This window comes from Novosphingobium album (ex Hu et al. 2023), from assembly GCF_022832385.1.
In the GTDB taxonomy this organism is placed as follows: domain Bacteria; phylum Pseudomonadota; class Alphaproteobacteria; order Sphingomonadales; family Sphingomonadaceae; genus Novosphingobium; species Novosphingobium album.
Window position 1 is genome coordinate 1 of the sequence record NZ_JALHLE010000023.1, and the last position, 100498, is coordinate 100498.

Sequence of the window (100498 nt, forward strand, 5' to 3'; positions counted from 1 at the left end):
AATGGCCTTCGATCGAGGCACGCTTGCCCGGATACTGCATCAGCCACTGCGCCTGCCGGGTCAGTGCGGCCTGATCCATCGAGTCGATGTCATATTTGTCGGTGTCGAAATAGATGGTGTCCGCTCCCATCATCTTCGCCACGAAATCGGCCTGGCTGCCCGGAACAGGGCCAATCGGCTGGCTGGGCGTGGTCGTCGTGGTTGCCGGGCCGGGTTCGGGCGGCAGTTCCTTGGGGGCCGTGGTCTTGCAGGCGGACACTGCAAGCGCCCCTGCCAGAAGGAGCATTGTCGCGCCACTCTTGGTGTATCGGGACATCGTGAGGGAAGAAGGCATGGGGCAATCTCCTATGGTGCACGACCTTGAACAATGGCCGGCAAGGGCTGAAGTTCCGTTCAATCGTCGACCGTGTCAATCGGAACGACGGGTACGTCTCGAGAATTCGGTCAGGGCCGGATCGGTCCCCATGCGGGGTCGGAAGCCCCCACTGGCGTGGGCAGCTTGCGCTCGTTGCGCCCCGTCAGATCAACTTGCCAGATCGAGGTCACGCCGGAGTTCCTCTCGGTACGGAAGAACTGCACGATACGCCCGTTCGGCGACCAGGTCGGCGCCTCGTCCTGCCAGGAATTGGTGAGATAGCGCATGCCGCGCCCGTCCGGCGTCATCACCGCGACGCGCAGATTGCCGGCGATATGCGTGAAGGCAATCTGATCGCCGCGCGGGCTCCATTCCGGCGTTGCCGAGCGGCCGCCAAAGAAGCTGATGCGGCGCTGTCCGGTACCGTCCACGTTCATCACATAGACCTGCTGGCTGCCCGAACGGTCGCTCTCGAACACGATGCGGCTGCCATCGGGAGAGAAACTGCCACCGATGTCGATGCCCGGGCTGTCGGTCAGCTTGACCGTCTGGCCGCCGCTGCTGGGGATCTTGTAGATGTCGGTGTTACCCGCGATCGCCATCGAATAGAGCACCCACTTGCCGTCGGGCGACCAGCGCGGCGCCATCGTGGGGTTGCTGGTCCGCACCAGCAACCGCTGGGTATCGGTCTTCAGGTCGTAGATGTAGATGCTGGGTTCGCCATTCAGGTACGACAGGTACATGATCTTGCTGTAGTCCGGCGAATAGCGCGGGGTCAGCGCCGTGGCCTGCCCGCTGGTCAGATAGCGCATGTTGGCGCCGTCTGAATCCATCACCGCCAGCCGCTTCATGCGATGGCTCTTCGGGCCGGTCTCGGCGATGTAGGCGATTCGGGAATCGAAGAAGGGGCTTTCACCCGAAAGGCGCGAATAGACCATGTCGGCGCACTTGTGCGCGGCGCGACGCCAGTCCGCCGGGCCGACCTTCCACCCCGCCTTGGCCAGCTGCTGCTTCAGTGCCACGTCATAGAGATAACAGCCCACAGTGAGGTTGCCGTCCGGATTGGCATGCACATAGCCCTGCACCAGCATGTCGGTGCTGCGCATCGACCAGATCGGGTAGTTGGGCGCCTGTATCTCGTTCATTGACGGCTGCGGCAGTCCCGCCGGGCCGGACGGCTTGAACAAGCCATTGTCCTTGAGATCCGCCGCGACCACGCTCGACAGCGCACGCCCCAGCGCGGTGGTCGAGCCCGCATTGGTACGGGTAGGAACATCGGCATCGGTAGCGAAGACCGTGATGGCAATGCCCAGATCCTGCCATTCGCTGTCGTCAGAAACAGTAACTTCAAGGCCCTCAGAGGCCGTTGGCACTGGCTCAGGAGCCGGCCCGGCATTCTGCGCCAGCGCGGCACTCGACACGGCCAGCAACAATCCGGCCGCAAGGTGATGGAATGTCTTCATTGCGAGAGCCTTCTGTCAAAGTTGGTCGTCACGACCTTCCAGTGATCATAGAAATCCCTGGGCAGATCGAAAGGTGCTGCCAGTTTGACCGCCCGAACGGCCTGTTCCTGATGCCGCTGCACCTGCGCACTGTTCGCAGCCGTCTGCCCAGTCGTACCGAGAACCTGCGGCTCGCCGGACAGGCTGCCGTCGGGATTGAGCCTGAAACGCACGCGCGTGACAAGCAGTTCGGCATCCGCGCCCTGCGGCGCCTGCCAATAGGGCTTCAACTGGCGATTGATGGCCGCTCCCAGTGCGGACACCTGCTTGGGACCAAATTCGGCGGCAGGCATCCCCTTTCCGGATTCGGACGCAGCGCCGGGCACGCCGTCGCTGAACGCCTGTGCGAACGAACTGGCGCCGGCCTTTTTCGGCGTCCTGGTGCCAACGCTCGCAGAGGGTGAACTGGCTTGGCTCGGGCGTGCGATGATATTGTCAATCGCGCTGGACTTGCGCGTCGGTGCCTTCTTCGGCGGTGCCTTCGGCTTGGCGGTCGGCCTGGGCTTCTCCGCCACCTTCGTTACCGGTTTCGGAGCGGGCCTGGGGACCGGTTTCGGCTGAGGAGCCTCGACGGCACGCGGCGCGGGGTCCGGCGATGCCACAGCAACCGGTTCAGGCGGGGCTGGAGGCGCCGGTTCGCCCAGTTCCGGCCCGCGGTCCGGCGCAGCCTTACTGAACGGATCGGGCGACATCGACGTCTTGCCGTAGATATTGCTGATCGTCACTTCGATGCGCGCAGGCGGCTTGACGATGTCGTGCATCGGCGGACGGATCATCAACGCTGCCAGCGCGGCCGCGTGAAGCGCGATCGCGACGGCGAGGCCGATGCCCTCTTCCTTGTGCAATCCTGTGGAGGCCATCTCCCGCAGCCTACCTCAGCTGCCTGAACCGCCGCTGACGTCCGTCACCAGCGAGATCGAGGTAAATCCGGCCCGGTTGAGCTCACCCATCACGTCCATCACCCGGCCGTAATCGAGCGCCTTGTCCGCGCGCAGCGTCACCAGGGGCAGCTTGCCATCGGCACCGCGAGGGACCGCAGCCAGGCGCTCGAGCAGCTCGCCGGGAGCTAGTTCAGAAGCCTCGAAGAAAATCGTCCCGTCACGGCGGATCGTGATGGTGACCTGATCGGCTTCTTCGCTCATGGCCTTCGCCCGCGTTTCCGGCAGTTCGATGGGCACAGCAGCCTTGAGCAGCGGCGCCGTGACCATGAAGATGATCAGCAGCACCAGCATCACGTCAACCAGCGGCGTCACGTTGATTTCCGCCATCGGCGCCCGGCTGCGTCCGCCGCGCTTGCCACGGCCTCGCGAATGAAGGCCCATGGCCATCAACGCGACTCCAGCTGGCGGGTCAACGAAGCGTGCAACTTGTCGGAAAAGCGCTGCAACCGCGACTCGAACATGTTTACCCGGTGCGAAAAGCGGTTGTAGGCAATCACCGCGGGAATGGCGGCGAACAGGCCGATAGCCGTGGCGAACAACGCTTCGGAAATACCCGGAGCCACCACCGCCAGCGAGGAATTCTGCTGCTGCCCGATCTGGAAAAAGCTGTTCATGATGCCCCAGACGGTGCCGAAGAGGCCAACGAAGGGCGCCACCGAACCGACTGTCGCCAGAAAGTTGAGACGGGTGGCCAGCCGGTCCGCTTCCTCACCCACCGACGAGTTCATGGCCATGGCGATACGCTGGCGCGCGCCTTCGTGATCGACACCGCGCATCGTCGCGTTGCGCCGCCACTCGGCGAGACCGGCACCGGCGATCTTGCCCATCGGCACATCACCCCGGCGTCTGTCCTTCTGGTAGGTTTCGAAGTTTTCGGCCTCCCAGAAGCCGTCCTCGTAGGCATCGCAACGACGCGAGACACTGCCTATGCGCAGCATGAAAGTGATGATGATTGTCCAGACCCAGATGCTTGCGAGGATCAGCCCGACCATGATCGCCTGCACCACGATGTCGGCATCAAGGAACAGCTTGACCGGGTTGAGCCTGCCAGGCACGCCGGCGAAACTCAGGGTGGAAGCGAGCATATCGAGAGTCATTCCTGTCCTTCCGGGCGGGGTTCGGAACATGTGTTCAAAAGCGAAGCGAAGGCGTCCTGCCAGGCGGCGGGCTGCCGTCGCGGTCGTCCGTCAGGGCCGATGAACCCGACCTTTACAATCGCCTCGGCCAGCCTGACATCACCGCGCAGCGCCGTCTGCCTGAGCGTACAACTGACCCGGCCCACCTGTTCGGCAACGGTCTCGACCTGCACCGTGTCCCCCAGCCGGGCAGGCGAAAGGTAGCGGATCGTCACTTCGGCAACGGTGTAGAGCCCCTCTCCTGCCTCCAGCGCGGCGCGCTGATCGATCCCGAGCAATTCGACGAGATCAGAGCGTGCGCGCTCGAACCAGCGCAGATAGTTGGCGTGGTAGACCACCCCGCCTGCATCGGTATCCTCATAGAACACCCGCAAGGCGAAGCGGTGCGTGCCGCCATCGATCACGCCGCAACTGGGTTGGGGAACAGCCGTCATTCGCGGGGTGTGTAGCGAGGCTACGCTGCGCTGCAAAGCCGCCGCGGCCCGCTCGAACGGCCTTGGCGCGTTTTCCCGGCGATTTTTCCGTTGAAAGGTGTTTCGCGGACGCTCAGTCGGCGATCATCTGGAAGAACTGGCGCCCGCCGAAGATGTGCACATGCAGGTGCGGCACTTCCTGATGCCCCGCCCCGCCCATGTTGACCATCAGGCGGTAACCGGGCCCATCGAGTTCCAGCTGGCGGGTCACATTGCCCACCGCGCGCATGAAAGCCGCGATCTCGCCGTCGGGCGCCTTGGCCGTAAAATCATCCCAGGAAACATAGGCGCCCTTGGGAATCACGAGGACATGAACGGGCGCCTGCGGACGAATGTCGTGAAAGGCCAGCGCATGATCGTCTTCATAGATCTTGTTGCAAGGCAGTTCACCGCGCAGGATCTTCGCAAAGATGTTGTTCTCATCGTAGGGCAGCTTGGGATCGATGGGCATCGGTCTCTCCGGGGTCAGTCCTTCGGGCGGGAGGCTTTCTCGGCAATGCCCGAGACACCTTCGCGGCGGTCAAGTTCCGCCAGGACGTCCGCCAATGGAACGTCCTTTGCATTGAGCAGAACCATGAGATGGAAGATCAGATCCGCCGCCTCGCCAACGAGAGCCTCGTGATCCTGCGTGAGAGCCGCAATCACGGTCTCGGTGGCCTCTTCCCCCACCTTCTGCGCGATCTTGCGGGGGCCTTTGGCATTGAGCTTCGCCACGTAGCTCGATTCGGGATCGGCGGCCCGGCGGGCAGCAATCGTGGCTTCTAGGCGGGCGAGAGTATCGGGACTGCTCATGATGCGCCTGCCATGCGGCGCAGGCCGCGCGCGGTCAAGCCGTCAGGTGTCAGTCGCTGTTCTTCCTCGACGAAAGCTGGCGGCCAACGATCACACCGGCCACGCCCAACCCGAGCAGAAACAAGCCGCTGGGCTCTGGAAGCGGCGTACCAGCCGATGCACCGGCCGGAGCGGCCGTCAGAAGCGCCGGGAGCGCGGCCGGGAAATACCTGAAGAATATCACTGGGATTCCGATGAGTCGTTGACGGCTTGCCCGCCCCCATCCGCCGGACAGTGCATTGCAGCAAGGTCGGTTACGGCACTGTCCCGCTACGGAGCAAAGGCGGCAAGGATCATTGCAGCCGGAGCCTTGCCGACGCTCACCCCCGGGCCGGCAGTCCGGCCGCGCGCAGGGCCGCATGCGCCTCTGCGATCGAATGCTTGCCGAAATGGAAAATAGACGCCGCAAGCACCGCGCTGGCATGCCCCATTGTCACACCTGCGACCAGATGATCGAGCGTCCCGACACCGCCCGAGGCGATCACCGGCACAGAAACGGCATCGGCGATCGCGCGCGTCAGTTCGAGATCGTAGCCATTCTGCGTGCCATCTCCGTCCATGGACGTGACCAGCAGTTCACCCGCACCCAATTCCGCCAGCGTCACGGCGTGCTCCAACGCGTCGATGCCGGTCGGTTTTCGGCCGCCATGGGTGAAGATTTCCCACCGCCCAGGCGCCGTGCGCCGCGCATCGACCGAAGCGACAATGCACTGCGAGCCGAACTTTTCGGCTATGTCCGCAACCACTTCGGGACGCGAGACGGCGGCGGAATTGACCGCGACCTTGTCCGCCCCGGCCAGCAACAATGCACGCGCATCCTCGGCCGTGCGCACCCCGCCGCCGACAGTCAGCGGCATGAAGCAGACCTCTGCGGTGCGCTGGACAATGCCGAGCAAGGTCCCGCGCGCCTCATGACTAGCGGTGATGTCGAGAAAGCACAGTTCATCCGCACCGGCTGCATCGTAAGCGCGGGCCTGCTCGACCGGATCGCCCGCATCCTTCAGATCGACGAAATTGACACCCTTGACCACCCGGCCATTGGCAACGTCGAGACAGGGAATGACGCGGACGCGGACAGTCATGATCTCAGTCCTTCTCGGCCATCGCTATCGCGGTGGAGAGGTCCAGCTTGCCTTCATACAGCGCACGGCCCGTGATCACACCTTCGATGCCATCCTTTGCGTGAAGCGCCAGCAGGCGGATATCATCAAGCCCCTTCACGCCACCCGAGGCGATCACCGGAATGTCCACACGGCGCGCAAGGTCCACCGTTGCATCAATGTTGACGCCCTTGAGCAGGCCGTCGCGGCCGATGTCGGTAAACAGCAGACTGGCAACGCCCGCGTCCTCGAACCGGCGCGCCAGATCGACCACTTCGACGTCCGAAACGTCAGCCCACCCCTCGGTCGCGACCATGCCGTCCTTCGCGTCCACGGCCACGACGATACCGCCCGGAAATTCCTTCGCCATGTCCTTGACGAACTCGGGATCCTTCAGCGCAGCCGAGCCCATGACGACGCGCGACACACCAATGTCGAACCAGCCCGCCACGGCTTCGCGCGTGCGGATACCGCCGCCGAGCTGCACATGGCCGGAGAAGACCTCCAGAATAGCCTCCACGGCCTCACGGTTCTCGGCCCGGCCCGCGAATGACCCGTCGAGATCGACGACGTGCAGGAACTGCGAACCCGCATCGGCGAACAGCATGGCCTGCGCTGCCGGATTATCGCCATAGACAGTGGCACGCGCCATATCGCCTTCGGCCAGGCGCACGACCTGCCCCTGCTTGAGGTCGATGGCGGGAAATACGATCATGTGTTCAAGGCTTCCATTCGAGGAAACGGGAAAGCAGCGACAGGCCATAGGCCTGGCTCTTTTCCGGGTGGAACTGAACGCCCACGACATTGTCCTTCGCCACGGCCGCGACCAGCCCGCCGCCGTGATCGGTCATCGCGGCGACAGTCCGGCCATCCGCGGGCGCGAAGTGGTAGGAGTGCAGGAAATAGGCCTCGCCGGGCTCGATCAGTCCAGTGGCCGGATCGTGGATGCCCAGCGCGACGTCGTTCCAGCCCATGTGCGGGATCTTGATCGCCAGATCAGTGCGCTCGATCAGCGCGACATCGCCCGCAATCCAGTCGAGCCCTTTGGTCACGCCATATTCCAGCCCGCGTGTCGCCAGAAGCTGCATACCCACGCAAATGCCCAGGAACGGCGCACCGCCGACATGGACGCGCTCCGTCATCGCCTCGACCATGCCGGGAATGCCCCAAAGCCCCTTTGCGCAGGCCTTGAAGGCACCAACACCAGGCAAAACGATCCGGTCCGCCGCGCGCACCACGTCGGGATCGGCGGTCACCGCCACGTTCGGCGCGCCAGCCGCCTTCAGCGCATTGGCCACCGAATGCAGGTTGCCCGCGCCATAGTCGATCAGGGCCAGGACTTCCGCCATCGCCTGTCAGCCTCCGAGTTGGCCCTTGGTCGACGGGATAGCTCCGCCCTTGCGCGAATCCAGTTCCACCGCCGCGCGCATCGCGCGGGCGAAGCCCTTGAAGATGCCTTCGCAGATGTGGTGATTATTGGTGCCGTAAAGCTGCTCGATGTGCAGGGTGATGCCCACCGCCTGCGAAATCGAGTGAAACCAGTGCTCGACCAGCTCGGTGTCGAACTCGCCCAGCTTTTCCTGCGTGAAGGCCGCCTTCCACACGAAATAGGGCCGCCCCGAGATATCGAGCACCACGCGCGATAGCGCCTCGTCCATCGGCGAGTGCGCTTCGCCATAGCGGCCGATCCCTGCCTTGTCGCCCAGGGCCTGGCTGATAGCCTGGCCAATCGCGATAGCGCTGTCCTCGGTCGTGTGGTGTTGATCGACGTGCAGGTCCCCCGCAATCTTGCAGGTAATGTCGATCAGTGAATGGCGCGAGAACTGCTCGATCATGTGATCGAGAAATCCGATGCCGGTCGAAACATCATAAATCCCGGTTCCGTCGAGATTCACTTCAACGGCGATATCGGTCTCATGAGTCTTGCGAGTGATCGAAGCGGTGCGCATGGCTTGCGCCTATAGACCTGTGCGTGCGGGAATCAATTGCGCTCGATCAGCCTTCGCCACGCGGTCTGGTTAACTGCGCCATAGAGATTTCCTTGGTAAAACCGGCAAAAGGGCCTAAATTCGCTATTGTAACGGCTTGACCGTAGGATGAACCATGCGCACGTAGGGCGCGATGAACGATACGCCGCCAGACAGTCTGATCCCCTATGACGAAATCGTGCAGGAAGCGCTGCGCGCCGTCGTTGGGCGTGTGCTCGGGCAAGTAGAAGCCTCGAACGGCACTCTTCCCGGCAACCACCACTTCTACATCACCTTCAAGACGAACGCCCCCGGAGTGGACATTCCGGCGGAGTTGAAGGCCCGTTTTCCTGACGATATGACGATCGTCCTTCAGAACAAGTTCTGGGATCTGATCGTCTCCGATCAGGGTTTCTCCGTTGGCCTGAGCTTCAACCAGATCCCGGCGAAGCTCAACGTGCCGTTCTCGGCGATCACTGCTTTCGTCGATCCTGCGGTCGATTTTGGCCTGCAGTTTCAAGCCATTGGTGACAACGAGGACGAATTGTCCAGCCATGCAGGCAACGACGAGACGGACCGCGATCTGGCTGCGCGCGTGACGCCTAGTGAAGACGGATCAAACGTCGTCTCTGTGGATTTCGGCAAGAAGAAGTGAACGGCCAGCAGCCTCCGGCAGAGGTCCCATCGGAGGACGCCGAGGCAAAAACGCCATCGCGCCGCAAGGCTAAGCCACAGGTCGCGCCGAGCGACCTGCATGGCCCCAGCCCCAACATCGCCACCAATCTCGCCATAGCCGACATTGCCCTGCGCGGCGGCACGGCTCTCGCGCGGCAGGCGATCGAACGGGCCCTGCTCGGCCGCAAATATGCCCCGAGCAAAGCTGCACGGATCCTCAAGGGGCGCACCATGGGCGAATCACTGTTGCATGGAGCGCTTGCCCAAGTTGCCCTGCGCTCGGTCCCTGGCGCTATCGTTGTGGGGGGAGCCCTTCTCGCCAAGACTCTTTATGATCGCACCAAAGCTCAGGAAGCCCGGCGCGAAGGGGAAGCCACTTTGGAGGACATGGCCCATTCCGGTGACCCGGAATAAGCCATCCGCCACGGATGGAGGCTTCTTTTACCCACATGCCGTAAAACACTGCGGGTTGATTTGATCGGCGCCCCCCGCCATCGGAAACGCCATGCCCAAGTCCGCCCCTTCATCCGCCCCGTCGCCAGCATCGACCGGCACGCTCACCCGGCGCGGCCTGATGTTCATCCTGTCTTCGCCATCGGGCGCCGGCAAGACGACGGTGTCGCGCATGCTGCTGGAACACGATCCGGACATCTGCATCTCGGTTTCGTGTACCACCCGCCCGCCCCGGCCGGGCGAAATCGACGGCAAGGACTATCATTTCGTCAGCCGCGCCGAGTTCGACCGGATGGTCGCGGACGAAGAGTTCCTCGAATGGGCCGAAGTGTTCGGCAACTGCTACGGCACACCCAAGGCTCAGGTGAAAGCCGGGCTCAAGGAAGGTCAGGACTACCTCTTCGACATCGACTGGCAGGGCACCCAGCAACTCTACCAGAAGCTGGAGCGTGACGTCGTACGCGTGTTCCTGCTGCCGCCCAGCATCGACGAACTGCGCCGCCGCCTGACCGGACGCGGTACCGACAGCGCAGATGTGATCGCCGGACGCATGGACCGCGCCCGCTCCGAAATCAGCCACTGGGACGGCTATGATTACGTCGTGGTCAACGACGACATTCAGGCCTGCTTCGAGAAGGTGAAGAAGATCCTCGAAGCCGAGCGCCTTCGCCGTGCCCGCCAGACCGGACTGATCGGATTCGTGCGCGAACTGATGCAGCCGGGCGGCTGAATCGTCCCTTTCCCTTGTCCCCGGCGCATTCCCGCGATAGGCGCCCCGCACGAAACTGACTCACACTAGGGGACTTTCAGCAATGTCCGGACTCGAATCCGCCATCGAAGCCGCGTTTGATGCACGCGACACCGTAACGCCCGCCAGCGAGGACGTGCGCAAGATCGTCGACGAGGCGCTCGGGTTGCTCGATTCGGGCAAGGCCCGCGTCGCCGAGAAGGTGGACGGCGAGTGGGTCGTCAACCAGTGGCTCAAGAAGGCCGTGCTGCTGAGCTTCCGCCTCAACGACAACGGCGTGATGGAATATGGCTCGGCCGGTGCCCCTGCATTCGACAAGGTTCCGCTCAAGTTCGCAGGCTGGGATGATGCAGCGTTCCGCGAAGCCGGCATTCGCGTGGTACCGGGCGCGGTCGCGCGCCGCAGCGCCTATATCGCCAAGGGCGTGGTCCTGATGCCCAGCTTCGTGAACCTCGGCGCCTATGTCGGCGAAGGCACGATGGTCGATACCTGGGCGACCGTCGGTTCCTGCGCGCAGATCGGCAAGAACGTGCACATCTCCGGCGGCGTCGGCATTGGCGGCGTTCTGGAGCCGCTCCAGGCCGGCCCGGTCATCATCGAGGACAACTGCTTCATCGGCGCCCGTTCCGAAGTCGCCGAAGGCGTCGTCGTGGGTGAAGGTGCCGTGCTGTCGATGGGCGTGTTCATCGGTGCCTCGACCAAGATCGTCGATCGTGCCACCGGCGAAGTCCACATCGGCCGCGTCCCGCCCTACGCGGTGGTCGTACCTGGCTCGCTGCCCGGCAAGCCGCTGCCCGACGGCACCCCCGGCCCCTCGCTCTACTGCGCCGTGATCGTGAAGACCGTAGACGCGCAGACCCGGTCGAAGACCGGGATCAACGAACTCCTGCGCGACTGACATGAATGGCCGTTCCGGCCTCGAACGTTTCGTCGTCGCCCAGCGCGATATCTATGCGCAGGCGCTCGACGAACTTCGGGGCGGGGCCAAGCACAGCCACTGGATGTGGTTCGTATTCCCGCAGATCGCGGGACTCGGTCACAGCCCCACCGCGCGATTCTACGCGATCACGGGGCTGGAGGAAGCGCGGGCCTATCTCGCGCATTCCCTGCTCAGTGCCCGGCTGACCGAATGCACCGATGCCATGCTCGACTGGTGCGGCAAGCGCAGCGCCGAAACCATTCTGGGCATGGTGGACGCGCTCAAGTTCCGCAGTTCGATGACACTGTTCGAGGCCGCGACAGACTCGGCCGGCAGCCAGTTCGGGCAAGCGCTCGACGGTTTCTGCAATGGTTCGCGCGACCAACGTACACTGGACCTTCTGGGGACAGCCTCACGTCATTCCGGCTGACGGCTGCCCCCGCGGAACCAATGCTCTCGATAAACGTTCCAGCCTAAGGCGGGGTGCAAATTGTGGCCCGAAGGCCGCTCCCCCGTACAACGGGAGAAGCACAATGCAGCGTATTGGTGATGAGGTTCATCTCGACGGCGACGAAGCACGCGGTGGCAGCACACCGCATATCGTGCGCTATGTCCTGGCAGTAAGCCTGGCTCTCGCCGTTCTGGCCATGTCGGCAATCTGGATCGAACGGGCGCTATCGGACCGACCGGCCAATGGCGGGCCTGTTACGGCCGTGGAACACGCTCTGGGCGGCTGATACGCGCGGCAATGCCGGAGAAAAAGAGCCGCCGACGAAGGCGGGGTGCCGAACGCGACCCTAATTCGCGACCCGCCCTGAGCCTGGCAACCGCCCCCCCGACGGTCTTGCCTGCTCCCTGAGCATCGGCGGCTCTCATCTGTGATGGCAGCAAAGCCGCCATCCCCTGCACCTTCGAGAAGTATGTGCAATGGATTGCGAAAATCTTAATAAAAGTGTCACAAACGGCTAAACTTGGACTTTTGTCTAGAACTCGTCAGGCCGCCCCATCCACTTCAGCTCGGCAATTTGGCGCAGTACCTTGTTCATGCCTTCGAGGCCCTTGGTGACCTTGTGCCCGACCGCGCGGCAGACCAGCGCAGCTAACGGCCCGCTCATGCTTTCACCGTTGACGACCGCGCAGCGGGTCGGAGAGATCTCTTCAACAGCGATGTAGCGGCGCACTTTCAGAAGGCCGCCTGCGTTGCTCATCGTATATTCGAGCAGTTCAGGGGCCTTGGCGGCCGTGACCGTGGCACTCCCCTTGCTGGGCTTGAGCCCTTCCAGTTTCACTGCAAAATGGATGCGCTCGCCCGGTTCGGCGCGGCCAGTGGTCTTGACGTAAAGCGGGTTCCACTCTGCCCACCCCTCGAAATCGGCGATGAAATCCCACACGACTTCGGGTGGCGCATCGATCTCTATCCGGCGTTCCGAGCAATGATCTCCCATCAGATCAGCACTTCCGCGAGGCGGCGCCACAGCGGGCGCAGGGTATCGAACCCGGCACCGCGCGGACCTCCGATCACCTGCAGGCAGACGTGATCCGCACCGGCATCGAGATGCGCCTGCACTCGCGCCGCAGCCTTTTCCACGCCGCCTACGGCAAACAGCGCCTCTATCAACCGGTCAGAACAGGCATTGATCTCGCCCTCGCTGAATCCCAGCCGCAGCCAGTTGTTCCGGTAATTGGGCAGCATCCGGTAATGTTCCAGCGCCCCGAGCGCCAGTTCACGCGCACCCGCCGGATTCTCTTCGAGAATCACGCCTTGCTCGGGCGCCAGCAATTTGTCCGGCCCGAGTATCGCACGGGCTTGGGCCGTGTGTTCAGGCGTGACCAGATAGGGATGAACACCTGCCGTACGCTCACCAGCCAGCGCGACCATCTTCGGGCCAAGCCCGGCCAGACACAGATTGTCACCAGGCATCCCGGCCGCCTCGAGACCATCAAGGAACCCTCGCATCACGGACAAGGGCTTGCCCCACTGCTCCCCGATGATCGGGCCATGGCTGACGCCGAGCCCGAGCAGCGTGCGGGCTTTTTCCGAATCGTCCAGCGCTGCAAACCATGCTGCCAGTTCAGCCGGCTCGTGCTTCCAGACGTTCAGATTACCGGTAGCGATCGTAGTACGGCGAGTGACTCCCAGCAGCCGCTGCACATCGGCAGGCGCGCCGTTATCGATACCGCCGGGGATCCATAGGGCACCATAGCCCAGGTCATCCAGTTCCGCGGCGGCCTCATTTGCCTGCCCCTTGTCACCGAAGCGCAATTCCAGAGACCAGATGCCGACTTTTCCGATGGCCGGTACCGTCATGACGCTCCTCTCCTCGCCGTCGTTCGGTGGCGATCTTGGGGCGCGCCTCAAGGGCCTTCAAGGCCTTTGCAGGGCGATCCTTGCAGCATCGCCCGTGCGTGCAATCGCGCTGGCAAATCGTCCACTTGATTGCCGGTTCCCGGCGGCCTAGCCCGATAGGCCATGGCAGACTTCGACTACATCATCGTTGGCGGCGGCAGTGCCGGCTGTGTATTGGCAAACCGGCTCAGCACCGATCCTAAAAACCGCGTGCTGCTGCTGGAGGCAGGCGGGAAGGACGATTACGTCTGGATCAAGGTGCCGGTGGGATACCTGTACTGCATCGGCAACCCGCGCACCGACTGGTGCATGTCAACCGAGGCCGAAGCTGGCCTCAATGGCCGCGCGCTCAAATACCCGCGCGGACGCGTGCTGGGCGGATGCTCCTCGATCAACGGCATGATCTACATGCGCGGGCAGGCAGCGGACTACGACGGGTGGCGGCAAAGCGGAAATCCGGGCTGGGGCTGGGACGACGTGCTGCCCTACTTCACCCGTGCCGAGGACCATTACGACGGCGCCAGCCCCGTCCACGGCAGCGGCGGCGAGATCCGGGTGGAGAAGCAGCGGCTGCGCTGGACTATCCTCGAAGCCTTCCGAGATGCCTGTGGGCAGGCCGGCATTCCCGCCATCGACGATTTCAACATCGGCGACAACGAGGGCGCCAGCTTCTTCCAGGTTACCCAGCGCAAAGGCTGGCGCTGGAGCGCCTCCGACGCCTTCCTGAAGCCCGTCCGCAGCCGCGCGAACCTGAAAGTCGTCACCGGCGCGCTGGTAGACAAGGTCATCGTCGAGCAAGGACGCGCCGTGGGCGTTGCCTACAGCCTCGGCGGCACGCCGCAGGTTGCGCTCTCCGGCGGTGAAGTGCTGCTGGCAGCAGGCGCGATCGGCTCACCCGCTATCCTCGAACGCTCCGGCATCGGTGATGCGGCACATTTATCGGCGCTTGGAATCACGCCTGTACTCGATGCGCCGCAGGTCGGCGCCAACCTGCAGGACCACCTGCAACTGCGCTGCGCCTGGCGCGTCTCTGGCGTGTCGACGCTCAACCAGCGCGCCGCGAACATTTTCGGCAAGGCGCTGATCGGGCTGGAATATGTGCTGAAGCGCAGCGGGCCGATGGCCATGGCCCCCAGCCAACTCGGCGTCTTCACCAAAAGCGACGCGCGCTACGCCACTGCCAATCTCGAATACCACGTTCAGCCGCTGAGCCTCGAGGCCTTCGGCGGCTCGCTCGATCCTTTCCCGGCCTTCACCGCCAGCGTCTGCAACCTGCGGCCGGAAAGCCGCGGCACCAGCCGCATCTCCACGGCAGACCCGTCAATAGCGCCCGGCATCCGGCCGAACTACCTGTCCACCGACGAGGACCGCCGGGTGGCGGCACAAGCTATCCGGCAGGCACGCGGAATTGTGGCACAACCGGCGCTCGCTCGCTTTCATCCCGAGGAAGTGCGGCCCGGTGCCTGTTTCAAGACCGAAGACGACCTGCGCCGCGCGGCCGGGGACATCGGCACGACCATCTTCCACCCCGTCGGCACCGCCGCGATGGGCACTGTCGTGGATGAACGCCTGCGAGTGAACGGCATCGGGACCCTGCGCGTCGTCGATGCCTCGGTCATGCCCACAATCACTTCGGGCAACACCAACGCACCTACCATGATGATCGCGGAAAAGGGCGCGGAAATGGTGCTGGCGGACGCGCGAGGCTAGGATCGGGACCTAAGCGAGCAGCTCACGCGTCTTCGTGACGATTTCGGAGACGTAGTCCCGCGCCGGGCGCCCTTCTTCGGCTTCCGCGAACAACGGCACTTCCAGTCCCAGCGTCTGTCCGCGCGGCAAGGCATCCACGAATTCGCGCAGCGGCAATTCGCCCTCGCCCGGAATCATCCGCGCGCGCATAGCCTCCTGCATGTAATCCCCGCGGCCCTTGCGCGGCGCATCGCAAAGCTGGACGTGGCCGATCAGCGCAGGGTCGAGTTCGGCGATCTGCCGCACGGTTCCTCCAGACCGGAAGAAGTGCATCGAATCGATCAACACTGTCGCATCGCCCTCGCCGATGTAGCGCACGGCCTCCAGAGCTTCGCCGAGATTGCGAAACGTGAAGACCGGGCAAAATTCGATCGAGAATTCCATGCCGCGTTCGCGGGCCATTTCGGACAGCCTAGCCAACTGGTCCAACGCGCGTTCGCGTTCCACTCCCATGTCGACCGAATTGACCCGCAGCGCGCCGAGTTCGGCGAACAGATCCATATCTGAAGCGCGTTCGGACGCGTCGATTTCGGCGGAGACGCCCAGACCCTCCGCGATCGAGATCACGATCCCGCGCTCACGCATCACCGCGGTCAATTCGCGCCGCAGCCCTGCGTCCTCGCGCAGCGACCACGCCGGGTAGCCATGCGGATTGAAGGGCAGCTGGCTAAGCCCCATCGACACTGCGCGGCAGCCCAGGTCGGCCGCTAGCGTCACATGCTCGACCGGTCCCATACCAAGCACTGTAAGCAGCTCTATGCCGAGCGGATGTGGCATGCGCGAATCTTCTCCCTTAGAAACTTCCGTATACAGCACACCGTCGCACCCGATACCGGCAATCACCCATCAAGGACATCACCGTGCAGACAGACAGCGCCAACGCCGCCGCGATCATCGAAAAGCTTGGTCTCGCGCCACATCCGGAAGGGGGATGGTACGTTGAAACCTGGCGCGCGGAGACGGCGCCCGGCGTGCGCCCCGGCGCGACGGCAATTCATTTTCTGCTCGAAGCACACCAGCGCTCGCACTGGCACAGGATTGATGCGGCTGAAATCTGGCTGTGGCACGCAGGCGCCCCTGTCACGCTGTCGATAGCGGCCGACGATACCGAACCGGTCCGCCACCACACATTGGGCGGAGACGTTCTGGCAGGGGAGGCACCGCAAGTGCTCGTGCCGGAAGGACATTGGCAGGCCGCAGCACCGCAAGGCGGCTGGACACTTGTCAGCTGCGTGGTTTCTCCCGGCTTCGAATTTGCAGGATTTGAACTGGCCGTACCCGATTGGCATCCCGGGAATTGATCCAGCCGCTGGACAACGGCAACGCCCGCGCGCAGGGTCATGCACGCGGAATTCAGGGGGAAATCGCAACCGATGCCGGGTGAACACGACAGGATTGAGGAAGCGGCGGGCCGCGTATTGGGCTCGCCGGTCCTGAACCTGGCAAGGGCCGCGGGATTCGTCATTGCTGTCTTTGTCCTCGCCACAACAGGTTTCGTCGCCGAAGGCTGGTCACTGGGCGATGCTGCCTACATGGTCACGCTGACGATCTTTTCGGTCGGTTACGGCGAAGTCCACCCCCTCGACACGACCTGGTTGCGCGCACTGACAATGGCGACAATCGTGCTGGGATGCACCGGCATGATCTTCTTCACGGGTGCGCTCGTCCAGGTTTTCGCGCATTTCCAGATCAAGAACATTCTCGGGATCGACCGTATGCAAAGCCAGATCGACCGCCTGACCAATCACGCCATCATCTGCGGCTACGGCCGGATCGGCAAGCAGCTCGCGATAGAGCTGCAGCGGGCGCGCACCCCGTATATCATTCTCGACCGCAACCCGGTGAAGCTCACGGAAGCCGAAAGCTGCGGGCACCTCACGCATAAAGGCGATGCCACCGACGAGGCGACGTTGCGCGCCGTCGGCATCGAGCGCGCACGGGTTCTCGCCACAGTGCTGCCGGATGATGCACTCAATGTTTTCATCACGCTGTCCGCCCGCAATCTTAATCCCCGGCTGGAGATCATCGCCCGCGGCGAGTACCCGACAACGGAAGGCAAGCTGATTCACGCCGGCGCGGACAAGGTTGTGCTGCCCACCCACATCGGCGCTGAACGCATTGCCGAAATGATCCTCTATCCCACGACCGCCAAGTTCCTCGGCGAAGCACCGCAAGTGCGCGATCTCAAGCGCGGCCTGCACGAGTTCGGGCTGGAGATCGAGGCTGTCACTGTGCCCGAGAAATCCGCACTGGCGGGCGCGACCGTGGGCGATGCCGAGCGGCGGGGTGCGGGCGCGTTCTTCCTCGTGCAGATAGACCGTCCCAACGGCCAGAGCTACGTACACCCCTCAGAAGAAGTGAAGATCGAGGCGGGCGATACTGTCGTCCTCGTTCTGCGGGGAACCCGGGTAACCGCAGGCTCGATTTTCTCGGAGGCGCGGCAGGCGATCAAGATGGGGCGCAGCTACCGCTAGCGAGCGCGGCATATACCTTGCGCACACTGGTCAGCGATAAAACGGCCAGTTCGCGATTTTTGCGCAAATCCCCTATGCAGAACTATGATCCAGATTCTGATCGACGCCGACGCCTGCCCCGTGAAGGACGAAACCTACAAAGTCGCCGCCCGCTACAAAGTCCCTGTGGTGGTCGTAAGCAACAGCCCGATCCGTGTACCTCGCGATCCTCTCGTATCCCGCAAACTTGTCAGCGCAGCCTTCGACGCGGCGGATGACTGGATCGTCGAACAGGCAGGCCAAGGCACGGTCGTGATAACGGCAGACATTCTGCTGGCCGACCGTTGCCTGAAACTCGGAGCAGCAGTCATCGCGCCGACCGGCAAACCCTTCACCAGTGCTTCGATAGGCAATGCCATCGCCACGCGCGCTATCATGGTCGACTTGCGCGCGGGCACCGACACTTTCGGTGGGCCGCCCCCATTCACAAACACCGATCGCTCCCGCTTCCTCTCCAACCTTGATGAGACATTGGTGAAATTGAAGAGGCAGATCGCCATCGATGCATCCCGCGAGCACCGTCCGTAAGATTACGGCCTAGATCCCGACATAGATGTCGTCGCCCATTTCCCTGACGGGGTAAATGCTCAGATCAGACTTGGCCTTCATACCGATGAACAGCAGCTTGGGATCGCGCTCGATGCGGCCGGTCCTGAGATCGAACTTGGCCTTGTGCAGCGGGCAAACGATCGCCTCGCCATCAAGTTTTCCCTTGCACAAGTTGAAGCCCAGATGCGGACACTTGCGCTGTGCTGCATAATAGGTGCCACCCACCTTGGTCAGCAGCAGCTTTTCACCGCCGGCCTCCACCGGAATCACCCTGCCTTCAGAAACCTGCGCCGCGCTCGCAACCTTCACATAATCCATGAATGGCCCCCTGTACCCTGGCGCGAGAACTATGCCTGTGCTGGAGCAGCACTGTCCAGAGGACGTTTTATCGACATCGAACGGTCCACGGGAAACAAACCATAAACGACAAGGCGCGGCAGTTTTCCTGCCGCGCCTTGCGCTTCTCCCCATCCCTCAGCCTTCAAGCGACCCGAGAGGCCCCATTCGAACTTCACACAGTTAGGCCAGCTTGCGCTGCAGCCTGCTCAATGCCTTGTCGATTTCAGCCCGCGCCGTCGCGCCGATCTCACCCTTCACCACCCGATAGACGATCCGCCCATCCTCCAGCGAATAGGCTACCGTCGCCATGCCGTCGTTGAAACTGGCAAGGTAAAGAGCCGGCTTGCGCTGGATAAGGGCGAGATCGTCCGCTCGGGGAACCAAAGTGTCACGCATGTAATAGGCACCAGTCATAACACCAGGCTCAACCCTGGCATCGCTGGCCCAACCCGTACCGGACAACGCCATCGCAAACAGGACGAGACCTGCCTGCAATGCTGTCAGGAATTGCTTCATGACACCATCCTCTTCCCTGGCGGTGCCGTACTTTGCAGCCCGCCTTTGTATGAAGGGTTTGTAACATTACTGATGCCAAAGCGGAAGCAAACAATACTCAATTAGCTTAGGAAACCGCCATTTTCGCAGTGCAATACGATTAGCGTACCGGCCAGTATTACTCCATTTCAACCTTCGCACAGAATAGCTGTCGGGCGATCTGGAGGCACCAAACGCGAACTATCGCCACGGCCTGCGTGCCAAAATGGCGAAAAATCGTGGCCAGAGCATGATCTGCCTGCCATGGCGCGTCTTCAGCAAAGGAACACGCCATGACAAGCAGCGACGAAGATTATGTGTACGACGAGGAAAGCGGTGAATGGATGCCCGCCTCCGACCTCGCGGCAAAGCGTGCCGCGGCTGACGCGGTGGTCGTGCACGACGCGGTCGGCAATGTACTGGCCGACGGTGATCAGGTGACGCTAATCAAGGACCTGGAAGTCAAGGGTGCCGGACAGACGCTCAAGCAGGGCACATTGATAAAGTCGATCCGCCTGACCGGCGATCCGCAGGAAATCGACTGCAAGTATCCCGGCATCAAGGGCCTCGTCCTGCGCGCCGAGTTCGTCAAGAAGCGCTGAACTGCGGGTACCCTGGCCGCTCGATCAATGGCCTGGCAACCGCTCGAGCGCACCCCGGTGCACGCATAGGCCAAGGGACCAGCTCTGATACCAGCGGGACCGTCCCGCGGCTCACTCTCCCCCGACCGGAGCCTGCCGGGCGGTCCAGCCGCACCCCTGACGCAATTCGTCCCCCAGCCGAAGCGTGACCACAAATGGATACTTGCGGTCAGACATGCCGTCCGAGCACTCGCCCGGTGTGATAGCCAAAGTCAGTGCCTTGCCTTCGGCCTCCCCCGAAAAAGACAATCCGCCACGCCCTGCAAACCTTGATACCGGTACATCAAAACCGCCCGGATTTTCAGGTGTCGTATAGGTGAAATGCCCCCCGGATATTTCGCCGCCCCAGAATGGCTCAGTGCCGGTTACCTTCACGGCCTCGTCCGTCGCAAGCGCATGAAACGGTGCGCGATCCTCGCTATCACCAGGAACGCCCCCACCGCCGCCACATGCGCTCAAAGACATCGTCAACATCAGAGTGAAGGGACAAAGCCGTCTGGTCATGCGCCCCAAGTACCTTCGCGCCGGACAAGCGGCAAGGTCACCTCGCCGCCCCTACGGAATTGTCCAAGAGGCATTAGCCCCTCTCCGGCCTCAGCAAAAAAATGAACCCAATTCGGAAATCGATCTGACAACCAAGCAGCAATGCACAAACGACAAATCCCTTATGTTGCAGAAAATGCAACCATTGATCGAAGTTTTGAAATTGCACTGCACCGCAACATGCCTAAATGCTGCATTGCAACAACAAGAAGAGATGCCCGAGGCAATCTTCCTGCATCCAAACAAAGGGATATTGCCATGTTCAAGACCATCATCGCGGCCACCACTGTTTCGCTCCTCGCTGTTCCTGCGGTCGCCCAGGCCAGCGAAGCCCGCGAGTTCTCGCACGAAGGCGTGGACTACACCTACACCACAGCCCAGAAGGGCAGTGTGACGGTGATCAATGGCCACACCACTGCCGGCGTTCCGTTTCGCCTCTTCGTCAAGGGCGAGCGCGTGACCGGTACGTACAACAATCGCCCCGTCAGCTTCACCACCGCTGAAGCTTCGAACGCGCTGGCGAACGACTGATACGCCGCGTCCTCGGCCGGGGCTCTCTCCTCTCTCCCATCGCCCGGCCTTAAGGCGCAGCATACAAGGGGCGTCATCCGTCACGGATGACGCCCCTTTCGTGTATGCAGGCAAGGCGTTCAGCCCGCCGTCAGACTCAAGACGCCAAGCCGGGGCGGCGGGAAGCGAAGGAGTATGTGACGGAGGACTGATGGGTTCCGGCAAACTGGTTCTGCTTTTTATTGCAGGCAGCGTGAGCGCGGGTATTCTGGTTGCCGGCGCCACCACGCATGGCATCCACTCCTATCCGAAAATCTCGCTGCCCGGTGCCTCATCCGAGAGGATCCATGAACCGCCACCGGCGCGATCGTGGCTTGATGACGGCCTGTCCACCCTCGACGTTCCCGCCTGGCCGTTCGGCCGCGACGAATGGGATGGGAGCGACGATACAGGTGGACAGGATTGGCCTGGCAGCCCGGCCGGCCCGCAAGGTCACGACGACGGGCTGCTGCAGGATGTGCCATCCGGCACGGCAGATCCCGGGTACGGACCAGCCCCCGGCGCGCCACCCGCCCCCGGTACCGGTCCGGTTGACGATGCGGCAGCCGAAGCAGCGCAACGCGCTGCCGCGGCGGCCGCGGATGTGAGCGCTGCCGAACGCGGCCTGAATTAACTATCAACGAGAAAGTGGCGGCGGGGCTCCGCCCGCATGCCGGCGCCGCGACAGGCCTGCAGCCAGCCCTCAGTGAACGAGCTTCAGGGCCCCCTGACTGTGCACCAGACGAACTTCCAATACGTCTTCGTCTTCCTCTATCCCGTGCTTCTCGCGAATCTCCGCCAGCCGCTCGGCGATCATCTCTTCGTCCGCGCCTTGCGGCAGCGTGTAACGGGCGATCACCATCTCATCGAGCGTGTCGATAACGCAGAAATGTGCGGTTCTTCCGGCACTAGCCAGCGCATCGATGTCGAAACCGTCAGCCAGATCCCACCGGCCGCCATCGCGCGACCGGATCGGGCGCTGGCAATAGCGGCAAGTGCAGTGGACCACTCCGCCCGCCTCGCGGCGGCGACGACCTTCCGGCACATGGCGGCGCAAATACCAGCACTGCGCCACGGGTACGGAAGAGTTCATCTTGCTGAGCATGGCGTCACCTGTCTTCGCGAGTTCCCTTGACCGGGACGAAAGCCAGGCATCCGTCCCCATGGAACTGAGGACGCCCGTTAACCGCGAAATTTAAGCGCCGGCCGCAAAAACACGTGGAGGCGCATAGACACCTCGTCCGCCCCGAGCCTAGCCGAGCGTCGCGTAGACTTCCGCCACGATGACCCATTCGCCCAGCACTTCGCGCCACTTCGCCACATAATCGCCGGCGGCCAGCGACTTGCCCGAACGGGCCTCCACGCCCTGCCAGTGTCCCTGCTCGAGCGCCACCGGCTCCACCCGCGACACCGTCACTCTGACCGGGGTGCGGGTGTAGATCGCGCGCGCAGGACTGGCGAATTCGCGCTTCCACACCTTGAGCTGGGCATTGCGGCCCGAGACGACCGCGCTGTCGCTGCCCGTCACCATCACCACGTCGCGCCCAAGCACTTGCGCGATCGCCGCGATATCGCCGTCGGCTATTGCCCGGTTGAACGCGGCCCGGCGCGTGCGGATGATCAGTTCGGCTCCGGACTGGTTCATGCTTTCCTCTGGCGGCCCTTTGCCCCGCTGCATACCGGTTTGTACGCAGAGCGCAATTTGCGCCGTCAGATTGGTCCACCGGTCAGGCGCAGCCCTCGACATAAGTCAGGTCCGGCATCGTGCCCGCGTGGATCAGGCTCACCTTGCCGTCCTGGCCGATCTCGAAACGCAAGCCGGGGTGGCGTTCGCCGGCAGCGGGATCAGTGAGATACTTCGCCGGATCGCTGTCGTAGGCGTGGGGCTCGGACTTGAAGCCCGGATAGGCTGCCTTCACCGCTGCCTCGCTGGCCCCGACGCCGATGCCGTCGGCCAGTGTCACGCCGGCCTCCTCGCCGGCGGTGATGCGCCGCACCTTGCCATTCTCGACAATGGCGTAGACGCCCGGAAAGTCGCCTGACTCGAATATATGGCAGACGTCCGGGTCCTTCGCGGCAAGGTCGCGCCAGCCGCTGCCCGCAGGCACCGCCTTGCCGATCCTGAGCTCCCCCAGCCCCTCAGGCTCCAGCACCGGCGGCGTGCCGACCGGCATGACCATCGGCTTCGTGCCGGCCGCCGCATCGCTGGCATTTTCATCACCGGTCACGGTGTCCGCAGCCCCGCCATCCGACGCCACAGGCGTGGCAGGAGGCTCTTCTGCCGCCGTGGGCTTCGAGGAGCAGGCGGCAAGGACGAGGATCAGCGCAGGGGCGGAGGCGGCAAGCAGGTGTCTCATGGCAAGGGAAAACGCGGCGAATCACGGGTAGTTCCACGCCCGCCGGTTCCCGCCCGGTAATCGCCCGCGCCGATCACTGATTGCAGCATCGTCAGTTTATTATTGCGATTCATTCGCATTAAACCCCGAGAGGAAAGGACGATCCGATGACCCACGATCTCGCCAAGACCATCAGCTTCCTCGCGCTGCACCTGCTGGTGGGGTTCACTGTCGCCTTTGCCGTGACCGGATCGGCGGCCATGGCAGGAGGAATCGCGCTGATCGAACCGCTGGTCAATGCCGTCGTGTTCTTCTTCCACGAGCGCGCATGGAACGGCGATCTGCGGTTCGCCGAGGTGCTGCTGCACCGGCACGCCGCCGCGTGACAGGGCCTTGTGGACTGCCCCCGGCGGCGGCGTCATAGCGGGACTGCAACCGAGAGGATCTTCGTGAAGGCACTTGCTACCACCCTGCTGGCCATGAGCGCTCTTGCCGCCATTCCGGCCTCCGCCCAGCCCCCAGCCACGTTCAACCTTACGGTCACCGGCCTGCATTCCACCAGGGGCCAGATCGTGGCCTGCCTGTGGCGCGACAAGGACCGGTTCCCCAGCTGCGAAAAGAGCGGCACCGCGCTGAAGCGCACCTTCCCCGTCACCGGCACCGAGATGCACGTCACCCTGCCCCTCCCTGCCGAGGGGCGCTACGCGGTGACGGTCGTCCACGACGAGGACGGCAACGGCAAGATGAAGCACAACTTCATCGGCATGCCCGCCGAAGGCGTCGGCATCTCGAACAATCCCGGCGGCATGCCCGGCTACGACAAGTCGCTGACCCAGATCGCGCCCGGCGGCTCCGTCACGATCAGGATGAAATACCTGTTCGGCTGACACGCCGGCTGTCACGTTCGGAGTGACACGGACACGCGAAAAAGTGTGTGTCACCTTGTCCTCCGCTGGCCTCACCACCACCCCGGCGCGCGAGGATCGGGCACGGCGCGGTCGAACTGCGCCAGCACCCGCAAGAGCGCGGAAGTGCTGGGCTTTAGCGAGCACCCGGCATAGCGCCCGCGCCGCATCCGCACCGTGACAAGCCCCCGGTGCGCCGCCTCGGACAGCGCCCAGCCTGTCAACTTCGGCATGGCCGGAATGTCACCCAGCCCTGCTGCAACCGCAAAGTCCCACGCGGCCGTAAAGTGCTCCGCGCCCCCGCGCCGCCGCAACTGATAGACGCTCTCGCGCGAAGCTCCCACCTGTGCCGCCGCTTCGGAGACCGAACCCGTCTGCGCCAGCCACCCGATGAACTCCCCCTGCCGCACCGCCGTCCACCCGTCGCGGCGACGGCGCAGCGGAACCGGCACGAACGGCGGAATGCGCAAGTAGGCAGGCCAGCGGAGCGGAGCATGAGGCATGGCCGCGAGAATACGGCAGCGGCGGGTCTGTAGGAAAATGGTTTCGGGAGGGAGAGGGAGCAGCGGTTCATCACAGTTGCGCAGCGCGTGCTGCAACGCAACAAAATTGCAATTGTTTGCGTAATGGATGGCGCCTTACCGTCGCTCGTTCGTCTTCATGGACAGAGACAAGGAAGGACCGGAACCGATGCGAATTGCGCAATGGACTATGAAGGCCGCCATGGCGGCAGCCGTCTTGGTGGCAGCGCCAGTAGCGCCAGCCATGGCGCAGGACGCGGCGCCGGGTGCCGACGGGCCTCTGAAGGTCGAGAACTACTACCGCGTCAAATGGGGCGGCATGGCCGAATTCCTGCGCGTCTATCACAAGCAGCACGAGGCGCTGCTGCGCGAGATGATGCGCCAGGGCTTCATCACCGAAGTGACCGTGGAAATGCCCTTCACCCACATGGGCGGCTCCACCCGCTGGGACGTGCGCGCGACCATCGTCTACAAGCACGGCGCCGACGGCGTGGGCGCAGGCGCGGCCTACAAGGCGGCGATGGCGGCGGCCAAGGCCCGCATGTTCCCCGACAAGGCGGCGTTCGAGGCCGAGGAACTCAAGCGCCAGCAGGTGATCGAGGATCACTGGGACGAGGTGATCGAACCGGCGCCCTGAACGCAGGGGGAGACGACCGCTTCCCCATATCCCTCAATCCTTCCGGATATCCTCCACCAGCACGCCAACGGTCAGGCCCAGCTTGCGCACTTTCATCACGTTGTGCGCGCGGTGGCCGTCGGGGGAGAGGGTCAGCCATTGCTGGGTGGGGAAGCCGCCCTTCATCTTGAAGGAGAGGTGCAGGCGGTTGCCGAGGGTCTCGCCGGTGACCTCTCCCTCCGCGTCGCTGAGAGTGCCGCTATAGTGGCCGGGGCTGGTCTCGCGCATCGTCCATGAGCGCTGGCGCGGCGGCTTGGCGCCTTCCTGCACGGTCTGGACGAGGTGGAGCGTGCCATCCTCCACGGAGCCGTCGCTGATCACGTGCACGTCGACGGGGGCGGAGAAGATCTTCTTCAGCTTCGCGCGGCCCTCGCTGTGGCCGGTGAAGAAGGCCAGTGCGTCGAAGCGCGGCTGCGGTGCGGCGGCGATCGGTTCGCTGACGCCGCGCGGCGTGGAGACGCAGCCTGCGAGTGCTGTCAGGGAAGCGGCGGCGAGGACCTTTGCGGCCCTGCGGGGGTAAGGGTTCATCTGCGCACCTCGCTTCCCCGGACGTCCGTCAGGGTCATGGTGCGAGCTTAGACACACCTGCCCAACCTTCAATCGTCATTGCGAGCGAAGCGAAACAATCCAGGGCGGAGCCACGCCGCTCTGGATTGCCGCGGCCCTGAGGGCCTCGCAATGACGAGGTATTTGCTTTTCACCGGCCGCGCGCGTCAACGCGCGGGCGGGCTACTTCCCGCCTCCCATGCGCTCCAGCCGCTTGCGGTTGGCGCTGACGCGCGGGCCGAAGAAATCGAGGCTGGTCTTCACCGGGTCGTGCGGAGCGAGCGCCAGCTTCGTTCCGAGTTCGATCGCGGCGTGCCATTTCTCGGTCACCATGCGCACGGCTTCACGCTCGCTGCCGGGGCGCTGGGTGAGAATGGCGCTGGTGCGCATCGCGATCACGGCGCAGGAATCCGCCCAGAGCTGGCAGCTGTCCAGCGTGAGGGAAAGCAATCCGGTGCCGGGCACCGGAGCGGCGGTGCCGGGAGCTTTCGCCCCCGGCTTTACGGTCTTGGTCATGGCTGGTGGTTTCAGTCGTGCTCGCGGTCGCCTGCGCCCATGTAGAGCTCTGAGCCGTGTTCCTTGAACACCTTGCTCATCTCCTGCATGCCCGCCTCGGCCTCTTCGGCGGCGACGAAAGTTTCGACCGGCTGGTTCTGCTTCGAGGCGAAATCGCGCACTTCCTGGCTGATCTTCATCGAGCAGAACTTGGGGCCGCACATCGAGCAGAAGTGGGCCGACTTGGCGCCTTCGGCGGGCAGTGTCTGGTCGTGGTACTGCTCGGCCGTGTCCGGATCGAGGCTGAGGTTGAACTGGTCACGCCAGCGGAACTCGAAGCGGGCCTTCGACAGCGCGTCATCGCGCACCTGAGCGGCGGGGTGGCCCTTGGCCAAGTCGGCCGCGTGGGCGGCGAGCTTGTAGGTGACCACGCCCACCTTCACGTCGTCGCGGTCGGGCAGGCCGAGGTGTTCCTTGGGCGTGACGTAGCAGAGCATCGCCGTGCCGTACCAGCCGATCTGGGCGGCGCCGATGCCGCTGGTGATGTGGTCGTAACCCGGCGCGATGTCGGTGACGAGCGGCCCGAGGGTGTAGAACGGCGCCTCGCCGCAAGCCTCGAGCTGCTTGGTCATGTTCTCCCTGATCTTGTGCATCGGCACGTGGCCGGGGCCCTCGATCATCACCTGCACGTCCTGCTCCCAGGCGCGCTTGGTCAATTCGCCCAGCGTGTAGAGCTCGGCGAACTGCGCCTCGTCGTTGGCGTCGTAGATCGAACCGGGGCGCAGGCCGTCGCCCAGCGAGTAGGCAACGTCATAGGCCTTCATGATCTCGGTGATCTCGTCGAAGCGTTCGTAGAGGAACGATTCCTTGTGGTGGGCGAGGCACCACTTGGCCATGATCGAGCCGCCGCGACTGACGATGCCGGTCATGCGCTTGGCGGCCAGCGGGATGTAGGGCAGGCGCACGCCCGCGTGGATGGTGAAGTAGTCGACGCCCTGCTCGGCCTGCTCGATCAGGGTGTCGCGGAAGATTTCCCAGGTCAGGTCCTCGGCAATGCCGCCGACCTTTTCGAGCGCCTGATAGATCGGCACGGTGCCGATCGGCACGGGGCTGTTGCGCAGGATCCATTCGCGGGTGTCATGGATGTTGCGGCCGGTGGAAAGGTCCATCACGGTGTCCGCGCCCCAGCGGATCGACCAGACCATCTTGTCGACTTCGGATGCGACGTCCGAGGCGACCGCCGAGTTGCCGATGTTGGCGTTGATCTTGACGAGGAAGTTGCGGCCGATCGCCATCGGCTCGGCTTCGGGGTGGTTGACGTTGCTGGGGATGATCGCCCGGCCGCGCGCCACTTCGTCGCGGACGAATTCGGGCGTCACGTAATCGGGGATGCTCGCGCCCCAGTCCTGCCCGTCGCGGGTGTACCCGGCCAGCTTCGCGCGGCCGAGGTTCTCGCGCTCGGCGACGTAGATCATCTCGGGCGTGATGATGCCCTGCTTCGCATAGTGCATCTGCGAGAGATTCTTGCCCGCCTTGGCGCGCAGCGGCCTGCGCAGCGTGGCCGGGAACGGGGGCACGCCGCCCGAACGGTCCGGCCCGAGCTGGCCGTTGTCTTCCGGCTTCACTTCGCGCGGTGCGTATTCCTCGACGTCGCCGCGCGCGAGCTGCCATTCGCGGCGCAGCGCGGGCAGACCCGCGGCAATGTCGATCGAGGCGTCGGGATCGGTGTAGGGGCCGGAAGTGTCATAGACGCGCACCGGCGGCTCGCCGCTGGTGGGTTCCAGATGAATCTCGCGCATGGCGACCCGGACCGACGGATCGGCCTGCGCCGGAACGTAGATCTTCTTCGAGCCGCGGATGGGCCCGGTGGTAACGCCGATTTCCAGCTTGGAATTGATGTCGGCCATATGCACTTCTCTCCAGCGGACGGATGGAGAGCGGTAGTCCGGCTGTGCGGCTTTCCACTCCCTCCGCCCGTGCTAACGGGTTCAGGTTCGACGGGTCGTGTGGAGCATACCCACACCTCTCAGGCTTTTTCGCTCCACATTCGAGAGATCGATGTGGAGTGCTGCCTCCCCGGGGTTGGCGGGGACAATAGACGCAAGCGGCCGGTCCGTCTAGGCACCTGCGCGCCATGCCCACGCTCTATCGCCTCGACGCCCCTGCACTCGCCGTGGGCCGCGCATTCAACGCCCGCGTGGGTGACGATCCCTGGGCGGGCGGGCATGTGGCGCCGGGCCAGTTCGCACCGGTGATCACCGCAGGGCGAGAGTTCATCGCAGGGCCGCGTCCTGCCGGGCGCAAGCTGGAAACGCGCATGATCCCGCGCCTGTGGGGCGTACCACCGCCGCCCTCGGTGTTCGACGCGCGGCCGGTGCTGACGGTGCGCAATCTCGAAAGCCCGTTCTGGATCGGCAACTTGCGCAACAGCGAGTTCCGATGCCTGATCCCCGCCACGGCCTTCATGGAATGGGGCAAGGTTTCGCCCACCGACGGCAAGCGGCGCCAGTGCTGGTTTTCCTGCGCCGACCAGCCGCTTTTCGCCATGGCGGCGGTGTGGAAGGACAGCGAAATCCCCGGCTTCGCGCTGCTCGCCTGTCCGGCCAATGCCGCGCTGCGGGCCGAAGGGCGTGACACCATGCCGGTGATCCTGCCGCCCGATCCCGGCGCGCGCGACCTGTGGCTACACGGCGGGTGGGACCGGGCAAAAGCGCTGGTCCAGCCCTATTCCAGTTCGCTGATGGAAATGCGCTGAAGGTTCAGAACTGCAGCAGGCTCACGCCGATCAGCACCAGACCGATGACGATCGAGCAGCAGCACCACAGCTTCGAAAGCGGGCCGAATCGACGCACCCAGAAGGCCATGTAGACATCGGAGAAGGCCAGCACGGCCAGCGCCTCGATGCACATCAGCCCACCGACAACGCTGAGCACGCTCGAAAGCCAGTCGGGCGAGGCCCACGGATTGACGATGTAGATCACCGCGCCGAGGAACAGTTCCAGCAGGCCAGTCGCGAGTTGAAGCGCGGGCGAGGCCACGATCTCCTCGATCAGCTTCTGCCAGTGCCCCGGCTTGCGAAATTCCCCGATTCCCGCGAACAGCGCGAAGAGCCCCAGGAACAGCGCGGTCCACGCCGGTGCCAGCGTCAGATCAGGCATGCATCAGTCTCCATTCCCCCGTTTTCGTTCCGTGCAGGATGGACTCGACAGAGGGCCGCGTAAAGCGCCGATTTGCCTCATTGTTTCAGCTTCCGGCGCGCCTTGCATACGCAACCGCATGCCGCCATCTCGCAATGATGGTTGCCAGCCTAGAAACGCTATTGAGAGACATCCGCGCCTGCCGCCTGTGCGAAGCCGCACTGCCGCACGGCCCGCGCCCGGTCGTGCAGGCAGGCCGGACGGCACGCATACTCGTGATCGGGCAGGCGCCCGGCAGCAAGGTCCACGCCAGCGGACGGGCCTGGGACGACGAGAGCGGCGACCGGCTGCGCGCATGGACGGGCCTGTCGCCCGAGGATTTCTACGATCCCGATCACGTGGCACATATGCCCAGCGGCTTCTGCTATCCGGGCAAGGGCAATGGAGGCGATTTGCCGCCCCGCCCCGAATGCGCGCCGCGCTGGCACTCGCCCCTGCGCGAGACCCTGCCCGATGTGCGCCTGACCCTGCTGATCGGCCAGTACGCGCAGAAACGCTACCTGCCGCGCGGCTTCGCGCCGAACCTCACCGAGGCGGTGCGCCGCTGGCGCGAGGCGCCCGGGGGCCTGCTGCCCCTGCCCCACCCCGCGTGGCGCAGCCGCTTGTGGATGGCAAAGAACCCGTGGTTCGAGGACGAAGTCCTGCCGGATCTGCAAGCCCGCGTGCGCGCGGCGCTTCAGAACGTGTAAGCCACGCCCCCACCCGCCGTCCATTGCGAGGCACTGCCCCGGATCGCAGTGTACGGGGTGTGCTTCCCCTCGTTCAGCATACGGGTGTAATCCGCGATGCCAAACAGCGCCCAGCCGCCGTCGCGCAGGTCGCCCGACAGATCCCAGCCCACCAGCATGCCGATCCCGGCGCTGTCCCAGCCGCTGCCGGCGGCATATTCGGGCAGCCCGCTCGCCGCGCTTTGTTCGGGCGTCACTGAATAATAGTAGCGAGCGTACTTCCCTCCCGCATGACGGGCCCGCGCGGACACCCCGACCAGCACGGCCTTGCTGACCGGGGTTAGGTAACTGACCGACGGGGACCAGGCCATGCCCTTGTGGCCGCCGCCGATATCCCACTTCACATCCATGGAAAGGCTGAGCGAATCGTAATCGTTGAGCAGCTTGTAGGCTGTCACACCGCCATTGACGCCGATTTCGGCCGCTGCGTCGAGCTTGCCCGCGGCCCTGACGACCGGATCCTTGATATTGGTCCTGCGGTTGAACGAGAGGCTTGCCACCGGACCCAGCGAGAACCCGATACGAGCATTGTCAGCATCGGGAATGAGGTCGAGCGCAACACCGCCAAGGCGCGGAGTGATCTTGATGCCATGGATCTTGCCCTGGATGACCGGAAAGGGGGAAAAGACATAGTCGTCCGAACCATCGTAGCTGGGCCCATAGTAACCGCCCAGGCCCACGGTGAGATGCTCTCCGTCGAACACATTCTCTTCCGCGGCATCCTGCGCCATTGCCGCCACAGGCACCGCCAGAGCCACCGTCACGGCAGTCAACGAAAGCAGGCGTGCGATCATACGGCAATTCCCTCCTGTGTACCCAACCGCCAACGCCGGACGAAGGCGCAGGTTGCCCAACAGGCCGGAATCCCTCCTAAGCCGGACCTGTGCCGCCATCCTCCGGCAAGGTCTCGTTACCCTCTCCGAGCTGGCGCTGCATCAGGAAAACGTCGATCCACTGACCGTGCTTCCACCCGGCGCCCGGCAACGTGCCGACGGGACGGTATCCGGCCCTAGCGTGGAGAACTACCGAAGCCGGTTCGGAGGCAGCGATCACGGCGAAGGCCTGGCGGTAGCCGCGCGCCTCGCAGGCTTCGACAAGGACCGTCAGCAACCGGCCGCCGACCCCCCGGCCCACACAGTCCGGCCGCACGTAGATCGTCGTCTCCACGCTGTAACGGTAGCCCACGCGCGGCCCGTAGCGGTGCCCGAAACCGAACGCGAGCACGCGTCCGGTACTGTCGCGCGTGACCAGAAACGGATAACCTGCATCGACGATGTCGCTGATCCGCTGGCGAATTTCGGCAGCATCAGGCGGTTCGGTCTCGAACGTTGCCGTGCTCTCCAGCACGTAGTGCGCGTAGATTTCCGCGATGGCTTCAGCGTCTTCTATCGCAGCACTAAAGATAGTGAGGTCTTCTGTCATCAATGTGACAATGCCGCAAAGCAACCACGAAGCCAAGTTGCAGGGAACAGGCGCCATCCCTAAACGGGACAGTGATGGAACCCGAAACCTGTGACCTCGCCATCGTCGGCTGCGGACTGGCCGGCGGCCTCGTGGCGCTTGCCATGGCAAGACACCGGCCGGATTTGCGCGTGATCGCGATCGACCGCGACGAGACACTGGGTGGCGATCACGTCTGGTCCTTTTTCGCCAGCGACCTTCCTGAAGGCACGGATGCGCTCATCGACCCGGCCGTGGCTGCGCGCTGGGACGGGTACGAGGTCCATTTTCCGGGGCGCTCGCGCGTGCTCGCCACACCCTACCGCAGCATGACCAGTCGCAAGCTGGACGCCGCGGTGCGGGCAGCCCTCCCCGCCGAATGCGTGATTTCCGGCGTTGCGGCCAGCGCCGTCTCGCCCACATCGGTCACGCTTGCGGACGGACGCACGATTACAGCAGGCGGCGTGATCGACGCGCGCGGCGCCGCCGCCCTGCCGCACATGACGGGCGGCTGGCAGAAATTCATGGGGCAGACGCTGCGCCTTGCCGCGCCGCATGGCCTGACGCGGCCGCTCGTCATGGATGCCCGTGTGGAACAGGTGGACGGCTACCGCTTTGTCTATTGCCTGCCCTTTTCCCCAACCGGGATCTTCGTCGAAGACACCTACTATTCCGACACCCCTGCGCTGGACCACCCCCGGCTGCGCCGCCGCATTGCAGACTACGCCGCTCAGGCGGGCTGGCACATCGAAGCCATGGAATACGAGGAAACCGGCGTCCTGCCGGTAATCGCAGCAGGTGATTTCGCGGCGTTCTGGAAGGCAGACGGCAGCGGAGCGGCGCGCGCCGGCACGCGGGCAGCACTGGTTCATCCGCTGACTTCGTACTCGGTTCCCGATGCTGTAAGGTTTGCGCTGCATCTTACCACTCTCGACAACCTCTCCGGCAGCAGCCTAGAAAGGGCCAGTCATGCATGGGCCGCAAAGCACTGGCGCGACGGGCGCTTCTACCGGATGTTGACCCGAATGCTCTTCGGCGCGGCGCGCCCGGAAGCGCGCTGGCGCGTGCTTGAACGGTTTTACGGATTGCCCGAACCGCTGATCGAGCGCTTCTATGCGGGCCGCTCGACTATGACCGACAAACTGCGCATCCTCGCGGGCAGGCCGCCGGTTCCGGTGAGCGCCGCCGTGGCGAGCCTGACCGGCCGCGGCTATCCGCTGGCCGATCTCGGGACCGGACCGGCCGGGAGCACCGCATGAAGAAGGCCTGCGTCATCGGCGCCGGCTTCGGCGGGCTGGCCCTTGCCATCCGCCTGCAGAGCGCCGGAATGGCCACCACGCTGGTGGAAGCGCGCGACAAGGTGGGCGGGCGCGCCTACGTCTGGGAGCGCGAGGGCTTTACTTTCGACGCCGGGCCGACCGTCATCACCGATCCCGAATGCCTGCGCGAGCTGTGGTCGCTTTCGGGCCATGAAATGGCCGACGATGTCGAACTGATGGCGGTCTCGCCGTTCTACCGGCTCAACTGGACCGATGGCACCGTATTCGACTACTCGAACGACGAGCCCGCCCTCCACCGCGAGATCGCCCGCATCGCCCCGCAGGACCTGGCCGGATACGACGAATTCCAGCGCTATTCCGCCGGGGTCTGGCAGGAAGGCTACGTCAAGCTGGGGCACGAGGCGTTCCTCGATTTCACCAGCATGGTGAAGGCCGCTCCCGCGCTGATGCGCTATCAGGCCTGGCGCTCGGTCTATTCGATGGTCTCCAGCTTCGTGAAGGACGAGCGGCTGCGGCAGGCGCTCTCGTTCCACACGCTGCTGGTCGGCGGCAATCCGATGACCACCAGTTCGATCTATGCGCTGATCCACAAGCTGGAAAAGGACGGCGGGGTGTGGTGGGCCAAGGGCGGCACCAACAGGCTGGCACGCGGCATGGCCGATCTGTTCGAGCGGCTGGGCGGCGAGATCCGGCTGGGGGACAAGGTCACGCAAATCCACACGCTGGGCGATCACGTCACAGAAGTGGAGACGGCCAGCGGCTGGAAACAGCGCTTCGATGCCATCGCCAGCAACGGCGACCTGATGCACACCTATGGCGATCTGCTCGGCAATAACCGGCGCGGGCAGGACATGGCGCACAAGCTGGCGCACAAGCGCTTCTCGCCCAGCCTGTTCGTGGTGCACTTCGGGCTCGAGGGCAGCTGGCCGGGCATTCCGCACCACACCATCCTGTTCGGCCCGCGCTACAAGGGCCTGCTCGATGACATCTTCGAGCACGGCGTGTTGCCGCGCGACTTTTCGATCTACCTGCACCACCCCACCGTCACCGATCCCTCGATGGCACCGCAGGGCAAGAGCACGTTCTACGCGCTCGTCCCCGTCGCCAATATGGGCAAGCTGCCAATCGACTGGGCTGAAGTGGGCCCGGAACTGGAACGCCGCGTACTGGCCGAAGTGGGCCGTCGCCTGATCCCCGACATCGACGACCGCATCGTCACGAAGTTCCACTATGCCCCGCCCGACTTCGAGACCGATCTCGGCGCGTGGAAGGGCAATGCCTTCAGCCTCGAACCCTTGCTGACACAGAGCGCGTATTTCCGCGGGCACAACCGCGACGACAAGCTGAAGAACCTCTATCTCGTCGGCGCGGGCACGCACCCCGGCGCAGGCATTCCCGGCGTCGTCGGCAGTGCCAAGGCGACCGCCAAGCTGATGCTGGAAGACCTGCGATGAGACGCGCGATGCAGGCCCTGCGCCGCGACTGGAGCTGGACCGGCGTCACGTTCGAGGAAATCCTGACGGTCAGCCCGATGGGCCATGTGCTGGTGACCGACACGGCTGGCGACATCCACTATCTCGATCCCGACACCCGCGAGCTGATCCGGCTGGGCGGCGAGGAGCAGGCCGCGCAATACATGGCCGATCCCGAAGTCGCCTGCGTCTGGCGTGCGGACGCGCTGGTGAAGGCCGCGCGCGAGCGCCTCGGCCCGCCGGACGAGGGCGAGGTCTACACGCTGACGCCCGAAGCGCTCCTTGCGGGTAACTACGCTCCTGAAAACCTGATCCGCCTGCCGCTGGCGGACCTCGTTTCCTTTTCCGGTCAGGTCGCCTGTCAGGCGCAGGACCTGCCCGATGGCACCCCCATTCAACTGAAGGTCACGAACTGACATGAAACGCCTTGCCGTCTATTGCGGCTCCGCTACCCCCGCCGATCCCCGCTACATCGACCTTGCCCGCGAAGTCGGCACCACCCTCGCCAGAGAGGGTATCGGTGTCGTCTACGGCGGCGGCAAGCTGGGGCTGATGGGCGCGATCGCCGGGTCAGCCATGCTGGCGGGCGGCGAAGTGATCGGCGTGATCCCGCAGGCGCTGGTGAACCGCGAAGTCGCCAACTACGACTGCGAGCTGACCGTCGTCTCCGACATGCATGAGCGCAAGGCTGCCTTCACCCGCATGTCCGACGGGTTCCTGGTCCTGCCCGGAGGCGTGGGCACGATGGACGAGCTGTGGGAAGCGGTGAGCTGGGCGCAGCTGGGCTATCACAACAAGCCGGTGGGCATTCTCAACGCCTTCGGGTTCTACGACGGGCTGCTCGAATTCAACCGCCACATGGCCGAAGTCGGCTTCGTCCGCCCCGCGCATCAGGGCATCATCATGGCCGAGAGCGAGCTGGACCTGCTCCTCACCCGGATGCGCGCGCACGAGCCCGTTACCCCGATCGTCAACATGAACCCGGATACGCTGTGAAGGCTCGCCTTCGCGCAAATGGCCATGACCGGGTATGACCGCCCCGCCCTGATCGCAGCCGCCCGGCAGTCGATCCGCAAGGGCTCGAAGAGCTTCGCCGCCGCCAGCCGCCTGTTCGACCGGACCACGCGCGAACGGGTCTGGCTGCTCTATGCCTGGTGCCGCGCCTGCGACGACATCGCCGACGAGCAGGAACATGGCCGCGCCATGGTCCACGGGCCCATCGGCACCCGGCTGGCCCCGGAAAACCGCCTCGCGACGATCCGCACACTGACCGAACTTGCGATGGCCGGCGAAAAGACCGGCGCGCCCGCCTTCGACGCATTGGGCCTGCTCATGCGCGAAGTGGCGCTGACCCGCGTCATGGTCGAGGACGTTCTGGCCGGCTTCGCGCTCGATGCCGACGACTGGCGCCCGCGCAGCGAAGCCGACATGCTGCGCTACTGCTATCATGTGGCCGGCGCGGTAGGGGTGATGATGGCCGCCGTCATGGGCGTGCCCGCCGATGACGAGGACACACTGGACCGCGCCTGCGACCTCGGCATTGCCTTCCAGCTCGGCAATATCGTGCGCGACGTCTGGGAAGACGACGCGCAGGGGCGCTGCTACCTGCCGGTCGAATGGCTGGTGGAAGCCGACATTCCGCCCGGCGAAGTGACCAAGCCGCATTATCGCAAGGCACTCGTCCCGCTCGTCGCCCGCGCTTGCGCATTGGCCCGCGAATACGAGGCCTCGGCCCGCGTCGGCGCTGCAAGGCTGACGTTCCGTCAGCGCTGGGCCGTGCTTTCCGCCGCCAACATCTATGGCGCCATTGCTCGCAAGGTCGAACGGCTGGGACCTCACGCCTGGGACCACCGGGTATCCACCGGCAAGGCCGAAAAAGCCGGCCTTGTCCTGGCCGCACTGGGCGAAGCGCGGCGCGGTCCCGTGCCGGCCCCTAACCCGACACTATCCCGAAGTGGCCTGGTGGCCGCCGCCCGCTAGCAGGCAGCCTCGGCAGCTTTCACGCGTTCAGCATGGGTAACTGACAGGAGAACCTCTCATGCTTTTCACCATCGCCGCCATCCTGATCGCGCTCTGGCTGCTCGGCTTCGTCGTGTTCAAGGTATCCGGCGCGCTGATCCACCTGCTGCTGATCATCGCCGTGGTCGTCGGCCTGATCCAGCTGTTCCACGGGCGGCGCATGTAGCCCGCCCGCAGCGGTCAATGCGCAGGCGGCGGCGGGTTGTTCTTGTAGAACCCGGGCGGATTGAGGCGGCGGAACAGCTGCCCGCGCTCGGAATAGAGCACCAGAAGCAGCGCTGTAAGCCCACACACGACCATCGCGGCCAGAATGGGCCGCGCCGTCCCGTCATAGGCCTGCCCGATCAGGGTACCGAGGACAGCGCCGACCACGGTGCGCAGGAACGACATGATCGAAGCCGCAGCGCCGGCGATGCGCACGAAAGGCTGAAGCGAGATCGCCTGGAAGTTCGCGCCGATGAAGCTCATCATGCACATCGTGACCGTCATCAGCGGCACGAAGATCCACAGCGTCTCGCCGCGCAGCGCGATCAGCAGGTGGAGACCGGCCAGCAGGATATAGCCGATCAGCGCCGAATGCGACACACGCCGGGCACCAAAATGCTCGACGATCCGGGAATTGACGAAGTTCGTGCTTGCCATGACCAGCGCCATGGCTCCGAACACGGCGGGGAACAGCGTGCCGGCACCGAAGTGCTCGCCAACAAGCTGCTGAGCGCTGTTGATGTAGCCGAACAGCGCGCCCTGAACGAACGCAGCTCCGAAGAAATAGCCGAACGACGCGCGTTCGCGCAGCGCCAGTCCCATGTTGCCGGCGATCACCTTCACCCGGATCGGCTGGCGGTATTCCGGACGCAACGTCTCGGGCAGGCGCAGAAAAATCCAGGTGATGACCACCAGGCCCATGATCGTCATGATCCCGAAGATCCAGCGCCAGCTGGCGAACAGCAGCACCGCCTGCCCCACCGAGGGCGCGATCATCGGCACGACCATGAAAGTCATCGCGATCATCGACTGGGTGCGCGCCATGCGGTCGCCGTCGAAGCGGTCGCGCAGGATCGCCATCGGCAGCACCAGCATGGCCGACGTGATCGCCCCCGCCACGCCGCGCGCGATCAGCAGCAGCTCGAAACTCCCCGACACCGCGCAGACCAGCGAGAGCAGCACATAGCCGGATACCGCCGTCAGCAGCACCGGCCGCCGCCCGAACCTGTCGGCAATCGCGCCGGGAAACAGCGAGGCGAGGCCCGAGCAGATCAGGAACACCCCGACGATATACTGGCGCTCGTTCGGATCCGACACGCCCAGATCGCGGGAGATATGCCCCAGCGCGGGCAGCATCACGTCGATCGAAAGCGCCATCAGCGCCTGAATCGACGCCATGAGCGCGACGAATTCCGCCTCCTTCATGGGGAAACGTTCGGCTCGATCTGCGGGAAGAGGCGCATCGGGGGAATGCATGACTGCGCGCATGCCGCAAGCGCGAAGAAAGCGCCAGTCCTTTCGACACAGGACGATGGTGCAAGACGCGGCGTGTGCCTATGTTGCCATCATGTCGCCGCCAGCCGGACAATCGGAGCACGAGGAAGAGGAAGCCGACGGGCTGCGCAAGGTGATCCATGTCGACATGGATGCCTTCTTTGCCAGCGTCGAACAGCGCGACGATCCCTTGCTGCGCGGCAAGCCGGTGGCGGTCGGCGGATCGTCGGGACGCGGCGTGGTGGCGGCGGCGAGCTACGAGGCTCGTAAATTCGGTGTTCGCTCCGCGATGCCTTCGGTCCGGGCCGTTCGGTTGTGCCCGGACCTGATCTTCCGCAAGGCGCGCTTCGACGTCTACACCGCCGTCAGCCGCCAGATCCGCGCGATCTTCCTCGAATACACGCCGCATGTGGAACCGCTGTCGCTCGACGAGGCCTATCTGGATGTGACCGCGGACCTCAAGGGCATCGGCTCGGCCACGCGCATCGCCGAGGAAATCCGCCGCCGCATCAAGGCCGAAACGGGACTGACCGCCAGCGCAGGCGTCTCCTACAACAAGTTTCTCGCCAAGCTTGCCAGCGACCAGAACAAGCCTGACGGCCTGTGCGTGATCCGTCCCGGCGAAGGCGCCGCCTTTGTCGCCGGGCTCCCGGTGCGCCGCTTTCACGGCGTCGGCCCGCGCGGAGCGGAGAAGATGGCCAGGCTAGGCATCGAGACGGGTGCAGATCTCGCCGCGAAGGACCTTGCCTTTCTGCGCGCAAATTTCGGCAGCTTCGCCGAATACCTGTTCCGCGCGGCGCGCGGCGTGGACTTGCGGCAAGTGCGCGCGAACCGCCCGCGCAAGTCCGTCGGCGGGGAGCGCACGTTCTTTGAGGACATCAAGGAAACGGAGGCGCTGCGCGAAACGATGGACCACATCGTGGATGTCGTGTGGGAACGGATCGAGCGTGCCGGAACGCGTGGGCGCACGGTCACGCTCAAGCTGCGCTATGCGGACTTCAAGACCCTCACCCGCGCCCGGTCGGTGCCACACTGGGTGGCGGACAAGGCAGAATTCGCTGCCATCGGCCATGCCCTGCTCGACGATCTGATGCCGCTGCCCCAGCCGATCCGGCTGATGGGGCTGACCCTGTCGGCATTGGAGCGCGGGGAAGACGAAGAACGGCCCGCACGTGACGGACAGCTATCGTTGTTGTGACGGCAGACCGGGCCGAAATAATCGCCGCCGGGACACTCGAACGCAATGCCGTTGGCTGAACTATTTGCGGCGCTGTTGCACGCGCTGCAAAAAGGTCTCGCGCTCGACCAGGAAACGCTCAATCGTGCCGCGTCCTGCCAGACTGTGCCCATCAAGCACTTCAACCGCGAACGTCAACGCCCTGCCATCGACGCCAGTGAGTTCTGCCCGTATCCGCAACGTTCCACCTGTCGGTGTTGGCGACAGATGCCGCATGTCTACACGCGTGCCGACACTGGTCCAGCCCTCCTCCAGCGCGCCTGCCAGGGCTTCCATCGTTGCAGCCTCTGCCAAAGCGATCATCCTCGGCGTGCCCAGAACGGCTACGTCGCCCGAACCTAACGCTAAGGCGAGATCCTTTTCGGTGACGGTGGCTTCGATCTGCGCGGCAAGGCCTGGAGCAAGCGGACTCACGGCAATCACTCCCTGGTTTCCTTCCCACAGCATATGACGGGCTCAGCACTCCGGCAAACCCAAGTTGCGTTGCCGAAACGCGGCAGGTGATTGATGCCTGCATATCCGCTCTGCGGATTTCACGGTGGCGGCACTGTGCAACCCTTCACGGGACTGGTCCACTCAAGGCTGAGATAATCGGAGATCAGGTGTGCAGTCAGTTTCGATTCAGGCACGCGAGGCGGGAACCGGTGAGTTCAGCCGCGGCTGGACAGTGCTGCTTGCATCGCTGATGGGCATCGGCTTCGGGCTGACGGCGATCCCCTTTTACACGGCAGGTATCTTCGCGCCGCATCTGACAAAGGAATTCGGCTGGTCGCTGGGTGAGATCATGGCCGGGCTGACGATCACGACGATCGCCGTGATCCCGGCTGCCCCGATCGCCGGCGTGCTGGCCGAACGTTATGGCACGCGCGGCGTGGCGATCTGCTCGCAAGTGCTGTTCGGACTGACGTTCATGTCGCTGGCGTGGACGGGTCCGTCGCTCGTGCAATTCTACGTGACATGGGGCGTGATTGCAGCAGTGGGCGCGGGCACGCTGCCGATCACCTGGACACGGACGGTCAACCGCTGGTTCGACAAACACCGCGGCCTGGCCCTCGGCTGCGCCATGATGGGCACCGGCCTGTTCGGGATCATCAGCAAGCCATTGCTGGCCTGGGTTATTGGTGATTACGGCTGGCGGGCCGGATTTTTTTCGCTCGGCGTGTTGCCGCTCGCCTTCTCACTGCCGCTCACCCTGCTGTTCTTCCGGGAACCGCATGTCGCCCTGAGCCCGGACGACAGTGTTCCTGCCCCCGCCCAACCGACGACGGGTTACACCCGCGGCGCAGCCATGCGGCAGTGGCGCTTCTGGCTGATGATCGTGGTTCTCGTCACGATTTCCTTCGCCTTGTCAGGCGCCGTGCCGAACCTTGAACCGATCCTCACCGAAAAGGGTCTCGCACCCAGCACGATCCTGCGGCTCACGCCGCTGATCGGTCTTTCCGCAATCGTCGGACGTATCGTCGGCGGCCTCCTGCTGGACCGGTTCTGGGCCCCGGCTGCTTGTAATCGCATATGGCGCCTCCGAAATAATGGTTCGCGCCTTCCAGCAGCAGGCCATAGCGGTGTCCACCGGGAGCTGCCGCATCGAAGGCCGCTAGGTGCCCTTCCCAGCCGTCGTCCTCTACCTGCAATCCCGGCAGGATGTCCTTGGTGCCGGTTTCGATCAGAGCCGGAACGGCAAGTGTGCCATAACCTTCCTTTGTCACCAGAACCGGAATCGGCGCCGGCGGCGAAAAGGCGATCACCGCGTCAGCAAGCCGCCGCACGAAAGGCAGGGAAATACCATCCGGCGCTACCGGCTGCGCGCCGCCCATCATCAGAGCCACCACACCGCCATAGGAATGCCCGGCCGCAACGAACGGAGCCTTGCCGATATACGCGACGAGCAGGCGCATATCCTCGATACGGGCCTTCCAGCTTGCCAGCCCCGGATAGTCCGTCGTGTGCGGATGCTCTCTGGAATCGACGTGAAGCGGCGCGAGGACACGCCACCCTGCATCGATCCACGGCTGGACGATCAGGTCATAGTATTTCGGCGCCGAGTCCGCGCCGTGCGAGAACAGGATGATCCCGCGCGGCTTGCCTTGCGGCTTCCAGTCGGTGATCGCCACCGCACGCCCGTCCGGCGTGGTCAGCGTGAAGTCCGACGGCGCTACGCCGCCCGCTACGACAGACCATGCCGGACCTGCAGAAAGCACAGCCGCGAGCGCAGCCGAACCGGCAAGCAGCGAACGCCGTCCGACAGCAGGACCGGCCATCAAGGTCAGGGAACCGGCTTCTTGAGATAGGCGATCACGGCCTTGCGGTCTTCCGCCTTGGGCAGACCGGCAAAGACCATCGAAGTCCCCGGAACGACGCTGGCCGGGCGGGTCAGCCACTTGTCGAGCGTGGCGTCGTCCCAAGTAATTTTGGCGCCCTTCATGGCCGCCGAATAGTTGAAACCCTTGACCATGCCAGCCTTGTGGCCGACGACGCCCGCGAGATTGGGACCGACCTTGTTCGGCTGGCCTGCCTTCACGTTATGACAGGCAGCGCAACGCATGAAAATCAGCTTGCCCTTGGCCGCATCGGCCTTGGCAGGGGCCGGGTCGGCCGAAACCTGTGCAGGCATGGCAGCAAACGAAAGAGCGGCGCTCAGAACCAGTCCGGAGAAAATGATCGGCTTTGCCATGGAATTTCGTATTATCCTCGCAGAATTGAAACTTGTTCGTCTTTTCTAGCGCTTCGAGCCTTTCGCAAAGCTGCACGAAAGCCGGAAGAGATTAAATTTCACTGATTGTCATCGATATCCCAACGCGAGCCTCGGGTCGCGCCGCGCCGGGTGAATGTCCGTGCTGCGGTCAGCTTCCCGATGCTCAATCATGATCGAGCCGGTAGCGGGAGAAGATCAGCAGGCTGACGATCTGCGTCGCGACCGGAATGAGGCTATACAGCAGGACGATCCCGGTGATGGCATGCGGCGTCTGCTCCACAGCGCCGCCCGTCGACGGCACGAAACCGAATGCGCTCATGACAAGGCCCGCGAGCACCGGACCGATCGCGAACGAAAGCTTTTCCAGGGCAGAGAACAGTCCTGCAAAAACCCCCCTCGTTCGCCACGCCCTTGCGGCGGCGCTGATAGTCGATGGTGTCAGTCAGCATCGAAAGCGCGAGCATCACGAACGCCGAATTGACGACGCCAATGATCCCGCCGCGAACCAGCACGAGCAGATGCTGCGTCCCCAGCGCACCGACGCCCGGAATCGTCAGGAGGACGTCGGTAGCGGGATGAATGAAAAACCACGTCGCGGTGACGGCCGCCCAGGTCGCAGATGCGACGACATAAGTGCGTTCCTTACCCCATGTGCGCGACAGGAACAGCCACATGGGCTGGGCGGCGATGCCCGTGATCGACATCACAAGGATGAACAGCGGAACGATCCACACGGCCTGCAAGGCATAGAGATAGATGAACCCGATAACGGTATAGCCCGCGGCCTGCCCGACATTCTGGATAAGACAGGTCAGCAGCAGGATCAGGTAGGGCCGGTTGGACCGGATCGCTCCGAGCTGGCTGAGCAAAGAGCCCGGCGCACTTTCATCGCGGATCATCGGCACGCGTGCCAGCCCGACGGCCGTCACCAGCATGGTGATCAGACACACAGCCCCCAGTGCCAGGGCCATCACCGTCCAGCCGTGCTCGCCGCCGCCCAAAGCGTAGATCAGCGGCTGCGCGACACCAACGCCCACGAGCACGCCAAGCGTCGAGAACACCATGCGGAAGACCATGATCCGCGTGCGCTCGTGCGGATCATGCGAAAGCGCTGCGGCAATCGCCAGATACGGCACCGAGAACATCGAAAAGGCCGTGGAGGCAAGGAAGAACAGCAGGCAGGTCAAGGCCGCCGAAAGCAGCGGACTGGAACTCCCGGTCAACGTGAACAGCGCGACGAACCCGAGGCTCGTAAGCACGGCTCCGGCCACGAGGAAGGGGGTACGACCAAGTTTGCCGCGCAGGCGGTCAGACCAGGCGCCGACCAGCGGATCGCAAACGATCAGCCAGAGCTTGGGAATCAGCACCACCAACCCGGCCAACCAGGGCTCGACGCCCAGCATCGTCGTCAGGAACAGCGGGAGAAGGACGGCCGGCGTATCGCGGAACACCTGCGCGCCAAGCTGGCCCGCGCCGTAACGGAGCAGGACCGACGTGCGCACGGCACCATGATGGTCTTCCGCAGCCGGTGCGGCAGTATCGAGAACAGGTGCAGATGCGGTCATCTCTTGACGCAACCCCCGGATGTCTATTGTTGTATGGAATGGCCCGCGCCCGCAGGCGTGTCCATCGTCACCTTCTTGCCACCCGCCGGCCCGGTGCCTTGAGTCATGGACCGACTATCCGCCAGACGGACGGCCGTCACCACGGTACGGTTTCCCCAAGCAGGTTGATGAAGCGCCCCGAGTATTCGCGACCCAATGCCGCGATCACGCGGCGCTGATTGGCCACGCTGTCCTCCGTACTCCAGGTTGCGTGCGCGCCACCCAGTTCGGTGCGGGTCCAGCCGGGCGCCATGGCAACCACCGCGAGCCCCTCGCTGGCCAGATCGATGGCGAGGCCTTTGGTCACCATGTTCAGCGCCGTCTTGCTGGTGCGGTACGCATGGCTCTGCCCCTGCGCATTGGCGGAAATGGAGCCGAGATCCGACGACATCATGACTACCAGCCCGCGCGTGCCCCGCGCCAGCTGCGGCCGCAGTGCTACAGTCAGGCGAAACGGCCCGATAGTGTTGACGCGCAGGATCTCTTCCCAGAGCCCGTAGTCCATGCCCTCGAGGCTCTGGCGGGCAGAATCGCTGTCCCAGCTGCCGCCGTAAAGCCCGGCAGGGGAACAGCCAGTGGCGATGCCGCTCGATCAGTTCATCGGGAACCTTCAGCATGTCCATCGGAAAGGACAGCGAGAGTTCCTCCACCCGGCGGATCAGCGCATTACCGACAGAAAATCGGTCGGTTTCGCAAGCTGAAGCTCTGGTCATTGCCTGCGCCGGGCAGAGGCGCTGCCGATACCGCGCGCCGCGCCGATGACCAGCACTGCCTTTGGCGTAGCTTTCATGGCGGACGGCTCACCCACCGGAAATCTGCCAGCCACCACTGGCGTCCAGAACCTGCCCCGTGACCCACGAGGCCATGTCACTGGCCAGGAACGTAACCGACCGCGCGATGTCGGCTGGTTCGCCTGCACGTCCAAGCGGCGTTACCGAGCGGACCCAGGCCAGCGTTTCCTCGTCCTGAGCGAGACTCTCGTCAGCATATTCGCCCCGCGTCAGTCCGGGCGCAACGACGTTGATCCGAACACCCCTGGGGCCCAGTTTCGGCGCCAGCGTGCGTGCAAGCTGGTTCAGTCCGGCCTTGGACGCACTATAAACGGACAGCTTCTGACTAGGGCTGAGCGTGTAACGCGCGGCCGTCGACGAGATGATGACGATATTGCCGCCCGCTGCTTCCAGCGCGGGCAGCGCACTCTTGATCAGCCGCGTGGTGGAAGAAAGGTTGGTAGAGAAAATCGTCTCGATTTCCTCGTCCGTGGTCTCGTCAAACGTCTTCCAGAGCTGCGCGCCCGCGTTGCTGACCAGAATGTCCAGCTTTCCATGCCGGTCGAGAACGGTCTGGATCGCGTGGGCGCGATCGTCCGCGCTGCACAGGTCCATGCACACGGCACTAATCGCATGGGGTGCAAGAGCGCAGGTCTCGAGCAGCTTTTCCTTGCGCCGTGCCGCGACGACAACCTTTGCCCCCTGTTCGGCGAACATCGCGGCGATGCCCTTGCCGATTCCGGTTCCGGCGCCCGTCACCAGCGCGACTTTGCCCTGCAGCATCGTCATCCCATGTCCTCGCCCACGGCGCATCACGATGCGCGCGTCCATTCTGGCCGAAATCGCAAACGCCATGACGGCTCTGTCCTCGATAATTAATCGAGATGAATTAATTTGAAGGGTCAAGCGGCGCTGCTTGACTGCGCCAGCTATCGTCTTGCCAGCTTCTGCATGATTTCAGCGGAAAGCGGCCCGTAAGCGCGGTCGCAATCATATTGATCACGTCTGAAGCGATGAGTTCGACATCGGAGAACAGCACCTCCCCCGTGGCCAGCCGCTCTTCGGCGCTCGCCAGGACGGAATTGATCATGTTGATCATGGAACCGATCCAGAGCCGGGAGATCTCCGGAGGCAGATAACTGATCAGCCCCTCCAGCCCGGCATAGATCTCCACGCTCGCCGGCGCCAGTTCACGCACGAACTCGTAGCCGCCGGGCAAGCGCTCGTACTGTTGCATGAAGCCGACGACGTGGTTGCCCTCTTCGCGCGGCTGCAGCTCGGTCACCAGCGGGGCAATGAAGGCCTCCAGACAAACATTTGGCGGCATACGGTCTGGGAAGTTCCACCACAGCCCGTCAGGGGTGTTTCACACAGCAAGGACCTTGGCGAGAAAACTCCTGACGGCGCCTCGTACAGAGCCCATTCGGCGCAAACTTGGTCGCAGCCTGCTTATCGCGCCCCTTCCCCTCAGGAGCTGGGGCCGCGGCAGCCTCGGGGCGGTTCGCTTGCCACAGACACGTTGGAGAGAAGAGGTAGTCCTTCTGCGCCATCGCACCTCGGCTGAAAGAGGCGCAGCTTGCGCCCCATGGATGAAGTGCGCGCCATTTCGATTGGCCTGCGGGAGAGGACAGGACTTCTCCTGGCCCGGCGCAGGCGTCTGGGGCGCGATCAAGCCCCGCCGAGCAGGCTGGCTGCAACTTTCCTGCTTTGTGTACTGTGTCTTTTTGACCTGGCGGTTGCGGGAGGAGGAGAGCCCACGCCCGTAAACGAGGCCGCGCAGCCAGAATTCAGGGGCCAGCGGCAGACTGTGAGCGGGTCGGCCCGGCTGTTGCAGGCTGGCTGGCCTCATGCGGTTCCTGCGCTTCACGCAGCCAAGGGCGCCCTGACATTCGCCAAGACGCTTGCTCCGTTACCTTTTCAGTTCGAACGAGGAGCGCAGGATCGTGAAAGGGCACTGGACTGCCTCGCGAACGCGGCCTGGTATGAGGCCGGAAACGATCAGGCCGGGCAGCGGGCCGTCATTCAAGTAGTGCTCAATCGGCTTCGGCACCCCGCCTTCCCGAAGTCAGTCTGCGGTGTTGTCTTCGAGGGATCCCAGCTCACAACGGGTTGCCAGTTCTCCTTTACCTGCGATGGCTCGCGGGCTCGCCGCACGCCTTCAAGATCGGCCTGGAATGCCGCGCGTCACCAGGCTGCGTTGGCGCTTTCAGGCGCTGTGGACGAGGACGTCGGATCAGCTACACATTACCATGCGGATTACGTCACCCCTTGGTGGAGTAGCGAGCTCCAGCCCGTGACCAAGATCGAGGGGCATATTTTCTATGTATGGAAAGGCGCGTTTGGGTGGCTTCCCCGACATCACATCCCGACAAACGCCGAGCCGCCGATCCCCGAATTTGATGTGACGCGACCGGCAGATGCCGAAGCCGGTGTCGAAAGCCATGCCAATCTTGCTGCCAGCCATGTGGCCACAATGGCAGCGGGGGAGAACGCGTCTTCGGCCACAGCGCTTCAAACGCCCAGTGTCTCTCGCGACTTCCTGGTGGTGAACTCTGCAGGCTCCAGCGGCCGCTGGGCGCTCGATGCCATGAAGCGCTGCGCCGGTCGCACTTCGTGCCGCGTCATCGGATACGACAGTGAAGCGCAGATTCTTCAAAATACCAGTCGAGGCATCGCAAACATGGACCGCCCCTTGTTCCTGTTCGTGCGCGATGCATCGTCCGGAATGGATCTCGCCCTATGGGATTGCGAGCTGATAAGACGCCCCACCACTTCGCAGTGCCTTCCCGGCGACAGACAGCAGTTAGCGCATCTTATGAGAGAGCGTTAGGTCAAAAGAGCGCGGGTCAGTTGGCCCGGGCCGCGGGCGGCGTAAACTGCGAAGGTTGCTTGGGCAGGAACGTCGTCGCATTCTTGCGCGAGCTTGCCCAGATTGCTGCCTGGGTGCGGTTGTCGACGTTCAGCTTTCGCAAGATCGCCTTTACGTGGACCTTGACCGTGGCTTCGCAAACGTCGAGCTCCCGTGCGATGACCTTGTTTGAATAGCCGGCCATCAGGCAACATAGAACGTCATGCTCGCGCGGGGATAGATTGGCGTCGTCCACTTCGTGCACGGCATCGGGCAGAGAAGGTACCAGCTTGTTTTCGGTTTCGAGCAGCGAAAGCACGTCGGGAGGCAATACGCGTTGCCCCGAGACGGCCAACTTGATTGCCGCGATCAGCGGGGCAGCCTTGAGAGACTTGACGATATAGCCACGAATGCCGGCACGGAAGCAGTTCAGCATATCCTGGAGTACGAAGTCCGAGACCAGCAGGACCACGACAGCACGAGGACATTCGGCAATAAGCCGCTCGACAAGGCCGGGAACCTTTTCAGGCTCGGTGCTTTCAATCAGGAAAAGACTGCCTTCTGCGAACTGATCGAAGGATAGCGAAGTTGCGTCATCGTAGGATCCGACTACGTTAAATCCTTCGGTACTGAGTATGAGAGCCACGCCCTCACGGGAGATGTCACACGGACTAATTAGACAGACATCTCTACACATGGGAACCCCCGGCACACGTCAGGTTGAACATGTTCGCAAGCGCCTACCTTTGCTAACTTTTTATCTTATTTTGCGGCTTCACCTGCGAAAATCTGCGCGACTCCGATTCTCTTCCCGTTAGCCTGGTTAGTTTGCGTAAACGCAGTTGAACAATCAATCGGAAACTTCCCCGTCAGCTGGAATAGCCGATAAGTGCCCCAAAACGGGATGAATTCCGACACCCCCTGAAAGGTGACCGATTTTGTATAGAATCTGACACCAAGGTCACGGACGAATATCCGGAGCAACAGGTCCAGCGAAGAACAGAGCGCTGGCAGGTCGACTGCGGGGGTATGCTGCCGCAACCGGATCGACTGTCCGCGCTCTGCAAGTGGAAGTCATGGTTCGGCAGGTCAGAGGTATCCGAGGCCCCTTGACCATGGACACTTGAAGACGAGAACGCCAGGCTCAGGAAGTTGCTGAGGACATATGGCCGGGAGGACCTTCGGGGCCACCCCAGAGGCAGTCGCTAGCGCCCCCCGAGCACTCCGGGACCGCTGGCGCGACCAGATAGCCCGAACCAAGGATGAAACCTGGATCCTGTCACCGCCCCCTTCGCCTCTGCTCAGGGTGACCTCGTCGCGCTCAAAGGCGGGCATGACTGAACGGCCAAGCAGTCCGGACGGGTCAGCAAGTCCGCATATCGTTCGTACAACGTCTGTCGCCTTGAGATCCGCACGACACCGCCAGACTTCGGCATAGTCTGTACAGACGTGAATTCTCAGGATTGGCCTTTGAGCAGTGAGGCAACGCCACCGTCCAGTCCCAAAAGATACTCGACCAACTCACCTTGGCCGATGTTCCGACGGCGCGCTTCGGACAGAATGGCGACATATTCCGCCATTTGCCCTTCACTGCAGTCGCCCCCGAAAACGAGCTGTGCGGCAAGCTTCTCGGGCGAATTCGCAACCCAAACCGCCAAATCGTAGGAGCGGCCAAGGACTTCATAAGTGGCCAGGCGGCTTCTTTCTTCCGCCTCACGAGCGCTTTCCGCTGACTTGCGGGCATCTGAAATCAGATCAGTGACAAATCCGTCGGACAGGGCAGTCTCAAATGACGAACCATCGCCTTTGGCGCCGCCCCGCGCTTCTTTCTGCTTGCCACCACCCGTCGCTTCCTGGTCCACGGATCCATTGTCACGGTCGACCGTCGAGACGTTTTCAGCTTCGCCAAGGATCGAGTATTCTTCTAGATTCAAGACTTCTTCTCCTCGCTCGCCATGCGCCCCAAACGTTGCCTCTTCCTCCGGCATCAACAGGTAACTGGGCAAAGGCAGCCCATCATGTGCAGCACCCGTGCTGTGCGTCGCGTCTGCACCAAGATCGGCGGGAAGTGACGGCACATGCCCGCTGAAACCACCTTCGGATGCATCCGGATTGCTGTCGACAGCTATCCAGATCAGCGGGTCCTCATCGCGATCGAGATCACGTGCCCCGATGTGATCGGGTTTCTTTCTGGTTGAAACTGGTCGCATTCCGCAGAGCTTCCCGAATTCTGTCCTCGGCCCATCATACAGAGCAGGGACAATTTCCGCTAGATACACCCTTACTGTCGCAGCCACGCAAAGGCGCAGCAATCCACAAAAAGGCGTAGCAGCTCCTACCCATTTTGATCACTTTGCCACGTCTTAGTCGATTTCCCCAATCTCGTAGCAGTCGGATTTTGAGCAATCATGCATTATAAAAGCGAGACAGATTCATGCCCCTTTACCCGATTCGTACACTTTCATATCAAAGCACCTTGCCGGACTGGAAAAGCTTTGGGCCCTTGCCCATCTCGGCAACCACAAAACCGACAGCAGGCCGCGTGGAAACTACGTGCGCCACAACGAACCTGATTGGGCTTTATCCGACTTTTTGCGATGGTCCGTTCATATTCGTTGATCAATGACAGACTTAGGTCACGTTAGGAATTTTGTCAGACAGCCTGATTCCGATACTTTGAAATCGAGAAACAACAGTGATCCTCTTGGCACACATCATCAGTCGAGAACAATCGACCGATATGCGCCGGTCCCCCCGGCGCGAGAGCGGTGCCGTGCTGATGATCGGCAGAGGAACCGAGGGCGATGAAGCGAGAATCCTCGACCTTTCAAGGACAGGCCTGCGGCTGCAATCGCAGGCAAGCTGCCGGCCTGGGGATGCCTTTTGGATCAACGCGCCCGACCACCCTTCAATAAAGGCCAAGGTCGTCTGGCGTGAAGGAGACGAATTCGGATGTGAATTCGAAACCCCGATCAGCCGCGCCGTCCTAAGTGCATTCATCCTTTGCTCGCCAATCGAAAAGGCCGGCATCGATCCATCTCCGCAATTCACCGAAGTTCGCGTGGGCAAAAGAGATGATGCAATATCCATATCGGCCTGGGTCAAGGAATTCGAGAGAAGCGCCTCGGGCGGCACGCGTCAAATTGCCGGCTTCCGCGTTGACGACAACGACGAGATTATTGCGATTATATATTGTCCGCGTTGACATTGCGACCAAGAGCGGCCGCCATGGCAGCTTCCGTCCGCCATCTGCGCTTCGGGTTTTGGCACCGGCAATGACCATCAGGTCATCGACTGCATTGTAGCGGAAAACGCCACCTCCGATCAGGAAGAAGCCGTGAGGCAGGCCTCATTGTCGCAGCGGGCATGAACTATGCCCGTAAAACCGCAGCGCGAGCGCCCCAAAGTCTCCTGATGCCCCCCCCCCTACATTACCCCATCTATTCGCCCAATGGACTACACCTGATCGGTAGCACCGCTAATCTTGTTTGGCAGAGCCCGGAAACTGAGGGCTACAGAGATATGCAGGCCCGCATATTTGGTTAAGAATGACCAGACGGGCGACTGGGGTCAGCTTCGGATACTTTCATTTGAACTACTGCTGGAGCAAGTCCTGGTATGACAAGGTTGGATGACCTGACGAAAATCTACTGGCACGGCATTCAGGACGCGCTCACGGACAACAGCGCGGGCGTCGATTTCCGGCAATTCTCGGCCATCTCCCAACGGTTCCTTTCCGAATACAAGCAGCTTGAGACGGATGGGTTACCAGGCCAGACCATCGCGCTGGCCATGCTGGGTGCCACATTGAACCTGTGCAATATTTTTGGCGGGCACGAACAGTTGCCGATGGTGTTGCGCAACATCGCCGATCGCATCGACAACGAACGCAACATTCACTGATTTGCCGGACGATTTGCCCCAATACCCCTTTTGAACTGCCCCTTAATGCTCCTTTCTAGAGTTACCGGCAGGCAGTATTTTTCCCTCGAAAACAGCAGTAATTCGCGCGGCAATTTCTGGCGCAGACAGGCGTCGGGAGCGACAGGACAAGGGTGCCCATGCGCTTAGAAACCATGATCGCGACTACCGGAAGGGGCGGTATCCTGAATGAGGTCATCAGGCCGTTTGGCCGACAACGCCACTTGCCGGACCGCATCACCGTGGTTGGCAATGGCCCATTCAACGACCTGATTGGCATTGCTGCCCACTTCGTTCCAGCCCGCCTCCTTCCGGCGGAGACAGCATGAAAACTCCCACAAGACCTGGCTCCGCGATACTGCTGAATGGGCGCTTTCTTGGCCGGGCGATGACCGGTGTGGACCGGACAGCGCTGAACATCGGGCGGGCACTTTCGGCTCTTGTACAGTCGATGCCGACCGGGATCTCGTCATTCGACGTGGCAGTACCCGCCGGGACGCCGTCTGACGCCGAAATCCGCGCAAAGTTGCAGCTGCCTGATTCCAGCCGCATCCTGCGATCAGTGCTGAAGGGTTACGCGTGGGAGCAACTGGTTCTGCCCATGCTCCAGCCGCAGTCGATCCTGCTCAACCTGTGCAACACCGGCCCGGCATTCAGGCGCCGGCAGTTGGTTCTGATCCACGACGCCCAGGTATTCGACACGCCCGAAAGCTATTCAGCGACCTTTCGCAGCGTCTATCACTGGCTCGTTCCGCAACTTGCAAAGCGTTCCATGCTCGTCGCGACAGTATCAAGCCACTCGCAGGAACGGCTCAAACTGAACGGCGTCGGGACGGACCGCCATTGGGAACTGCTGCCCAATGGCGCAGACCATCTGCAGAGGCAGAAGAGCGAGCCCACGGTAGTCCCACAGATGCATCCTGGCGCGAACGGATATCTTCTCGCACTGGGCAGCACGGCACGCCACAAGAACATTGAAACGGTGATGCGATCACTCCCCGACAATGCCCCACCTCTTGTCGTGGCGGGCGGCGGCGCATCAGTTGCCAGGCTCGTGGAGGAATTCGGCAAAGGCAAGGCGGTGCATGTCGGGCGTGTGAGCGATGGCCAGATCAAGGCGTTGTACGAGAATGCACTCTGCTTCCTGTTTCCTTCTTTGACGGAAGGCTTCGGCCTGCCTCCCCTGGAGGCCATGTCCTGCGGATGTCCCGTCATCGTATCGCGCGGTGGCGCCATACCGGAGGTGTGCGGTGATGCCGCGATCTACTGCGACGCCCTCGACCAGACAGCATGGCGCAGCGCCATATCCGATATCATGGCCGATGTCGGTTTGCGTGAGAGACTGATCGAGAAAGGCAGGCAGCGCGCCGCACGATACAAATGGCACGACACTGCGAGAACCATCCTCGCCCTGATTTCCGAGTACCGCACAGAACAACCAGACGCCCGCTCCAGTCATGGTAACTGGCCTGAGCCCCAAGTTTCTCCTAGTTACGAGTAAACTTTGGCCGTTTTGGTGCCCATGCTGGGCCGTGATCAGAGAGTGTTGGTATCAGGACATCAATATAAAGACCAGTAAGCTTGTTTTGTTAGTGAAATTAAGAGATCTGAACAAAATTTTTTTATTACCAGAGGATATGGTAAAGGTTGAAATTTGTAGCCCTGTCTTCCGGGCTCATGAATTTTAAAAATTCCAATAAATTATTGAATTTTTCTCTAAAAAAAATCTTTGGGTGAAGTGGAATGAACGAAAATGCAATTAATTCGAGATTGCCGCGCGCATTTTCAATTTATCTCGACTTAATACGTTTTCTTTCTGCCCTGGCTGTTTTGGCCGACCATTTTTTATCATACCCATTTGGCCGTCCTTCGCCTCAGACAGACTTGGGCATATTCGATAGATTTACTGTATATGGCCAACCCGCTGTCATTACGTTTTTTGTGCTCTCGGGGTATGTAATAGGCTATGTTGTAGATAAAAAGGAGAGGAATGCTCTAATTTATACAGTCAGTCGCCTAACGCGCCTTTATTCCGTTGTTTTTGTTGCAATTATAATAACATTTATCCTTGATACAGTGGGGCGTGAGTATTTTTCTGATTTTTATTCCATTCAGAAGGTGCTGTGGCATGATCCGACCTTCAGTGGTTACGTGTCAAGCCTCCTCTTCGTTAACGAGTATCGTGCTTTTCCTTGGGCTGGTCTTGGGCCGGGTTCAAATGGCGTTTTTTGGTCCCTGAGCTTCGAGGCCACTTATTATCTTTGCGCGGGATTGGTCCTTTTCGCGCCAAGGGTATATGCAGTGATTGCTGTTTTATTCATTGCCGTTTTGTCTGGCCCTACCATTACGGCACTAGCGCCGGTTTGGATCGCGGGATATTTTCTTTATTGCCAAAGAGAAAAGCTGCGCGTGCCGATACCGGTGACCGCCTTCTTGGTGTCTGCGGTTGCCATTGTCGTCATACCTCAATTGGATAATTATTTGCCTAGCGCAGATTTCTTGCCGTGGGGAAGAGGAGCGTTTCCTCGTCCCATCGTGGAGGACTATTTGATAGCAGCGTTCTTCTCATTGCACTTAGTTTCCGCCTATCAGATATTCAAAAATTATCGCTATAATATTGGGAGGCTTGAGTCACTCATTCGGCATTTTAGTGCGCAAACATTTCCTCTATATGCGATTCACTTCCCGGTTTTGTGCATTTTTTCTGCCATGAACCCATATCACCATTGGTCTTTATATGGGGTTTTGTTTACATTGGTTCCGCTGTTTGCGATCACGGAAATATCGACTAGAATTTCAAATTCATTACGAGATTTTGCGCGGTCATGGGCATTATTAAAATTCGATAAGGCGAGTTCTGTTATTAGGACCTCATAGAATCCATCGTCACAGAAAATTTTCCAAAGCGTTAAAATTCTCTATTGCAGGCGATGCTTCTTTATCCATGTTTGGAGTGAAGGGTCTGGTGCGGTATCCTCGCGCGTTTGATCTCAATATTCCAAAACTCATGCCAAAACCTGTGGAATTTGACTCACGGAGGGTTCCCGGCCGGGACATGACGTGATTCACCATAGCAAATGGTTGGAGTATTGCGATGGCAGCACCGGTCAGGCTTGGGGAGCCCCCCGCTTCGATTGTCCTCTACGACCCGACACTCGGGACAGCGCCCACCGGTTCCATTATCGGCAAGAATGCCTTCGACCTTACACTGAGCGACCATCCCATGGTCATTGCAATAACTCCCGAACCGGGCTCCAACACAAGTACGCCGCATTGACACTACGCTTTCATCGCTTCACACGGCCCCGGGGGAACATGACCTGCCGATGAAACCTGACACCATCATCAATGGCAAATTCCTGTCAGCGGCGATGACCGGCGTGCACCGGGTCGCCTTCGAAATCGCCAACGCGCTGGCAAGTCTTTCAGAACAGAATGCGCCGGAGCTACGCGGCCGGCGTTTCGAGGTGTGGCACTCGCATGACGGGCGAGACAAGGCCGAAGCCATACGCCTGCCGGTTCGGGAGGTAGGCCCGCTTAAGGGCATCCTCTGGGAGCAACTGACGCTGCCTGCCTGGCAGGGCCATTCCATGCTGCTGAACCTCTGCAATCTCGGTCCGCTTGCCTCCGGCAATGCGTTGACAATGATCCATGACGCGCAGGTTCTGCTTTCCCCGAAATCCTATGGCCTGGGCTTTCGACTTTGGTACATTACCCTTCAGCGCATCCTGGCACGGCGCAACCGTGCTCTTTTGACCGTTTCCCAATATTCGCGCGAACAAATCGCCAAGGCAGGCCTTGCTCCGGCCGACCGCATCCATGTCATTCACAATGGTGTCGATCACGTGCTGCGCGTGCCGCCGGACGATGCTATTCTGGAGCGCTTCTCACTTGCCGGCACAAGCTATGCCCTCGGGCTCGCGACGGTGCAGGCACACAAGAATATCGGAGTTCTTCTCAAGGCTTTCGCAAAGCCGGAACTGGCTGGAATGAAACTTGTATTGTTCGGCTCGGCCAACCATGCGGCTTTTACCGCAGCAGGACATGAATTGCCGCGCAACGTCGTGTTTGCAGGGCATGTGACGGACGGTGAACTGCGCGCGCTCATGGAACATGCCTGCGCCCTGCTGTTCCCCTCCACGACTGAGGGATTCGGATTGCCGCCGCTTGAAGCGATGTTGCTGGGCACACCCGCGGTCTGTGCCCCTTGTGGCGCGCTGCCCGAGGTCTGCGGGGACGCCGCGCTCTATGCCGATCCGCACGATGCCGGAGCCTGGGCCGCTACTCTGGCCGGCCTGGCAAGCGATTCCGCGCGGCAAGCGGCTCTCAGCGTCCAAGGCCGTACCCATGCCTCTCATTTCACTTGGCGCAATGCCGCGCTGCGCCTTTTGGATATCCTTGACATTGTGGCCGTTCACCGGCGTGCCATTGCGGACCGATTTTCAGAAGGTCTCGCGCACAATGTCGCTGCCTGTTCCCCAGCGAACGATCACGTTTCGCTCCATCAAATGCTTTCGGGACGCCGCATATGAGTGATGGGCCCAGTGTTGCCGTGGTGATCGCCAGCCTTGGCAGGCCGGATCTGATAAAAGACATCATCGCGCGCATGGAGCTGCAGACTCGCAAGCCGGATATCCTTCTGTTTTCGACAGTGACGCCGCAGGACTTGCCCGAAGATTTCGTCGATTCCACCACCGTAAAAGCCATATTCGGCCCGAAAGGCCTGACGCGTCAACGCAATGCCGCGCTGGATTATCTGGGTGGTCGCTACGACATCGTCCTCTTCTACGACGATGACTTCATCCCCTCTCGTTTCAGTATCCAGAATGTCGCGTTATTCTTTCATGGCCATCCCGAGGTGGCAGGCGCAACCGGCCATGTTCTGGTGGATGGAATCAACACTTCCGGCATCGGCAAAGAGGAAGGGGAACGGATTGTCGCGCACTACGACCGCGACCAGGAATTCTCGGACGTGGTCGAGGCAGAACTTGTCGGGCTCTACGGCTGCAACATGGCGTACCGGATGTCCGCGATTGGCAGCACGCGCTTCGACGAGCGTCTGCGTCTCTATGCGTGGCAGGAAGACATTGATTTCGCCATGGCTCTGCAACCCCGCGGAAAAATTGTCAAAACACGCGCTTTCGCCGGTGTGCATCAGGGATTGAAGCATGGGCGCACCCCTGGCCTGCGGCTGGGCTATTCGCAGGTAATCAATCCGCTTTACCTTGCGGCAAAAGGCACGATGCCGATCGGTTTCGCCCTGAAGCTGATCACAAAAAACCTGCTAGCCAACCATCTGAAGATGCTCGCCCCGGAACCCTGGGTAGACCGCAAGGGCCGGGCCCGAGGAAACTGGGCCGGCCTGTGGGATGTTTTCCGGGGACGCCTTACCCCGGAAAAGATCGAAGACCTTTGAAAAGGCTGCCCGGTTCCAATCCTACCTGAATACCTCGAAAAACCTCTGGCGTGTAGCGGCTTGAGCTGATTCATTGCCTCTGCGTTTCAGTGGTGGCGGTGGTAGACTTCGAGGTATTCCGTGGGGCGCCGATTGCGGCGCTACGCCGCCATCCTCGCAGCAAGCGTGGCCGCCCACCCTTTCGCCCCGGTGCGGATGTCCAGGGTCCTGGTGCTCGGGCTCGACGGCAAAATGCCCGTGCGAAGCAACGCAATACTCAGGAAGAGAAGGCAGCGATCAAGAAGGGCTTTCTGCTCCTTGTCGGCGCAAGCCCGTCACCGTCACTCCCAAATCGGCGGGTTCTTCGAGGTGTCCGACTGGGACCGGGGACAACGGGCGCGGCATTCACGCTCAATAGCAATAGTGATTTAAGCACCAGGATTTGACGGTAAAGGGGGCTTTTTTTGGAGGAGATGTGTTCCACTACCCACTTTTATCGTTTAATCTAACTCGATTGAGCGCTGCCTGTCTATCCAGATGTGCAATTGCCTCCGGTTGCCGTTTCCTCGAATTTATGGTCCGGGAAGCTTGCACTTCAGGTGTCACAATGGGATTTGCCGTGCAATTTCCGAACCAGGAATTCCGGTGTCGCCTGCAACCAGCCTTGATCGTCTTCCCGCCGCCGGACTTCGCGCAAGAGGTCCCGGTGCTGTCTCGAAAGGTCCCGTCGATTGCTCGCTCGTGCCCGAACATTTGGTTTCGCACCTGGATCTTTGGGTTGAAGCCTTCACCATGCCGGAACAACGTCCGGAACATGCGGTGGCCTGGGCATCGGACCTTGCGGACTCTCCCGGGCCAAAGATGTGGCGGCAACCGCATGCCCGGTTGCCTGAGGATATCGCCCCCCGGAGCCGCGATATCTGGTTATGGCTCGCAAGTCCGCGCAAGCGAGGCGAGGTCCGCGGGCGTAAACTGAGTTCTGGGTGGGATGTGGCGCTTGCGTTGCCGCATGGCGAGCGATCGGAAGCGTTGGTCGAACGTTTGAACGAACTCAGTTGGAACTGCGTTTCGAAATGGTGACCCCGACAAGCATACGCGGCAAGGTCGCGGATGGCGCAATACTGCTGACGTTCGTTCGGATATTCACCCGGGTGTTCGACTTTGTTACGCTGATCATCCTGACAAGGCATCTGCTGCCTCGGGAATTTGGTCTTGTAGCGATCGCCTTGACTGTCATGCAGATCACCGAGGCGGTCATGGAAATGCCGACCGCGCAGGTTTTGTTGCAGATCGCAAGTCCGAAGCGACGGCATCTGGATACCGCATTTACGCTTTCCTTGCTGCGTGGCCTTGCCATCGGCGTGTTCCTGTGTGCGGTCGCATGGCCGTTAGCCCTTTTTTACGGCGACATGCGGCTGGTCGCGCTCATCTGCGCACTGGCGCTAGCGCCGGCCACGCGCAGTCTGCGAAGCCCCAAGCTTTTCGAATACTACAAGGCCATGCGCTTCGGCCCCGATGCTTTGGCCGAGACAATCGGAAAAGCCGCTGCCCTTGTTGCCTCGGCGTCGGTCGCGATAGCTACGGGCAGCTATTGGGCCATCGCTATCGCTACGATTACCGCACCTTTCGTAGGTGCACTGGCCAGTTTCGTGATTGCCCCGTACAGGCCGCGGCTAACGCTGGTCCACTGGCGTCTTTTCCATAAATATATTGGCTGGAACATGGCGGGGCAGGTCGCCAGTGCCCTGAATTGGCAGTGCGACCGTTTCACATTGGGCAAGCTGACGTCGCAAACAACGTTGGGCCTGTTTTCGATTGCCAAAGATCTGGGGTCGACTGTGCTGAAGGCGATGATCGACACGCTCGCGCGTCCGATCATTGTCGCGTTTTCAACGGTCAGGCATGATTCCGTCCGGCTTGCGACTGCCTTTTCCAAGGTCATTAGCGTGACCTATTCCATCGGTTTGCCGGTCGCCGTGGGCCAGGCCCTGTTGGCCCGGGAATTCATTTTTCTGATCTTTGGACCCAAATGGGTGGAAGCGGCACCCGTGTTCCAGGCCGTTTGTCTTGGCTTCATTCCGGGTTTCTATTCCAACACATCATCTGCGCTTTTTTATGCACTCGGAAAGCCCGAATTGGTCTTCAGCAGAAATTTTGCCGATTTTGTCTTTCGCGTGCCCCTGATGATCGGAAGCATACTGCTGTTTGGCTGGATTGGTGCGGCATACGCCCTGGTTCTCGCGGAGGTGTGGCTGGCCTTGATCTGCCTCACCAAGGTGAGCAAGCTCCTGGACGCATCCTGGACAAGTCAAATTGTGCCGCTCTGGCGAGGAATGCTGAGCGTCCTTGCCATGACTGTTGCTGTGGAAATGGCACGCTGGGACAGTCCTCGGATCGAGAATGTGGCGGCAGCTGTCGATTCTCTGCTGAGGATAGTTCCGCTAGCGGCGGTGGTTTATGTCGCCACCCATATTGCCACCTGGTGGTTTAGCGGCCGCCCGGAAGGAGTCGAGTGGACGGCGCTGGGCCTGGTTCGTTCAAAATTTAGAAAGCCAGCCATCCTGTAGGTTAGGATCCGACCGGGATCGGCCAGAACCTGCAGCTGGCCAAGTCTACTCACAATGGCAAACTCGTTACGTCCAATGCCCGGTTGCGACCGGGAGGCAATTTGGCAAAATCTCGTATCAGTCCTTTTGCAGACGGAAGTGATTGTGCTGTCAGCATTTGCTCAGGTCTTGGTCAAGGAGGCCAGTCCGATGAAGAATTACCCGGACGATGTTTCGGGCCTTGCGCTGCTCTCGTCCATGGTTTCCAGGCACCCGAAAGGTCGTTCGGGTAAACTTGGCCTGTCTGACAACGGATGTGAGTTGCGGAGTTCGGGAACTGCGCTGGTGGCGCGGAATGATCCGACTCTTCGTGGTCCGGTCCATGGCGGACGGCAGCGGTGGCACTGACATTCATCGGATGGTTGGAACTGGCCATCGGCATCATCCTGCTAATTGCCGGTTCGCTGCGAAGCACGTTTGCTTTCATGTTACTGACGGGGCTGCTCGGCGGTTCGGCGGCAATACTCCTGCCCAGCCTGGGCGGATCTTCGATTCCGCCGCTCGAACTTGCAATCCTGTTCGTCTACGTTCGGATGCTTTCTCCTGAGCGTGGCAATTTCACATTGTTGTATGATGCGCTGTGGGCGAACAGCGCCCTGCTCCTTTTCACCGCGTACGGGATCGCCATCGCGTTCCTTGGGCCTCATCTGTTTGCAGGCCAGATCAACGTTACTCCAATGCGCGTGGGCGAGGCGACTGGACTGTTCGATACCGATCCTCTCATGCCATCGTCGCAGAATATCACATCCGCCTTCTACATGTTCGGGTCTCTGCTCGTGGCTATTGCGGCGCACACTGTTTGCCGGCGAAATAGCGAAGGCCTCAACACCATGATATCCGCCGGCATCGCAATCGGCTGGTGGCACATTGCGCTCGGCATCATCGATCTCATCACCCGCGACACATCGGCGGCAACCTACCTGGACCTGATGCGGAACGGCAATTATGCGCAACTCGACCAGTCGTCGCAGGGTTTTGTCCGCATCAGGGGGCTGTTCACCGAAACCTCTGCGTTCGCCGAATTCGGCTTCGGCTATTTCGTCCTCAGTGCCGAGCTGTGGTACCGCTCCATCCGGCCCCGGGCGACCGGCATTCTTGCTCTTTGTCTGGCGGCGATCCTTTTCTTCAGTACGTCATCGACCGCATACGTCAGCCTTTTCGCCTACGTCACGTTCGTGGTTGCGAGGATGCTTTTGCTTCCACAGATGGTGGAAGGAAGCAGAGTAAGGCAGATCGCATTTTCCATTTTGGCCGGCGGCGTAATGGTGGCAGTGCTAATGCTGTCAGTGCCGGAATTGCCGTCTGCGATAGGCGATCTCGTATTGGATGCAACAGTTAACAAGTCGACGACAAGTTCCGGGCAGCAGAGACTGTTCTGGGCGCTGCAAGGCTGGGATGCTTTTAAAGTGTCATATGGCCTCGGAATTGGTCCGGGAAGCTTCAGATCTTCAAGCATGATTACAGCGATACTTGGATCAATGGGTGTGATTGGCGTCGTTACATTCACAACATATCTGATCCTCGTCTTTGCCCCATGGCGCGTCTCGACGTTTGCACGGGCCGCAGAGCCGCAGGATTCTGTAGGGGGCGCATTCGCGGTCGCCGCTCTACTCTGCCTGGCGCCGGCTGCCGTGGCATCTCCGAAGCCCGATCCCGGTACGAATTTCGGCTTTTTTGCGGGCGTCGCGCTAGCCTCTCGATCACGCAAAACCAGATCACACGCGCCTCATCCCGGCAGACGGGTCGGGCAGCATCCAGCTGTGATCTCCGAAAAGGAGGATCTGCTTGCCAATGCGAACGCATCGTTCCCTTGAAAGACGGGCAGCGCCTTGAACCCCGGAGGCGCTAACTGATCAGTCTACGCAGCAGCTTGAAGTTACGATTCCCCTATCACGAAGGAAACGTGTCATTCTCGTTCATGTCCATCTCCCATACGGCTTCGGGCAGGACACCTGGCGCAGGCGCCATGACGAAGGCTCTCTAATCGGCATCAACGATCCCGATCCCTATGGCTATAGACATGCCGAAAAGCTGGGTGCGGTAATGTCGTTCTCGATCGACCATCCTGAAAGTCGATTGGGATGGCTGATTCGAATGGGTTGGCGCTGGCTGCTTGGCTTTGACTTTTTACATGCCTTTCACAACCGCCATAAACTCGTTACCGCCGAGGTGGTCTGGACCCATACTGAATCGCAATTTCTCAGTGTTCTTCTGCTGTTTGAGTTGCTGCGGATCAAGCGGGACAAGCGCCCGCGCCTGATCGCACAAAGCGTCTGGCTCGTCGATGAATGGGACAGGAAACCTGCTGTTCACAAATGGCTATGTCGAACCCTGATCCGCAAAGCTGATGTGTTGACATTCCACTCGCCGGACAATCGCGCGAGGGCTCACGAACTGTTCCCCGGTCAGAAAACCGAGCTTGTTCTGTTCGGAATTCCGGTAGAACGGACCGTGGCTCCGGAATTCCGGGCCTCCGGTCCGCGCTTGCGCTTGCTGGCCGTTGGCAATGACCCCCAGCGCGACTGGGCAACCCTCATCGACGCGGTTGCAGGGATGCCTGACTGGCACCTCAGAATTGTTTCGCAGACCTGTCCATCGCGCCTTGCCGAAGGGGTGGACAATGTTGAAATCCTGCCCGTCTCGAGCAACGAGGAGCTGATGAGCCTCTATAGCTCGGCGGACCTTGCCATTGTTCCGCTGGTCACGAATTTCCATGCGTCGGGGATTACCGCGCTGGAAGAGGCGGTGCTAATGGGCATACCCGTCATCGCGAGCGATACCGGCGGACTTCACGCCTACTTCAGTGATGACATGGTAACATATGTCGAGCCGGGAAATCACGCGGACATGCGCGCGGCGATCGAAGTGCTTACTTCGCAACCCGAAGCCAGGCTGGCCAAGGCGCGCCTGGCACAGACGCAAACGACGCACGAAGGCCTGAGCTCCTTCTCCTTTGCTCGCCGCCATGTCGAGATATCTCGCGCATTGCTTGAAAGAGGTGGCTTGGAGGCCGTCTCGAAAGTGGTTGAGTAACCGAGGAGAGTTCGACCCGAGGCTTTCGCCAAAAAATCCCTCTCCACCAGCAATTGCCCGATCTTGGCATGCAGATTCTCAATTTCCGCTTGGGCCTCCGCCTTGGACGCTTGCTCCCCGCCATCGAACAGGCTGGCCATCCCGTCCATCGCCTGACGCTTCCATCCCCCGATCATCGTATGGGGGATACCATGCTTGGCGGCCAGCTCCGCCAGCGTCGGTTCGCAACGGATCGCCTCCATCGCAACCTTCGCCTTGAATTCCGCGCTGTAGCGCTTCCTCGCCTTCTTCTTGCCCGTCCGTTCCTCACGTCGGGATGTGCTTAACATCCTGTCCAGATTTCCAGCACCACCTCAGCCCCCCTCACGATGGACAAGTAATCCATTGGGAGTAGCCCCCTGCCCGGCCTCACGGGACCGCGGCCGCTTACGACGAAGCTGCCCGTCGGCGTCAATGGTTGCCTACCTCGGAAACTCCGCGAAAAAATGGATTGTCCGATAGAGTAATCTGACCGCTCTAATTTCGGGCGCAGACTGCCCCGATTGCCCCACTGCAGAGCAATTATTCCATTTGACTCAATCCATTCGCTACCGGCAACTGGAGGGCGAACGCCCGTCGTGGCAAGGCATTGCACCGGCGACCTGCCTTTTCCGCACCTTCGATGAGGAGCTTTTTTCTTTGAAATCCTCCGAACCGCCAAGTGCAAATATTATGCAGAAGAATAACTGTAGTGGTGACCATAAGCATTCAGAGAGGGGATGGCGTGTTGATTTCTCTCTCGCGCTTTTCAACAGAACGGGGAAGTATTTCATAGGCAAAAGCTTGCTTGATGAAAATGAGGATTTGATCGACCGCATCTCCTATTGGCGCGTATTCAGCAAGGACACACCTTGCGGCTTGAAGGCCCGGATATTGGGTAAGCTGGAGGCGATCGAACGCGACTTGCGCGTGCAGCGGAAAGAGGACCGATGGCGGGCGAAAGCCGGGACCAAGCGCTGGCTGCATCTTGACCCGCTGACAGTCCTGCATCGCGAACTGCGAGAGCAAGATGTCGTGCTCTGCCATGATCTCGGACCCGTTACGCATCCGCAGCTATTTGGACAAGGAACGGGCGATGTCTATGCAATGGCGTTTGATTACATCCGCCAAGTGCAACCGCATATTGTGTTTGTAAGTCATGCAAGCTCAACAATATACCGAGACATCTACGGAAGTCCGCGAAAGAGTTCCGTAATTTGCCCGCCGATCCGGGCTGATTTGGGTAAGAGCATGCTTGTTGGGCCTGAAAATGTGACAGGTCCTTTTCTTCTGACTGTTGGAAGTATCGGGACCCGAAAGAATCAGGCTTCGGCCATTCGGGCATTTGCCGGCAGTGGGTTGCGCGCACGCGGGTATAGTTACGTTTTATGTGGAGAGATTGAACCGGGCGGTGACGAGGTAAAAGAACTCGCAAAAAAAACGGACGGAGTTGTCGTTCTTCCCTATGTATCGGATAGCAACATCCGCTGGTTATATGCCAATGCGCAAGCTTTTGTCCTTCCGAGCCTTCTGGAGGGCTTCGGCATGCCCGTGGCAGAGTCCATTGCTGCTGGCCTGATTCCCGTCGTTTCGCAAGGTGGAGTACTGGAGGAAGTCGCAGGGGAGGGATGTCTGACAATCGATTGCATGTCCGTGGAGGATATCAGCCGGGGCATGCTCGAAGCAGTGGATATGGATGCGGATGAGAAGAGTTCGAGGATTCGCAGGATGCAGGAGCACGTTCAGGCCTACTCCGAAGATACCTTTCATCGCCATTGGCGCAGTGTGCTGACTGGGCGTGATTAATAGGTCATCTGACAGTTCATGCGCGATAACTGACTTTCGGATAGCGCCATCACCTCCTGCAACAACATCATCGACCATTGCTGCAAAGCTTGTGACAAGCTCAACGGCTAGGCATGGCGCATCATGACCATCGGTTGCCGCAAATGGACGCGTCGGCTCTGGTCAATGCCAAGCCCATTCCGAAGAACCCTGCCAACCAGACGCCGTCCGAGACCGTCGGCAAGGTCCTTCACCTGCGAGGCAAAATCACCTCGGATCGATCAGGATCGTTACGCTCCGGGCATCAATGACGATGTCTTACAATGGGACAAGGTAAGCGCGGTTATCGTGAAACGACGATTGCAACTTTGTACTCCGAGATACAACCTCCTCCGTTGGAGGAGCCAGACATGATTCCGATAATTAAGCCTACGTTGGATGAAGCCGAGGCCGAGGCAGCTCGCCGTGTCATTCTGTCTGGCTGGGTTACGCAAGGCCCAGAGGTTGCAGCCTTCGAGTCCGAGTTCGCAACCTTCACGGGCGCGTCGCACGCGACGGCCGTTTCGAACTGCACCACGGCCCTGCACCTCGCCCTGCTGGTCGCCGGGGTGAAACCTGGCGACGAAGTGGTCACGGTCAGCCACTCCTACATCGCCACGGCCAATGCGGTGGCCTATTGCGGCGCCACTCCGATCTTCGTCGACATCGATCCCGCCACCTACAATATCGATCCGGCTCTGATCGAGCAGGCGCTTTCGGCCAGGACCAGCGCGATCCTGGTCGTCCACCAGATGGGATTGCCCTGCGACATGGCCGCAGTGGCCGGCATCGCCAAGGCCAAGGGGTTGCCCCTAATCGAGGACGCGGCCTGCGCCAGTGGCAGCGAGTTACTGTGGGACGACCAGTGGGAGAAGATCGGAAAGGTGCATGGTGACGTTGCCTGCTTCTCATTCCACCCGCGCAAGATCTTGAGTACCGGCGACGGCGGCATGTTGACCACAAAGCACGCTGCCTGGGACGCCAAGTTCAAAATGTTGCGTCAACATGGCATGAGTGTGCCCGATACGGTGCGCCACGGCTCAGCCCAGGTGATCTTCGAGACCCATCCGGTGCTTGGCTACAACTATCGCATGACCGACATCCAGGCCGCTGTCGGACGCGAGCAACTCAAGCGCCTGCCCGGCATTGTGGCCCGCCGCCGCGTATTGGCCTCCCGCTACGTCGAATTGCTAGGCGACGCGCAATGGCTGGGCCTAGTCCGCGAACCGTCCTACGCGCGCACCAACTGGCAGAGCTTCTGCGTCCGCCTGCCTGACGCTGCCGATCAGCGCGCTGTGATGCAGGCCATGCTGGATGCTGGTGTCGCCACCCGGCGCGGCATTATGTGCGCCCATCGCGAGGACTTTTATGCCTCCCAACCCCTTTGCATGCCGCTGCCGGAGTCGGAGGCCGCCCAGGATCATACCATCGTCCTTCCGCTTTATCCCCAGATGACTGACGAGGATCAACAGAAGGTCGCTTCGAATCTGATCGAAGCCACGCGGCTTTGAATGCAACGCCCTGAATTCCAATTCGGGAATTCAGGGCGAGAAATGATAGCGGTCCCGGATCGGGCCCGGTCTCATCGAAAGTGAGCGATAGGAATGGCAAGCGTTCGGCGCGCGGTGGTCGCGGTCTATTTTGAAAAGTATGCCACCCTCATCCTCAATTTCGTGACGATCTACGTTTCGTCGCGGCTTCTGACACCCAACGAGATCGGCGCCGCCTTCCTTGGCGCCAGCCTCGTCGCGCTGGCCGAAGGCCTGCGGGACTTCGGCGTCACCAACTACATCGTAAACGCGGAAAAACTCTCGAAGGACGAAATACGCACCTCATTCACGATGATGCTGGCGGTGGCCATCGCCCTTACGGCTGCCTTCGTCGCAACAGCAGGCCTCTATGCCGACTTCGCCCACGAACCGCGCCTGGAGGCCTTCATCCGCACCGTGGCGTTCGGCTATCTGTTCTCCAGCATCGGTTCGCCGATCGTGGCTCTGCTTCGCCGTGATCTGAAGTTCTGGAACATCGCGGCCATCAACCTGGGCTCGGCCGTGGTCGGCAACATCACCACCATCGCCCTGGTAATGATGGGGGTCGGCTACATGAGCTTCGCCTGGGGCTCACTGAGCTATCCGCTCTCCACCTTCGTCTTCGCCGTCCTCATGCGCCCGGACCTGTCCATCTTCCGGATCGAATTCACCAAATGGCGCGAGATTCTGGCCTTCGGCGGGTTCAACACCGCGACTGGCCTCCTGAACTCCCTCAGCGATGTCATTCCCGCGTTCGTGCTGGGGCGGGCCAGTGGCAGCACCGATGTCGGCCTCTACAGCCGCGCACGGCAGGTCACGGAAATGCCCAGCCGCCTCGTCTTGTCGGCCATCTCGGCTGTGGCCCTGCCCGGGTTCGCCGCCCATGCCCGCACGGGCCGCCCCCTCAAGGATCCCTATCTCAAAGCCGCCGCAGGCCTGACCGCGTTCCACTGGCCGGGGCTGGCGATGGTCATCCTCTTCGCCTATCCGCTGGTACACACCATGCTGGGGCCGCAATGGGACACCTCCATTCCGCTGGTGCAGGTAATGGCGGCAGGCATGATGCTCTACTTCCCGGTCCCCCTGATGTTTCCGGCCCTCGTGGCCGCCGGCGGGATTCGCGACACGGCCAAGGCCTGGCTCATCTCGCTGCCGATCACCAGCCTGATCATGATCCTGGCGGCCCAGCATGGCCCGCTGGCCCTGGCGCTCTCGATCTTCGCCACCATGCCGGTCCAGGCCGGCGCCGGCCTCTGGTTCCTGATGCGCCGGCTGAATTTGAGCGCCGGCGAATATCTGCGCGCGCTGGTACCCAGCGCCATTGCCACCATGGCCACATCACTGGGCCCCCTCACCGTCATCGGGCTGAACGGCTTTGACATGAACATTACGCTCTTTCAGGCGATCTTGGGCGGCGGCCTTGGTGCAGTGCTCTGGTTCCTGGCCATGGGCTGGACCCGGCATCCCTTTGCTGCCGAATTGGCCTTTGTTCTGGGAAAGGCACAGGCGTTGGCGCCTGTCTGTCTGCGCGCCCCTATCGACCGCATCCAGCGTTTCATGGGCGAGCATGCCGAACAGGGGCTAACGCCTGCGTCAGGCCAGACGGACAGCGAAATCTGATCCGCCGCCAGCGCCTCGTGGAACCAATCCCTCCGCCCGGCCTGCGGCGTGCTCTGTAAATTTATCGAGCGTCCGGTATCTTCCTGTCCCTTGCACGAAGCATCAGTTCGGGTGTTGATCTATGGCGACGATTGATCAGGAAACGATGTTTACCGGCCGCCCGGCCAAGGCAGCGGGCCCTTCCGCGCAAGACCGTATCGCCGGCTTCGACGGCCTGCGTGCGATTGCATTCCTCTTCGTATTCGTCAGCCACAAGATCGGCCGCGATGCGGCAGTGTACGACACACTCGGCAGCACCGGGGTCATGGTTTTTTTCGCGCTCAGCGGTCTCCTGATCACCCGTATCCTGGTCCGTACACGAGTGGCCGTGGAAGCGGGCGAGACGACGGCGCTCGCGGGTCTTCGGCGCTTCTATCTCCGCCGGACGGCTAGGATATTCCCCATCTACTACATGACGATCGGCCTCTTCCTGATCGCCTCGCTATTCGTTCGCTTCGAGGGCTTCGAGGGCGGCGCGAGGGTGGCCATGCTGTTGTACGCCACCAACATCTATGTGTTCACGACGGGTCACTGGGTGGGACACTTCGGCCATTTCTGGACCCTGGCGATCGAGGAGCAGTTCTATCTCCTGTTTGCGCCCATACTGCTGTTCTCGCCGAGTTCGGCCGCCAGACGCACCTGTGCTGCCTTCGTTGTCCTGGGCCTCTTTACCCTGGCGGTCCTTCAATGGGCCGGAGCCTCGACGCTGACCATAGATCTCAATTCCATGACCGGCTTCGGCTATCTGGCCCTGGGTGGTCTGGCGGGCCTGAATCTCCACCGGAAAGCGCCGCGCTGGCTGGTCTCCGGGCCAGCCCAGACCACTGCCGCACTCGCCGTTCTCATCGCCCCCCTCACAATTCTCAACGACGACGGCGTGTGGCGGACCTGTGCGCCCGCCGTCGCGGCTATATCCACGCTGCTGGTTTTCCAGATCGCCCAGAACCAGACCTCGCGCTTCGTCGCGTTTCTGGAGACCTGGCCGCTGCGCAGCCTGGGCCGCATCAGCTACGGCTGTTACATCTTCCACGAATTCGTGCATTTTTATAACATCGAAGCGGCAGTCCGGAAGCTTGGCGTCACGCTCGAAGTGGCGGACTGGGTTCCGGCTCCCATCGAGCTTGCAGTCACCATCAGCCTTGCGGCCGTCTCCTGGCGATTCTTCGAACGCCCCATCATGGCCTGGGCTCACCAGGCGACGCAGAAGACCTCTGCCTGAATCCGCTCAGGCCTGCCGGACGAACAGCTTTCGCAGCAGGCCAAGATTGTGGTTCAAGCGCAGGTAATATTCCTGTTCGGGCCGGTCGAACATCCGGAGCACGGCCAGCATCGGGGTGGTGATCAGCATCTTGATTGCGCACGCGACCTTCCGGCCCGGCGTCTTCAAGCTCCTCAGCTCCACCTCGCCTTCCTTGCGGGCACGCTCTGTAAGCCATGCACGCGTGAGACGGCCGGCGTGGACCTTGTGGTCCACGACAAAGGCGTCCGAGTACCAGCAGCGATAGCCGGCCTCAATCAGGCCTAACATCATCTGGGCTTCTTCCCCGCTGGCGAGGTTCGTGCCGACCCGGCCGGTGTTGATGTCGAAGCCACCCACCGCTTCCAGCAAGCTGCGGCGGAACATCATGTTGGCGCCAACGCCGATGGGATGATCGGTCGTGTCCCGGAAGCCGTCCTCGTCGACCACCGACAGCAGCAGGCGCGCACGCGGCCCAAGCTGGCTCGGAGGCAATTCCAGGCTGTCGGCGCCGGCGGGCCAGCGCGGGATCACCCGCCCGGCCAGTATGGCGGTCTGGCAGTCGCATCGGGCCGCATAATCAAGCGCCGCCTTGACCCAGCCGGGACGCGGCACCGCATCGTCGTCCAGCAGTGCGATCCATTCGCCCCGACCGGCCTCGAAACCCGCGTTCCGGGCCCGGGCAACGCCGGGCACGTCGAGCCGGATGAAGCTCAGTCCGTCGCGCGTCTGCAGGTCCTTCAGCACCTCCGCGTGCGCCGGCGCGGAGGCACTATCGACGACAATGACTTCCACCGGCTGGCCCACGCATTGCGGCAGCAGGGCGTCAACGTTCTCCTGGACGTCGCGGCTGCGGTTGTGCGTGGCGATGACGATAGAGATCACCGGGGCAGCCACGCTGGTCTCCGACGCGGCCTTGGCGTCCTGCATGTCCATCCGATCCTCAAGCTCCACGCCGATTCAGTCCAACGCCGCGTCTTCGACGGGCGTTGGGCACGCACCCAGGCCGATCGACCAGAAGAATGCCGCGCGCAACGGCGTCGGCGTCATGAGTTGCCTGACCGCCCGGAACGGAAACACCAGCAGCGCGTGGCGCACTGCGAACCGGACGCCCTTCGCATCTCCTTTGCCCGCACGCTCCACCGCCGCATCGGCAAAATACGTGTAGAATCCGAGGAGCGTGGCGAAATAGGAATGCAGCCACTCCTTTGGCGAGCGCCACTTGCGCCAGACGGGCATGGCGTGCCGCATGAAGACCTTGCGCGTATAGGGAATCCGTTTCAGCACCAGGGCATCGTAGGATCCCGGCGGACGCTGGCGGAACATGACGCAGGGCACGTCCACATGCTCCATGCGCCCCCCACCGGCGACGCGCAGATGCCAGTCCCAGTCCTGGTCCGCCAGCAGCGCCTCGTCGAAATAACCGTAGGTGTCGCGCGCCCCGATCCGCGCCATCGTAGCGCCGATCTGCGGGAAATAGCCGTCCAGCATCATCTTGAGATGGTCGCCGTCGGGACGCAGGTCATCGGGGATGGGGGGGGCGATCGCCTGCAGATCGGGATCGGTCATCACCACCTGACCGAAGACCGCCTCGACCTCCGGCTGACGATCGAAGAGTTCCAGGTGCGGGCGCACGTGACGCTCGGTCCAGACGTCGTCGTCATCCAGAAAGGCCAGGAACTCGCCCGTGGCCGCCCGCATCGCCGCGTTGCGCGCGGCGCCCGCGCCCGCCGCAGTCACGATGAGGTGCTGCGCGCCGTGGGCCTGTGTCACTGTAGCAGTGGCTTCGTGGTCAGAGCCGTTGTCGCCAACCAGAATCTCGAATGTCAGGTCCGGGCCTTCCAGCGCGCGAATACTGGCCAGCGCCTGATCCAGAAACTGCGGGCGGTCGCGGGTCGGGACGACGACCGAAACGATGCGCGCCTGGCTCATCCCCACTCCTCCCACCGGTCGAAGACGCCCGACAGGGCAGCCGAAAACACCCGCATGTTGTCGAAGCCCGTGATGAACGTCCGCGCAATGGTGCCTGCCGAACGAGTCTCCTCGGCCTGAGCGTAGATCAGGTCATAGCCGGCAGCCTTGGCCTCCCGCATCGCAACCGGCGTCCAGTTGGCCGACTGGCCCAGCGGGATCGCGAACGACGCCGGCGCAAAGCCGAGCCGTGCCTTGATCATATCGCGCGATCGCTCCAGTTCGTCGCGGGCGGCTGGGCCGTCCAACTGCCCAAAATCGGGATGTGTCACGGAGTGGCTGCCGATTTCCGCACCATCGGCGGCCAGGCGTTCCAGTTCGCGCCAGCCCAGAACCTCGCCGGTGGCCCAGGGCGAGGCACCCTCGCTCCAGCCGGTGACTACGAAAAGACTCCACGGCGCACCGAACTCCTTCAGTATCGGCGCAGCCTCGGTCATCACGCTGCGCAGACCGTCGTCGAAGGTAATGGCAAGGTCCATCGGGCCGCCGCCCGTCCGCGCGATCTCCGAGGCAGGGACGAATCGGTAGCCGTGTGCCACTGCCCATTCCAACTGACGGCGGAATAACTTTGGTGGCACGTCGTTGTGATCCATCATCGGCTGACCGACCGAGTGATAGGCCAGAATCCGGCCTCCTGAGCGGCGCACACGCCGGCCAAGAACCGACATGCTTTCACGTTCGATGATCATGCGTGGCCCGACCAAGTGACGCCTTTCGACACCGACCGCACGGACAGCCCGCTTCAACATCTTCGGCGCTCGCCCAAGCATATTAACCCCAGCCTTCCAACTTTTTCAGCATAGAATCGCAATGCCCGCACCAATCATAGCTTTCTATGCCAATGTTTCCATGTTTATTAGTTGCTATTTCATAGTAAATTTAATTAATACAATGCCGATGCATCTTAAATTTAACATCACATGAAAAATGTATAAATTACTATAATGACCAATGGCAATCATTATAATGATTATTTATTCAATTCCGCTTTGCACCACCATAAGGTGGTGTTACATACTCCTGAAGGTCGATTGGTTTTTCCCTAGAAGTCGTAGGATTGGCCGGTGATGTGCCCAAATGGCGAACCGGGGCATTGAAATATGACTTTTAAGAGCGCGCCTCCGCTCACTCACGGACCGAGGCAACCATTCTGGCAACAGGTTGCGAACCGCATCCCAAGGCCCGTCGAAAGTTTTGGCTCGCACCAGACGCATCCACACCCGGAGTCGTTCCGGCAACGACATCAGGCGCAATGAACGCTTCAGGATCGCATCGACGCTGTCGAACTCGCCGAACACTGCGTTGAGCAGGATGTCGGGATAGCCATCGTGACATTCCTCGTCCGCAGGCGCGGCCGTCTCCCGCAGCGGCGTAACCGGCCGGACGACCAAAGCCTTGGCATAGAGTGCCTCCAGAGCCTCAAGCCAATTTGGCGCGGTGTGCAGCCGCTTGACGTTGGCGGCCGTCTCGTCGCCCCGCCGGGCCAAAGCCTCGGGCGCCGAAAGCCAGTCCATAAGTATACGGTTATAGTCCACCATTGAGGTGGCGAAGCCAATGGTCGGGGAAAGTCCGGGCATATCGGTACTCATGACGTTCGCCCCCGCAGGGTAGGGAAACAGCGTCACGCAGGGGGCGCCCAGCCCACCGGCTTCCAGCATCGAGGTAATGGACACGAACGGATAGGAATCGAGGTAGAGGTCCGCTGCTTCGAAGGCGAGCGAGGGATCGGGAGTCTCCGGGAGCCCCATGATCCGGCCGCCGGTCACCGCTACAGCATCTTGCCAGTCGTCCGGCTCCCCCGGACCTATGACCACCAACCGCGCATCGGGACAGGCAAGCAGCGCCTCTACATGCATGTCGGCAAATGAAACCCCGTTCAGCGTGCGGTATTTCAAGCCGCGGGCTACGGATACCAGGAGCGGACCGCCCGCCGGAAGGCCGAGCTTTTCCCTCGCTTCGGCCCGGGAGTGTTTGCGCATCGGAGGATCGATCTGAATCGGCAGGATTGCGTGACGCTCCGCCGGGATTCCACGCCGCTCCACCACCAGACGCTCGCCCGACACGCGAGAACTGGCGATCAGGTCGCACACAGAGAGCCCAACCCAAAATGCGTGATCAGCATGGTTAACCAACACCACTGGCGGCCGGTTGCGCTCGTCAGCGAAGGCTATGCCCGGCACCGGTTCCTCGTTGCTGACGTGCAGAACCACCAGATCGAAATCGAGCGACAACTTCCGGAGCGCTCTGGCCCATTCTACCGGACCGCCGCGCGTAGCGCCAATCATGTGGATCTGGCCGCCGCGAGCCTCGACGGCCTCACGCACCGCCGACGGTGGCGCACCGGGATGGCGCAACAGGGCCAGGGAGTGATGACGCTTGTCGTCCGCGGCGATCCAGCGGCGCATCATCCGCGTCAAGCCGCCGACCTCGTTCAAAACGGTGGCCACGTGCAGCACGCGGCCAATCTTCCTCCGCGCCGGTCGCGGCGTTTCAGCCTCAACAGCGAGTGTCCTCCGCGCGATTTCGGTCAGTATGTGCTCAAGTGACTCGGACCGATAGAAGCCGCAGTGCCGCTTCCGCGCAAGCGTGACGGCAGCCTCCACATAGGCCGCCGCAGAGTTGAAGTCGCCTGCCTTCAGACAGCATTCGGCCTTACCCCGAAGGCGTTGGAACTCGCCGTAGTTATTACGCATGCGTACCACCTCAGCCGCGTAAGGCCCTTCATCAGATAGCATCGTACCCGGATTCTTCCCCACAGCCGCAGCCTCCTCTGAACCCAGTTAGCCCGAGTGGCCGAAGCTTGCCAAGCGTACAGGCGGAGTACATAAAAAGTGCCACCAATCGCTGCTATCCAATATTTCCGCGGCGCGCTCATGCTGGTGTCCGGTTTGCAGGCAATGGTGCGCGACAAACAACTTCAAAGGAAAAAAGATGCCGATTTCTGACAGTGTGACGCTGTGTGGCGAGGTCATCATCCATCATCCCGGCCTGGTGAACCTCTATGGCTGCAAGATCGGCAACGGTTCGCGCATCGGCACCTTCGTCGAGATCCAGAAGAACTCCTATATCGGCGAACGCTGCAAGATTTCCTCTCACACCTTCATCTGCGAAGGGGTGACCATCGAGGACGAAGTCTTCATCGGCCACGGCGTGATGTTCACCAACGACCGCTTTCCCCAGGCTACCAACCCGGACGGAAGCGCGCAGAGCGAAGCCGACTGGACAGTCGAGCCAACCGTGGTCAAGAAGGGCGCCTCCATTGGCACCAACGTCACGATCACTCCGGGCGTAACTATCGGCGAGCGGGCGCTGATCGGCGCAGGCGCCGTGGTCACCCGCGATGTCCCCGACTTCGCCGTAGCCACCGGGGTGCCGGCCCGCCTGGTTGGAGACACAAGGACTCTAAAGGCTGACTGAATCCCACTTACGGTTCAGCTTTTTACCCGAAAAGGCTGACTGAATCCCCCTTACGGTTCAGCTTTTTACCCAGAATTGCAGTCTTTGGATTGCGTTCATTAGAGTATTGAGCGGCAGAACCTCCAAGAATTCCTAGGATGGAGGTGGGGGTGAAGGGCAGAATCAAATGATCAATATCGGCATCATCGGTTACGGCTACTGGGGCCCGAACCTCCTGCGCAACTTCATGGAGCTTGCCAACGGCCGGGTCCGCATAGTCGCAGATCTGGACCCCAAGAAACGCGAACTGGTGGAGCGGCGTTATCCGGGTGTCCGGACCACCAGTGATGTCCAGGCCCTGTTCCAGGACCCCGAAATCGATGCCATCGCCGTAGCGACGCCGGTCAATACCCATTTCGAACTAGGCATGTCAGCGTTGAAAGCCGGTAAGCATCTCTGGCTTGAAAAGCCGATGACCGAAACCTCGCTGCAGGCCAAGATGCTGGTCGATGAAGCCGACAAGCGCGGACTGACCCTGATTGTCGATCACACCTTCATCTATACCGGCGCAGTGCGGAAGATGCGTGAGATCGTCGCTGCAGGTGACCTCGGCCAGATCTATTATTACGATGCAACCCGGGTGAACCTTGGCCTCTTCCAGAAGGACGTGAACGTCATCTCCGACCTGGCAGTCCACGACTTCTCGATCATCGACCATTTGTTCGGAGAGCATCCGAACGCCGTTTCGGCCAGCGGCATCAACCATTTCCCCGGTACCCCGGAAAACCTGGCTTATATCTCGCTGTTTTACGACTCCGGCATGATTTCGCATATCAACGTGAGTTGGCTGGCTCCGGTGAAGGTGCGCAACATCCTGGTCGGCGGCTCCAACAAGATGATCACCTACGATGATCTGGAGCCGTCCGAGAAGGTCAAGGTCTACGACAAGGGCGTCTCTTTCACCGACGATCCCGCCAAGATCCACGAGATGCGCGTCGGTTACAGGACGGGCGACATGTGGGCCCCCAAGCTTGAATCCACCGAGGCCCTGCGCATCGCCGGCCAGGAGTGGATCGACTGCATCGACGAAAAGAAGGTTCCGACCGCCGATGGCCAGCTTGGCCTGCGCGTGGTCGAGATCATCGAAGCCGCCACAAGCTCCATGCGCGGGCGTGGCGAAACCGTTCACCTCCGACGCAAAGGCGCTGCCTGACATGATCCCGTTTGTCGATCTGAAAGCCCAGTACGTCTCGATCAAGCCCGAAGTAGATGCCGCTATCCAACGCATCATGGAAACCTGCCAGTTCACCTTGGGCGCAGAAGTTGCTGAATTCGAAAAGGAATTCGCCGCCTACTCGCAAGCCGCCTTCGGCGCCGGCGTCAATACCGGCACCAGTGCATTGCACTTGGGACTGCTGGCCGCCGGGATCGGTCCGGGCGACGAGGTGATCACCACCCCCTTCACCTTCGTGGCGACGGTGGCGGCCATATACTACACGGGCGCGACCCCCGTGCTGGTCGATATAGATCCAGCCACCTACACCATCGACCCGGCCCTGATCGAGGCCGCGATCACGCCGGCCACCAAGGCGATCATCCCGGTTCACCTCTATGGCCAGCCAGCCGACATGGACCCGATCATGGCCATCGCCCGCAAGCATGGCCTGACCGTGCTGGAAGACGCATGCCAGGCGCACGGCGCCGAATACAAGGGCAAGCGCGTCGGCGCCATCGGCGACATGGCGGCTTTCAGCTTCTACCCCGGCAAGAACCTCGGCGCCTTCGGCGAAGGCGGGATGCTGACAACCGACAACGCCGACTACGACCGCACGGTCCGCATGCTGCGTGACTGGGGCGCTGAGCGGAAATACCACCACGTGCTCAAGGGCTACAACTACCGGCTGGAAGGCCTTCAAGGCTCCGTCTTGCGCGTAAAGCTCAAGTATCTTGACCGGTGGACCGAACAGCGCCGCGCCATGGCCGCCCGCTATGACGCCATGTTCGCCGGCACCGGCCTGCCAACGCCCTTTTCCCGCGACGATGTGCGCCACGTCTATCACATCTACGCTGTCCGCACCCCGGACCGCGCCGGCTGGCAGGAGGCGCTGAACTCTAAGGGGATCCAGTCAGGCATCCACTATCCCATCCCGGTTCACCTGCTGCCCGCCTACACCGACCTCGGCTACAAGCAGGGCCAGTTCCCACACGCCGAAAAAGCCGCCGCCGAAGTTCTGTCCCTGCCGATGTTCCCGGAATTCACAGAGCAGCAGCAGGACGTTGTCGTGGCTGCGGTCAAGGAACTGCAAGCAAGCGTTTGACGAGCGGGCGCCTGCGCCACCTGAATCAGGCCAGCCAAAGGCCTCCCCCCATACCGATGACAGGGAAACACGATGAAACTTGAAGGCTCTCGCATCCTGGTGACCGGCGGCTGCGGCCTGATCGGATCAACCACCATCGACCTGCTGCTTAAAGATCATGCCCCGGAAAAGATCGTGATCCTCGACAACCTGGTCCGGGGCACCCTGCACAACGTCAAGGACGCGCTGAAAGACCCCCGCGTCGAACTCATCGAAGGTGACATTCGCGACGTCGAGACGGTCCACAAGGTCACCGACGGTATGGACGCGGTGATCCACATGGCAACCCTGAGGATAACCGCCTGCGCCGCCGAGCCTCGCGAAGCTCTCGGCATCATGTGCGACGGCAGCTACAACGTCATCGAGGCCGCCCAGGCAAAGGGCGTGAAGAAGATCTGCGCGCCCTCATCAGCCTCGGTCTACGGCCTGGCAGATGTCTTCCCGACGGAAGAGAGCCATCACCCGTACAATAACCGCACCTGGTACGGCGCCAGCAAGGTCATGCTGGAAGGCCTGTTGCGCTCGTTCAACGACATGTACGGCCTGCCCTACGTCGCCCTGCGCTATTTCAACGTGTACGGCCCGCGCATGGACCTGCACGGGAAATATACAGAGGTTCTGATTCGCTGGATGGACCGCATCGCCGCCGGCCAGCCGCCGCTGATCCTCGGCGACGGCTCCACCACCATGGACTTCATCTATATCGAGGACATTGCCCGGGCCAACATCCTGTCCCTGCTGTCTGACGTGGAGGACGACGTGTTCAACGTCGCCAGCGGCGTGGAGACCAGCCTGAATGACCTGGCCGCCTCGCTGCTGCGGGTGATGGGCTCCAACCTCCAGCCGGAGTATGGACCGGAACGCAAGGTGAACCCCGTCTCGCGGCGCCTCGCAGACACCTCCAAGGCAGAGAAGATGCTGGGCTTCAAGGCCACCGTCGACCTCGACGAGGGCCTGACCAGGCTGGTGGAATGGTGGCGCGCCAATCGCGAGCATGTGAACTGAACAGCCGCGTGGGCGGCGGCAAAGCCCTCCTGACTGGCTTCGCAGGTCACTGATGTGGTTTGCGGTGAGTAGCCCCGATGACGGACAAGTAATCCATTGAAGGTAGGCCGCTTGATGGACTGAAGGGCGAGGTTGGACACTCTGATGAAATGGATTGTTCGAGAGAGTAATCTCACCGCCCCTACCTTTGCGCGCAGACTGCCCCGATTGCCCCACCGCAGAACAATTATTCCAATTGACTGAATACATTCGCAACCGGCAACTGAAGACCAAACGCCCTTCGCGGCAAGGGAGCCAGAAACCGTTGCAAAGCTTTCCGCCTAAATCGCTGTACTACGTGTCCGGCATCATGTTGGCTTTTGCTGGCTTCGCCCTGCTCGCAGCAAGGGACGTTCGCAAGCCGGTCTTGCCTTCCGACCCTACTCCGGTGGCGCATCTTGCAATTCCGGCAAACGATTTCCTGAACAGCATCGGCGTTGTGTCCACCTTCCCGGACCGGGGACAGCCGCTGGACAAGACCGTTTCGATGGTGCGCTACGGCGGTTTCCGCTGGGTCAGAGCAGGGATAGAAGGCCTCAGCGATACCGGCCCCACCACAATCCAGACCTTCCTCGACTTACACAAAGAGACCGGGGTGCGTCTCAACTGGGGGCTGGTAAGCGGCGGAACCGATCTCAAATTGCTGATCAGGACAGGCAAGGTTCTGGCCCAGGCGGATGCATTGCTGGCATTCGAAGGCAACAACGAGCCTAACAACTGGGGTGTCGATTACAACGGCGAAAACGGCGGCGGCAATGCATCGTCATGGCTGCCCGTCGCTCGGCTGCAGCGCGACCTCTACCACGCCGTAAAGAGCGATCCCGTTTTGGCCCGGTACCCAGTCTGGTCAATTTCCGAACCCGGCGCGCAAGTCGACAATGTGGGTCTGCAGTTCCTCACCATCCCGAACGGCGCAGACACGCTGATGCCCGACGGCACGCGCTACGCCGATTACGCCAATGTCCACAATTACATATATCACCCCAATTCGCCTTCGCCGGAAGACAACAAGGCATGGAACGCCGCCGATCCGACCGCATCTTCGCGAGTGGATGGTCTTTTCGGAAATTTCGGAAAGACATGGCGGCACGGATTTGCAGGCTATGATCAACAGCAGCTCAACAGTCTGCCGCGCGTTACGACCGAAACCGGTGTCGCCATCGACGGAGCCGTCGGGGAGCGGCTACAGGCCATCCATCTGCTGAACATCTATCTGGCCCAGTTCAAGCGCGGCTACGCCTACACGTCAGTCTACATCCTGCGCGACAGGACGGACGAAGGTGGCAATCAGGCCTTTGGCTTTTTCCGCCCCGACTACTCGCCCCGCCTTGCTGCGGTATACCTGCACAACCTGACGACCATTCTGGCGGACAGCGCCCTTTCGTCCCCGCCGGGCGAACTTGCATTTGCCATCGCCAACCAGCCAGAAACCGTGCACGATCTGCTTCTGCAGCACAGTGACGGCACGTTCCAACTGGTTGTCTGGGGGGAGCGCCTCAAAGGCACCGATACCGTCACAATCAAGCTGGCCGAAAAGCCGGAATCGATCGGCCTCTACGACCCGACACTGGGGACCGAGCCCACCGGTTCATATGCCGGCAGGACCGCCTTCGAGATTACACTGAGCGACCATCCCGTTGTCATTGCGATACGCCCCCGGTCAGATGGTGCGCCCCGTCCCGATGACACCTGATATCATCATCAATGGCAAATTCCTGCGCGCGCCCATGACGGGGGTACACCGTGTCGCATTCGAAATCTGTAATGCGTTGGCAGATCTGGCCAAACAGAACGCGCCGGAAATGTGCGGACGCCGCGTTGAGGTATGGCACTCACATGACGGACGCGACAAGGCTGAATCCATAGGCTTGCCCGTTCGCGCGGTAGGTCCGTTTGACGGCGCCCTCTGGGAACAGACTACCTTACCCGCCAGGCAGGGCCGTTCTGTACTCCTGAACCTGTGCAATCTCGGCCCCATTGCCTCGGGCAATGCGTTGACAATGATCCATGACGCTCAGGTTTTGCTTTCGCCGAAATCCTATGGCCCAGGTTTCCGGCTCTGGTATATTGTGCTGCAGCGCATTCTTGCGCGGCGAAACAGTGCAATTCTGACCGTTTCCCAATATTCGCGCGAACAGATCGCCGCGGCGGGGCTTGCACCGATCGAATGCATTCACGCCGTCCACAATGGCGTCGATCATGTGCTGCGTGTGGATCCGGACACCACTGTCCTGGACCGCCTCTCTCTCACCGGGACCAGCTATGCTCTCGCCCTTTCGACAGTGCAGGAACACAAGAACATCGGTGTTCTGCTGAAGGCCTTCGCCAGGGAAGACCTTTCCGGTATGAAACTGGTACTGTTCGGTTCGGCCAGCCGCGAAACCTTTGCCGCTGCCGGGCATGTATTGCCACCGAACGTAGTGTTCGCGGGCCAGGTGACGGATGAGGAACTGCGCGCCCTCATGCAAAGCGCCCGCGCTCTTCTGTTCCCCTCCATCACTGAAGGGTTCGGATTGCCGCCGCTGGAAGCCATGTTGCTTGGCACGCCGGCCATCTGCGCTCCTTGTGGCGCCTTACCCGAAGTCTGCGGCGATGCCGCGCTCTATGCTGATCCGCACGAGCCCGAAGCGTGGGCAGCGGTTCTGCGCTACCTCGGTCAGCATAACGACCTGCACGCGAACTTCAGCGCCTTGGGCCGCACCCGCGCAGAACAGTTTACATGGCGTAATGCAGCGTTACGCCTATTGGAAATCCTCGACACCGTGGAAGATTTGCGGCGGATTTCTACGAATTCATCCGCGTCAGCCTCACCGAACAATCAGGTTCCGTCGGCCTAAAAACCGCGCTTGCTCACAAGCCGCATGATCTTGCGATCGAAGTTCTCAGGCGAAAAAACTTGTGCCCGTTTGATCGCGCTTACCGGATCGAAATGGGGAAGGAAACGTTCCATCTCCTCCACTGCATCCGAAAGCGATTGGGCATCCTGCCGGTCAAAGTACACTCCGGTTTCGCCGTGGATGACACTGTCGAGGACCCCTCCCCGGCCATATGCGACCACTGGCCGTCCCGAGGCCATGGATTCGACCGGCGTGATGCCGAAGTCTTCTTCGGCAGTCATGACGAAGGCACGTGCCCGAGCGTAGGCTTGGCGCAGTCTGCTGAAGTCCATGCGATCGACGAACGTCACGTTTGCCCCGGCGCGTGCCTTGAGCTTGTCCAGCATCGGCCCCACGCCCACCATGAGCAGCGGCTTGCCATTGGCGGTAAAGGCATCAACCGCGATGTCCGGCCGCTTGTAGGGCACCATCTGCCCCGCCCAGAGGTAATAGTCGTCCTGCTCCAGCGAAGGCGTGAACAGGGTGGTTTCGACCGGCGGATGGACCACTTCGGCATCGCGACGCCAGACCTTGTTGATTCGCTGCTTTACGAAGTTCGAATTCGCTACGAACTGATCGACCCGCGTGCTGGAACTCACATCCCATTGCCGCAGACGTGGGTATGTCGCTGACATGACCATCCGTACCAGCCATGACGCATGATCCCGGTATTGGGGGTAATGGTCCCAAAGATAACGCATGGGTGAATGGCAATAGCATACATGCTCGCTGTCCGGGCGGGTGACCACCCCCTTGGCTGGACCAGACTCGCTGCTGATGACCAGATCGTAGTCTGTCAGATCCAGCTCTTCCAAGGCCATCGGCATGAGCGGCAGGTAATATTGATACTTGCGCGTGGCAAAGGGCATGCGCCCAATGAAACTCGTCTTGATCCGCGCTTCTTTCAGCGTGTTGGATATCTTCGTGGGATCATAGACATGCGTGAAGATGTCGGCCCCGGGATACAGCTTCAAGAACCGCTCAAGAACGCGCTCTCCACCTCTCATAGCCACGAGCCAGTAATGGACGAGTGCTACCCGAGGTGCAGAGAACCGGACAGGCGAGGTGATGATCGCCGCGCTGCTGTGGCCCACATCACCCATTACGAATAGTACTCTCGATACTGGCCGTAGTAAAAACTCGCATCCTTGCGATCAAAGAAGGACTTTTTGCGCAAGTCGACCTGATTCAGGGCAACGCCCACGACATTGACCTGTTCATCCGGCAACCGCTTGCGCGCGGCCCGAATAGCGAACGCCGAAGTCTTGCGCCATTGCGTGGCCATCACGACTGCGTCTGCCCGGCTCGCAATAACCCGAGTGCTGGCAATGGCGAGCACGGGCGGCAGGTCGAGGATGATGTGATCGAAATGCTGGCGCAGCGTCTCGAGCAATTGGACGAACTCGTCGCCTGTCAACAATTCCTCAGGCTTTTCAGGGTCGGCCTTCAGCGGAATTATGCAGAACTGTCCGCCACCCATCAACTGCTCGACATCCAGTGGCGCATCTCCACTGAGGATTTCGATGAGCCCCTTCTGCTCCGGCTTCACATCCAGCAAGCGGCTGATGCCCCGGCGGTGCATATCGCAGTCAACGAGGACTGTGCGCTTGCCACTGGTCGCAAGCACATGCGCGAGGCAGCAGGACATGACAGTCTTGCCTTCCCCCGGAAGCGCCGACGTGATCGCGATAACCTGGGAGGCACCGTTACAGGACTGGTCGATTGCGGTGTAAAGAACTCGAAAGCTCTCCGCGAAGACCGACCTCGGATCGTCGCGGATAGCAGCCACGGCATGCGATCTCTGCGGATTGACCGATTGCAGCAATGGTATCGACGCAAGGAAGTTCTCGTGCAGATCCTTCTCGACATCTTCGGGCCCGTTGACGCCATGAAACATGGATTCCGCAATGTAGGCCCCGATGATGCCCACGCCCAAGCCGATAACGAGGGACAGTGCCAGATTGAGCTTGAGGTTGGGCGTCCGGGGTGAGAGCGGAACCTCGGCATAGGTCAGAATCCGCGCGTTTGGCTTCTCCGTCCCTTCTGCGGCAACGAGCGCCTTGTACCGGTTGAGGTAAGTCTCGTAGATTACCTGGGACGCCTCTGCCGCACGTTCCAGTTCGGACAGTCCGACCATGGCCGCGTTGTTGACCGACAGCTTGGCCCGGGCGCTGGAAAGGCTGGATGTCAGCGAGGCCAGACGTTGCGAGGAAACGGCCTGTTTCGCCTGAAGGTTCGAGATGATGCGGCCGATCTGGGTCTGGATCTGGACACGTATTTCGCTCAATTCGTTGCGTGTCCGCACCAGTTGCGGATGATTGGGACCGTACTTGGTCGAGAGGTTCGCCACTTCACCGGCGAGTTGCGCCTCCTGGGTGCGCAGCGACGCAATCACGGAAGATTCGAGCGTCTCGCCCACATCATCGCCAGAGGACCCCGACCGGAGTTGGTTGATCGCAGTCTGCAGGCGCGCCTGATCCTCCGCGGCCTCGGCACGCGCCTTGGTCACCTCGAAATTGTAATTCGAGATTTCCTGTTCGGTAAGCGAGGCACCGGTCGTGGTCAGCAGGTTGTTTGCGATGCGGTACTGCTGCAGCTTCTGCGTGTCAGACTGAGCCTGTTGCCGCAGTTCTGCCAAGCGATCTTTCACATCCGCACGTTCCATCGCGTGGCGTTTGCGTGCGTTGCTTTCTTCCCAATTGACAAACTGCTTCGCGAATTCATTCGACAGCTTTGCCGCGTCCTGCGCGTCCGAGGCATCAACCGAAATGGTCAGAGCATAGCTTACGCCTGCACGCGTGGCCGAGACATGGTTCTGAAGATTGTCAACCGATGCTCGCTTGTCCTGTTCGGACAAGCCGCGCGTGAGACCGAGCGAATCCGCCACAGCCGTCGCCATGTCTCGCGATTCGATGATTTCGATCTGGGTATCGACCAGTTGACCATTCATCATGGTCGGCTGGGACTGCTTTCCATCACCTTCCACCAGCGTATCCGACTGCGGAAGGAGCATCACCGTCGTTTCGGCACGGTAGGTTTTCTGACCGAATATCGAAAAAGCCAGGCCTATAAGCACACACAGTGCCACACAGCCGATGATGACCTTGAGACGGCGGCGGAAAAACCCGATGCTCTCACTAAGGTCTATACGGTCTGGACGCGCGAGTTCTCTTCCTCTTGTGTGCGCAGGAAGAGCGGAAGTACCATCTGGCAAAGTGAGCTGACGTGAGCTCATCGGGTCGCTCCTGGTGAAATTGCTAAACAGCGCGTGTGTAGACACCGCGCAATCATATGAGGAAACTCAAACTCGCCCCGACCCCCAGGCCCGAGTATCCTTCGTACAGGACATCGCTTGTCTGCTTGCGATAGCCGGCAAATACCGAGGCCCCCAACTGGGACGTGAGGCGCAACCTCAGGGCAGCCTCCGCAATATACCGATTGTCGCTCCGCGTGATCGACTTGTAGTTCTCGTTCCCGTAGGACAGCCTGGTCTCAAGCAGCAACCTGTCGCCCATCGAGCGCTGGACCTTCAATTCGAAGGTGCTGCGGATGATCGCAGGGACGTTCGGGAACGGACTGGGATAGACCGCCCGCTCACCAGTCGCCGTCAGCTTCCATTGCGGTGCCGGCGTCCAGTTTGCCTTGATCTGGTAGTTCGCCCCGGAAGCGGTCGGGACTGCCGGATCATCGAAGTACTGCTGGATGAAGCCCATCGCCACCTGGACATCCACGAGCGAACTGGCCTGATATTGAATGCCGCCGAATACCGCAAAGCCCTTTGAATCACGCGACACTGGGGCATCCTGATCATAGTTGACTGTGTTCCCGTCAACTTCGGTATAAAGCTTCACATTATCGTTAATTCGATAGTTCACATGCAGATTGGCGTGAAGGACCATCGCGTCGCGGTACGATAGGTCGAGCGGCACATCTGCCACCGTGGAGTTTTCAAAATCCTGGCGCAGGAACGAAAACCTGCCGATCAATTCCAGCGTCCCGCCCGTACGCGACAGCGTGGCGCTCCCCTTCTTCTCCAAATACTGGATCGGCTTGTCAGTCGCGAACGCATCGCCGGCCGTACCGCGCTGCTCGATCCTTTCCGCAATGCCTGCCTCGGTCGACAAGGCTATGCGATCACCGAAGTCAATCATCGTATTGGCTTGAAGACGGTACTGTTCAGAATTTTCCTGGTCGATCTTGAAATACCGCCGGATCTCTGCGCCAGCGGTGACCTGCACATAGTGCCGTGCCCAATCAGACTTCAACACCAACGTCGGCTTCGCAATTGCCAGCGTGTCGCTGCGCTTGAGCGCCGCGGTGTTGTAGATATTCGTATCGTAGAGGATCTGCCCTTCGGCAGCTCCGTAGAGCATGAAAGAAGAACCAATCCGGACACCCGGACCAGCTTCTTCTTCAAAAATTTCGACAGGCGTCAGCACCTTGACTTCCTGGGCCGCAGCAACGCCGGGGAACGAACAGAGCGCGAGAAGCACCATGCTCCTGCCCACCGTCACACCCCTCACACACCGCCAGACAGGCACACCGGAAGGCAGTTCCATGCCTTCATCGAAGCCTTGTCCCTCTCTCTTTTTCCGTGAACTGATACGAATCTGCAAGGCCTCCCGGCGGAACGGACCTTGCACCATCGGCGCCGCCAGGTTCCGCAATCGGCGTAATCGGAACAAACGCCGTCCCGAAACGCTTTCCCGTGACGATGAGGCAGGCGGATTGCGGGCCTCCCTCACAAGTGGTACGGCTGCATCATCCAAAGGAACAAAATGATTAATCTTGATGAGCGGCGTCACGTTCATGCCTGAAGTGCCGGATGGCGTCGAACACGCTTCGCCGGTGCGACAAAAGACGTTTGCACGCGGACTGGTGGTGGCGTTGCCTGTTTCGCTCGTGATTTGGGTGGTGCTTTTCTGGTTGCTGTAAAGCATATCAGCACGCCCCTCGCTGCATCAGGACGGCCGGAAGGGTGGCAATGATGATGCGCAGATCAAGTACCACACACTTGTTCAGGGCGTAAACATGATCCGCAGCAACCCGCCTGCGGTAGCTCGTCCGGCTTCGGCCCGACACCTGCCACAAGCCGGTTAAACCCGGCTTGATTGCCAGGTAACTGGATACGTAGCGGCCATAGCGCGCCAGTTCATCCTGAACGATCGGCCGAGGGCCGACCAAGCTCATATCCCCTTTGAGAACGTTGAAAAGCTGCGGCAGTTCATCGAGGCTTGTCTGGCGCATCAACCTCCCGAAAGGGGTCACCCTGGGATCCTGCTGGAGTTTGTGCTCTGCCTCCCATTCCCGGCGCAGCTCGGGATCGCTCTCAAGCAGTTTCGCCAGACGTTGTTCAGCTCCGACATACATCGAACGGAACTTGTAGCACTTGAACCGCTTGCCGTCCTTGCCGATGCGGGAATGAGCATAGAATGCTGAACCGACGCTGGTCAGGGAAGTCACGATGGCCAACAGGACAAGCACAGGCAGCAGGATGACTATAAGGCCTGTCGCCCCCAGTATGTCGATCAGCCTTGTCAGCCTCGGCTGACCTTGGTTGTAAGGCCCGTGCGGCGGATTTGTCGCAATCACCGAGTCGGCTTCAGCGACTTGAATAATCAGCCCAGCCTCAGCGCGCGAGACGCACGCACTCGCAATTCGCCCGCTGCGCGCGGCTTCACCAGTTTCGGCCCTAGTAAAATCTACCGCTTCAATAGTCGCCATCTTGTCCTGCTCTTCGCAAGCCTCAAAATTGATCGACATTCACATGGAATGCGCAATTTCTGCGCGAACCACGATCCCCTTGATTGGCGTGCAGGACAACCGGGCATCGGTGTAGGATGCGGCTAGCCTAAATGATTAACCTCCTAGTTCGAATTACAGCCATTAGCCCTCCCACAAGATAGTTTCGAATTGTTTTGCAGGCACGTAGGATCAAGCTGCTCGGCAACTGTCAGTGCCACACCTGCCTGCCATGGGGTCTGCCTGATCTGGCGTTCGCAAAAGGAACGGCCTCGTCACGAAAGGAAAATGAGTATGACCACTGCTCCGTCCCGACCCCGCAGTTCGCGACTGCATTTCGCCACTGCATTGCTTATGGCCACTATGCCGCTTTCCGCTTGCGGTGCATCACAGGCACAGTTGACCAGCGTGTCATCTCTCAACGCCGAAGTTTCCGATGGCTACCTCCTCGGCGCAGGAGACAAGCTGAAGGTCAATGTCTTCGACGAGCCCACACTTTCGGGCGAATTCGAGGTTGGCGAAGGTGGAGTGCTGGCCCTGCCCCTGATCGATCCCATCGTCGCCAATGGCAAGACTCCTGAAATGCTGGCACAGGTGGTGACATCGGCACTCAAGTCCGGCGGTTACGTGCTGGATCCTCACGTTTCAGTGGAAGTCCTCAAGTATCGCCCCTTCTTCATTCTGGGCGAGGTCAAGCAACCCGGCGAGTATCCCTACAGGGGAGATCTCACCCTGCAGCAGGCAGTCGCCACGGCTGGCGGGTACACCGCGAGGGCCAACAAGCGCACAATAGAAATCCAGAGAAAACAATGGTCCGTGGCGAAGCGCGTCAAACTCGATGATGCCACGCTGAAGATCGCCCCTGGCGATACGATAACGGTACTCGAAGCTTTTTTCTGACAATTAGCATATTCGATTTGATATACTCGCTTGACCGTTAGCGGTCAGAGGTCAGAGCGTCGTTCCTTCACGACGGTTGCCCGACCTTATAGCAGCGTATCTGGGGCATGCTTCCAGATACGTTGGTCAGCGATTCGGGCAGAGGCCGTCCCATCGAATCTCGAATACAGCCCAACTTGACTGCATCGCTTACTTGAAAGCGCGCCATGCGGCCTCGCGCTTGCAGGTATAGAAATGCTTCTTTTCAAAAGTAATTTCATACTCAATTTGAATCTCTTGCAGACCACCGCAAACGCGCGTTAACCTTACCTGTTCCGAATCTCTAAACGGTACTTTGGAGGTGACCATGTTGGATAATGGTCCTACGAGCGATTTGCGCAGCCTGGCTGCAATCGAGAGCAACTTGCATCAGGCGGGCGAGGCGTTCGCCGATGCGAGTACTCGACTGCAAGAGGCCGAGCGTGACCGGAATCGAGCCCTTGAAGCCATAAACAAGCATCAAGTCGAGTTCGACGAAGCTATTGCACGACTGCGGCAGCAGAGCACGCCAGGGTCCAAATGGCGGCTTGAGATAGAACGGAATGATCCGACAGGCGTCGTTCAATCGGTTCCGGAAGGAGGGGACGAGACTGTCTTAAACGGTGCGTCGCTTCGCGCAGTGTCGGCGGAATTTATGCGCTTAAAAGAACACGTGCAGAAACAGGAAACAGGCCCGACCCTGAGGATTCAAATTTAGAAATCGCCTACGATTTCCGCGAATACCCCCAATCCACTCCACATAAACTGTATTGATAACGTAATTTACTTACAATTACCCCACCTGGAATGCTGCTATAATAACCGCAATCATCCACAAATTAACGAACTAATACCTGACAATATTCGAAATACTACAGTAAAATTCCACCACTCAACCAAAGCCGCCTTGCGGCGTGCCTTGCAAGTTTGCCAGACATGCAGTTTTCCGATTGCGCGATTGCGCGATTGCGATCACTGGCCCTGAGCGAGGCCATCAATGCTACACAGCTTCTCTCGAACTGATTGGCCGTTGTACGTCATCATTCGAGCACCCGCCGCGCACCAAGCTGAGGATACCCTGCGCCCTTGTTCTGGCACTTCGCTCTATACCCAACGATCAATTGGAGGCTCAGGACCGGGAACTGGCGGAAAGGGTGAGATTACATCTAACGACTCATATCAACGTTCGAAGTCATTGATGAACACCGCTTCGGATTCCGACTACTTGCTGCGCTCGAAAAGGCGTTCAATGTCCGCAAGCGTGGTGTCTGCAGGACGATCCCCGCTCCTCCGCAGGGCGGCCGGCACAGCAGCACAGGGGCACGACTGCGCCGGATTTTCGAGGAAGTCCCGAGCAAGTGGGATGACCTCGGAGCCTTTACACTCCACAGGAAGGCCGGTTGCCATCGGCTCGACCTTGATGCCAGCCTCGCGCATCAGTTCGATCCGGGCGTGCGCGGCGCCAAAGGCGGCGCAGAACGGCACCCCGCGCGCCTTCACGCGGGCTATGTGCTGGCGGACGACGGCGGAATCGGAAAGCCCGTTGCGAACGCTGTTGACGCTCACGAATGCGGAATTGACCGCCAGAATCGCGGCGCAGGTCCAGCCCAGCTTGACCAGCGCGGACCGATCCGAGAGCACCGCACCGACGAGGCACAGATAGACGCAGATCCACAGTTGCGGAATGAAGCGCGGCCACCACATGTAGGGTGTCACCAGGCTCGAAACGAGCAGCATCGCTGCAATCAGGAAGATCACCCCTGCCATTGCCCGAGCTTGGCTGCGGCGCCGGTGGCGCAGCGTGACCAGCGCAATCGCTATGGCCAGCAGAAGCGCCAGTCCGAAGATCGGGCCGAAGCCCCCCACCACGCCGTCAGGCCAGCCACCTTCGGCAAAATCGAAGATCGCACCAGGTCCACCGGCGAAACCGCGCGCAAAGACCGAAAAGGTCGTCCCGAGGAAGATAACAATCGCAGGCAGATCGCGCACCGCGCCGGGCAGCAGCGCGTTGTTCACTTCGTACCGGTCGGTCCCCATGATCGGGTAGAATGGATGACCATAGCCAGACCAGTTGGTGATGTAAGGAAAACTGCCGATGAACAGCACCACGAAGAGCAGCGCTCCAAGCAGCAGCAGCCCGAGGCCGAAGGCGGCCACGATCCGGCGCCGGATGACCATCGTCAGGCACACCGCCGCCGAGATCGTGCCGAAGATTGCGATCGCGTTGAACTTGGTATCGGTGGCCAGGATCAGGCAGGCCAGAGCGCAAGCCAGCGAATCCAGCCGGCGCTGGCGCAAGGCGACCAGCAGCAAGCCGACAAATGCCATCGCCAGAGCCGCGACGAAGCCGTCGACATATTCCGAGCGCAGTTGCGCGATGTAGATAGGCGATGCCGCAGCGAGCAAGGCCAGGGCAGCCGCGCTGCGCGGTGCCAGCCCTTCTCCGCGTAGCAGCGCAAACCAGATCCCCGGGACCGCCACCCCCGGCAACCACAGGATTCCCTTCGATGCGGCAAGCGATAGGCCCGCATTGCGAACCATTGCAGTCAGGAGCGGTGCACCGACCGGATAGTGCTGTGGCCAGATCAGGATTGTCACCTCCGGCGGGGCAAAGCCGGCATAGGGTGCGCGAAACGGGTTCCAGCCATGAGCCAGCGCATAGATCGTGTCATAGTGGTATTCCTGACCGTCGGCACTGACGTCGATGAACAGCGAAGCACCCCAGGGCGACAGGGCAATGGCCAGCCCGCTCGAGACCGCGAGCGCCAGCCGGTTGCTCGTGGATGTTCCGTTGAGCATGGCACCAAGGCCGATCGCGGCAACAAGCAGTGGCCAGCCCATTACGCGCAAGGGGGGCAGCCCGAAGATCAACGCCACCGACGCCATGATTACTGCAAGCGCCAGCATCGACAGCAGCGCCTGCCCGGCTTGCAGCCCCCGCGCGGCAAAGAAGGGAGGCGGCCCAGGAGCCGCATCGATTCCGCCGAATACGATCGATGTGAACGCTCTCAATGGCCGAACCGACGTCGCTATCAACGGATTGCCCTTTCACAAACCATCATAGTGTGCGTCACGTGTCGATCGTGTAAAGGAGGTGTCCGAGCCTTTGCGGCCCGGACTGTATCGCCTTGAGGTTTTATTGGGCCTCTTTCGGATCGGCGGCGGCTTCGACCTCACGCATGACGCGCAGTACGTTACCGCCCCAGATCTTTGCCACATCCTCCTTGGAGTAACCAGCCTTGAGCAGGGCGGCAGTGATCTTGGGCAACCCGCTCACATCCTCGAGACCGGCCACGCCGCCACCGCCATCCCAGTCCATGCCGATGCCGACATGGTCGGGCCCCACCACCTCGAGAGCATGGAGCAGGTGCTTCATGAAGTCGTCGAATGTAGGGCGGTCCGTTTCGGGGTACTTCGCGTCGATCTCGCGACGTTTGGCCATCAAGGCTTCGCGTTGCTGGGCGGTCAGGCCGTCACTGCCGCGCATCTCGGCGAACAGCGCCTTGTAGGCTGCGGCACGCTCCGGATTGGGCTTGATGGCGCGCAGGTAACTGCCGAAGCTGTTGATCTGGATGACGCCGCCCTTCGCCGCCAGCGCACGCAGGCGGTTGTCATCGACATTGCGCGGGTGATCATAGACCGCCTTGCAGCCCGAGTGCGAGAGCACCACCGGCGTCGTCGACTTGGCGATCAGCTGGTCCAGCACCTCGTCGCTCGAATGCGAGCCGTCGATGATCATGCCCAGCTTGTTGGCCTCGGCCAGCAGTTCCAGACCCAGCGGGCTGAGGCCGTGCCACTTGGGGCCATTGGGATCGGTCGAACTGTCGGCAAACTGGTTGTTCATGAAATGGGCGAAGCCGGTCTCACGCACGCCCATCTTGTAGAAAAGCCTGAGCAACGAGACGTCCTCGCCCAGCGGGTAGGCATTCTCGATGCTCAGGTAGACGATGTGCTTGCCTTCGGCATTGATGCGCGCAGCGTCATCGGCCTTGAGAGCGAGTTCGAACTGGTCCGGATGCGAGGCGACCATCAGCCGGATCGACATGCCGCGCATGACCGCGAAATCCCGAACCTTTTCGTAACTCGCAGGGTCCAACGCTCCTTGCGGCGTATAGATCGCCCAGAAGCCACCGTCGAAAGCGCCCTCCTTCATGCGCGGCAAATCGAGTTGCGTGTAGTCCTGACGCACATCGTGCTGGTCCATGATCGACCAGCCTGGGCGGTCCACCGATTCCGGCGTGTCGAGGTGGGTGTCGAGCGTAATCATCTGGCGCTGCAGCGCGATGACTTCGGGGGACGGTGTGTCCCCCGAAGCATCCTTCGATGCGTGCGCGGCCTGCAGGGGGAGCAGCAGCAAGGCTGCTCCCGTTATCAGCGAACGTATCGTTCGTCTTTTCACATCAATACTCCGCAGAGATGGTGAACTGGAAGGTGCGCGGCGAAAGCGGACGGAAATAACCGTCCGAGGCCACCTGCGGGTAGATGTAGCCCAGCGTGTCCTTGTCGAAGATGTTGTCCACGTTGATGCGTGCCTTGACGGTCTTGAGCGGGCCGAGGCTCCAGCCGTCGCCGATGTCCACATAGCCGCTGAACACGGTGTAGCCCTTCACCGGGTATTTGTTGGTGAAGTCGGCATAGCGCTTGCCGGTGTACTTGCCCGAGACGTTCGCCACCAGCCAGCTGGCCGGTTCGATCGTGACGCCGCCCGAAACGAGCCACTTGGCGTTGTCGGGAATGTTGTTGCCCGAGATCGCGTAAGTCGTGGTCGCAGTGACAAGGTCATCCTTGAAGGTGGCGTTGTTGTAAGTGACGTTGAGGTTGGCGTAGGCCAGCCCATTGAGGAATGCCGGCTTGTACGACCCCGAGAACTCGGCGCCATAGGCCTCGACGCCGCCAACATTGGTGTAGAAGGATTCGGTCGCGCCTGCCGAACCGGGCAGGATCGAGGTGATCGACTGGATGCGGTTGTCGAACTTGGTGTAGAACGCTGCCAGCGAAGCGAAGAATTCCGGCTGGCGCGTGCGGATGCCCAGTTCGAAGTTCTTGGCTTTTTCAGGATCGGGCTGCGGCACGAGCGCCGCACTGCTCGTGAAGGCGACCGAGTAGATGTCGTCCATGCCCTTGGGCAGGGCATAGTTCTCCGAATAGGACGCGAAGATCTCGGCGCGGTCCGACACATGGTAGAGCAGCCCCACGCTGGGCAGGAAACCGTCCTTGTAGGATGCGGTGTTGGTCTGCGGGCCCCATCCGGGCACGCCCACGCCGCCGACGGTCAGGTAATAGTCCGCATAGTCGCGGTAGCCGCTCTGGCGGTAGTCGACGAACAGCGACTTGATGCCGAGATCGAGGTTCAGCTTGTCATCGAACAGGCTGATGCGGTCCTTGATGAACAGCTGCGTCGTTTCGCGCTTGGAGTGGTAGTCACGGCGCAGGTAAACGATCTCGTCAAGCGCCGGAGCGCTGGCGGGCGAACCATCGAGTGTGTTGGTGCGCTTTTGGGTGCGGTGGTACTTGTCCTCTTCGGCCCAGATGCCGGCTTCGATAGCATGCGCGCCGATATCGGCATGGACCTTCATGGTGATGCCGTAACGGTCACCACCAACGCCCGAGACGCCATACTGCACGCCCTTCGGCGCCACCACGTCAAGCCCTGCCTGGGATTCGGGGAGGTAACGGCCATAGCTGTTGGAATAACTATCCGGCGAGACGCCGTAGCCGGCCTTCTGCTCCCAGTAGCCCGTGGCCTCGGCCCATACCGAGTTGCTGATCTCGCCATGTAGTGTCAGGCCGTAGAGCTTGTCGTTGCGGTGGTTGATCGCGAGCCCGTAGTAGTTGGTGTAGGCGCTGTTCGAGTATTGCACACCCGGCACCGTCTCGGGGTAGTCGTAGAGCGTTCCGGTGTAGCCGAAATAGCGACCGCACACGCCGTCCGCGTCGGTCAGTCCATAGAGGCACTGGTATTGCGCGCGAGCCAGCGTGGGAGAATCAATGTCGTAGAAGTTGTTCGACACGAACTTGAAGCGTGCCCAGCTGCCGCCACCGAGATCGGCCTTGATCTGGCCTTCCCAGTGCTCGCGATCGACGCTGCCCGCGCCGCGCCACAGGTCGGTGTCGAGCTTGGTACGGCTGACATAGGCCTTGAACGGGCCGACCTGGCCGGTGCTGAAACGGATGAAAGTACGCTTCATGTCGAAGTCGCCAAAGCTCTGCGACACGAACAGGCCGAGATCGTCCTGCGGTTCGATCGAACGATACTCGACCATGGCCCCCAGCGAAGAGTAGCTCGGCATGCTGACATCGCCCGCGCCAGGGGAGGCTACGACAGCGGCGAGGTTTTCGTTGTCGACGTAGCGGAACACCGGGCTGCCGCCGAAGGCATCCGACCGGCCGGTGGGAATGCCGTCCACGACAAAGCCAATCTGGTCGAGGTTGAAAGCGCGGGTCTGCACCGAGTTGCCGAATTCGTAGAGGCCGAGTGCGCCGTCGGTCTGCACGTTGAAGCCGGGCAACTGCTCGAGCATCTTGAGGCCCGACACGCCCGACGGCGCAGAGAGCAGAGCATCGCGGGTTACCGCGACAGTGTTGGTCACCGAACCTTCGCCGATGGCCTCAGCAGCTTCCGAAACGCGGCGGCCTGTCACGGTGATGACGGGTGCTTCGCTGGCGCTGTCATCCGCGGCTTCATCCGCCAGCGCGGGCACCGCGCCGAAGACCAGCGCTTGCGCCAGTGCGACGGCCGAAACCGAGCGCATCGTCGTCTTGAACATCGATATCATTGTCGGGACTCCCTGTTGAGCGCCCTTGGGCGCAGGCAAGCCTCCGGCATCCCGGCAAACGCGTGATTTGCCAGCTCCCCAGAACCAGTATTGTTTTTCAGTTAGTTACGCGCCGTAGAAGGCTCGCAGGACTTTGGCATTTTTCTGCATGTCCTCCGTTATTGCTGACCTGTAGCCCTTGTTTCCACTTGCGATAGAGGGCCCGGCCTCAGGCGATACCGTTGCGGACCATCATTGCCGCCACGAACAGCAGGTAGAGGCCGAATATCGGGCTGAGTATGCCGGCAGGCAGCTTGTGGGCCGTCGCGGCGCCGAGCGGGGCGGTGAAGACCGACGTGCTGACAATGGCCACAGCGGCCAGCACGTTGACATAGCCGATGGAACCGAACGGCAGGTCGTGCATGGGAAGACCGATCGCCATGAAGCCCAGCGTGCCGGGCACAGCGATGATGAAGCCCACGCCCGATGCGGTCGCGATCGAGCGGTGGATGGTCCGCCCGCACAAGGTCATGACGATGATCGCAATGGTGCCGCCGCCAATGCCGAGCAGCGAGGAGAAAGCACCGAGCCCGCCAGCAATTCCGGCGCGGACATAGCCGCCGGGCACGTCGTCCCGCAGACGCTTGTCGCGCAGCACCGGGAACAGGAAATGCAGTGCCATAAGCCCCACCCCTGCGCCGAAAATCAGGGCCAGCGCATGGCCGCTTACCCGCGCGGCCAGCAGCACTCCGGCACCGACACCCAGCACGATCCACGGCGCCCAGGCCTTGAGCAGATCGAAGTCCACGGCATCGCGCCGGGCATGGGCCTGAACCGACCGCAACGACGTGATGACGATGGTTGCCAGCGAAGTGCCGATCGCAACGTGGGCGATACTTTCGCTGCTTCCGCCCAGCAGTGGCAGCATGATGAACAGCACCGGCACGACAACGAAGCCGCCGCCAATTCCGAACAGCCCCGCTGCGAAGCCCGACACCAGCCCGGCCAGCAGCATCAGCGCGATGGGGATACCCCAGGTTGCCAGCATTGCGCTCATGCGGGCAGCTCCATGGCGGCGTTATTCAGAGTAAGGACTGCGTAATCGTGCATCGGGTCAGAACTCCCCCGTAAATGTGATCTGGACAGTGCGCGGGGAAAGCGGGCGGTAGTAAACCTCGCCAGAAACCACCGGCACAATGAACGACAGCGTGTCCGCGTCGAAAAGATTATCGATGTTGATGCGCGCGCGGGCATTGCGCAGCGGGCCGAAACTGCTTTCACGGCCCAGTTCGAAATAGGCATCGACCACCCACTGCCCGTCCAGCGACTGCGTATTGAGGTAATCGGCGTAGCGCTTTGACGTGTACTTTGCCGTCACGCTGGCCAGCGCCCAGGGAGCCGGTTCCACCGTGACCGCCTCGGAGACGATCCAGCGCGCGCTGTCGGGAATGCGGTTCCCCTTGATCGCGATGCCGCCCGGCAAATCATTGCGGAACGTGGCATCGCTGTAAGTCAGATTGGTCGTGAAATAGGCCTTGCCGTCAAACAGCGCAGGCCTGATCGACGCCGCCGCTTCCAACCCATGCGCCTCGACTGCCCCGACGTTCTGGTAGTAGGTCTCGATGGCACCGGAAGTTCCGGGAACTGTCCCGCCCACCGCGCTGATCAGGTTCGTGAAGCGCGTGTGGTAGAGCGTTGCCACAGCAAAGAAATGTGGCTGGTTGGTGCGCAAGCCCAGTTCCACATTGCGCGCGCGCTCGGGCCTGGGTGCGGGAGCGAAAGCCGGCGATGCGGCAAAAGCCGTCGAGGCAATGGCGTCCATCGCCTTGGGCAGCGCCATGGTTTCGGCGTAGGAGGCAAACACCTGGGTCCTTGCATCGGAGAGCCGGTAGACCATGCCTGCGGAAGGCTCGAACCCGTCGAAGTAATGCGCCTTGCCCGTTGCGGGGCCCCAGCCGGGCGTGCCAACGGCGTGGGCGTAGTCTTCAAAATCGCGGTAACCGTTGAGGCGGTAAGTGATGCCGAGCCCCTTGAAGCCCAGTTCCACTGTCAGCGGGCCTTGCCCGGGGGTCCACCGGTCACGTGCCCAGAACTGCAGGACTTCGCGGCGTGAGCGGTAGTCGCGCCGGTAATAGACCACTTCGTTCTCAAGCACCGCACCGTCCGGCGCGCCATCGGTCTTGTTCAGGCGGTACTGGCGGCGGTGGTAGTGATCGCCCTCGATCCAGATGCCGGCCTCCAGCTCATGGCCGCCATAACGGGCCTCGCCGCGAAACACGGCGCCCTGACGCTGCCCGTCAATGCCCGAATAGCCCCACTGCAGCCCGCGCGGCGCGCTGACATTCAGGCCGGCGCCAGCTTCCCGCTCATAATAGGACAGCGAATTTTCATAGGTGTCCGGTGAAACGCCGAAACCGTGTTTGTCTTCACGATAGAGCGTGGCTTCGACGAACGCGGAAGCATCCCCTTCCAGATGCAGCGTGGCGCCATAGAGCGTGTCGTTCCGCGCGTTGATCGCATTGCCGTAATAATCGGCATAATCCGCGTTGGAATAGGGCACGCCCGGTACAGTTTCGATCAGGTCCGGAACGAAGCCGGCATATCCCCGTTCGCGGCCGGTCTTGCCGTCGATGCCCGGGGTGGAGGTCTCATACTCAGCCTTGGTCAGGAATGGGGAATCGTAGTCGAAGAAATCGTTCGCGACGAACTTGAACCGCAGCCACGACCGGGGCGAAAGATCCGCGACGACCTGAGCCTCCCAATGCTTGCGGTCGATCGTGCCCGCGCCGCGCCACAGATCGCTGGCAAGGCGCGTATGGCTGACATAGCCGCGTAGCGGCCCGATTTCGCCACTGCTGACCCGCACGAAAGTCCGGCGCAGTGCATCCGACCCGAACGACTGTGCCATGAAAAGCCCGGGATCACGGCCCGGATCGATGGAACGGTAAGCCACCATCGGCCCCAGCGACGAATAGCTCGGCGCACCGACATCGCCCGCGCCGGGCGACGCCTCTACGGCCGCCAGATTCTCGTTATCGACATAGCGGAAGACCGGACTGCCGCCGAAGGCATCAGAACGGCCGAGCGGGATGCCATCGACCACAAAACCGATCTGGTCGAGATTGAAAGCCCGCGTCTGAACGCTGTTGCCGAATTCGTAGAGACCAAGCGGACCATCGGTCTGCACGTTGAAGCCCGGCAGGTATTCCAGCATCTTGAGACCGGAGATACCTGGCGGCGCCGAAAGCAGTGCCTTGCGCGTCACGGCTGCGGTGTGCCGGGTGTGATCCGTGCCGACCGCCTCTGCGGCCTGTGAAAGCCGCCGCCCCGTCACCATGATAAGGCCCTGAGCCGCAGCTGAATCAGTGGGAATTGCGCCGTTGTCGTTCGCGACCGTCAGCGCAGTCAGGCGCAGCACCACCACGTTATCACGCATGCTCGCGATGACCAGCGGCGTGCCGGCAATGAGGCTGGCGAGTGCGCGGCGTGCAGGCATGCGGCCGTTCACAGCATTCGAGCGCAGCCCTTCCACATCGCCGTAGGGAAACAGGATGCGCATGTCCGATTGTTCGGAGAAGCGGTTCAATGCTGGCTGCATTGCCTGGGCCTCGATCTCGAAATCATGAACCTGCGCCTGATGGGCGGTGTCGGGCGCCTCGGCCATCAGCGGCGCTGAAAGCAGGAGCAGGAGCAACGCATGTCCCAGCTTCTGCAACCCGCATCTCCGTCGGGGCCTTGTTCCCTTGCCCAACCCAAACGAAGCGCGAAGCGAAGTCCGCCATGCACGAATAAAAAATTTTTGCAGTGCAGCGGCAACCCAGGGCATGCCGGCCACTATGTGTCATTTTTGCTGGACAGGCGAGCGGCGACGTGATGCATTGCCCGCAATAAAAACGTCATGGAGAGGCCGGGGCATGGAATGAGGGGGAATAGGTTTGCACGAAATCCGCGCCAAGCTGGACTGGTTTGAGGCAGTCATCCTGCCACATCAGGCCGCGCTGCGTGGCCGTTTAAGCCGAATTCTGCGTTCCAGCCAGGACCTTGACGACACCGTTTCCGAAGTGCTGGCCAGAGCATGGTCGACCGAAGACTGGGCGCGCGTCGATCATGGCCGGGCCTATCTGTTCCATATTGCCCGCAACCTCATCATCGATGAAGCGCGGCGCGATAAAATCGTGTCTTTCGAGCAGATTGCCGATCTGGAATTGCTGCAGTCGCACACAATCCTTGAAGACCAGTTGCACGCCCGGTCAGAGCTGCGCTGGCTGCAGGATTTCCTTCCGCAATTGCCGCGGCAGTGCCGCCATGTCTTCCACATGCGGCGAGTGCAGGAAAAATCGATGCGGGAAATAGCGGAAGAGCTCTCTCTGTCCGTTTCTACCGTGGAGAAACATTTGGCCAAAGCCGTTCTCTTGATTATGCGAGCGCGGTGGCAACGCGAGGAAACCATCCTTGGGCCAAGAACAGCCGGAACGGCAGATGCCAGAGCGACAGATGAAAGCGGACATAGAAGCGAAAGCAGCGACACTCGCTATTCGTCTTCCTGACGCCGGCGAGGCTGAGCGCGCGGACATCATGGCCTGGGTCGCGCAAAATCCGGTTCACGCGGTTGCGTTTGCGCGCGCAGAAAGTGCGTGGAAGGATTCAGAACGGCTCAAGGCCCTCGGCTTCGACCTTCCTGCCGACGAGGACAGCGCGGACGAAGTGATCGTCCCGGTCGAGACGGGTAAAGGCATTTCGCGCCGCACTGTGGTTCTGTCCAGCGTTGCGGCCATTGCGCTGGCCGGACTGCTTCCGGCCATTCGGATGCTGGGTCCTGGTCCTGAAAGCTTCTCAACCCAGCTTGGAGAAGTGCGCGAAGTGCGGCTGGCGGACGGCAGCGTTCTGCACATCAACACGGACTCGGAAGTGCAGGTTACCTTCAGCAAGGACCGCCGTCTGCTGCGGCTGGTCCGGGGTGAAGCATCGTTCGATGTCGCGCACGACACGGCCCGGCCGTTCGATGTCGAAGCGGGCGATACAGTGACACGCGCCGTTGGCACGCGGTTCACGATCCGCCGCCGCGAAGACGATGTCGAACTGACCGTGACCGAAGGCATCGTCTCGGTGCGGGACGGCACCGGGCAGGAGGCGCGCGTTGCTGCTGGGCACGGCGCTCAAATCACGCCGGGCGCGATTGCAGCCGCAGCGCTCGATCCTCAGACCATCGCCCGGCGCACCGCCTGGCAAGACCGGATGCTCGAATTCGATGGACTGACGATTGGCGAAGCGGTGGCCGAGTTCAACCGGTACCGCCCGTTGCCGATCGTTGTGGCAGATCCCTCAATAGCCTCCCTGCGCGTGGGCGGGCGTTTCGGAGTCGCGGAATCCGACAAGTTTCTTGGCGCGCTCCAGGCTGGTTTCGGATTAAAGGTCATCGAACGCGCCGACGGCAAAGTGGAAATTCTCTCAAAACAGTAGCGGCCGTGTGCCAGCATCAAGGAAATCGCAGGACAACCAGGCGTGGTAGTCGGGCTTGTCAACCGGCACTTGGAGAGCAAACTCAAACCGTTTGAAGCATTGCTCGTCACGTCGTTGCAGGCTGCTCCAATGTAGAACGCCGACCCGAAAGACTTCGGCACCAAACTTGCCAAAGTTCTTTTCGACAGAGAATTGCGCGCCGCGACGCCAGCTATGGTCATACTTTCCATCGAGGATGAAAACGCACGCCAGATCGCCATTGACGTCCTGCATGAGTATGCGATCGAACCAACGCAACACATGCTTCAGGGGCCACTGGCGCAAGAACGGGCGATCTACATCACGATCCTGACTTTGCTCTTGCACTCATGGACCGGCTTTTCGACGCTGAAGTGCGATCGGAATATAGACGGACTCCCGATTCCCGCACATCACCAGCCGGACCCGCCACCGCCGCCGCCACCGCCGCCGGACGATCCGCCTCCCGACGACCCGCCGCTGCTGCTGCTCGGCGACGTGGCGGCCGACGACACGGTGCTGGTAAACGACGAACCCATGTCCTTGGCGAACCCGCTGGGATCATCCCAGACGTTGCCATATCCGGAGTACCAGCTGGCCGTCTGCGCGGTCGCGCCCGCGGCCGCAGCGGCAGCCAGCACACCTGCGAACCGGTCGGCCCAGCGGTTTTCCACGTCCAGTGCGATGGCATAGGGCAGATAGCGCTCGAACAGTTCGGGCGTCTTTTCCGGCGGATGTATCGTATCCAGCCGCGCCTCTTCGGTGATGGACAGGTACTGTTTGAATCCGGTGATGCGGTCCATCATCCGGCGCCCTTCGGCCGTCGGTGCCGCCATCCACGAAAAGGCACCGATCGCAACTGGCAGCAGCAGCAGAGGCACGAAAATCACGAAGGCCCCGACCGACAGCGCCACAGCTATCGTGGCGAACGTCGCGCCAATGGCGGCAAAGGCTAGAGCGGCCACCCCTGCCCAGACGAAGCACCCCCGGTTTTCCTGCGGCGTGGAGCGATGCAGCCCCCATGCCCCGGCGACCAGCATCGCTGCGAGAAAGGGCAGCCCGACCCTCTCATCCCCGGCAACCGATGTGTCGGCGAAGAGCGCGACCACGGCTACAGCCAGCATCGCCAGGGGAATCAGCAGCATCCCTATCGCGGCCCATCCGCTGTTCTTGCGGAACATCGATCCTTCGTAGGCCTCGCCCAGTCCGGTATCGAGTTCGGTCCGGGCTGCCTGTATCGTCTTGTAATTTTCCTGCTTGAGCTCGATTTCGCCGCCTTCGGCAAAGAGCTTGTCGAGCATCGCCTGCTCGGGAGCAGCCACCGGCTCCACCGCATTACCATCCGGTGCCTCGGTGCGGGTCAGCGTGGTGGTCGACTTGCTCAGCCAGCCACCCTTTTCCTGCGTCACATGGAGCCGGTGCCGCACGCCAAGATAGACCAGCGCCGCCGAAAAGCTGCGGTTATCGAAGCCCATCCTGCTGATGTTGCGCACCGCGGCGGGCGTCAGCCCGTCCGGCGGGGAAAAGACCGGCACGATGGTGCCCGGCTGCGGTCCCCGGCCCACAGTCCACCACGTGCGAGCGTATGATCTGCCCCCTTCTGAGTGGCCCAAAATCTGTTTTAGATTTT

General features: G+C 61.5%; 103 protein-coding genes, 4 pseudogenes and 1 riboswitch. Of the genes and pseudogenes, 51 read left to right on the forward strand and 56 right to left on the reverse strand.

Annotation, left to right across the window (positions count from 1 at the left end; all coding sequences use genetic code 11):
• The 13 genes and pseudogenes from MTR64_RS14180 to hisB form a co-directional block, all read right to left on the reverse strand.
• Positions 1 to 334, reverse strand: a pseudogene (locus tag MTR64_RS14180) (peptidoglycan-associated lipoprotein); the annotation flags it as partial.
• A gap of 110 nt (positions 335 to 444) precedes the next feature.
• Positions 445 to 1818, reverse strand: a complete 1374-nt coding sequence (gene tolB / locus MTR64_RS14185) for a Tol-Pal system beta propeller repeat protein TolB (RefSeq protein WP_243994745.1) — start codon at positions 1816 to 1818, stop codon at positions 445 to 447.
• Complete coding sequence (locus tag MTR64_RS14190; protein ID WP_243994747.1) at positions 1815 to 2717, reverse strand: hypothetical protein; 903 nt, start codon at positions 2715 to 2717, stop codon at positions 1815 to 1817. Before MTR64_RS14190 ends, tolB begins: the two co-directional genes overlap by 4 nt.
• A gap of 15 nt (positions 2718 to 2732) precedes the next feature.
• A complete protein-coding gene (locus tag MTR64_RS14195; protein WP_243994749.1) occupies positions 2733 to 3185 on the reverse strand; it encodes an ExbD/TolR family protein in 453 nt (150 codons plus the stop codon).
• Complete coding sequence (tolQ, locus tag MTR64_RS14200; protein WP_243994751.1) at positions 3185 to 3895, reverse strand: protein TolQ; 711 nt, start codon at positions 3893 to 3895, stop codon at positions 3185 to 3187. The genes MTR64_RS14195 and tolQ overlap by 1 nt, the downstream gene beginning before the upstream one ends.
• Positions 3892 to 4368, reverse strand: a complete 477-nt coding sequence (locus MTR64_RS14205) for a YbgC/FadM family acyl-CoA thioesterase (RefSeq protein ID WP_243994753.1) — start codon at positions 4366 to 4368, stop codon at positions 3892 to 3894. The genes tolQ and MTR64_RS14205 overlap by 4 nt, the downstream gene beginning before the upstream one ends.
• Positions 4369 to 4480: 112 nt before the next feature.
• Complete coding sequence (locus MTR64_RS14210; protein WP_243994754.1) at positions 4481 to 4858, reverse strand: histidine triad nucleotide-binding protein; 378 nt, start codon at positions 4856 to 4858, stop codon at positions 4481 to 4483.
• 14 nt (positions 4859 to 4872) lie between these two features.
• Positions 4873 to 5199 carry a phosphoribosyl-ATP diphosphatase gene (locus tag MTR64_RS14215; RefSeq protein WP_243994756.1) on the reverse strand — a complete coding sequence of 109 codons (327 nt, stop codon included), beginning with the start codon at positions 5197 to 5199 and terminating at the stop codon, positions 4873 to 4875.
• Positions 5200 to 5248: 49 nt separating this feature from the next.
• Positions 5249 to 5662, reverse strand: a complete 414-nt coding sequence (locus tag MTR64_RS14220; protein ID WP_327194277.1) for a PEP-CTERM sorting domain-containing protein — start codon at positions 5660 to 5662, stop codon at positions 5249 to 5251.
• Complete coding sequence (gene hisF, locus MTR64_RS14225) at positions 5559 to 6320, reverse strand: imidazole glycerol phosphate synthase subunit HisF (protein ID WP_243994760.1); 762 nt, start codon at positions 6318 to 6320, stop codon at positions 5559 to 5561. Before hisF ends, MTR64_RS14220 begins: the two co-directional genes overlap by 104 nt.
• A 4-nt stretch (positions 6321 to 6324) precedes the next feature.
• Complete coding sequence (gene hisA, locus MTR64_RS14230; RefSeq protein ID WP_243994762.1) at positions 6325 to 7053, reverse strand: 1-(5-phosphoribosyl)-5-[(5-phosphoribosylamino)methylideneamino]imidazole-4-carboxamide isomerase; 729 nt, start codon at positions 7051 to 7053, stop codon at positions 6325 to 6327.
• A gap of 4 nt (positions 7054 to 7057) precedes the next feature.
• Entirely contained in the window at positions 7058 to 7687 is a 630-nt protein-coding gene (gene hisH / locus MTR64_RS14235; RefSeq protein ID WP_243994763.1) for an imidazole glycerol phosphate synthase subunit HisH, read from the reverse strand.
• Between the two features lie 6 nt (positions 7688 to 7693).
• The gene (gene hisB, locus MTR64_RS14240; protein WP_243994766.1) at positions 7694 to 8287 is read right to left on the reverse strand and encodes an imidazoleglycerol-phosphate dehydratase HisB; all 594 of its coding nucleotides are present in this window, start codon (positions 8285 to 8287) and stop codon (positions 7694 to 7696) included.
• 172 nt (positions 8288 to 8459) lie between these two features.
• Between hisB and MTR64_RS14245 the strand changes: the two genes are divergently transcribed.
• From MTR64_RS14245 to MTR64_RS14270, 6 genes are all read left to right on the forward strand, one after another.
• Positions 8460 to 8960, forward strand: a complete 501-nt coding sequence (locus MTR64_RS14245; protein WP_243994768.1) for an SspB family protein — start codon at positions 8460 to 8462, stop codon at positions 8958 to 8960.
• Positions 8957 to 9394: a hypothetical protein gene (locus tag MTR64_RS14250; protein ID WP_243994771.1), complete on the forward strand. Its 438-nt coding sequence runs from the start codon at positions 8957 to 8959 to the stop codon at positions 9392 to 9394. Before MTR64_RS14245 ends, MTR64_RS14250 begins: the two co-directional genes overlap by 4 nt.
• Before the next feature lie 91 nt (positions 9395 to 9485).
• Complete coding sequence (gene gmk / locus MTR64_RS14255) at positions 9486 to 10163, forward strand: guanylate kinase (RefSeq protein WP_243994773.1); 678 nt, start codon at positions 9486 to 9488, stop codon at positions 10161 to 10163.
• An 82-nt stretch (positions 10164 to 10245) separates the two neighbouring features.
• Complete coding sequence (gene dapD / locus MTR64_RS14260; protein ID WP_243994775.1) at positions 10246 to 11079, forward strand: 2,3,4,5-tetrahydropyridine-2,6-dicarboxylate N-succinyltransferase; 834 nt, start codon at positions 10246 to 10248, stop codon at positions 11077 to 11079.
• Position 11080: 1 nt separating this feature from the next.
• Positions 11081 to 11530: a DUF1810 domain-containing protein gene (locus MTR64_RS14265; RefSeq protein ID WP_243994778.1), complete on the forward strand. Its 450-nt coding sequence runs from the start codon at positions 11081 to 11083 to the stop codon at positions 11528 to 11530.
• Between the two features lie 103 nt (positions 11531 to 11633).
• Complete coding sequence (locus MTR64_RS14270; RefSeq protein WP_243994780.1) at positions 11634 to 11837, forward strand: hypothetical protein; 204 nt, start codon at positions 11634 to 11636, stop codon at positions 11835 to 11837.
• Positions 11838 to 12083: 246 nt separating this feature from the next.
• Here MTR64_RS14270 and MTR64_RS14275 read toward each other — a convergent pair whose 3' ends face one another.
• Both MTR64_RS14275 and MTR64_RS14280 read right to left on the reverse strand, forming a co-directional pair.
• Positions 12084 to 12545, reverse strand: a complete 462-nt coding sequence (locus MTR64_RS14275; RefSeq protein ID WP_243994782.1) for an SRPBCC domain-containing protein — start codon at positions 12543 to 12545, stop codon at positions 12084 to 12086.
• Positions 12545 to 13408 (reverse strand): TIGR03620 family F420-dependent LLM class oxidoreductase, encoded by an 864-nt coding sequence (locus MTR64_RS14280; protein WP_243994784.1) that lies wholly within the window; start codon positions 13406 to 13408, stop codon positions 12545 to 12547. The genes MTR64_RS14275 and MTR64_RS14280 overlap by 1 nt, the downstream gene beginning before the upstream one ends.
• A gap of 162 nt (positions 13409 to 13570) precedes the next feature.
• On the opposite strand from MTR64_RS14280, the gene MTR64_RS14285 reads away from it, so the two are divergent.
• On the forward strand, positions 13571 to 15157 hold the full coding sequence (locus tag MTR64_RS14285; protein ID WP_243994786.1) for a GMC family oxidoreductase: 1587 nt from the start codon (positions 13571 to 13573) through the stop codon (positions 15155 to 15157).
• A gap of 9 nt (positions 15158 to 15166) precedes the next feature.
• On the opposite strand, the gene MTR64_RS14290 is transcribed toward MTR64_RS14285, so the two are convergent.
• Positions 15167 to 15973, reverse strand: coding sequence for a sugar phosphate isomerase/epimerase family protein (locus tag MTR64_RS14290; RefSeq protein ID WP_243994789.1), 807 nt, complete (start codon positions 15971 to 15973; stop codon positions 15167 to 15169).
• A gap of 83 nt (positions 15974 to 16056) precedes the next feature.
• Here MTR64_RS14290 and MTR64_RS14295 point away from each other — a divergent pair, with 83 nt between their 5' ends.
• The 3 genes from MTR64_RS14295 (at position 16057) to MTR64_RS14305 (ending at position 18237) form a co-directional block, all read left to right on the forward strand.
• Complete coding sequence (locus MTR64_RS14295) at positions 16057 to 16497, forward strand: cupin domain-containing protein (protein WP_243994791.1); 441 nt, start codon at positions 16057 to 16059, stop codon at positions 16495 to 16497.
• Positions 16498 to 16569: 72 nt separating this feature from the next.
• The gene (locus MTR64_RS14300; protein WP_243994793.1) at positions 16570 to 17670 is read left to right on the forward strand and encodes a potassium channel family protein; all 1101 of its coding nucleotides are present in this window, start codon (positions 16570 to 16572) and stop codon (positions 17668 to 17670) included.
• An 84-nt stretch (positions 17671 to 17754) separates the two neighbouring features.
• Positions 17755 to 18237: a YaiI/YqxD family protein gene (locus MTR64_RS14305; protein WP_243994795.1), complete on the forward strand. Its 483-nt coding sequence runs from the start codon at positions 17755 to 17757 to the stop codon at positions 18235 to 18237.
• A 9-nt stretch (positions 18238 to 18246) separates the two neighbouring features.
• Here the strand turns inward: MTR64_RS14305 and MTR64_RS14310 are convergent, their stop codons facing one another.
• Both MTR64_RS14310 and MTR64_RS14315 read right to left on the reverse strand, forming a co-directional pair.
• Complete coding sequence (locus MTR64_RS14310; RefSeq protein WP_243994798.1) at positions 18247 to 18576, reverse strand: Rieske (2Fe-2S) protein; 330 nt, start codon at positions 18574 to 18576, stop codon at positions 18247 to 18249.
• Between the two features lie 201 nt (positions 18577 to 18777).
• Complete coding sequence (locus MTR64_RS14315; RefSeq protein WP_243994800.1) at positions 18778 to 19113, reverse strand: hypothetical protein; 336 nt, start codon at positions 19111 to 19113, stop codon at positions 18778 to 18780.
• Between the two features lie 311 nt (positions 19114 to 19424).
• On the opposite strand from MTR64_RS14315, the gene MTR64_RS14320 reads away from it, so the two are divergent.
• Positions 19425 to 19733, forward strand: coding sequence for an alkylphosphonate utilization protein (locus MTR64_RS14320; RefSeq protein WP_243994802.1), 309 nt, complete (start codon positions 19425 to 19427; stop codon positions 19731 to 19733).
• Positions 19734 to 19844: 111 nt separating this feature from the next.
• On the opposite strand, the gene MTR64_RS14325 is transcribed toward MTR64_RS14320, so the two are convergent.
• On the reverse strand, positions 19845 to 20276 hold the full coding sequence (locus MTR64_RS14325; protein WP_243994804.1) for a COG3650 family protein: 432 nt from the start codon (positions 20274 to 20276) through the stop codon (positions 19845 to 19847).
• 297 nt (positions 20277 to 20573) lie between these two features.
• Here MTR64_RS14325 and MTR64_RS14330 point away from each other — a divergent pair, with 297 nt between their 5' ends.
• A complete protein-coding gene (locus tag MTR64_RS14330; RefSeq protein WP_243994806.1) occupies positions 20574 to 20846 on the forward strand; it encodes a hypothetical protein in 273 nt (90 codons plus the stop codon).
• 190 nt (positions 20847 to 21036) lie between these two features.
• Positions 21037 to 21498 carry a hypothetical protein gene (locus MTR64_RS14335; protein WP_243994808.1) on the forward strand — a complete coding sequence of 154 codons (462 nt, stop codon included), beginning with the start codon at positions 21037 to 21039 and terminating at the stop codon, positions 21496 to 21498.
• A gap of 69 nt (positions 21499 to 21567) precedes the next feature.
• On the opposite strand, the gene MTR64_RS14340 is transcribed toward MTR64_RS14335, so the two are convergent.
• The 3 genes from MTR64_RS14340 to MTR64_RS14350 form a co-directional block, all read right to left on the reverse strand.
• Complete coding sequence (locus tag MTR64_RS14340) at positions 21568 to 21969, reverse strand: hypothetical protein (RefSeq protein ID WP_243994810.1); 402 nt, start codon at positions 21967 to 21969, stop codon at positions 21568 to 21570.
• A 147-nt stretch (positions 21970 to 22116) separates the two neighbouring features.
• Complete coding sequence (locus tag MTR64_RS14345) at positions 22117 to 22509, reverse strand: DUF4440 domain-containing protein (RefSeq protein WP_243994812.1); 393 nt, start codon at positions 22507 to 22509, stop codon at positions 22117 to 22119.
• Between the two features lie 82 nt (positions 22510 to 22591).
• Positions 22592 to 23221: a hypothetical protein gene (locus MTR64_RS14350; protein ID WP_243994815.1), complete on the reverse strand. Its 630-nt coding sequence runs from the start codon at positions 23219 to 23221 to the stop codon at positions 22592 to 22594.
• A gap of 146 nt (positions 23222 to 23367) precedes the next feature.
• Here MTR64_RS14350 and MTR64_RS14355 point away from each other — a divergent pair, with 146 nt between their 5' ends.
• Positions 23368 to 23586, forward strand: a complete 219-nt coding sequence (locus MTR64_RS14355; protein ID WP_243994817.1) for a DUF2061 domain-containing protein — start codon at positions 23368 to 23370, stop codon at positions 23584 to 23586.
• 63 nt (positions 23587 to 23649) lie between these two features.
• Positions 23650 to 24087 carry a DUF2141 domain-containing protein gene (locus tag MTR64_RS14360; RefSeq protein WP_243994818.1) on the forward strand — a complete coding sequence of 146 codons (438 nt, stop codon included), beginning with the start codon at positions 23650 to 23652 and terminating at the stop codon, positions 24085 to 24087.
• Between the two features lie 71 nt (positions 24088 to 24158).
• Here the strand turns inward: MTR64_RS14360 and MTR64_RS14365 are convergent, their stop codons facing one another.
• Entirely contained in the window at positions 24159 to 24608 is a 450-nt protein-coding gene (locus tag MTR64_RS14365; RefSeq protein ID WP_243994819.1) for a hypothetical protein, read from the reverse strand.
• A 127-nt stretch (positions 24609 to 24735) separates the two neighbouring features.
• Here MTR64_RS14365 and MTR64_RS14370 point away from each other — a divergent pair, with 127 nt between their 5' ends.
• Entirely contained in the window at positions 24736 to 25263 is a 528-nt protein-coding gene (locus MTR64_RS14370; RefSeq protein WP_243994820.1) for a hypothetical protein, read from the forward strand.
• 33 nt (positions 25264 to 25296) lie between these two features.
• Here MTR64_RS14370 and MTR64_RS14375 read toward each other — a convergent pair whose 3' ends face one another.
• From MTR64_RS14375 to thiC, 3 genes are all read right to left on the reverse strand, one after another.
• On the reverse strand, positions 25297 to 25830 hold the full coding sequence (locus MTR64_RS14375) for a DUF3833 family protein (RefSeq protein ID WP_243994821.1): 534 nt from the start codon (positions 25828 to 25830) through the stop codon (positions 25297 to 25299).
• Positions 25831 to 26031: 201 nt separating this feature from the next.
• Positions 26032 to 26364, reverse strand: a complete 333-nt coding sequence (locus tag MTR64_RS14380) for a hypothetical protein (RefSeq protein ID WP_243994822.1) — start codon at positions 26362 to 26364, stop codon at positions 26032 to 26034.
• 11 nt (positions 26365 to 26375) lie between these two features.
• The gene (gene thiC / locus MTR64_RS14385) at positions 26376 to 28250 is read right to left on the reverse strand and encodes a phosphomethylpyrimidine synthase ThiC (RefSeq protein WP_243994823.1); all 1875 of its coding nucleotides are present in this window, start codon (positions 28248 to 28250) and stop codon (positions 26376 to 26378) included.
• A 40-nt stretch (positions 28251 to 28290) separates the two neighbouring features.
• Positions 28291 to 28432: riboswitch (TPP riboswitch) on the reverse strand.
• A 45-nt stretch (positions 28433 to 28477) separates the two neighbouring features.
• Between thiC and MTR64_RS14390 the strand changes: the two genes are divergently transcribed.
• Positions 28478 to 29098: an SOS response-associated peptidase family protein gene (locus tag MTR64_RS14390; protein WP_243994824.1), complete on the forward strand. Its 621-nt coding sequence runs from the start codon at positions 28478 to 28480 to the stop codon at positions 29096 to 29098.
• Positions 29099 to 29102: 4 nt separating this feature from the next.
• Here the strand turns inward: MTR64_RS14390 and MTR64_RS14395 are convergent, their stop codons facing one another.
• A complete protein-coding gene (locus MTR64_RS14395; RefSeq protein ID WP_243994826.1) occupies positions 29103 to 29501 on the reverse strand; it encodes a hypothetical protein in 399 nt (132 codons plus the stop codon).
• A 137-nt stretch (positions 29502 to 29638) separates the two neighbouring features.
• Between MTR64_RS14395 and MTR64_RS14400 the strand changes: the two genes are divergently transcribed.
• A complete protein-coding gene (locus tag MTR64_RS14400) occupies positions 29639 to 30229 on the forward strand; it encodes a uracil-DNA glycosylase family protein (RefSeq protein WP_243994930.1) in 591 nt (196 codons plus the stop codon).
• Here MTR64_RS14400 and MTR64_RS14405 read toward each other — a convergent pair.
• Positions 30217 to 31062 carry a MipA/OmpV family protein gene (locus MTR64_RS14405; RefSeq protein ID WP_243994828.1) on the reverse strand — a complete coding sequence of 282 codons (846 nt, stop codon included), beginning with the start codon at positions 31060 to 31062 and terminating at the stop codon, positions 30217 to 30219. The two genes, MTR64_RS14400 and MTR64_RS14405, sit on opposite strands and share 13 nt — an antisense overlap.
• Before the next feature lie 76 nt (positions 31063 to 31138).
• On the reverse strand, positions 31139 to 31690 hold the full coding sequence (locus tag MTR64_RS14410; protein ID WP_243994830.1) for a GNAT family N-acetyltransferase: 552 nt from the start codon (positions 31688 to 31690) through the stop codon (positions 31139 to 31141).
• A gap of 74 nt (positions 31691 to 31764) precedes the next feature.
• On the opposite strand from MTR64_RS14410, the gene crtY reads away from it, so the two are divergent.
• From crtY to MTR64_RS14440, 6 genes are read left to right on the forward strand one after another with little or no spacing between them, the layout of a single operon-like run.
• Positions 31765 to 32967: a lycopene beta-cyclase CrtY gene (gene crtY / locus MTR64_RS14415; protein ID WP_243994832.1), complete on the forward strand. Its 1203-nt coding sequence runs from the start codon at positions 31765 to 31767 to the stop codon at positions 32965 to 32967.
• The gene (locus MTR64_RS14420; RefSeq protein WP_243994834.1) at positions 32964 to 34442 is read left to right on the forward strand and encodes a phytoene desaturase; all 1479 of its coding nucleotides are present in this window, start codon (positions 32964 to 32966) and stop codon (positions 34440 to 34442) included. Before crtY ends, MTR64_RS14420 begins: the two co-directional genes overlap by 4 nt.
• Positions 34439 to 34876, forward strand: coding sequence for a T6SS immunity protein Tdi1 domain-containing protein (locus MTR64_RS14425; RefSeq protein ID WP_243994836.1), 438 nt, complete (start codon positions 34439 to 34441; stop codon positions 34874 to 34876). Before MTR64_RS14420 ends, MTR64_RS14425 begins: the two co-directional genes overlap by 4 nt.
• Position 34877: 1 nt before the next feature.
• Positions 34878 to 35456: a TIGR00730 family Rossman fold protein gene (locus MTR64_RS14430; RefSeq protein WP_243994838.1), complete on the forward strand. Its 579-nt coding sequence runs from the start codon at positions 34878 to 34880 to the stop codon at positions 35454 to 35456.
• Between the two features lie 24 nt (positions 35457 to 35480).
• Positions 35481 to 36440, forward strand: a complete 960-nt coding sequence (locus tag MTR64_RS14435) for a phytoene/squalene synthase family protein (RefSeq protein WP_243994840.1) — start codon at positions 35481 to 35483, stop codon at positions 36438 to 36440.
• A gap of 58 nt (positions 36441 to 36498) precedes the next feature.
• Positions 36499 to 36645: a lmo0937 family membrane protein gene (locus MTR64_RS14440; protein ID WP_243994842.1), complete on the forward strand. Its 147-nt coding sequence runs from the start codon at positions 36499 to 36501 to the stop codon at positions 36643 to 36645.
• Between the two features lie 14 nt (positions 36646 to 36659).
• Here MTR64_RS14440 and MTR64_RS14445 read toward each other — a convergent pair whose 3' ends face one another.
• Entirely contained in the window at positions 36660 to 37940 is a 1281-nt protein-coding gene (locus MTR64_RS14445; protein WP_419144949.1) for a multidrug effflux MFS transporter, read from the reverse strand.
• 91 nt (positions 37941 to 38031) lie between these two features.
• Between MTR64_RS14445 and dinB the strand changes: the two genes are divergently transcribed.
• The gene (dinB, locus tag MTR64_RS14450; protein WP_243994846.1) at positions 38032 to 39156 is read left to right on the forward strand and encodes a DNA polymerase IV; all 1125 of its coding nucleotides are present in this window, start codon (positions 38032 to 38034) and stop codon (positions 39154 to 39156) included.
• 60 nt (positions 39157 to 39216) lie between these two features.
• Here the strand turns inward: dinB and MTR64_RS14455 are convergent, their stop codons facing one another.
• Positions 39217 to 39618, reverse strand: coding sequence for a thioesterase family protein (locus tag MTR64_RS14455; RefSeq protein WP_243994848.1), 402 nt, complete (start codon positions 39616 to 39618; stop codon positions 39217 to 39219).
• A gap of 262 nt (positions 39619 to 39880) precedes the next feature.
• Here MTR64_RS14455 and MTR64_RS21570 point away from each other — a divergent pair.
• Positions 39881 to 40621 (forward strand): annotated as a pseudogene (locus MTR64_RS21570) (MFS transporter); the annotation flags it as partial.
• Here MTR64_RS21570 and MTR64_RS14465 read toward each other — a convergent pair.
• The 7 genes and pseudogenes from MTR64_RS14465 to MTR64_RS14495 form a co-directional block, all read right to left on the reverse strand.
• Complete coding sequence (locus tag MTR64_RS14465) at positions 40614 to 41453, reverse strand: alpha/beta hydrolase (RefSeq protein ID WP_243994852.1); 840 nt, start codon at positions 41451 to 41453, stop codon at positions 40614 to 40616. The pseudogene MTR64_RS21570 and the gene MTR64_RS14465 overlap by 8 nt on opposite strands.
• Positions 41454 to 41458: 5 nt before the next feature.
• On the reverse strand, positions 41459 to 41866 hold the full coding sequence (locus tag MTR64_RS14470) for a c-type cytochrome (RefSeq protein WP_243994854.1): 408 nt from the start codon (positions 41864 to 41866) through the stop codon (positions 41459 to 41461).
• A 184-nt stretch (positions 41867 to 42050) separates the two neighbouring features.
• Positions 42051 to 42206 (reverse strand): MFS transporter, encoded by a 156-nt coding sequence (locus MTR64_RS21575; RefSeq protein ID WP_419144950.1) that lies wholly within the window; start codon positions 42204 to 42206, stop codon positions 42051 to 42053.
• A gap of 118 nt (positions 42207 to 42324) precedes the next feature.
• Positions 42325 to 43452: pseudogene (locus MTR64_RS14480) on the reverse strand (MFS transporter); the annotation flags it as partial.
• A gap of 136 nt (positions 43453 to 43588) precedes the next feature.
• Complete coding sequence (locus MTR64_RS14485) at positions 43589 to 44074, reverse strand: SDR family NAD(P)-dependent oxidoreductase (RefSeq protein WP_327194280.1); 486 nt, start codon at positions 44072 to 44074, stop codon at positions 43589 to 43591.
• Between the two features lie 217 nt (positions 44075 to 44291).
• Positions 44292 to 45116: an SDR family NAD(P)-dependent oxidoreductase gene (locus MTR64_RS14490; protein ID WP_243994858.1), complete on the reverse strand. Its 825-nt coding sequence runs from the start codon at positions 45114 to 45116 to the stop codon at positions 44292 to 44294.
• A gap of 34 nt (positions 45117 to 45150) precedes the next feature.
• A complete protein-coding gene (locus MTR64_RS14495; RefSeq protein WP_243994860.1) occupies positions 45151 to 45546 on the reverse strand; it encodes a hypothetical protein in 396 nt (131 codons plus the stop codon).
• A gap of 300 nt (positions 45547 to 45846) precedes the next feature.
• On the opposite strand from MTR64_RS14495, the gene MTR64_RS14500 reads away from it, so the two are divergent.
• Positions 45847 to 47091, forward strand: a complete 1245-nt coding sequence (locus tag MTR64_RS14500; RefSeq protein WP_243994862.1) for a cell wall hydrolase — start codon at positions 45847 to 45849, stop codon at positions 47089 to 47091.
• Between the two features lie 16 nt (positions 47092 to 47107).
• On the opposite strand, the gene MTR64_RS14505 is transcribed toward MTR64_RS14500, so the two are convergent.
• Both MTR64_RS14505 and MTR64_RS14510 read right to left on the reverse strand, forming a co-directional pair.
• Positions 47108 to 47755 (reverse strand): LuxR C-terminal-related transcriptional regulator, encoded by a 648-nt coding sequence (locus tag MTR64_RS14505; RefSeq protein ID WP_243994864.1) that lies wholly within the window; start codon positions 47753 to 47755, stop codon positions 47108 to 47110.
• 811 nt (positions 47756 to 48566) lie between these two features.
• Positions 48567 to 49319 (reverse strand): hypothetical protein, encoded by a 753-nt coding sequence (locus MTR64_RS14510; RefSeq protein ID WP_243994865.1) that lies wholly within the window; start codon positions 49317 to 49319, stop codon positions 48567 to 48569.
• A gap of 494 nt (positions 49320 to 49813) precedes the next feature.
• Between MTR64_RS14510 and MTR64_RS14515 the strand changes: the two genes are divergently transcribed.
• The 9 genes from MTR64_RS14515 (at position 49814) to MTR64_RS14560 (ending at position 62064) form a co-directional block, all read left to right on the forward strand.
• Entirely contained in the window at positions 49814 to 50314 is a 501-nt protein-coding gene (locus MTR64_RS14515; protein ID WP_243994868.1) for a PilZ domain-containing protein, read from the forward strand.
• Positions 50315 to 50727: 413 nt separating this feature from the next.
• Positions 50728 to 51012 (forward strand): hypothetical protein, encoded by a 285-nt coding sequence (locus tag MTR64_RS14520; protein WP_243994870.1) that lies wholly within the window; start codon positions 50728 to 50730, stop codon positions 51010 to 51012.
• Between the two features lie 343 nt (positions 51013 to 51355).
• Positions 51356 to 52531, forward strand: a complete 1176-nt coding sequence (locus MTR64_RS14525; protein WP_243994872.1) for a glycosyltransferase family 4 protein — start codon at positions 51356 to 51358, stop codon at positions 52529 to 52531.
• A 242-nt stretch (positions 52532 to 52773) separates the two neighbouring features.
• Positions 52774 to 53907: an acyltransferase family protein gene (locus MTR64_RS14530; RefSeq protein WP_243994873.1), complete on the forward strand. Its 1134-nt coding sequence runs from the start codon at positions 52774 to 52776 to the stop codon at positions 53905 to 53907.
• Between the two features lie 449 nt (positions 53908 to 54356).
• Entirely contained in the window at positions 54357 to 55562 is a 1206-nt protein-coding gene (locus MTR64_RS14535) for a glycosyltransferase family 4 protein (protein ID WP_243994875.1), read from the forward strand.
• The gene (locus tag MTR64_RS14540) at positions 55559 to 56446 is read left to right on the forward strand and encodes a glycosyltransferase family 2 protein (protein WP_243994877.1); all 888 of its coding nucleotides are present in this window, start codon (positions 55559 to 55561) and stop codon (positions 56444 to 56446) included. The genes MTR64_RS14535 and MTR64_RS14540 overlap by 4 nt, the downstream gene beginning before the upstream one ends.
• A gap of 1034 nt (positions 56447 to 57480) precedes the next feature.
• Entirely contained in the window at positions 57481 to 58992 is a 1512-nt protein-coding gene (locus MTR64_RS14550; RefSeq protein ID WP_243994878.1) for an oligosaccharide flippase family protein, read from the forward strand.
• Between the two features lie 377 nt (positions 58993 to 59369).
• A complete protein-coding gene (locus tag MTR64_RS14555; protein WP_243994880.1) occupies positions 59370 to 60845 on the forward strand; it encodes a glycoside hydrolase in 1476 nt (491 codons plus the stop codon).
• A gap of 229 nt (positions 60846 to 61074) precedes the next feature.
• On the forward strand, positions 61075 to 62064 hold the full coding sequence (locus tag MTR64_RS14560) for a glycosyltransferase family 4 protein (protein ID WP_243994882.1): 990 nt from the start codon (positions 61075 to 61077) through the stop codon (positions 62062 to 62064).
• A gap of 23 nt (positions 62065 to 62087) precedes the next feature.
• On the opposite strand, the pseudogene MTR64_RS14565 reads toward MTR64_RS14560, so the two are convergent.
• Positions 62088 to 62393: pseudogene (locus tag MTR64_RS14565) on the reverse strand (transposase); the annotation flags it as partial.
• A 241-nt stretch (positions 62394 to 62634) separates the two neighbouring features.
• Between MTR64_RS14565 and MTR64_RS14570 the strand changes: the two are divergent.
• From MTR64_RS14570 to MTR64_RS14590, 5 genes are all read left to right on the forward strand, one after another.
• Positions 62635 to 63888: a glycosyltransferase gene (locus MTR64_RS14570; protein WP_243994884.1), complete on the forward strand. Its 1254-nt coding sequence runs from the start codon at positions 62635 to 62637 to the stop codon at positions 63886 to 63888.
• Positions 63889 to 64001: 113 nt separating this feature from the next.
• Positions 64002 to 64178: a hypothetical protein gene (locus MTR64_RS14575; RefSeq protein ID WP_243994886.1), complete on the forward strand. Its 177-nt coding sequence runs from the start codon at positions 64002 to 64004 to the stop codon at positions 64176 to 64178.
• Between the two features lie 99 nt (positions 64179 to 64277).
• Positions 64278 to 65417 carry a DegT/DnrJ/EryC1/StrS family aminotransferase gene (locus tag MTR64_RS14580; protein WP_243994888.1) on the forward strand — a complete coding sequence of 380 codons (1140 nt, stop codon included), beginning with the start codon at positions 64278 to 64280 and terminating at the stop codon, positions 65415 to 65417.
• Positions 65418 to 65510: 93 nt separating this feature from the next.
• Positions 65511 to 67055 carry a lipopolysaccharide biosynthesis protein gene (locus MTR64_RS14585; RefSeq protein ID WP_243994889.1) on the forward strand — a complete coding sequence of 515 codons (1545 nt, stop codon included), beginning with the start codon at positions 65511 to 65513 and terminating at the stop codon, positions 67053 to 67055.
• A gap of 121 nt (positions 67056 to 67176) precedes the next feature.
• A complete protein-coding gene (locus MTR64_RS14590; protein ID WP_243994891.1) occupies positions 67177 to 68313 on the forward strand; it encodes an acyltransferase family protein in 1137 nt (378 codons plus the stop codon).
• Positions 68314 to 68319: 6 nt separating this feature from the next.
• On the opposite strand, the gene MTR64_RS14595 is transcribed toward MTR64_RS14590, so the two are convergent.
• The 4 genes from MTR64_RS14595 to MTR64_RS14610 all read right to left on the reverse strand — a co-directional run bounded on the left by MTR64_RS14595 (position 68320) and on the right by MTR64_RS14610 (position 73058).
• Positions 68320 to 69261, reverse strand: a complete 942-nt coding sequence (locus tag MTR64_RS14595; protein WP_243994893.1) for a glycosyltransferase family 2 protein — start codon at positions 69259 to 69261, stop codon at positions 68320 to 68322.
• 30 nt (positions 69262 to 69291) lie between these two features.
• Complete coding sequence (locus tag MTR64_RS14600) at positions 69292 to 70263, reverse strand: glycosyltransferase family 2 protein (protein WP_243994895.1); 972 nt, start codon at positions 70261 to 70263, stop codon at positions 69292 to 69294.
• Positions 70260 to 70991, reverse strand: a complete 732-nt coding sequence (locus MTR64_RS14605; protein WP_243994897.1) for a polysaccharide deacetylase family protein — start codon at positions 70989 to 70991, stop codon at positions 70260 to 70262. Before MTR64_RS14605 ends, MTR64_RS14600 begins: the two co-directional genes overlap by 4 nt.
• Positions 70992 to 71312: 321 nt before the next feature.
• Positions 71313 to 73058: a hypothetical protein gene (locus MTR64_RS14610; protein WP_243994899.1), complete on the reverse strand. Its 1746-nt coding sequence runs from the start codon at positions 73056 to 73058 to the stop codon at positions 71313 to 71315.
• 175 nt (positions 73059 to 73233) lie between these two features.
• Between MTR64_RS14610 and MTR64_RS21500 the strand changes: the two genes are divergently transcribed.
• The 6 genes from MTR64_RS21500 to MTR64_RS14645 all read left to right on the forward strand — a co-directional run bounded on the left by MTR64_RS21500 (position 73234) and on the right by MTR64_RS14645 (position 79936).
• Complete coding sequence (locus MTR64_RS21500; protein ID WP_327194278.1) at positions 73234 to 73719, forward strand: acyltransferase; 486 nt, start codon at positions 73234 to 73236, stop codon at positions 73717 to 73719.
• A gap of 166 nt (positions 73720 to 73885) precedes the next feature.
• Positions 73886 to 74911, forward strand: coding sequence for a Gfo/Idh/MocA family protein (locus MTR64_RS14625; RefSeq protein WP_243994901.1), 1026 nt, complete (start codon positions 73886 to 73888; stop codon positions 74909 to 74911).
• 1 nt (position 74912) lies between these two features.
• Positions 74913 to 76016, forward strand: coding sequence for a DegT/DnrJ/EryC1/StrS family aminotransferase (locus tag MTR64_RS14630; RefSeq protein WP_243994903.1), 1104 nt, complete (start codon positions 74913 to 74915; stop codon positions 76014 to 76016).
• A gap of 72 nt (positions 76017 to 76088) precedes the next feature.
• On the forward strand, positions 76089 to 77060 hold the full coding sequence (locus tag MTR64_RS14635; protein WP_243994904.1) for an NAD-dependent epimerase/dehydratase family protein: 972 nt from the start codon (positions 76089 to 76091) through the stop codon (positions 77058 to 77060).
• Positions 77061 to 77247: 187 nt separating this feature from the next.
• Positions 77248 to 78792: a hypothetical protein gene (locus MTR64_RS14640; protein ID WP_243994906.1), complete on the forward strand. Its 1545-nt coding sequence runs from the start codon at positions 77248 to 77250 to the stop codon at positions 78790 to 78792.
• Positions 78764 to 79936, forward strand: coding sequence for a glycosyltransferase family 4 protein (locus MTR64_RS14645; protein ID WP_243994908.1), 1173 nt, complete (start codon positions 78764 to 78766; stop codon positions 79934 to 79936). The genes MTR64_RS14640 and MTR64_RS14645 overlap by 29 nt, the downstream gene beginning before the upstream one ends.
• On the opposite strand, the gene MTR64_RS14650 is transcribed toward MTR64_RS14645, so the two are convergent.
• From MTR64_RS14650 to MTR64_RS14665, 4 genes are read right to left on the reverse strand one after another with little or no spacing between them, the layout of a single operon-like run.
• Positions 79933 to 81078 carry a glycosyltransferase gene (locus tag MTR64_RS14650; RefSeq protein ID WP_268740929.1) on the reverse strand — a complete coding sequence of 382 codons (1146 nt, stop codon included), beginning with the start codon at positions 81076 to 81078 and terminating at the stop codon, positions 79933 to 79935. The two genes, MTR64_RS14645 and MTR64_RS14650, sit on opposite strands and share 4 nt — an antisense overlap.
• Entirely contained in the window at positions 81078 to 83210 is a 2133-nt protein-coding gene (locus MTR64_RS14655; RefSeq protein WP_243994912.1) for a GumC family protein, read from the reverse strand. Before MTR64_RS14655 ends, MTR64_RS14650 begins: the two co-directional genes overlap by 1 nt.
• A 52-nt stretch (positions 83211 to 83262) precedes the next feature.
• The gene (locus tag MTR64_RS14660) at positions 83263 to 84915 is read right to left on the reverse strand and encodes an outer membrane beta-barrel protein (RefSeq protein WP_243994914.1); all 1653 of its coding nucleotides are present in this window, start codon (positions 84913 to 84915) and stop codon (positions 83263 to 83265) included.
• A 1-nt stretch (position 84916) separates the two neighbouring features.
• Positions 84917 to 85738, reverse strand: coding sequence for a sugar transferase (locus MTR64_RS14665; RefSeq protein WP_243994915.1), 822 nt, complete (start codon positions 85736 to 85738; stop codon positions 84917 to 84919).
• A 387-nt stretch (positions 85739 to 86125) separates the two neighbouring features.
• Here MTR64_RS14665 and MTR64_RS14670 point away from each other — a divergent pair, with 387 nt between their 5' ends.
• On the forward strand, positions 86126 to 86617 hold the full coding sequence (locus MTR64_RS14670; RefSeq protein ID WP_243994916.1) for a polysaccharide biosynthesis/export family protein: 492 nt from the start codon (positions 86126 to 86128) through the stop codon (positions 86615 to 86617).
• A gap of 346 nt (positions 86618 to 86963) precedes the next feature.
• Positions 86964 to 87353, forward strand: a complete 390-nt coding sequence (locus MTR64_RS14675) for a hypothetical protein (protein ID WP_243994917.1) — start codon at positions 86964 to 86966, stop codon at positions 87351 to 87353.
• Between the two features lie 503 nt (positions 87354 to 87856).
• Here the strand turns inward: MTR64_RS14675 and MTR64_RS14680 are convergent.
• The 5 genes from MTR64_RS14680 to MTR64_RS14700 all read right to left on the reverse strand — a co-directional run bounded on the left by MTR64_RS14680 (position 87857) and on the right by MTR64_RS14700 (position 97105).
• Positions 87857 to 89647, reverse strand: coding sequence for a hypothetical protein (locus tag MTR64_RS14680; protein WP_243994918.1), 1791 nt, complete (start codon positions 89645 to 89647; stop codon positions 87857 to 87859).
• Between the two features lie 124 nt (positions 89648 to 89771).
• The gene (locus MTR64_RS14685; protein ID WP_419144951.1) at positions 89772 to 90992 is read right to left on the reverse strand and encodes a dipeptidase; all 1221 of its coding nucleotides are present in this window, start codon (positions 90990 to 90992) and stop codon (positions 89772 to 89774) included.
• Between the two features lie 43 nt (positions 90993 to 91035).
• A complete protein-coding gene (locus MTR64_RS14690) occupies positions 91036 to 93411 on the reverse strand; it encodes a TonB-dependent receptor (RefSeq protein WP_243994919.1) in 2376 nt (791 codons plus the stop codon).
• Positions 93412 to 93619: 208 nt separating this feature from the next.
• The gene (locus MTR64_RS14695) at positions 93620 to 94447 is read right to left on the reverse strand and encodes a sulfite exporter TauE/SafE family protein (RefSeq protein ID WP_243994920.1); all 828 of its coding nucleotides are present in this window, start codon (positions 94445 to 94447) and stop codon (positions 93620 to 93622) included.
• A gap of 57 nt (positions 94448 to 94504) precedes the next feature.
• On the reverse strand, positions 94505 to 97105 hold the full coding sequence (locus MTR64_RS14700) for a TonB-dependent receptor domain-containing protein (protein WP_243994921.1): 2601 nt from the start codon (positions 97103 to 97105) through the stop codon (positions 94505 to 94507).
• Between the two features lie 220 nt (positions 97106 to 97325).
• Between MTR64_RS14700 and MTR64_RS14705 the strand changes: the two genes are divergently transcribed.
• Together MTR64_RS14705 and MTR64_RS14710 are read left to right on the forward strand one after the other, a co-directional pair.
• Complete coding sequence (locus MTR64_RS14705) at positions 97326 to 97937, forward strand: RNA polymerase sigma factor (protein WP_243994922.1); 612 nt, start codon at positions 97326 to 97328, stop codon at positions 97935 to 97937.
• The gene (locus MTR64_RS14710) at positions 97885 to 98850 is read left to right on the forward strand and encodes a FecR family protein (RefSeq protein WP_243994924.1); all 966 of its coding nucleotides are present in this window, start codon (positions 97885 to 97887) and stop codon (positions 98848 to 98850) included. Before MTR64_RS14705 ends, MTR64_RS14710 begins: the two co-directional genes overlap by 53 nt.
• Here MTR64_RS14710 and MTR64_RS14715 read toward each other — a convergent pair.
• Positions 98839 to 99216: a hypothetical protein gene (locus MTR64_RS14715; protein WP_243994927.1), complete on the reverse strand. Its 378-nt coding sequence runs from the start codon at positions 99214 to 99216 to the stop codon at positions 98839 to 98841. The genes MTR64_RS14710 and MTR64_RS14715 overlap by 12 nt on opposite strands.
• Before the next feature lie 65 nt (positions 99217 to 99281).
• Entirely contained in the window at positions 99282 to 100403 is a 1122-nt protein-coding gene (locus MTR64_RS14720) for a DUF2207 domain-containing protein (protein ID WP_243994928.1), read from the reverse strand.
• Positions 100404 to 100498 lie beyond the last annotated feature (95 nt).

Bases quoted from the DNA above. Each gene is read 5' to 3' on its own strand.
- MTR64_RS14445 (WP_419144949.1), bottom strand. From the start codon at position 37,940: ATGCATTCCCCCGATGCGCCTCTTCCCGCAGATCGAGCCGAACGTTTC.
- MTR64_RS14595 (WP_243994893.1), bottom strand. From the start codon at position 69,261: ATGCAGGACGCCAAGGCCGCGTCGGAGACCAGCGTGGCTGCCCCGGTG.
- MTR64_RS14355 (WP_243994817.1), top strand. From the start codon at position 23,368: ATGACCCACGATCTCGCCAAGACCATCAGCTTCCTCGCGCTGCACCTG.
- MTR64_RS14520 (WP_243994870.1), top strand. From the start codon at position 50,728: ATGACAAGGTTGGATGACCTGACGAAAATCTACTGGCACGGCATTCAG.
- MTR64_RS14400 (WP_243994930.1), top strand. From the start codon at position 29,639: ATGGTTGCCAGCCTAGAAACGCTATTGAGAGACATCCGCGCCTGCCGC.
- tolQ (WP_243994751.1), bottom strand. From the start codon at position 3,895: ATGACTCTCGATATGCTCGCTTCCACCCTGAGTTTCGCCGGCGTGCCT.
- MTR64_RS14220 (WP_327194277.1), bottom strand. From the start codon at position 5,662: ATGCCAGCGCGGTGCTTGCGGCGTCTATTTTCCATTTCGGCAAGCATT.
- MTR64_RS14205 (WP_243994753.1), bottom strand. From the start codon at position 4,368: ATGACGGCTGTTCCCCAACCCAGTTGCGGCGTGATCGATGGCGGCACG.
- MTR64_RS14490 (WP_243994858.1), bottom strand. From the start codon at position 45,116: ATGGCGTTTGCGATTTCGGCCAGAATGGACGCGCGCATCGTGATGCGC.
- MTR64_RS14405 (WP_243994828.1), bottom strand. From the start codon at position 31,062: ATGATCGCACGCCTGCTTTCGTTGACTGCCGTGACGGTGGCTCTGGCG.
- MTR64_RS14650 (WP_268740929.1), bottom strand. From the start codon at position 81,078: ATGGGTGATGTGGGCCACAGCAGCGCGGCGATCATCACCTCGCCTGTC.
- MTR64_RS14690 (WP_243994919.1), bottom strand. From the start codon at position 93,411: ATGATATCGATGTTCAAGACGACGATGCGCTCGGTTTCGGCCGTCGCA.
- MTR64_RS14350 (WP_243994815.1), bottom strand. From the start codon at position 23,221: ATGAGACACCTGCTTGCCGCCTCCGCCCCTGCGCTGATCCTCGTCCTT.
- MTR64_RS14390 (WP_243994824.1), top strand. From the start codon at position 28,478: ATGCCCACGCTCTATCGCCTCGACGCCCCTGCACTCGCCGTGGGCCGC.
- MTR64_RS14625 (WP_243994901.1), top strand. From the start codon at position 73,886: ATGATCAATATCGGCATCATCGGTTACGGCTACTGGGGCCCGAACCTC.
- MTR64_RS14510 (WP_243994865.1), bottom strand. From the start codon at position 49,319: ATGCGACCAGTTTCAACCAGAAAGAAACCCGATCACATCGGGGCACGT.
- MTR64_RS14525 (WP_243994872.1), top strand. From the start codon at position 51,356: ATGAAAACTCCCACAAGACCTGGCTCCGCGATACTGCTGAATGGGCGC.
- MTR64_RS14655 (WP_243994912.1), bottom strand. From the start codon at position 83,210: ATGAGCTCACGTCAGCTCACTTTGCCAGATGGTACTTCCGCTCTTCCT.
- MTR64_RS14465 (WP_243994852.1), bottom strand. From the start codon at position 41,453: ATGGCCGGTCCTGCTGTCGGACGGCGTTCGCTGCTTGCCGGTTCGGCT.
- crtY (WP_243994832.1), top strand. From the start codon at position 31,765: ATGGAACCCGAAACCTGTGACCTCGCCATCGTCGGCTGCGGACTGGCC.
- MTR64_RS14600 (WP_243994895.1), bottom strand. From the start codon at position 70,263: ATGAGCCAGGCGCGCATCGTTTCGGTCGTCGTCCCGACCCGCGACCGC.
- MTR64_RS14710 (WP_243994924.1), top strand. From the start codon at position 97,885: ATGAAAGCGGACATAGAAGCGAAAGCAGCGACACTCGCTATTCGTCTT.
- MTR64_RS14665 (WP_243994915.1), bottom strand. From the start codon at position 85,738: ATGTCGATCAATTTTGAGGCTTGCGAAGAGCAGGACAAGATGGCGACT.
- MTR64_RS14270 (WP_243994780.1), top strand. From the start codon at position 11,634: ATGCAGCGTATTGGTGATGAGGTTCATCTCGACGGCGACGAAGCACGC.
- MTR64_RS14190 (WP_243994747.1), bottom strand. From the start codon at position 2,717: ATGGCCTCCACAGGATTGCACAAGGAAGAGGGCATCGGCCTCGCCGTC.
- MTR64_RS14540 (WP_243994877.1), top strand. From the start codon at position 55,559: ATGAGTGATGGGCCCAGTGTTGCCGTGGTGATCGCCAGCCTTGGCAGG.
- MTR64_RS14365 (WP_243994819.1), bottom strand. From the start codon at position 24,608: ATGCCTCATGCTCCGCTCCGCTGGCCTGCCTACTTGCGCATTCCGCCG.
- MTR64_RS14210 (WP_243994754.1), bottom strand. From the start codon at position 4,858: ATGCCCATCGATCCCAAGCTGCCCTACGATGAGAACAACATCTTTGCG.
- MTR64_RS14305 (WP_243994795.1), top strand. From the start codon at position 17,755: ATGATCCAGATTCTGATCGACGCCGACGCCTGCCCCGTGAAGGACGAA.
- MTR64_RS14370 (WP_243994820.1), top strand. From the start codon at position 24,736: ATGGCGCCTTACCGTCGCTCGTTCGTCTTCATGGACAGAGACAAGGAA.
- MTR64_RS14335 (WP_243994808.1), top strand. From the start codon at position 21,037: ATGGGTTCCGGCAAACTGGTTCTGCTTTTTATTGCAGGCAGCGTGAGC.
- MTR64_RS14695 (WP_243994920.1), bottom strand. From the start codon at position 94,447: ATGAGCGCAATGCTGGCAACCTGGGGTATCCCCATCGCGCTGATGCTG.
- MTR64_RS14660 (WP_243994914.1), bottom strand. From the start codon at position 84,915: ATGCTTTACAGCAACCAGAAAAGCACCACCCAAATCACGAGCGAAACA.
- hisH (WP_243994763.1), bottom strand. From the start codon at position 7,687: ATGGCGGAAGTCCTGGCCCTGATCGACTATGGCGCGGGCAACCTGCAT.
- tolB (WP_243994745.1), bottom strand. From the start codon at position 1,818: ATGAAGACATTCCATCACCTTGCGGCCGGATTGTTGCTGGCCGTGTCG.
- MTR64_RS14340 (WP_243994810.1), bottom strand. From the start codon at position 21,969: ATGCTCAGCAAGATGAACTCTTCCGTACCCGTGGCGCAGTGCTGGTAT.
- MTR64_RS14330 (WP_243994806.1), top strand. From the start codon at position 20,574: ATGTTCAAGACCATCATCGCGGCCACCACTGTTTCGCTCCTCGCTGTT.
- MTR64_RS14645 (WP_243994908.1), top strand. From the start codon at position 78,764: ATGGTGCGCCCCGTCCCGATGACACCTGATATCATCATCAATGGCAAA.
- MTR64_RS14425 (WP_243994836.1), top strand. From the start codon at position 34,439: ATGAGACGCGCGATGCAGGCCCTGCGCCGCGACTGGAGCTGGACCGGC.
- MTR64_RS14275 (WP_243994782.1), bottom strand. From the start codon at position 12,545: ATGGGAGATCATTGCTCGGAACGCCGGATAGAGATCGATGCGCCACCC.
- hisB (WP_243994766.1), bottom strand. From the start codon at position 8,287: ATGCGCACCGCTTCGATCACTCGCAAGACTCATGAGACCGATATCGCC.
- MTR64_RS14290 (WP_243994789.1), bottom strand. From the start codon at position 15,973: ATGCCACATCCGCTCGGCATAGAGCTGCTTACAGTGCTTGGTATGGGA.
- MTR64_RS14215 (WP_243994756.1), bottom strand. From the start codon at position 5,199: ATGAGCAGTCCCGATACTCTCGCCCGCCTAGAAGCCACGATTGCTGCC.
- MTR64_RS14395 (WP_243994826.1), bottom strand. From the start codon at position 29,501: ATGCCTGATCTGACGCTGGCACCGGCGTGGACCGCGCTGTTCCTGGGG.
- MTR64_RS14380 (WP_243994822.1), bottom strand. From the start codon at position 26,364: ATGACCAAGACCGTAAAGCCGGGGGCGAAAGCTCCCGGCACCGCCGCT.
- MTR64_RS14310 (WP_243994798.1), bottom strand. From the start codon at position 18,576: ATGGATTATGTGAAGGTTGCGAGCGCGGCGCAGGTTTCTGAAGGCAGG.
- MTR64_RS14605 (WP_243994897.1), bottom strand. From the start codon at position 70,991: ATGATCATCGAACGTGAAAGCATGTCGGTTCTTGGCCGGCGTGTGCGC.
- MTR64_RS14420 (WP_243994834.1), top strand. From the start codon at position 32,964: ATGAAGAAGGCCTGCGTCATCGGCGCCGGCTTCGGCGGGCTGGCCCTT.
- MTR64_RS14535 (WP_243994875.1), top strand. From the start codon at position 54,357: ATGAAACCTGACACCATCATCAATGGCAAATTCCTGTCAGCGGCGATG.
- MTR64_RS14345 (WP_243994812.1), bottom strand. From the start codon at position 22,509: ATGAACCAGTCCGGAGCCGAACTGATCATCCGCACGCGCCGGGCCGCG.
- MTR64_RS14435 (WP_243994840.1), top strand. From the start codon at position 35,481: ATGACCGGGTATGACCGCCCCGCCCTGATCGCAGCCGCCCGGCAGTCG.
- MTR64_RS14560 (WP_243994882.1), top strand. From the start codon at position 61,075: ATGTCGTTCTCGATCGACCATCCTGAAAGTCGATTGGGATGGCTGATT.
- MTR64_RS14280 (WP_243994784.1), bottom strand. From the start codon at position 13,408: ATGACGGTACCGGCCATCGGAAAAGTCGGCATCTGGTCTCTGGAATTG.
- MTR64_RS14580 (WP_243994888.1), top strand. From the start codon at position 64,278: ATGATTCCGATAATTAAGCCTACGTTGGATGAAGCCGAGGCCGAGGCA.
- MTR64_RS14470 (WP_243994854.1), bottom strand. From the start codon at position 41,866: ATGGCAAAGCCGATCATTTTCTCCGGACTGGTTCTGAGCGCCGCTCTT.
- MTR64_RS14325 (WP_243994804.1), bottom strand. From the start codon at position 20,276: ATGACCAGACGGCTTTGTCCCTTCACTCTGATGTTGACGATGTCTTTG.
- MTR64_RS14430 (WP_243994838.1), top strand. From the start codon at position 34,878: ATGAAACGCCTTGCCGTCTATTGCGGCTCCGCTACCCCCGCCGATCCC.
- MTR64_RS14675 (WP_243994917.1), top strand. From the start codon at position 86,964: ATGTTGGATAATGGTCCTACGAGCGATTTGCGCAGCCTGGCTGCAATC.
- dapD (WP_243994775.1), top strand. From the start codon at position 10,246: ATGTCCGGACTCGAATCCGCCATCGAAGCCGCGTTTGATGCACGCGAC.
- gmk (WP_243994773.1), top strand. From the start codon at position 9,486: ATGCCCAAGTCCGCCCCTTCATCCGCCCCGTCGCCAGCATCGACCGGC.
- MTR64_RS14590 (WP_243994891.1), top strand. From the start codon at position 67,177: ATGGCGACGATTGATCAGGAAACGATGTTTACCGGCCGCCCGGCCAAG.
- MTR64_RS14410 (WP_243994830.1), bottom strand. From the start codon at position 31,690: ATGACAGAAGACCTCACTATCTTTAGTGCTGCGATAGAAGACGCTGAA.
- thiC (WP_243994823.1), bottom strand. From the start codon at position 28,250: ATGGCCGACATCAATTCCAAGCTGGAAATCGGCGTTACCACCGGGCCC.
- MTR64_RS14265 (WP_243994778.1), top strand. From the start codon at position 11,081: ATGAATGGCCGTTCCGGCCTCGAACGTTTCGTCGTCGCCCAGCGCGAT.
- MTR64_RS14375 (WP_243994821.1), bottom strand. From the start codon at position 25,830: ATGAACCCTTACCCCCGCAGGGCCGCAAAGGTCCTCGCCGCCGCTTCC.
- MTR64_RS14585 (WP_243994889.1), top strand. From the start codon at position 65,511: ATGGCAAGCGTTCGGCGCGCGGTGGTCGCGGTCTATTTTGAAAAGTAT.
- hisF (WP_243994760.1), bottom strand. From the start codon at position 6,320: ATGACTGTCCGCGTCCGCGTCATTCCCTGTCTCGACGTTGCCAATGGC.
- MTR64_RS14440 (WP_243994842.1), top strand. From the start codon at position 36,499: ATGCTTTTCACCATCGCCGCCATCCTGATCGCGCTCTGGCTGCTCGGC.
- MTR64_RS14530 (WP_243994873.1), top strand. From the start codon at position 52,774: ATGAACGAAAATGCAATTAATTCGAGATTGCCGCGCGCATTTTCAATT.
- MTR64_RS21575 (WP_419144950.1), bottom strand. From the start codon at position 42,206: ATGAGCGCATTCGGTTTCGTGCCGTCGACGGGCGGCGCTGTGGAGCAG.
- MTR64_RS14195 (WP_243994749.1), bottom strand. From the start codon at position 3,185: ATGGCCATGGGCCTTCATTCGCGAGGCCGTGGCAAGCGCGGCGGACGC.
- MTR64_RS14500 (WP_243994862.1), top strand. From the start codon at position 45,847: ATGGATGAAGTGCGCGCCATTTCGATTGGCCTGCGGGAGAGGACAGGA.
- MTR64_RS14245 (WP_243994768.1), top strand. From the start codon at position 8,460: ATGAACGATACGCCGCCAGACAGTCTGATCCCCTATGACGAAATCGTG.
- MTR64_RS21500 (WP_327194278.1), top strand. From the start codon at position 73,234: ATGCCGATTTCTGACAGTGTGACGCTGTGTGGCGAGGTCATCATCCAT.
- MTR64_RS14630 (WP_243994903.1), top strand. From the start codon at position 74,913: ATGATCCCGTTTGTCGATCTGAAAGCCCAGTACGTCTCGATCAAGCCC.
- MTR64_RS14300 (WP_243994793.1), top strand. From the start codon at position 16,570: ATGCCGGGTGAACACGACAGGATTGAGGAAGCGGCGGGCCGCGTATTG.
- MTR64_RS14315 (WP_243994800.1), bottom strand. From the start codon at position 19,113: ATGAAGCAATTCCTGACAGCATTGCAGGCAGGTCTCGTCCTGTTTGCG.
- hisA (WP_243994762.1), bottom strand. From the start codon at position 7,053: ATGATCGTATTTCCCGCCATCGACCTCAAGCAGGGGCAGGTCGTGCGC.
- MTR64_RS14285 (WP_243994786.1), top strand. From the start codon at position 13,571: ATGGCAGACTTCGACTACATCATCGTTGGCGGCGGCAGTGCCGGCTGT.
- MTR64_RS14320 (WP_243994802.1), top strand. From the start codon at position 19,425: ATGACAAGCAGCGACGAAGATTATGTGTACGACGAGGAAAGCGGTGAA.
- dinB (WP_243994846.1), top strand. From the start codon at position 38,032: ATGTCGCCGCCAGCCGGACAATCGGAGCACGAGGAAGAGGAAGCCGAC.
- MTR64_RS14575 (WP_243994886.1), top strand. From the start codon at position 64,002: ATGGCGCATCATGACCATCGGTTGCCGCAAATGGACGCGTCGGCTCTG.
- MTR64_RS14635 (WP_243994904.1), top strand. From the start codon at position 76,089: ATGAAACTTGAAGGCTCTCGCATCCTGGTGACCGGCGGCTGCGGCCTG.